The sequence below is a fragment of the Streptomyces sp. NPDC088400 genome (genome assembly GCF_044753355.1).
GTDB lineage: Bacteria > Actinomycetota > Actinomycetes > Streptomycetales > Streptomycetaceae > Streptomyces.
On sequence record NZ_JBIVMZ010000018.1, the window covers coordinates 1 to 115,343 of the forward strand.

Annotated in this window: 96 protein-coding genes, 2 tRNA genes and 3 pseudogenes (1 of these 101 running past the window's edge); 34 read left to right on the plus strand and 67 right to left on the minus strand. The window is 69.4% G+C overall.

Annotated elements, in window-relative coordinates:
• Window positions 1–754: 754 nt before the first annotated feature.
• From ACIQD6_RS32250 to ACIQD6_RS32300, 11 genes are all read right to left on the minus strand, one after another.
• Window positions 755–828 (minus strand) — tRNA-Thr (locus ACIQD6_RS32250).
• A gap of 97 nt (window positions 829–925) precedes the next feature.
• Window positions 926–2,485 (minus strand): alpha/beta hydrolase, encoded by a 1,560-nt coding sequence (locus ACIQD6_RS32255; protein WP_401889503.1) that lies wholly within the window; start codon window positions 2,483–2,485, stop codon window positions 926–928.
• 68 nt (window positions 2,486–2,553) lie between these two features.
• A complete protein-coding gene (locus ACIQD6_RS32260) occupies window positions 2,554–3,759 on the minus strand; it encodes a DNA polymerase III subunit delta' (protein WP_401889506.1) in 1,206 nt (401 codons plus the stop codon).
• Window positions 3,760–4,132: 373 nt separating this feature from the next.
• Window positions 4,133–7,684, minus strand: a complete 3,552-nt coding sequence (tmk, locus tag ACIQD6_RS32265; protein WP_401889508.1) for a dTMP kinase — start codon at window positions 7,682–7,684, stop codon at window positions 4,133–4,135.
• 225 nt (window positions 7,685–7,909) lie between these two features.
• Window positions 7,910–10,765, minus strand: coding sequence for a type I DNA topoisomerase (gene topA, locus ACIQD6_RS32270; protein ID WP_401889511.1), 2,856 nt, complete (start codon window positions 10,763–10,765; stop codon window positions 7,910–7,912).
• 374 nt (window positions 10,766–11,139) lie between these two features.
• Window positions 11,140–11,337 (minus strand): hypothetical protein, encoded by a 198-nt coding sequence (locus ACIQD6_RS32275; protein ID WP_401889513.1) that lies wholly within the window; start codon window positions 11,335–11,337, stop codon window positions 11,140–11,142.
• Window positions 11,338–11,800: 463 nt separating this feature from the next.
• The gene (locus ACIQD6_RS32280) at window positions 11,801–13,324 is read right to left on the minus strand and encodes a methyltransferase (protein ID WP_401889515.1); all 1,524 of its coding nucleotides are present in this window, start codon (window positions 13,322–13,324) and stop codon (window positions 11,801–11,803) included.
• A 230-nt stretch (window positions 13,325–13,554) separates the two neighbouring features.
• Entirely contained in the window at window positions 13,555–14,151 is a 597-nt protein-coding gene (locus ACIQD6_RS32285; protein ID WP_401889518.1) for a small secreted protein, read from the minus strand.
• 230 nt (window positions 14,152–14,381) lie between these two features.
• Window positions 14,382–16,805 carry a sodium-translocating pyrophosphatase gene (locus ACIQD6_RS32290; protein ID WP_401889520.1) on the minus strand — a complete coding sequence of 808 codons (2,424 nt, stop codon included), beginning with the start codon at window positions 16,803–16,805 and terminating at the stop codon, window positions 14,382–14,384.
• A 276-nt stretch (window positions 16,806–17,081) separates the two neighbouring features.
• Window positions 17,082–17,534 (minus strand): ATP-binding protein, encoded by a 453-nt coding sequence (locus ACIQD6_RS32295; RefSeq protein WP_401889522.1) that lies wholly within the window; start codon window positions 17,532–17,534, stop codon window positions 17,082–17,084.
• Window positions 17,535–17,634: 100 nt separating this feature from the next.
• Complete coding sequence (locus ACIQD6_RS32300; RefSeq protein ID WP_003967428.1) at window positions 17,635–17,988, minus strand: STAS domain-containing protein; 354 nt, start codon at window positions 17,986–17,988, stop codon at window positions 17,635–17,637.
• Window positions 17,989–18,067: 79 nt separating this feature from the next.
• Here ACIQD6_RS32300 and ACIQD6_RS32305 point away from each other — a divergent pair, with 79 nt between their 5' ends.
• The gene (locus ACIQD6_RS32305) at window positions 18,068–20,560 is read left to right on the plus strand and encodes a DEAD/DEAH box helicase (RefSeq protein ID WP_401889525.1); all 2,493 of its coding nucleotides are present in this window, start codon (window positions 18,068–18,070) and stop codon (window positions 20,558–20,560) included.
• A 94-nt stretch (window positions 20,561–20,654) separates the two neighbouring features.
• Here the strand turns inward: ACIQD6_RS32305 and ACIQD6_RS32310 are convergent, their stop codons facing one another.
• The 7 genes from ACIQD6_RS32310 to ssd form a co-directional block, all read right to left on the minus strand.
• Window positions 20,655–21,056 carry an Rv3654c family TadE-like protein gene (locus ACIQD6_RS32310; protein ID WP_401889528.1) on the minus strand — a complete coding sequence of 134 codons (402 nt, stop codon included), beginning with the start codon at window positions 21,054–21,056 and terminating at the stop codon, window positions 20,655–20,657.
• The gene (locus ACIQD6_RS32315) at window positions 21,053–21,421 is read right to left on the minus strand and encodes a TadE family type IV pilus minor pilin (protein ID WP_401889530.1); all 369 of its coding nucleotides are present in this window, start codon (window positions 21,419–21,421) and stop codon (window positions 21,053–21,055) included. Before ACIQD6_RS32315 ends, ACIQD6_RS32310 begins: the two co-directional genes overlap by 4 nt.
• 121 nt (window positions 21,422–21,542) lie before the next feature.
• Window positions 21,543–21,743 carry a DUF4244 domain-containing protein gene (locus tag ACIQD6_RS32320; RefSeq protein ID WP_401889533.1) on the minus strand — a complete coding sequence of 67 codons (201 nt, stop codon included), beginning with the start codon at window positions 21,741–21,743 and terminating at the stop codon, window positions 21,543–21,545.
• Between the two features lie 40 nt (window positions 21,744–21,783).
• Window positions 21,784–22,566, minus strand: a complete 783-nt coding sequence (locus tag ACIQD6_RS32325; protein WP_401889536.1) for a type II secretion system F family protein — start codon at window positions 22,564–22,566, stop codon at window positions 21,784–21,786.
• Window positions 22,563–23,444, minus strand: a complete 882-nt coding sequence (locus ACIQD6_RS32330; protein ID WP_401889538.1) for a type II secretion system F family protein — start codon at window positions 23,442–23,444, stop codon at window positions 22,563–22,565. Before ACIQD6_RS32330 ends, ACIQD6_RS32325 begins: the two co-directional genes overlap by 4 nt.
• Window positions 23,441–24,604 (minus strand): TadA family conjugal transfer-associated ATPase, encoded by a 1,164-nt coding sequence (locus tag ACIQD6_RS32335; RefSeq protein ID WP_401889541.1) that lies wholly within the window; start codon window positions 24,602–24,604, stop codon window positions 23,441–23,443. The genes ACIQD6_RS32330 and ACIQD6_RS32335 overlap by 4 nt, the downstream gene beginning before the upstream one ends.
• Window positions 24,601–25,698 carry a septum site-determining protein Ssd gene (ssd, locus tag ACIQD6_RS32340; RefSeq protein ID WP_401889543.1) on the minus strand — a complete coding sequence of 366 codons (1,098 nt, stop codon included), beginning with the start codon at window positions 25,696–25,698 and terminating at the stop codon, window positions 24,601–24,603. Before ssd ends, ACIQD6_RS32335 begins: the two co-directional genes overlap by 4 nt.
• 511 nt (window positions 25,699–26,209) lie before the next feature.
• On the opposite strand from ssd, the gene ACIQD6_RS32345 reads away from it, so the two are divergent.
• Complete coding sequence (locus ACIQD6_RS32345) at window positions 26,210–27,046, plus strand: HAD family hydrolase (RefSeq protein WP_401889546.1); 837 nt, start codon at window positions 26,210–26,212, stop codon at window positions 27,044–27,046.
• 362 nt (window positions 27,047–27,408) lie between these two features.
• Here ACIQD6_RS32345 and ACIQD6_RS32350 read toward each other — a convergent pair whose 3' ends face one another.
• Window positions 27,409–28,287: an oxidoreductase gene (locus tag ACIQD6_RS32350; protein WP_401889549.1), complete on the minus strand. Its 879-nt coding sequence runs from the start codon at window positions 28,285–28,287 to the stop codon at window positions 27,409–27,411.
• A 102-nt stretch (window positions 28,288–28,389) separates the two neighbouring features.
• On the opposite strand from ACIQD6_RS32350, the gene ACIQD6_RS32355 reads away from it, so the two are divergent.
• Window positions 28,390–29,376 carry an ATP-binding protein gene (locus ACIQD6_RS32355; protein WP_401889551.1) on the plus strand — a complete coding sequence of 329 codons (987 nt, stop codon included), beginning with the start codon at window positions 28,390–28,392 and terminating at the stop codon, window positions 29,374–29,376.
• A gap of 18 nt (window positions 29,377–29,394) precedes the next feature.
• Here ACIQD6_RS32355 and ACIQD6_RS32360 read toward each other — a convergent pair whose 3' ends face one another.
• The gene (locus ACIQD6_RS32360) at window positions 29,395–30,666 is read right to left on the minus strand and encodes a hypothetical protein (protein ID WP_401889554.1); all 1,272 of its coding nucleotides are present in this window, start codon (window positions 30,664–30,666) and stop codon (window positions 29,395–29,397) included.
• Between the two features lie 304 nt (window positions 30,667–30,970).
• Between ACIQD6_RS32360 and ACIQD6_RS32365 the strand changes: the two genes are divergently transcribed.
• The 6 genes from ACIQD6_RS32365 to ACIQD6_RS32390 all read left to right on the plus strand — a co-directional run bounded on the left by ACIQD6_RS32365 (window position 30,971) and on the right by ACIQD6_RS32390 (window position 39,591).
• Complete coding sequence (locus ACIQD6_RS32365) at window positions 30,971–33,487, plus strand: bifunctional SulP family inorganic anion transporter/carbonic anhydrase (protein ID WP_401889556.1); 2,517 nt, start codon at window positions 30,971–30,973, stop codon at window positions 33,485–33,487.
• Between the two features lie 320 nt (window positions 33,488–33,807).
• Window positions 33,808–35,763: an acetate--CoA ligase gene (acs, locus tag ACIQD6_RS32370; protein ID WP_401889558.1), complete on the plus strand. Its 1,956-nt coding sequence runs from the start codon at window positions 33,808–33,810 to the stop codon at window positions 35,761–35,763.
• Between the two features lie 288 nt (window positions 35,764–36,051).
• Window positions 36,052–37,488: a Na+/H+ antiporter NhaA gene (gene nhaA / locus ACIQD6_RS32375; protein WP_401889560.1), complete on the plus strand. Its 1,437-nt coding sequence runs from the start codon at window positions 36,052–36,054 to the stop codon at window positions 37,486–37,488.
• Between the two features lie 64 nt (window positions 37,489–37,552).
• Window positions 37,553–38,047 carry a phage holin family protein gene (locus ACIQD6_RS32380; RefSeq protein ID WP_401889562.1) on the plus strand — a complete coding sequence of 165 codons (495 nt, stop codon included), beginning with the start codon at window positions 37,553–37,555 and terminating at the stop codon, window positions 38,045–38,047.
• 191 nt (window positions 38,048–38,238) lie between these two features.
• Window positions 38,239–39,153, plus strand: a complete 915-nt coding sequence (locus tag ACIQD6_RS32385) for an alpha/beta fold hydrolase (protein ID WP_401889564.1) — start codon at window positions 38,239–38,241, stop codon at window positions 39,151–39,153.
• Window positions 39,154–39,411: 258 nt separating this feature from the next.
• Window positions 39,412–39,591 carry a hypothetical protein gene (locus ACIQD6_RS32390; protein WP_401889567.1) on the plus strand — a complete coding sequence of 60 codons (180 nt, stop codon included), beginning with the start codon at window positions 39,412–39,414 and terminating at the stop codon, window positions 39,589–39,591.
• A gap of 60 nt (window positions 39,592–39,651) precedes the next feature.
• Here the strand turns inward: ACIQD6_RS32390 and ACIQD6_RS32395 are convergent, their stop codons facing one another.
• The 3 genes from ACIQD6_RS32395 to nth form a co-directional block, all read right to left on the minus strand.
• On the minus strand, window positions 39,652–40,851 hold the full coding sequence (locus ACIQD6_RS32395) for a MarP family serine protease (protein WP_401889569.1): 1,200 nt from the start codon (window positions 40,849–40,851) through the stop codon (window positions 39,652–39,654).
• A 159-nt stretch (window positions 40,852–41,010) separates the two neighbouring features.
• Window positions 41,011–41,715, minus strand: coding sequence for an NUDIX hydrolase (locus ACIQD6_RS32400; RefSeq protein ID WP_401889572.1), 705 nt, complete (start codon window positions 41,713–41,715; stop codon window positions 41,011–41,013).
• 221 nt (window positions 41,716–41,936) lie between these two features.
• Window positions 41,937–42,827, minus strand: a complete 891-nt coding sequence (gene nth, locus ACIQD6_RS32405; RefSeq protein ID WP_401889574.1) for an endonuclease III — start codon at window positions 42,825–42,827, stop codon at window positions 41,937–41,939.
• A gap of 268 nt (window positions 42,828–43,095) precedes the next feature.
• Between nth and ACIQD6_RS32410 the strand changes: the two genes are divergently transcribed.
• Window positions 43,096–43,770 (plus strand): Crp/Fnr family transcriptional regulator, encoded by a 675-nt coding sequence (locus tag ACIQD6_RS32410; RefSeq protein ID WP_030353254.1) that lies wholly within the window; start codon window positions 43,096–43,098, stop codon window positions 43,768–43,770.
• 174 nt (window positions 43,771–43,944) lie between these two features.
• On the opposite strand, the gene ACIQD6_RS32415 is transcribed toward ACIQD6_RS32410, so the two are convergent.
• The 4 genes from ACIQD6_RS32415 to ACIQD6_RS32430 form a co-directional block, all read right to left on the minus strand.
• A complete protein-coding gene (locus ACIQD6_RS32415; protein ID WP_401889576.1) occupies window positions 43,945–44,775 on the minus strand; it encodes an MBL fold metallo-hydrolase in 831 nt (276 codons plus the stop codon).
• Window positions 44,772–45,893, minus strand: coding sequence for an NUDIX hydrolase (locus ACIQD6_RS32420; protein ID WP_401889578.1), 1,122 nt, complete (start codon window positions 45,891–45,893; stop codon window positions 44,772–44,774). Before ACIQD6_RS32420 ends, ACIQD6_RS32415 begins: the two co-directional genes overlap by 4 nt.
• A 326-nt stretch (window positions 45,894–46,219) precedes the next feature.
• Complete coding sequence (locus tag ACIQD6_RS32425) at window positions 46,220–46,690, minus strand: RidA family protein (RefSeq protein ID WP_401889581.1); 471 nt, start codon at window positions 46,688–46,690, stop codon at window positions 46,220–46,222.
• A complete protein-coding gene (locus tag ACIQD6_RS32430; RefSeq protein WP_014178397.1) occupies window positions 46,687–46,848 on the minus strand; it encodes a DUF4177 domain-containing protein in 162 nt (53 codons plus the stop codon). The genes ACIQD6_RS32425 and ACIQD6_RS32430 overlap by 4 nt, the downstream gene beginning before the upstream one ends.
• 72 nt (window positions 46,849–46,920) lie before the next feature.
• Between ACIQD6_RS32430 and ACIQD6_RS32435 the strand changes: the two genes are divergently transcribed.
• Together ACIQD6_RS32435 and ACIQD6_RS32440 are read left to right on the plus strand one after the other, a co-directional pair.
• Entirely contained in the window at window positions 46,921–47,886 is a 966-nt protein-coding gene (locus ACIQD6_RS32435) for an ArsA family ATPase (RefSeq protein ID WP_401889583.1), read from the plus strand.
• On the plus strand, window positions 47,883–49,295 hold the full coding sequence (locus tag ACIQD6_RS32440; RefSeq protein WP_401889585.1) for an ArsA family ATPase: 1,413 nt from the start codon (window positions 47,883–47,885) through the stop codon (window positions 49,293–49,295). The genes ACIQD6_RS32435 and ACIQD6_RS32440 overlap by 4 nt, the downstream gene beginning before the upstream one ends.
• Before the next feature lie 432 nt (window positions 49,296–49,727).
• Here the strand turns inward: ACIQD6_RS32440 and ACIQD6_RS32445 are convergent, their stop codons facing one another.
• Window positions 49,728–50,072 (minus strand): WhiB family transcriptional regulator, encoded by a 345-nt coding sequence (locus ACIQD6_RS32445; protein WP_030353248.1) that lies wholly within the window; start codon window positions 50,070–50,072, stop codon window positions 49,728–49,730.
• A 437-nt stretch (window positions 50,073–50,509) separates the two neighbouring features.
• On the opposite strand from ACIQD6_RS32445, the gene ACIQD6_RS32450 reads away from it, so the two are divergent.
• On the plus strand, window positions 50,510–52,783 hold the full coding sequence (locus ACIQD6_RS32450; RefSeq protein WP_401889588.1) for a transglycosylase domain-containing protein: 2,274 nt from the start codon (window positions 50,510–50,512) through the stop codon (window positions 52,781–52,783).
• Between the two features lie 130 nt (window positions 52,784–52,913).
• Here ACIQD6_RS32450 and ACIQD6_RS32455 read toward each other — a convergent pair whose 3' ends face one another.
• Window positions 52,914–53,387: a GatB/YqeY domain-containing protein gene (locus tag ACIQD6_RS32455; protein WP_401889591.1), complete on the minus strand. Its 474-nt coding sequence runs from the start codon at window positions 53,385–53,387 to the stop codon at window positions 52,914–52,916.
• A gap of 76 nt (window positions 53,388–53,463) precedes the next feature.
• Between ACIQD6_RS32455 and ACIQD6_RS32460 the strand changes: the two genes are divergently transcribed.
• From ACIQD6_RS32460 to ACIQD6_RS32475, 4 genes are all read left to right on the plus strand, one after another.
• Window positions 53,464–54,390 (plus strand): metallophosphoesterase, encoded by a 927-nt coding sequence (locus ACIQD6_RS32460; RefSeq protein ID WP_401889594.1) that lies wholly within the window; start codon window positions 53,464–53,466, stop codon window positions 54,388–54,390.
• Window positions 54,391–54,558: 168 nt separating this feature from the next.
• Window positions 54,559–54,632: transfer RNA gene (locus tag ACIQD6_RS32465), tRNA-Pro, on the plus strand.
• A gap of 490 nt (window positions 54,633–55,122) precedes the next feature.
• Window positions 55,123–55,635 (plus strand): SigE family RNA polymerase sigma factor, encoded by a 513-nt coding sequence (locus ACIQD6_RS32470; protein WP_401889596.1) that lies wholly within the window; start codon window positions 55,123–55,125, stop codon window positions 55,633–55,635.
• Window positions 55,636–55,674: 39 nt separating this feature from the next.
• Window positions 55,675–56,949, plus strand: coding sequence for a hypothetical protein (locus ACIQD6_RS32475; protein WP_401889598.1), 1,275 nt, complete (start codon window positions 55,675–55,677; stop codon window positions 56,947–56,949).
• 120 nt (window positions 56,950–57,069) lie between these two features.
• On the opposite strand, the gene ACIQD6_RS32480 is transcribed toward ACIQD6_RS32475, so the two are convergent.
• From ACIQD6_RS32480 to ACIQD6_RS32495, 4 genes and pseudogenes are all read right to left on the minus strand, one after another.
• Window positions 57,070–59,232: an MMPL family transporter gene (locus ACIQD6_RS32480; protein ID WP_401889600.1), complete on the minus strand. Its 2,163-nt coding sequence runs from the start codon at window positions 59,230–59,232 to the stop codon at window positions 57,070–57,072.
• On the minus strand, window positions 59,229–59,855 hold the full coding sequence (locus ACIQD6_RS32485; protein WP_401889603.1) for a TetR/AcrR family transcriptional regulator: 627 nt from the start codon (window positions 59,853–59,855) through the stop codon (window positions 59,229–59,231). Before ACIQD6_RS32485 ends, ACIQD6_RS32480 begins: the two co-directional genes overlap by 4 nt.
• A gap of 708 nt (window positions 59,856–60,563) precedes the next feature.
• Window positions 60,564–60,773, minus strand: a complete 210-nt coding sequence (locus ACIQD6_RS32490; protein WP_401889605.1) for a DUF397 domain-containing protein — start codon at window positions 60,771–60,773, stop codon at window positions 60,564–60,566.
• Window positions 60,770–61,054 (minus strand): annotated as a pseudogene (locus ACIQD6_RS32495) (Scr1 family TA system antitoxin-like transcriptional regulator); the annotation flags it as partial. The gene ACIQD6_RS32490 and the pseudogene ACIQD6_RS32495, both read right to left, overlap by 4 nt.
• Here ACIQD6_RS32495 and ACIQD6_RS32500 point away from each other — a divergent pair.
• Together ACIQD6_RS32500 and ACIQD6_RS32505 are read left to right on the plus strand one after the other, a co-directional pair.
• Window positions 61,005–61,412 (plus strand): ATP-binding protein, encoded by a 408-nt coding sequence (locus ACIQD6_RS32500; RefSeq protein WP_401889607.1) that lies wholly within the window; start codon window positions 61,005–61,007, stop codon window positions 61,410–61,412. The pseudogene ACIQD6_RS32495 and the gene ACIQD6_RS32500 sit on opposite strands and share 50 nt — an antisense overlap.
• Window positions 61,413–61,627: 215 nt before the next feature.
• Complete coding sequence (locus ACIQD6_RS32505; protein ID WP_401889609.1) at window positions 61,628–62,701, plus strand: helix-turn-helix domain-containing protein; 1,074 nt, start codon at window positions 61,628–61,630, stop codon at window positions 62,699–62,701.
• Window positions 62,702–62,762: 61 nt separating this feature from the next.
• On the opposite strand, the gene ACIQD6_RS32510 is transcribed toward ACIQD6_RS32505, so the two are convergent.
• The 3 genes from ACIQD6_RS32510 to ACIQD6_RS32520 all read right to left on the minus strand — a co-directional run bounded on the left by ACIQD6_RS32510 (window position 62,763) and on the right by ACIQD6_RS32520 (window position 64,455).
• Window positions 62,763–63,122 carry an ArsR/SmtB family transcription factor gene (locus ACIQD6_RS32510; RefSeq protein ID WP_401889814.1) on the minus strand — a complete coding sequence of 120 codons (360 nt, stop codon included), beginning with the start codon at window positions 63,120–63,122 and terminating at the stop codon, window positions 62,763–62,765.
• A 118-nt stretch (window positions 63,123–63,240) separates the two neighbouring features.
• On the minus strand, window positions 63,241–63,525 hold the full coding sequence (locus ACIQD6_RS32515; RefSeq protein WP_401889612.1) for a twin-arginine translocase TatA/TatE family subunit: 285 nt from the start codon (window positions 63,523–63,525) through the stop codon (window positions 63,241–63,243).
• A 219-nt stretch (window positions 63,526–63,744) separates the two neighbouring features.
• A complete protein-coding gene (locus ACIQD6_RS32520; RefSeq protein ID WP_401889614.1) occupies window positions 63,745–64,455 on the minus strand; it encodes a hemerythrin domain-containing protein in 711 nt (236 codons plus the stop codon).
• A gap of 268 nt (window positions 64,456–64,723) precedes the next feature.
• Here ACIQD6_RS32520 and ACIQD6_RS32525 point away from each other — a divergent pair, with 268 nt between their 5' ends.
• Both ACIQD6_RS32525 and ACIQD6_RS32530 read left to right on the plus strand, forming a co-directional pair.
• Entirely contained in the window at window positions 64,724–66,514 is a 1,791-nt protein-coding gene (locus ACIQD6_RS32525) for a prolyl oligopeptidase family serine peptidase (protein WP_401889616.1), read from the plus strand.
• Between the two features lie 233 nt (window positions 66,515–66,747).
• A complete protein-coding gene (locus tag ACIQD6_RS32530; RefSeq protein WP_401889619.1) occupies window positions 66,748–67,500 on the plus strand; it encodes an SURF1 family protein in 753 nt (250 codons plus the stop codon).
• Between the two features lie 57 nt (window positions 67,501–67,557).
• Here the strand turns inward: ACIQD6_RS32530 and ACIQD6_RS32535 are convergent, their stop codons facing one another.
• The 6 genes from ACIQD6_RS32535 to ACIQD6_RS32560 form a co-directional block, all read right to left on the minus strand.
• A complete protein-coding gene (locus tag ACIQD6_RS32535) occupies window positions 67,558–68,982 on the minus strand; it encodes a hypothetical protein (protein ID WP_401889622.1) in 1,425 nt (474 codons plus the stop codon).
• Complete coding sequence (locus ACIQD6_RS32540) at window positions 68,979–69,641, minus strand: SigE family RNA polymerase sigma factor (RefSeq protein WP_401889817.1); 663 nt, start codon at window positions 69,639–69,641, stop codon at window positions 68,979–68,981. Before ACIQD6_RS32540 ends, ACIQD6_RS32535 begins: the two co-directional genes overlap by 4 nt.
• A 390-nt stretch (window positions 69,642–70,031) precedes the next feature.
• A complete protein-coding gene (locus ACIQD6_RS32545) occupies window positions 70,032–71,090 on the minus strand; it encodes an aspartate-semialdehyde dehydrogenase (RefSeq protein ID WP_401889624.1) in 1,059 nt (352 codons plus the stop codon).
• An 82-nt stretch (window positions 71,091–71,172) separates the two neighbouring features.
• On the minus strand, window positions 71,173–72,444 hold the full coding sequence (locus ACIQD6_RS32550) for an aspartate kinase (protein ID WP_401889627.1): 1,272 nt from the start codon (window positions 72,442–72,444) through the stop codon (window positions 71,173–71,175).
• Window positions 72,445–72,685: 241 nt separating this feature from the next.
• Entirely contained in the window at window positions 72,686–73,570 is an 885-nt protein-coding gene (locus ACIQD6_RS32555) for a glycoside hydrolase family protein (protein ID WP_401889629.1), read from the minus strand.
• Window positions 73,571–73,621: 51 nt separating this feature from the next.
• On the minus strand, window positions 73,622–74,374 hold the full coding sequence (locus ACIQD6_RS32560) for a thaumatin family protein (protein WP_401889631.1): 753 nt from the start codon (window positions 74,372–74,374) through the stop codon (window positions 73,622–73,624).
• A 353-nt stretch (window positions 74,375–74,727) separates the two neighbouring features.
• Here ACIQD6_RS32560 and ACIQD6_RS32565 point away from each other — a divergent pair, with 353 nt between their 5' ends.
• From ACIQD6_RS32565 to ACIQD6_RS32575, 3 genes are read left to right on the plus strand one after another with little or no spacing between them, the layout of a single operon-like run.
• Window positions 74,728–75,669, plus strand: coding sequence for an ABC-three component system protein (locus ACIQD6_RS32565; protein WP_401889632.1), 942 nt, complete (start codon window positions 74,728–74,730; stop codon window positions 75,667–75,669).
• On the plus strand, window positions 75,666–75,938 hold the full coding sequence (locus tag ACIQD6_RS32570) for an ABC-three component system middle component 6 (protein ID WP_401889635.1): 273 nt from the start codon (window positions 75,666–75,668) through the stop codon (window positions 75,936–75,938). The genes ACIQD6_RS32565 and ACIQD6_RS32570 overlap by 4 nt, the downstream gene beginning before the upstream one ends.
• A complete protein-coding gene (locus ACIQD6_RS32575; protein WP_401889638.1) occupies window positions 75,916–77,670 on the plus strand; it encodes an ABC-three component system protein in 1,755 nt (584 codons plus the stop codon). Before ACIQD6_RS32570 ends, ACIQD6_RS32575 begins: the two co-directional genes overlap by 23 nt.
• Before the next feature lie 133 nt (window positions 77,671–77,803).
• On the opposite strand, the gene ACIQD6_RS32580 is transcribed toward ACIQD6_RS32575, so the two are convergent.
• The 5 genes from ACIQD6_RS32580 to ACIQD6_RS32600 all read right to left on the minus strand — a co-directional run bounded on the left by ACIQD6_RS32580 (window position 77,804) and on the right by ACIQD6_RS32600 (window position 82,089).
• Window positions 77,804–79,720: a glycoside hydrolase family 76 protein gene (locus ACIQD6_RS32580; RefSeq protein ID WP_401889640.1), complete on the minus strand. Its 1,917-nt coding sequence runs from the start codon at window positions 79,718–79,720 to the stop codon at window positions 77,804–77,806.
• A 5-nt stretch (window positions 79,721–79,725) separates the two neighbouring features.
• Window positions 79,726–80,055: a twin-arginine translocation signal domain-containing protein gene (locus ACIQD6_RS32585; RefSeq protein ID WP_401889643.1), complete on the minus strand. Its 330-nt coding sequence runs from the start codon at window positions 80,053–80,055 to the stop codon at window positions 79,726–79,728.
• A gap of 335 nt (window positions 80,056–80,390) precedes the next feature.
• Entirely contained in the window at window positions 80,391–81,059 is a 669-nt protein-coding gene (locus ACIQD6_RS32590) for a DUF5063 domain-containing protein (RefSeq protein ID WP_401889646.1), read from the minus strand.
• Window positions 81,052–81,651 carry a recombination mediator RecR gene (recR, locus tag ACIQD6_RS32595; RefSeq protein ID WP_401889649.1) on the minus strand — a complete coding sequence of 200 codons (600 nt, stop codon included), beginning with the start codon at window positions 81,649–81,651 and terminating at the stop codon, window positions 81,052–81,054. The genes ACIQD6_RS32590 and recR overlap by 8 nt, the downstream gene beginning before the upstream one ends.
• Before the next feature lie 102 nt (window positions 81,652–81,753).
• Window positions 81,754–82,089 (minus strand): YbaB/EbfC family nucleoid-associated protein, encoded by a 336-nt coding sequence (locus ACIQD6_RS32600; protein ID WP_401889819.1) that lies wholly within the window; start codon window positions 82,087–82,089, stop codon window positions 81,754–81,756.
• A gap of 388 nt (window positions 82,090–82,477) precedes the next feature.
• On the opposite strand from ACIQD6_RS32600, the gene ACIQD6_RS32605 reads away from it, so the two are divergent.
• The gene (locus ACIQD6_RS32605; protein ID WP_401889652.1) at window positions 82,478–83,272 is read left to right on the plus strand and encodes an SLATT domain-containing protein; all 795 of its coding nucleotides are present in this window, start codon (window positions 82,478–82,480) and stop codon (window positions 83,270–83,272) included.
• A 268-nt stretch (window positions 83,273–83,540) separates the two neighbouring features.
• On the opposite strand, the gene ACIQD6_RS32610 is transcribed toward ACIQD6_RS32605, so the two are convergent.
• From ACIQD6_RS32610 to ACIQD6_RS32640, 7 genes are all read right to left on the minus strand, one after another.
• Window positions 83,541–84,203, minus strand: a complete 663-nt coding sequence (locus ACIQD6_RS32610; RefSeq protein WP_401889655.1) for a hypothetical protein — start codon at window positions 84,201–84,203, stop codon at window positions 83,541–83,543.
• A complete protein-coding gene (locus tag ACIQD6_RS32615) occupies window positions 84,200–84,652 on the minus strand; it encodes a hypothetical protein (protein WP_401889657.1) in 453 nt (150 codons plus the stop codon). The genes ACIQD6_RS32610 and ACIQD6_RS32615 overlap by 4 nt, the downstream gene beginning before the upstream one ends.
• Before the next feature lie 19 nt (window positions 84,653–84,671).
• Window positions 84,672–87,095, minus strand: coding sequence for a glycoside hydrolase domain-containing protein (locus tag ACIQD6_RS32620; RefSeq protein WP_401889660.1), 2,424 nt, complete (start codon window positions 87,093–87,095; stop codon window positions 84,672–84,674).
• Between the two features lie 685 nt (window positions 87,096–87,780).
• Entirely contained in the window at window positions 87,781–88,431 is a 651-nt protein-coding gene (locus ACIQD6_RS32625) for a hypothetical protein (RefSeq protein ID WP_401889822.1), read from the minus strand.
• 365 nt (window positions 88,432–88,796) lie between these two features.
• Window positions 88,797–91,400, minus strand: a complete 2,604-nt coding sequence (locus tag ACIQD6_RS32630) for a glycosyltransferase (RefSeq protein ID WP_401889824.1) — start codon at window positions 91,398–91,400, stop codon at window positions 88,797–88,799.
• 191 nt (window positions 91,401–91,591) lie between these two features.
• Complete coding sequence (locus ACIQD6_RS32635) at window positions 91,592–92,275, minus strand: GntR family transcriptional regulator (RefSeq protein WP_401889663.1); 684 nt, start codon at window positions 92,273–92,275, stop codon at window positions 91,592–91,594.
• Window positions 92,276–92,474: 199 nt separating this feature from the next.
• Window positions 92,475–93,878, minus strand: a complete 1,404-nt coding sequence (locus tag ACIQD6_RS32640; protein ID WP_401889666.1) for an aspartate aminotransferase family protein — start codon at window positions 93,876–93,878, stop codon at window positions 92,475–92,477.
• Between the two features lie 300 nt (window positions 93,879–94,178).
• Here ACIQD6_RS32640 and ACIQD6_RS32645 point away from each other — a divergent pair, with 300 nt between their 5' ends.
• Window positions 94,179–94,877, plus strand: coding sequence for an HD domain-containing protein (locus tag ACIQD6_RS32645; protein WP_401889669.1), 699 nt, complete (start codon window positions 94,179–94,181; stop codon window positions 94,875–94,877).
• 49 nt (window positions 94,878–94,926) lie between these two features.
• On the opposite strand, the gene ACIQD6_RS32650 is transcribed toward ACIQD6_RS32645, so the two are convergent.
• Window positions 94,927–95,604: a response regulator gene (locus ACIQD6_RS32650; RefSeq protein WP_401889671.1), complete on the minus strand. Its 678-nt coding sequence runs from the start codon at window positions 95,602–95,604 to the stop codon at window positions 94,927–94,929.
• Window positions 95,601–96,902 carry a sensor histidine kinase gene (locus ACIQD6_RS32655; protein ID WP_401889825.1) on the minus strand — a complete coding sequence of 434 codons (1,302 nt, stop codon included), beginning with the start codon at window positions 96,900–96,902 and terminating at the stop codon, window positions 95,601–95,603. The genes ACIQD6_RS32650 and ACIQD6_RS32655 overlap by 4 nt, the downstream gene beginning before the upstream one ends.
• Before the next feature lie 353 nt (window positions 96,903–97,255).
• Here ACIQD6_RS32655 and ACIQD6_RS32660 point away from each other — a divergent pair, with 353 nt between their 5' ends.
• Window positions 97,256–98,050, plus strand: a complete 795-nt coding sequence (locus ACIQD6_RS32660; RefSeq protein WP_401889673.1) for a class I SAM-dependent methyltransferase — start codon at window positions 97,256–97,258, stop codon at window positions 98,048–98,050.
• Window positions 98,051–98,090: 40 nt separating this feature from the next.
• Here the strand turns inward: ACIQD6_RS32660 and ACIQD6_RS32665 are convergent, their stop codons facing one another.
• The 3 genes and pseudogenes from ACIQD6_RS32665 to ACIQD6_RS32675 all read right to left on the minus strand — a co-directional run bounded on the left by ACIQD6_RS32665 (window position 98,091) and on the right by ACIQD6_RS32675 (window position 104,829).
• Window positions 98,091–101,012 carry a hypothetical protein gene (locus ACIQD6_RS32665; RefSeq protein WP_401889676.1) on the minus strand — a complete coding sequence of 974 codons (2,922 nt, stop codon included), beginning with the start codon at window positions 101,010–101,012 and terminating at the stop codon, window positions 98,091–98,093.
• Between the two features lie 224 nt (window positions 101,013–101,236).
• Window positions 101,237–101,893 (minus strand): annotated as a pseudogene (locus tag ACIQD6_RS32670) (phosphotransferase); the annotation flags it as partial.
• Between the two features lie 278 nt (window positions 101,894–102,171).
• Entirely contained in the window at window positions 102,172–104,829 is a 2,658-nt protein-coding gene (locus ACIQD6_RS32675) for an ATP/GTP-binding protein (protein ID WP_401889678.1), read from the minus strand.
• A gap of 393 nt (window positions 104,830–105,222) precedes the next feature.
• Between ACIQD6_RS32675 and ACIQD6_RS32680 the strand changes: the two genes are divergently transcribed.
• Window positions 105,223–106,359, plus strand: coding sequence for a PQQ-dependent sugar dehydrogenase (locus tag ACIQD6_RS32680; RefSeq protein WP_401889680.1), 1,137 nt, complete (start codon window positions 105,223–105,225; stop codon window positions 106,357–106,359).
• A gap of 119 nt (window positions 106,360–106,478) precedes the next feature.
• Window positions 106,479–107,219 carry a DUF6333 family protein gene (locus ACIQD6_RS32685; RefSeq protein WP_401889683.1) on the plus strand — a complete coding sequence of 247 codons (741 nt, stop codon included), beginning with the start codon at window positions 106,479–106,481 and terminating at the stop codon, window positions 107,217–107,219.
• Window positions 107,220–107,266: 47 nt separating this feature from the next.
• Here the strand turns inward: ACIQD6_RS32685 and ACIQD6_RS32690 are convergent, their stop codons facing one another.
• Complete coding sequence (locus ACIQD6_RS32690) at window positions 107,267–107,974, minus strand: B3/4 domain-containing protein (protein WP_401889685.1); 708 nt, start codon at window positions 107,972–107,974, stop codon at window positions 107,267–107,269.
• Between the two features lie 114 nt (window positions 107,975–108,088).
• On the opposite strand from ACIQD6_RS32690, the gene ACIQD6_RS32695 reads away from it, so the two are divergent.
• Both ACIQD6_RS32695 and ACIQD6_RS32700 read left to right on the plus strand, forming a co-directional pair.
• A complete protein-coding gene (locus ACIQD6_RS32695) occupies window positions 108,089–108,700 on the plus strand; it encodes a helix-turn-helix domain-containing protein (RefSeq protein WP_401889687.1) in 612 nt (203 codons plus the stop codon).
• Between the two features lie 238 nt (window positions 108,701–108,938).
• A complete protein-coding gene (locus ACIQD6_RS32700; RefSeq protein ID WP_401889689.1) occupies window positions 108,939–109,418 on the plus strand; it encodes a zinc-binding dehydrogenase in 480 nt (159 codons plus the stop codon).
• 44 nt (window positions 109,419–109,462) lie between these two features.
• On the opposite strand, the gene ACIQD6_RS32705 is transcribed toward ACIQD6_RS32700, so the two are convergent.
• Complete coding sequence (locus ACIQD6_RS32705) at window positions 109,463–109,897, minus strand: VOC family protein (RefSeq protein ID WP_401889692.1); 435 nt, start codon at window positions 109,895–109,897, stop codon at window positions 109,463–109,465.
• Window positions 109,898–110,127: 230 nt separating this feature from the next.
• Window positions 110,128–110,529, minus strand: a pseudogene (locus ACIQD6_RS32710) (hypothetical protein); the annotation flags it as partial.
• Window positions 110,530–110,685: 156 nt separating this feature from the next.
• Here ACIQD6_RS32710 and ACIQD6_RS32715 point away from each other — a divergent pair.
• On the plus strand, window positions 110,686–111,522 hold the full coding sequence (locus ACIQD6_RS32715) for a Scr1 family TA system antitoxin-like transcriptional regulator (RefSeq protein ID WP_401889695.1): 837 nt from the start codon (window positions 110,686–110,688) through the stop codon (window positions 111,520–111,522).
• Window positions 111,519–111,764, plus strand: a complete 246-nt coding sequence (locus ACIQD6_RS32720) for a DUF397 domain-containing protein (RefSeq protein ID WP_401889697.1) — start codon at window positions 111,519–111,521, stop codon at window positions 111,762–111,764. Before ACIQD6_RS32715 ends, ACIQD6_RS32720 begins: the two co-directional genes overlap by 4 nt.
• Before the next feature lie 63 nt (window positions 111,765–111,827).
• Here the strand turns inward: ACIQD6_RS32720 and ACIQD6_RS32725 are convergent, their stop codons facing one another.
• Window positions 111,828–112,673, minus strand: a complete 846-nt coding sequence (locus tag ACIQD6_RS32725) for a TauD/TfdA family dioxygenase (RefSeq protein ID WP_401889699.1) — start codon at window positions 112,671–112,673, stop codon at window positions 111,828–111,830.
• A 150-nt stretch (window positions 112,674–112,823) separates the two neighbouring features.
• The gene (locus tag ACIQD6_RS32730; RefSeq protein ID WP_401889701.1) at window positions 112,824–113,753 is read right to left on the minus strand and encodes an NADP-dependent oxidoreductase; all 930 of its coding nucleotides are present in this window, start codon (window positions 113,751–113,753) and stop codon (window positions 112,824–112,826) included.
• An 86-nt stretch (window positions 113,754–113,839) separates the two neighbouring features.
• On the opposite strand from ACIQD6_RS32730, the gene ACIQD6_RS32735 reads away from it, so the two are divergent.
• Window positions 113,840–114,361, plus strand: a complete 522-nt coding sequence (locus ACIQD6_RS32735; RefSeq protein WP_401889704.1) for a MarR family winged helix-turn-helix transcriptional regulator — start codon at window positions 113,840–113,842, stop codon at window positions 114,359–114,361.
• 86 nt (window positions 114,362–114,447) lie between these two features.
• Here ACIQD6_RS32735 and ACIQD6_RS32740 read toward each other — a convergent pair whose 3' ends face one another.
• The 3 genes from ACIQD6_RS32740 to ACIQD6_RS32750 form a co-directional block, all read right to left on the minus strand.
• Window positions 114,448–114,867: a hypothetical protein gene (locus ACIQD6_RS32740; protein ID WP_401889707.1), complete on the minus strand. Its 420-nt coding sequence runs from the start codon at window positions 114,865–114,867 to the stop codon at window positions 114,448–114,450.
• On the minus strand, window positions 114,864–115,130 hold the full coding sequence (locus ACIQD6_RS32745; protein ID WP_401889709.1) for a hypothetical protein: 267 nt from the start codon (window positions 115,128–115,130) through the stop codon (window positions 114,864–114,866). Before ACIQD6_RS32745 ends, ACIQD6_RS32740 begins: the two co-directional genes overlap by 4 nt.
• 131 nt (window positions 115,131–115,261) lie before the next feature.
• On the minus strand, window positions 115,262–115,343 hold the 3' end of the coding sequence (locus ACIQD6_RS32750) for a hypothetical protein (protein ID WP_401889710.1). It continues 896 nt past the right edge of the window; the window shows 82 of its 978 coding nt (coding positions 897–978); the start codon falls outside the window, past its right edge; its stop codon occupies window positions 115,262–115,264.

The window sequence follows — 115,343 nt, forward strand, 5'->3', positions numbered from 1 at the left end:
GCCTCAAGAACCACCGGGCCGTGGCCACCCGCTACGACAAACGCGCTTACATCTACCTCGGAACGGTCACCGTCGCATCCCTGGTCATTTGGCTCGCACATGATCCAGGAAACAGAACCTAGCCGCGTACGAGTACCGCGGGTACCTCCAGGAACCAGTAACGCGGAATCCTCGGCATCACTTTGGTTGGGTCGCCGTCCACGTCCAGGGCAAGTAGCTGCAGCCAGGCCCCCAGGTCGGTGGCAAGGACAACCCCCACCTGCTCGCCAGCTTAGGAGTGCACCAAGCACCAGCTACCGCCGCAACACCCGCTGCCCCTCAAGCTCATCGGGCTCACACGGCCTTGGCTACACGCGGGCAGTCTCTCCGAGCAGCTCGTTGCGGCGGCCAGACTCCCCCGATCCGGCTGCATTACTTCCGCCAGGGCGCGTCCACGCTCATGCTCGCCGCCGGCATCCATCTCAAGGCCGTGTCGGACGCTCTCGGACACAGCGACACCCGGATCACGCGGAACATCTGCCGGCGCATCTCCCCCCGTCCGCAAGTACGCCGCCAAGGCCATCACCAAGTTGGACCCCTCCAGCGCAAGACCGAGAAGGGACGACCTCAGAAGTAGGTCACCCGCCCTCCGCTCAGGCGCCGTTCACGCAAGCCCCTCCACGCCGTCCCAGCCGTGCGTCTCGCCACGCCCCAACCGGTCCCGGAAAAAGCAAAAGCCCCAGATCACGGCGAGTGAGTTCTGGGGCCTTCACAGAGCCGCCTTCGGGATTCGAACCCGAGACCTACGCATTACGAGTGCGTTGCTCTGGCCAACTGAGCTAAGGCGGCGTGCCGTGTGCACCATGGTGCGATCAGCAGCGCGGCCAAGTCTACACAGTTTCCAGGGGTGCTCCGCACACCCTCGGCGTGGAGGGATTCTCGCAGGTCAGGAGCACTTCTTGCCGGCGGGCGGAGGGGTGCCCTCCAGGAGGTAGGTGTTGATCGCCGTGTCGATACAGTCACTGCCGCGGCCGTACGCCGTGTGGCCGTCGCCGTCGTAGGTGAGCAGGGTGCCCGAGGAGAGCTGGCGGGCCAGGGACTGGGCCCACTTGTACGGGGTCGCCGGGTCGCGGGTGGTGCCGACCACGACGATGGGGGCCGCGCCCTTCGCCTCGATGCGGTGGGGGGAACCGGTGGCCTTGGTGGGCCAGTAGGCGCAGTTCAGGGAAGCCCAGGCCAGGCCCTTGCCGAAGACCGGGGACGCCTTTTCGAAGGAGGGGAGGTCCTTGGCGACCGCTTCGGGGGTGGTGAAGCCGGGCGGGAGGTCCAGGCAGTTCACGGCGGAGTTGGCGTACATCAGGTTCGCGTACGAGCCGTCGCTCTCGCGCTCGTAGTAGGAGTCGGCCAGGGAGAGCAGGGCCGCGCCGTCGCCGTCCATGGCGCTGCTGAGGGCTTCGCGGAGCTGGGGCCAGGCGGACTCGTCGTACATCGCGGCGATCACGCCGGTCGTGGCGAGGGACTCCCCCAGCGGGCGGCTCCCGCCGGTCGTGGCGGGCTTGGCGTCCAGGGTCCTGAAGAAGGCCTTCATACGGTTCGAGGCGTCGGCGGCGGACTTCGTGCCGAGCGGGCAGTCGGCCTGTTTGACACAGTCCTTGGCGAAGGACTGGAAGGCCGTCTCGAAACCGGCGGTCTGATCGCGGTTCAGGTCGCGGGCCGGGAGGGACGGGTCCATCGCGCCGTCGAGGACGAGACGGCCGGTGCGCGTGGGGAACAGCTCCGCGTACGTCGCGCCGAGGAAGGTGCCGTACGAGGCGCCGACGTACGACAGCTTCTTGTCGCCCAGCATGGCGCGGAAGATGTCCATGTCACGGGCCGCTTCGACCGTGGAGACGTGCGGGAGGATCGTGCCGGACCGCTTCTCGCAGCCCTGGGCGAACTTCTTGAAGGACCCGGCCAGCCGCGTCGTCTCGGCCTGGTCATCGGGTGTCTGGTCGACCTGGGTGTACGCGTCCATCTCCTTGCCGCTGAGGCATTCGACGGGCTCGCTGCGGGCGACGCCGCGCGGGTCGATGGCCGCCATGTCGTAGCGGGCCCGGACTTGGGCCGGGTAGCCGATGCCCGCGTACGACTGGAGGTAGCCGATGGCCGTGCCACCCGGGCCGCCCGGGTTGACGAGGAGGGAACCGAGACGCTTGCCGGGACCGGTGGCCTTCTTGCGGGACACGGCCAGCTTGATCTCCGTGCCGTCCGGCTTGGTGTAGTCGAGCGGTGCCTTCATCGTGGCGCACTGGAAGCCGGGGACTCCGCACCCGCGCCACGTGAGCTTCTGGTCGTAGTACTTCTTCAGGGCGGCCTGATCCACGGCCACCGGGCCCGGAGCCGCGCCGGAAGCCCCGTCCGAAGCCGATGCCTCGGACGGCGATTTCCCGGAGCTGCATCCGGAGATCAGCAGACCGGCTGCCACGAACGCGGTGGCGGAGAGACGGAACTGGCGCCTGGTGTCCATTCAGGGAGACTAGCCGCCGGACCGCCCGCGACACCTCCCCGTACTCGTACGGGTGAGTACGCCTATGATCAGCCCGCCCGCAGCGACACCGCCATGGCCTCCACCGCCAGCAGCGGCGCCACATTGCGGTCCAGCGCCTGCCGGCAGGCGCTGATCGCCTCTATCCGGCGCAGCGTCCGCTCCGGTGTCGAGGCACGGGCGATCCGGTCCAGCGCGTCCCGTACGTCCCCGTTGGCGAGCGCGACCCGGGAGCCCATCTGGAGGGCGAGTACGTCGCGGTAGAAGCCCGTCAGGTCGGTGAGGGCGAGATCGAGGCTGTCCCGCTGTGTACGGGTGGAGCGGCGCTTCTGACGGTCCGCCAGCTCCTTCATCACACCCGCCGTGCCCCGGGGCATACGGCCGCCCGCCGAGGCGCCCAGCGCGGCCTTCATGTCCTCGGTCTCCTTGCCGTCGACGTCCTCGGCGACCTGCTTGGCGTCCTCCGTGGCGGCATCGATCAGCTCCTGTGCCGCCTTGAGGCAGCCGCCGATGTCGTCCACCCGCAGCGGCATCTTGAGAACCGTGGCCCGACGGGCGCGGGCCCGTTCGTCGGTGGCGAGGCGGCGGGCCCGGTCGATGTGTCCCTGGGTGGCCTGGGCGGCGGCGTGGGCGGCCTCGGGCGGGATGCCGTCGCGCCGGATCAGGAAGTCCGCGACGGCCGCCACGGGCGGGGTGCTCAGGACGAGATGGCGGCAGCGGGAGCGGATCGTGGGCAGGACGTCTTCCTGAGAGGGCGCGCAGAGCAGCCAGACCGTACGGGGCGCGGGCTCCTCCACCGCCTTCAGCAGGACATTTCCGGCGCCCTCGGTGAGGCGGTCGGCATCCTCCAGCACGATGACCTGCCAGCGGCCGACGGCCGGGGAGAGCTGGGCGCGGCGCACCAGCTCACGGGTCTCCTTGACGCCGATGGAGAGCAGATCGGTACGGATCACCTCGACATCGGCGTGCGTGCCGATCAGGCTCGTGTGACAGCCGTCGCAGAATCCGCAGCCCGGCTCCCCGCCGAGCGCGCGGTCGGGGCTGGTGCACTGAAGGGCGGCGGCGAAGGCTCGGGCCGCGGTGGCGCGGCCCGAGCCGGGCGGGCCGGTGAACAGCCAGGCATGCGTCATCTTCGACGCCTCGGGCGGCGCGGCGCGCGATGCTTCGGCGGTCACGCGCGCGTCGGCGTCACGGGCGGCGGCGGCGAGCGCCACTTGCACGCGGTCCTGCCCCACCAGCTCGTCCCATACGGTCATGCGCCGTCACCGCCTCCGTGCCATGTGCTGCCTCATGCCTCGTGCCTCACGCCTCGTGCCCCATCGCGCGTCCGTCCGCCGTCGCGTCGCGGTGGATACCGCCGCGGGTCGCGTCGTTTCCCGTCGTTCGGTTTCGCGTCGTTCGGTCGCTCGGATTCCATTGTGGGGCCGGGGTCTGACAGTCCGGCCCCACCGGCGCGAATACGCCACAAACGACGGAGCACCGCCGGGCCCTGTCAGGGCCTGGCGGTGCCTGGGTGCCTGGATACCGGGGCCTCCGGTGCCGGGGAGGAGAAACTCCGCACCCGGCACCGGACGACGCCCCGGGCCGATCCGCGACGGTCCGCCTCACACGCTCTGGCGGCGGCACCTGCTAGCGGCGGCGCCTGCCCCTGCTGTCGTCGCCGTCGTCACCGTCACGCGGGCCGAGCAGTTCGTCGGCCAGGGTCGGCAGGTCGTCCAGCGGGGTCTCCTCCGCCCAGTCCGAACGGCGGCGCGAACGCTCCGGCCACCGCCCCGCCCCGCGCCCCGGGGTCTCCCGCTCCGGCGCGGCCTCCGGGTTGAACTGCGGCAGCTCAAGCTCCCGGGTGCGCTCGTTGGGGTTCTCCTCGGACGACGCCAGGGCGCCCTCGCGGAAGAAGCCCCGCGGCACACGATCGGCCGGATCGGCGTCCCGTACGGGCGGGAGTACGGCGGTCTCGTCAGCGGCGCGCGACTCCCGCGCACCTCCGGAGTCCCGCGAACCCCCTGAGTTCCGCGTGTCCCTCGGATCCCGTGCGTCCCGAGCGCCACCCGAGCCCCGCGTGCCACCCGAGTCTCGCGAGTCCCCCGCATCTCGTCCATCCCGCGCGCCCCGGTCCCGGTCCTGGTTCCGCTCCCGGTCCTGGTTCCGCTCCCGCTCCCGTACCGACGGAAACACCATCGTCTCGTCCGCGTCGCGCCTCTCCGTCGGCCGCGCGTCCTCGGGACGTACCGCCGGGACCTCCTGCGTCACCTCGTCCGGAGCGAGCTCCGGCTTCCGGAGGTTGTGCCGGACGACCGGCGTCGGAACCGTGATCTCGTTCGGCGAGAGCTCCCGGCCCGAGTCGGCGGAAGATTCGGCAGCCGCCGCGGCCGCCGACTCCTCCGCGAGCCGACGTGCCTCCTCGGCCCTGACCAGCGCCTCCTCAGCCTTGCGCTGCTTCTCGCGACGGCGCTCCTCGGCCTCCGCGCGGAGCCTGGCCTCTTCCTGGGCCTGCTTCCTGAGGCGCTCCTGCTCCACCTCGTACGCCTTCTCCTCGGCCTCCCGGCGCTTGCGCTCCTCCTCGGCCTTCCGGCTCTCTTCCTCCGCGCGGAGCCTGGCCTCCTCCGCCTGCCGCTCGGCCTCGCGCTGGCGCGCCTCCTCCAGCTCGCGGCGCTTGCGCTCCTCCTCCTCGGCGCGGAGCTTGGCGAGCTGCGCCTGCCGCTCGCGCTCCAGCCGCTCCTCCTCCGCCTTGCGGGCGGCCTCTTCCTCGGCCTTGCGGCGGGCCTCCTCGATGGCGGCCTTCCGCGCCTCCTCCTGGGCCTTCACCTCGGCCTCGGAGAGCGGCAGCAACTGGTCGAGCCGGTGCCGTACGACCGTGGTGACCGCCGCCGGCTCCTGGCCGGCGTCCACGACGAGATAACGGGCGGGGTCGGCCGCGGCGAGGGTGAGGAAGGCGGACCGTACCCGCTGATGGAACTCCGCGGGCTCGGACTCCAGCCGGTCCGGCGCCTCCGTGAAACGCTCCCGCGCCGTCTCCGGGGAGACGTCGAGCAGCACCGTCAGATGCGGTACGAGACCGTCCGTCGCCCAGCGCGAGATACGGGCGATCTCCGTCGGCGAGAGATCACGGCCCGCGCCCTGATACGCCACGGACGAGTCGATGTAGCGGTCGGAGATGACGACCGCGCCACGCTCCAGGGCCGGGCGTACGACCGAGTCGACATGCTCGGCGCGGTCGGCGGCGTACAGCAGAGCCTCCGCGCGGCTCGACAGACCGGCGCTCGACACGTCCAGCAGGATCGAACGGAGCCGCTTGCCGATCGGCGTGGCACCCGGCTCACGGGTGACCACCACTTCGTGGCCCTTGGCGCGGATCCATTCCGCGAGGGCCTCGACCTGGGTGGACTTGCCGGCGCCGTCACCGCCTTCCATCACGAGGAAGAAGCCGGTGGCCGCCTGGACCTGCGCCGGATCGGCGCCACCGCGCAGCGCGTCGCGCAGGTCGCGCCGGAGCGGCACGCCGGAACGGTCGTCCGTCTTCGCGAGGACGACCGCCGCGACGGGGAGCAGCAGCGCGCCGACCAGCATCAGAGTGAAGGCCGCGCCGTCATGTGCGAAGACGAAAGAGCCGCCGGCGAGGCGGTGCGGGCCGATGGCCGCGGCGACGAGGGGGGCGATGACCACGCCGAGCGCGATGGAGACCCTGACAACGGCGTGCAGGTGTTCGGTGACTCGAGGACGACGGTACTCCTCCGTCTCCAGGTCGATAAGAGCGTGGCCGGTATTCGCCACGACACCGGCCGCGAAGCCCGCGAAGAGCGCGAGGAACAGCACCGTCGCCATGTCCGGTACAAGCCCCATGACGAGCAGCACGATGCCGGTGACCGTGATCGCCAGCGGGAGCAGACGACGCCGCGACAGCGTGGGCAGCACCTTCGCGGCACTGCGGATACCGAGTGCCGTACCGCCGGTCAGGGCGAGCACGAGCAGGGCGAAGGCGACGGGGCCGCCGCCGATGTCCTTGGCCTGGAGTACGGAGACGGACACGGCGGCCGCGACCGCCCCGGCGACGGCGGCGCAGGCGAGCACGAGCAGCGACACCGCACCCGTACGGCCCTTGTCCGCGCCACCACTCCCGGCACCGGCGGGCCTGCGCAGTCCTTCGAGCGGGGAACGCGGGCGGGGTGTGTGTCCGTCGGGCAGTTCGAGGAAGTACAGGACGGAGACGGACGCGGCGAACAGTCCGGCCGCGACATACGAACCGAGAGCCGCCTGGTGCAGCGAGAACCACTCGATACCCGTGCCGAGCAGGCTGCCGATCAGCGTGGCGACGAGCAGAACCGCCGCGGCGACGGGCACCGCGAGGAAGGTCGTACGGAGGGAGAGGCGGCGCAGTGCGTCGAGGTGGTCGGGCAGCGGCCGGACGGCGGCGCCCTCCAGCGGCGGCGGCGGAAGCAGCGCGGGGGCCGCGCTCTCCTTGGCGACCGTCCAGAAACGCTCGGCGACCCCGACGACGAAGACCGTGCTGAGAAGGATCGGGAGCGCGCGGCCGGGGGTCCAGTCCAGCCACAGCGGCGCGATCAGGAGGAGTGCGAGGCGCAGTACGTCCGCGGCGATCATCGTCCAACGGCGGTCCAGAGGGCCGCCGTCCTTGACGGACTTGGCGGACTTGACCGGCGCGGCCGGCTTCTCGGCCGCCAAGGCGCTCGCCGCCCCCTTGCCGTCCAGGGCCGGCTTGGCACCGCCGACCGGCGTGGCGCCACCCGCCTGGGTCGCGTCACTCACCGGCCCGGCTCCACCTGTGGGCTCCGCCGCACCTGCGGTCTTCCTGGCCGCCGCGCCACCCGCGGTCCCCGTAGCACCCGTGCTCGGCGCGATCAGCGCCGACAGCGGGCCCAGGAGCACGGCTCCGAACAGCAGCGTCGCGAGAATCCGGGCACCGAACACGGCAGCGACGGCAAATGCCACGCCCCGGTATCCGGCACCGAACGAGCCCTCGGCGATCGCCGCCTGCAACGACAGCAGCAGAAGCACGAGAATGGCGAGTACGTCGCCGACACCGCCGACGAGTTGGGCACCCCACAACCGCCGCAGCGGAGGTAGGCGCAACAAAGATCGTACGGCGCGCTCTCGTGAGTCTGCGGCAAGTGCGTCGGAGTCGGAGGTGGGGCTCACGACCGTTGGCTGCTCGGCTCGCGTCATCCGCCCAGCCTAGCCGCAGCCACCGACAACCCTTGCGACGGCATCCGAACAAACGACCGCGTGACGCCTGTGACAGATGGGACGAGGGAAGCCGGGAGGGCGCTGCCCCCTCCCCAGCCGTCCGCCCGCCTGTCCGCGCCCGTCCGTCCTACCGCCCCTACGCGCCTATTTCTACGCGCCTGCCCTGCGCGTCTGTCCCTGCACGTCTGTCCCCGCGCGTCTGTCCTACGTGTCCGACTTCGCCGAGGACGATGCCGACGCTGACGCCGACTTCGCGGCCGTCTTCTTGGCCGTCGTCTTCTTCGCCGCCGTCTTGGCCGTCGTCGTCTTCTTCGCGGCGGCCTTCTTCGCCGTCGTCGCCTTCTTCGCCGGGGCCTTCTTGGCCGGAGCCTTCTTCGCCGCCTTCTTGGCCGACTTCTTCGCCGGCCCCTTGGCGCGCTTCTCCGCGAGCAGTTCGTAACCCCGCTCCGGAGTGATCTCCTCGACGCTGTCGTCGGTCCGCAGCGTCGCGTTCGTCTCGCCGTCCGTGACGTACGGTCCGAAGCGGCCGTCCTTCACCACGACCGGACGCTCGCTCACCGGGTCCGTGCCCAGTTCCTTCAGCGGCGGCTTGGCCGCGGCCCGGCCCCGCTGCTTCGGCTGGGCGTAGATCGCCAGCGCCTCTTCCACCGTGATGTTGAAGAGCTGGTCCTCGGTCTCCAGCGACCGCGAATCCGTGCCCTTCTTCAGATACGGGCCGTACCGGCCGTTCTGCGCGGTGATCTCGACACCCTCGGCGTCCTCGCCGACCACCCGCGGCAGCGACATCAGCTTCAGGGCTTCGGCGAGCGTGACCGTGTCCAGGGACATCGACTTGAAGAGGGAGGCCGTACGCGGCTTGACCGCGTTCTTGCCGGTCTTCGGAGTGCCGTCCGGGAGGATCTCGGTGACATACGGCCCGTACCGGCCGTCCTTCGCCACGATCTGGTTGCCGCTCACTGGGTCCGTACCCAGCTCGAAGTCGCCGCTCGGCTTGGCCAGCAGCTCCTCGGCGTACGCGACCGTCAGCTCGTCCGGCGCCAGCTCCTCCGGCACGTCGGCGCGCTGATGGCCCTCTTCGTCCTTCTCACCGCGCTCGACATACGGGCCGTACCGCCCGACGCGCAGCATGATGCCCTCGCCGACGGGGAACGAGGAGATCTCGCGCGCGTCGATCGCGCCGAGGTCCGTGACCAGTTCCTTGAGGCCGCCGAGGTGGTCGCCGTCACCGTTCCCCGCGCCCGAGGCGAGGCCCGCGTTTTCGTCGCCCTCACCGAAGTAGAAGCGCCTCAGCCACGGCACCGCCTGGGCCTCGCCCTGGGCGATGCGGTCGAGGTCGTCCTCCATCTTCGCCGTGAAGTCGTAGTCGACCAGCCGGCCGAAGTGTGTCTCCAGCAGGTTGACCACGGCGAACGACAGGAACGACGGGACGAGCGCCGTCCCCTTCTTGAAGACATAGCCGCGGTCGAGGATGGTGCCGATGATCGAGGCGTACGTCGACGGCCGGCCGATCTCGCGCTCTTCCAGCTCCTTGACCAGCGAGGCCTCGGTGTAGCGGGCCGGCGGCTTGGTGGCGTGGCCGTCGACCGAGAGCTCCTCGGAGGAGAGGGCGTCGCCCTCGGCGACCTGCGGCAGCCTGCGCTCGCGGTCGTCCAGCTCCGCGTTCGGGTCGTCGGCGCCTTCGACGTACGCCTTCATGAAGCCGTGGAACGTGATCGTCTTGCCGGAGGCGGAGAATTCCACGTCCCGGCCGTCGCTCGACCGGCCGCCGATCTTGACGGTGACGCTGTTACCGACCGCGTCCTTCATCTGAGAGGCGACGGTCCGCTTCCAGATCAGCTCGTAGAGCCTGAACTGGTCACCGGACAGACCGGTCTCCGCCGGTGTACGGAAGCGGTCGCCCGAGGGACGGATCGCCTCGTGTGCCTCCTGCGCGTTCTTGACCTTGCCGGCGTACGTGCGCGGCTTGTCCGGCAGATAGCTCGCGCCGTACAGCTGCGTGACCTGCGCACGGGCCGCCGAGACCGCGGTGTCCGAGAGGACCGTCGAGTCCGTACGCATATAGGTGATGAAGCCGTTCTCGTACAGCTTCTGCGCGACCTGCATCGTCGACTTCGCCCCGAAGCCCAGCTTGCGCGAGGCCTCCTGCTGAAGAGTCGTCGTACGGAAGGGAGCGTACGGGGAGCGGCGGTACGGCTTGGACTCGACCGAGCGCACGGCGAACGAGGCGTTCTCCAGCGCGGCGGCGAGGGCCCGTGCGTTCGCCTCGTCCAGATGCAGCACCTGGTCGGACTTGAGCCGGCCGTCCGAGCCGAAGTCACGGCCCTGGGCGACGCGGCGGCCGTCGACCGAGTTCAGCCGGGCGACCAGCGACGACGGGTCGGAGGCGTCACCGGCGCGGCCGGTGGAGAACGTGCCCGTCAGATCCCAGTACTCGGCGGAGCGGAAGGCGATGCGCTCGCGCTCACGCTCGACGACGAGACGGGTCGCGACGGACTGGACACGGCCGGCGGAGAGGCCGCGCATGACCTTTTTCCACAGGACCGGCGAGACCTCGTAGCCGTACAGCCGGTCGAGGATACGGCGGGTCTCCTGGGCGTCGACCATGCGCGAGTTCAGCTCGCGCGGGTTGGCGACGGCGGCCCGGATCGCGTCCTTGGTGATCTCGTGGAAGACCATCCGGTGAACCGGGACCTTGGGCTTGAGGACTTCCTGGAGGTGCCATGCGATGGCTTCGCCCTCGCGGTCCTCATCCGTGGCGAGATAGAGCTCGTCGGATTCGGCCAGCAGCTCCTTGAGCTTCCTGACCTGGGCCTTCTTATCGGCGTTGACGACGTAGATCGGCTGGAAGTCATGCTCGACGTCCACACCGAGGCGGCGCACCTCGCCGGTGTACTTGTCGGGCACCTCGGCGGCGCCGTTCGGGAGGTCGCGGATGTGCCCGACGCTCGCCTCGACGACATAGCCAGGGCCGAGGTAGCCCTTGATCGTCTTCGCCTTGGCAGGCGACTCGACGATGACGAGTCGGCGGCCGCCGTGTGCGGTCTCGCTGGTCGGGGACAACTTCGCTCTTCTCTCCGGTCGACGCTCGGTGGGCCCGTACGGCAGTACGTCAGTACGTCATGGTGGGCACGGTGCTGCCCAGTGGTGACGCTGCTTCGCTGCGGAGTGTGACGGTACAACCCGCCCCCGTGTCAAACGGCAAAAGCCCGCAACGGCCACTCGAACGGTAACCCGACTCCAGGCATTCCTGCCGCCCGGACCCCGTGGCCGCCACGTCGGGCCACGGTCACGACGGTTCCGTCGGAGGGTACGGAGGCCGTTCCTCCGGTGTGCCCTCAGACGCGTCCGGCGCAGGTCCGGAGGCCTTGGGGCGCCGCCCTCCGGCCTGTGTCGATCATGAACGGAGGCTCCGGTCCCGCCTCACGGATTCTGGATCAGATACGACCGAAGCACCACACGCCGAGAGCGAGAAAGACCACGCCCGAGAGTGTCACCACCGTCGTGGCCACCGCGGGCCGCACCCCGTGGACCACCGGCGCGCGGTGCAGGAGGCGGCCCCCCGTCCACAGCAGCAACGCGGCGCCGAACAGGGCGAACGCCGTCCCCGCGAAGATCGCCGGCCCGCTCTCCATACGCCCGCACCCCGTTCGTTCGATGGCGCCCTCGCCGGGGCACCCGGAATTGCACCCGGAATTCAGGAGGCCGAGGCTGACACCCCGGGACGTCAACGGCGCGAATTCGAGGTGAACGCCACACACGAGCTCGCCAGGACCCGTCCGAAGGGTCTTTCGTCCGGATCGGGCCGGAGCCCAGTGCCACGCCCCGGGCCGACGGCTCCCCGTACGGCTCATACGCATACGGCTCTTACGCGTACGGGCAGAGGCGCGAGCTCCTGTACCGCACGGCACGGACTCCGGGACAGCACGCGCTTTCCGTACCGCGCGCACGCGCCGCCCTCCCTCGGCACTCACACCTCGTACGGCACGCGCACCTCGCACAGCACAGGCTTTTCGAACGGCACAGGCTCTCCCCGCCGCGCCTGGTACGGCCCACGCGGACTCTCCCGGCCTCGCGGGCCGTACGAGGCGTCCGCCGTCATCGCGGCCGCGACTCCGGCGCGGGCCCCGGGACCGGTTCCAGGAACCCTTCCTCCACCAGCAGCCGGATCGCCTGAGGAGTACGGTCGCGCAGCAGCACCGGGTCCTCCCCCATCAGCTGGGCGATCGCGTCCAGGATCCGCCCGGCACTCAGCGTCCCGTCACAGACCCCCGCGAACCCCGCCCCGACCGTGTCGACCTTCGTGGCCCGCCGCATGCCGCGGTTCTGCCGCAGCACCACATGCTCCGGGTCCTCGGCACCCGGCAGCCCGACCTGCTCCTGGACGACCTCCGGCGCCAGCACGAAATGACCGGCGAGGAGCGCCGCGTCGTCGTGCGTCCGCAGATAGTCCTGCCGGTCGAAGTGGGCCCGTACGGTCTCGCCGAGCGGCTGCTCCACCGGGTGCGGCCACTCCTCGACGACGACCGACGGCCGCTCCGCGCCCGACTTCCTGAGCGTGATCCACCCGAAGCCGACCGCCTTGGTCCCACGGGCCTCGAACTCGTCCAGCCATGCCTCGTACCGCGCGGCGTACACCTCCGGATCGGCCCGGTGGTCACCGCTGTCGCGCAGCCACAGCTCCGCGTACTGCGTCACGTCCTGCACCTCACGCTGCACGATCCAGGCATCGCAGCCGCTCGGCACCCATGAGCGCAGCCGCTGCTGCCACTCCTCCCCTTCCACGTGCTGCCAGTTGGCGAGGAAATGCGCGAACCCGCCCTCGTCCAGCCGGTTTCCCGCCTGCTGCACGAGCGTGCGGCACAGGTCGTCCCCGCCCATCCCGCCGTCCCGGTAGGTGAGCCGGGCGCCGGGAGAGATGACGAACGGCGGGTTGGAGACGATCAGGTCGTACGTCTCCTCCCCGAGCGGCTCGAAGAGGGAGCCCTCCCGCAGCTCGGCGGCGGGCGCGTCGGAGAGGGCCAGGGTCAGCCGGGTGAAACCGAGCGCCCGCGGGTTCAGATCGGTGGCCGTGACCCGCGCCGCGTGCTGCGCGGCGTGCAGCGCCTGGAGACCGGAGCCGGTGCCGAGATCGAGCGCCTTCCCGACCGGCGTACGTACGGTGATCCCCGCGAGGGTCATCGAGGCACCGCCGACGCCGAGGACCACCCCCTCGTCATGACCGCTCGCGCCACCGGCCCCGCCGACGGAACAGCCGAGGTCGGAGACGATGAACCAGTCCTCCCCGTCCGGCCCGCCGTACGGCCGGACGTCCACCGTCGCGCGGACCTCCTCACCGTCCCGTACGACCCAGCCGTCGGCCAGCGCCTCATCCAGCGGCAGCGCGGCTCCCGCCCGCTCCCACGGGACCGGCCGCTGGAGCAGGAAGAGCCGGACGAGCGTTTCGAGCGGGGTGTCGCCACGGGTGGCCCGCAGGGCGGGCACGGTCTCGCTGCGTGCCAGCGCGGCGTACGCGGGGGCGCCGAGCAGGTCGAGCAGGCCGTCGGCGGTGAAGTCGGCGGCGAGGAGGGCCGCACGGAGTCGGGGCGAGTGGTCGGGCGCGGGAAGGCTGGTCGTACTCACCCGCCCATTGTGGCGGCTCCCACTGACAACGGCCCGCGGCCCGGACCTCCGATGTGGAGGAGCGGGCCGCGAGCCGTGTTCGAGAGCGTCCGTGAGCGGATGCCGTGGGTCGCCGCGCCGAGCGCCGACAACGGTCGGGAAAGCGGTTACGCGGTTACGCGGTTACGCGGTTACGCGGTTACGCGGTTACGCGGTTACGGCGAAACGAGGTCGCGTTGCCGCCGACCCTGTTATGACGCGGTGTCGGACGCCGGCTCGGCGGATCCGCCACCGGCCGACGGCGACGGCTTCTGGCAGCCGGGCTGCTTCGCCATCGCCTTGCCGACATCGCCGGACTGAAGCTGCTGGAGCGCCTTGTCACCGCTCTTGCTGAGCTTGTCCAGCTCGTCCGCCACGCCCTTGAGGCCGTCGGCGAAGTTTGCCTGGTCCTTCGTGTCGAGCTTGTCCACCTGCTTCTTGAGGTTCGCGTACGAGACCGAGGTGGCGTTGAGCTCCTTGACGGCCTCCTGCTGCGTCTTGTCGCCGTCGTCGACGGGCGGAGCACCCGCGGTGTTCACGGCGGAGCCCAGCGACTTGTAGGCGTCGGAGATGGACTGGAAGGCCGCGGAGTCGGCCTTCTGCACATCAGCGGGCTTGCTGCTGTCCGAGGTCGCCTGCTGGATGGAGGTGTTGGCGTCCGCGATCTTCTTCAGCTGGGGCTGGACCTGGTCACAGACCTTCTTGGCCCAGTCGTTCACCTTGCTTTCGCTGTCATCGCCGCTGCAACCGGACAGCGCCATGAGCAGTACCGAACCGCCGGACAGCGCGGCCACAAGCTTCTTGTTCACCGGATGGGTCCCTTCCAAGGCTCTCGGCCCCGGAACATACACGCCAAGCGGGCGACAACCTCATGCCGAGCGTCCAATCTGTGGGCTATTGCAGCCATTTGCACCAAGGGAGAGACACCTCACGCTCACCGCGTGTCCCCTCGACGGAAACGGGCGGACAGCGCGTCAATCCACGCCGTCCGCCCACTCCTTGGCCGGTCCTCGGGCCGGCCGATCCGGTCAGCCGGCGATCACGAAGCCACCGCGGGATCGGACGACTTCTCGGCCCCGCCGCCCGGACCGTCTCCGCCGCCGTCCCCGCTGTCGCCGCTCCCGTCGTCCACCGTGACCGAGCGCCGCTTGGAGACGTACACCGCGCTGACGATGACGAGCAGGGCGAACACCGCCACCACAGCGCGGATACCGGCGTTGGCGTCGTCCCCGTAGCTGAACTGCACGACCGCGGGGGCGATCAGCAGCGCCACCAGGTTCATCACCTTCAGCAGCGGGTTGATGGCAGGACCCGCCGTGTCCTTGAACGGGTCGCCGACGGTGTCGCCGATCACTGTCGCGGCGTGGGCCTCGCTGCCCTTGCCGCCGTGGTGGCCGTCCTCGACCAGCTTCTTGGCGTTGTCCCAGGCGCCGCCGGAGTTGGCGAGGAAGACGGCCATCAGGGTGCCGGTGCCGATCGCACCGGCCAGGAACGACCCGAGCGCCCCGACACCGAGCGAGAAGCCGACGGCGATCGGGGTGAGGACGGCGAGGAGGCCGGGTGTGGTCAGCTCGCGCAGCGCGTCCTTGGTGCAGATGTCGACCACGCGGCCGTATTCGGGCTTCTCGGTGTAATCCATGATGCCGGGGTGCTCGCGGAACTGCCTGCGCACCTCGTAGACCACCGAACCGGCCGACCGCGACACCGCGTTGATCGCCAGCCCCGAGAAGAGGAAGACGACCGCGGCGCCGAGGATCAACCCCACCAGATTGTTGGGCTGGGAGATGTCCAGGCTGAGCGTCAGCTCGCCCGTCCTGGCCCCCACGTCCGCGACGGCTGTGGCGATGGCGTCGCGGTACGAGCCGAACAGCGCCGCCGCGGCGAGTACGGCCGTGGCGATGGCGATGCCCTTCGTGATGGCCTTCGTGGTGTTGCCCACGGCGTCCAGGTCGGTGAGCACCTGAGCACCGGCGCCCTCGACGTCGCCGGACATCTCGGCGATGCCCTGGGCGTTGTCGGAGACCGGTCCGAAGGTGTCCATGGCGACGATGACGCCGACGGTGGTGAGCAGACCGGTACCGGCCAGGGCCACCGCGAAAAGGGCGAGCATGATCGACGTACCGCCGAGCAGGAAGGCCCCGTACACCGCGAGGCCGATCAGCAGAGCGGTGTAGACCGCGGACTCCAGACCGATGGCGATACCCGCGAGGACCACGGTGGCCGGGCCGGTCAGGGCGGACTTGCCGATGTCCCTGACCGGGCGTCGGGTGGTCTCGGTGAAGTAGCCGGTGAGCTGCTGGATCAGGGCCGCGAGCACGATGCCGATGGCGACCGCGACCAGGGCCAGCACTCTCGGGTCACCACCGTGGTCGAGGATCTCCCGCTCGGTGACTCCGTCCAGTCCGGCGTACGAGGACGGCAGGTAGAGGAAGGCCGCCAGGGCCACCAGGGCGAGCGAGATCACCGCGGAGATGAAGAATCCGCGGTTGATGGCGCTCATACCGCTGCGGTCGGCCCGCCGCGGGGCGACCGCGAAGATGCCGATCATCGCGGTGACCACGCCGATCGCGGGGACGATCAGCGGGAACGCTAGCCCGGAGTCCCCGAAGGCGGCCGTGCCGAGGATGAGCGCGGCGACGAGCGTCACGGCGTACGACTCGAAGAGGTCGGCAGCCATGCCCGCGCAGTCGCCGACGTTGTCGCCCACATTGTCGGCGATGGTCGCGGCATTGCGCGGATCGTCCTCGGGGATGCCCTGTTCCACCTTGCCGACCAGGTCCGCTCCGACATCGGCGGCCTTGGTGAAGATGCCGCCGCCGACTCGCATGAACATGGCGATCAGCGCGGCGCCGAGGCCGAAGCCCTCCAGAACCTTGGGGGCGTCGGCGGCGTAGACGAGGACCACGCAGGAGGCACCGAGCAGACCGAGGCCCACCGTGAACATGCCGACCACGCCACCCGTGCGGAACGCGATCTTCATGGCCTTGTGCGAGACGGCCGTCAGATCCTTTTCCGGCTCGCCTTCCGCCGGTGTCGCCTCACGCGCGGCCGCGGCCACCCGCACATTGCTGCGTACGGCGAGACGCATGCCGATGTATCCGGTGGCCGCCGAGAAAAGCGCGCCCACCAGGAAGAACAGCGAACGTCCCGCGCGCTGTGACCAGGTGTCGGCCGGCAACAGCATCAACAGGAAGAACACCACAACGGCGAATGCGCCGAGGGTACGCAACTGCCGGGCCAGATAGGCATTCGCGCCTTCCTGTACAGCGGCCGCGATCTCTTTCATGGATTCGGTGCCCTCGTCGGCCGCCAGTACCTGGCGCACCAGCAGCTGGGCGACGAACAGTGCCGCGAGCGCGACGACCGCGACGACGATCACGATCAGCCGGTTGTCGTCCGTGAGTATCGCGGCTGCGAGAGAAGTGGGGTGCTCGGACAGGTGTGGTTGGAAGTGCCCCGCCATTCGTCCTCCTTGACGCTCAGCGTTCAAGATGGACGGATTGTAGGGAGGGGAACCCGATCAAAACAGAGCACGCCACATGCATTTGACCTTGACTTGCGGAATGACCTTGGAATGAGTAATGAGATAAACGCGTTAATAAATCTCCAGCGATCTGACAGAAACAAGAAAGGCCCTGCTCAGCAGGGCCTTTCTTGAAAAATGGATCACCCATTCGCACGCCGACCGCCCGAGGGGCCCGGACGACTCGATCAGGGCAGCCCGGCCAGAACGGCGCGTTCAGGGCGTCGCGACGGCCGGTGTTGTCGGCCAGCTCATCCTGATGACGCCACCGTCGTCGCCCGAGGTGACTTCCACATCGTCGACGAGCCCGCTGATGACCGCGAGCCCCATCTCGTCCTCGTCGTCGCTGTCGTAGGGGTCGCCCGAGGGTGCCCCCTCGCGCGTGTCCGAGGGCGCACCACCGGCCTCACCGCCCGCAGCCGTCACGCCGTCGCCGACCTCGATGGAGAAGATCTTCTCCTCCTCGGTCAGCGCGACCCTCACCGGAGCGGTGATGCCATGGCTGCGGTGCAGCCCCACCGCTCGGCTGCATGCTTCACCGACCGCGAGTCTGACCTCGTCCAACACAGCTTCGTCCACGCCTGCCCGGCGCGCCACGGCGGCCGCCACAAGACGGGCCGTCCTGACGTGTTCGGGCTGGGCGCTGAAGCGGAGTTCAACGGTGGCCATGCGATCCCCCTCGAACGTACGAGCGTGCATTCTCCCAGGCGGGGGCACCCGGGCAGAACGCCCGGTGCCTCTGCCCTTCCTCCGGAAGCTGCGGCCGACCTCAGTCGGTGGCAGCCACGGCCTCGTCGACCGTGGTGTGGATCGGGAACACCTTGGTCAGACCGGTGATCCGGAAGATCTTGAGAATGCGCTCCTGGTTGCAGACCAGACGCAGCGAGCCCTCATGGGCGCGCACGCGCTTGAGGCCACCCACGAGCACGCCGAGACCGGTCGAGTCCAGGAAGTCCACGCCCTCCATGTCGACAACCAGGTGATAGCTGCCGTCGTTCACCAACTCGACCAACTGCTCGCGCAGCTTGGGCGCGGTATACACATCAATCTCGCCACCGACCTCGACGACCGTACGGTCGCCACCAGGGCCGGACACATTGCGAGTCGACAGGGACAGGTCCACGGATCCTCCAGCACCTTGCTATCGAGCGGTCGCCCCTCGGGTCTCCCCGACGGAGCCAGGGGACGTATCGCCAGCCGCGATGGCATTCAATCACTTACCAGCAGTCATGCACGACGCCTTGAGCCCATTGTCCGTCACGCCAGTGACACACTCGATGCCGATGGCCAGGAATCAACGCCCCAGTGGACCCCCCGAGAGCGGGGGCAACCGCCCCTCTCCCGGCACGGTCCTCGACCGGATCGCCGCAGGGGCGGGCCGTGCTGCGCGCATCACCCATACGGAGCACCTGCCCCCGCGTGCGGGTCGTCATGCAGTGTGGCCCGCACGCATCCGCCCAGAAGTGATCAACGCCATTCAGCAGGCCGGGATCGACCATCCGTGGGCGCACCAGGCGGAAGCCGCCGAACACGCCCTGGACGGCGAATCCGTCGTCATCGCCACCGGCACCGCCTCAGGCAAGTCCCTCGCCTACCTCGCTCCCGTACTGACCACGCTCCTCGACGGCTCCGAGGCCGCCAACGGCCGGGGCACGACCGCGCTCTACCTCGCCCCGACGAAGGCCCTCGCCGCCGACCAGCGCCGCGCGGTCAAAGCGCTCGCCGCCCCGCTGGGCAACCGCGTGCGCCCCGCCGTCTACGACGGCGACACCCCCGTCGAAGAGCGCGAATGGGTCAGGCAGTACGCCAACTACGTGCTCACCAATCCGGACATGCTGCACCGGGGGATACTCCCGTCCCACCCCCGCTGGTCCTCCTTCCTTCGCTCCCTGCGCTACGTCGTGATCGACGAATGCCACACCTACCGGGGCGTCTTCGGCTCCCATGTGGCCCAGGTCCTGCGCCGGCTCCGCCGCGTATGCGCCCGCTACGGGGCGAATCCGGTCTTCCTCCTCGCCTCGGCCACCGCCGCGGAGCCCGCCCTGGCCGCGGGACGGCTCACCGGTCTGCCCGTCCACGAGGTGGCCGACGACGCCTCACCCCGCGGCGAAATGGTCTTCGCCCTCTGGGAGCCCCCTCTCACCGATCTCCATGGCGAGAAGGGCGCGCCTGTGCGCCGTACCGCCACCGCCGAAACCGCCGACCTCCTCACCGATCTGACCGTCCAGGGCGTCCGGACGGTCGCCTTCGTACGCTCGCGTCGCGGAGCCGAACTCGTCGCCGTCATCGCCCAGGAACGGCTGGCCGAGGTGGACCGCTCCCTGGCCCGCCGGGTCGCCGCCTACCGCGGCGGCTACCTCCCCGAGGAACGCCGTGCCCTGGAGAACGCCCTGCACTCCGGCGAGCTTCTCGGTCTCGCCGCCACCACCGCCCTGGAACTCGGCATCGACGTCTCCGGCCTCGACGCCGTCGTCATCACCGGCTACCCCGGTACCCGCGCCTCCCTGTGGCAGCAGGCGGGCCGGGCCGGCCGCGGCGGGCAGGGCGCGCTGGCCATCCTGGTAGCCCGGGACGACCCGCTGGACACCTTCCTCGTCCACCACCCCGAGGCACTGTTCCGGCAGCCCGTCGAATCCACCGTGCTCGACCCGGACAATCCGTATGTCCTCGCCCCCCACCTGTGCGCCGCCGCCGCCGAACTCCCTCTTACCGAGGACGATCTGAAGCTCTTCGGCCCGGCCGTCCCCGAGCTGCTCCCGCAGTTGGAGACCGCGGGGCTGCTGCGGCGCCGTACGTCCGGCTGGTACTGGACCCGCCGCGAGCGGGCCGCCGACCTCGCCGACATCCGGGGCGAGGGCGGCCATCCCGTCCAGATCGTCGAGGCCGGGACCGGCCGGCTGCTGGGCACGGTGGACGAACCCGCCGCCCACACCGCCGTCCACGAGGGAGCCGTCCATCTCCACCAGGGCCGCACCTATCTGGTGCGAGAGCTGGATCTGGCCGACTCGGTCGCCCTGGTCGAAGAGGCCAACCCGCCGTACTCCACCACCGCCCGCGACACCACCGCCATCTCCGTCCGCGAAACCGACACCGACATTCCGTGGGGCGACGGACGCCTCTGCTACGGCTCCGTCGAAGTCACCAACCAGGTCGTCTCCTTCCTGCGTCGCAGGCTCATCACTGGCGAGGTGCTCGGCGAGAGCAAGCTCGATCTGCCCCCGCGGACACTCCGCACCCGGGCCGTGTGGTGGACGGTCACCGAGGACCAGCTGGACCGGGCCCGGGTCAACCCGGAACAGCTGGGCGGCGCGCTGCACGCCGCCGAGCACGCCTCGATCGGGATGCTGCCGCTGTTCGCCACCTGCGACCGCCGGGACATCGGCGGCGTCTCCGTACCACTCCACCAGGACACCTTGCTGCCGACGGTCTTCGTGTACGACGGCCATCCGGGCGGCGCGGGCTTCGCGGAGAGAGCCTTCCGTACGGCCCGTGAGTGGCTCACGGCCACCCGCGAGGCGATCGCCTCCTGCGAGTGCGACGCCGGCTGCCCGTCCTGTGTCCAATCCCCCAAGTGCGGCAACGGCAACGACCCCCTGCACAAGCGAGGCGCCGTACGGCTGCTCACCGAGTTGCTCAGGTCCGCGCCGGACACACCGGACACCGAGACCGAGGCGGACACGCCGACCGCGGTGTAGCGCCCCGCGGACCGTCACCCCGTCACCCCGTCACCCCGTCACCCCGTCACCCCGTCACCCCGTCACCCCGTCACCCCGTCACCCCGTCACCCCGTCACCCCGCATGATCGCGTCGCGGCACGCCCCGCGCGGTGCCCGCCGGAAGCGCCGCGAGCGGCGGACCGGCCCGTGCCCTGACCGTGGGGGCGTACGGACCGAAGGCCGCACGCGCCGTCACGTCCGCGATCTCCCCGGCCAACGCGCACCGCACCACCTCCGCCCCCTGCGCCGCCGCCACGTCCACCGCTCTGCGGCAGGCCTCCGCCGAGCCCCCGAGGGCCTGGTCCGCCGCGGCGAGGGCCGCCAGGTCGGCGGCGGCGCCCGCTCGGTGCCGGGCAACGACCGCCTGGCCCATGGCGAGCACCACCGCGAACACCGCGCACATCGTGGTCGCCGCCAGGGCCACCCACACCGTCGCCGAGCCCTGGTCCCGGCGCCGTCCCCGGCGCCAGGTCATTGAGCCACCTCCGATCGCTCCGGGGCTCCAGCGCCCTCTCCCGGCGCCTCCACGGCGTCCTCGGCCGACGCGGCCGCCTCCGCCGTGAGCGTCAGGGCCAGCGCGCCCGGTCCGGGTGCCGGAGCATCCACCCGGACCCGCCACAGATCGCCTGTACGCCCCAGGGTGACCCTGGCTCCCGCCGGGGCGGCCGAACGGGCGGCGGCCATCGCCACGGCCCGTGGCTCGGCCCTGGCGGCCGCTCTCGCCCCCGCCCGTGCCGCGTCCACGCACTGGATCTGCGCGGCAGCCGCCGTCAGGGCCCAGACCAGGGCGAGCGTGAACACCACCAGCGCCGGCACCGCCACGGCCGCCTCCGCCGTCACGGACCCCCGGTCTTTCCGGACCGCATCAGGTCGGACCCGGACCGCACCGGTTCGCCCCGCGCCGGTTCCCTCGATATCGGTCCGCGCCGCGCCGATTCGCGCCGTATCGGTCCGCGCCACATCAGAACTGCGCACCGAGCGCCTTCCCGATCAGTGACTCCAGGGCGTCCGAGACGGGTCCGCTCGTGACCACCTTGTAGAGCACCGCGGCGAACGCGCAGGCCGCGATCGTCCCCACCGCGTACTCGGACGTGGTCATACCCGCATCGGTGCGCGCCAGCCGCAGCCACGCACGCCGCATTTGTCGCATCCTCATCCACATGTCGGCCTCCCCGTAGGAACAGTCGGAAATCTCGAAGAACTCAATTGCCTTTCAGCAGCCCGCTCGCCAGCCCGATGACCACCGGCGCCACGCCCACCGCCAGAAAGGCGGGCAGGAAGCACAGCCCCACCGGGCCGGTGATCAACACCTGGGCCCGCTGGGCCCTGGCAAGGGCGGACCGGGACCGCTCCGCCCGGAAGCTCTCGGCCAGCCGGGACACCGGCTCCGCCGCCGGCGCTCCGGAGGACCCGGCACGTTCCAGACAGCGGGCCAGCCCCGCCGCACCCGGTATCTCGCCGAAGCGCCCCCACGCCTCGGCCGGTTCGCCGCCGAGCCGGAGCTCTGCGGCGGTCAGGGCCAGTTGATCGCCGACAGGCCCGCCCAGCGACTCACCGACCGCCTCGGCGGCCTCACGCGGTCCCGCACCGGCAGCGACGCAGGCGGCCATCAGGTCAGCGGCGAGGGGCAGCTGACGCGCCGTCGCCTCGCCCCCCGTCCGGTCGTCAGGCTTCCTGGTACGCAGCCATCGGCTGACCCCGTACGCGCCCGCGAGCCCCACCGCCCAGCCGGCCACTCCACCGACGAGGACCCATCCGGTGACCGCCGTCGCCAGCGGCGGGCCCCAGCGTCGCGCCCACGTCCCCGCCGCCCGCGACGGACCCCGCCCCGGCCGCCGTCGGCCGCGCTCGACCGCCAGCATCGCCGTCAGCCGCCCACGCACGCGGTGTTCGCGCCGCCCGGCCGCCACCATGAGGGCCAGGCACCCCACAACAGCGAGCGCCAGGACCACCGTCCACAGGCTGTGGGCGGAGAGTCCGGTCATGACGCCTCCCCCGTCCGGACGATCCGCGCGGCCCACCACAGGCCCGTGCCTTCCAGCAGCCCGCCCACCGCCAGGCACCCCAGGCCCGCCGGGGTGTGGAACAGCACGCGCAGTGGATCCGCGCCCAGTGCCCAGCCCATCGCCAGCCCCACCACCGGGAGCAGCGCGAGCACGACGACCGTCGACCAGGCGCCCGCCAGCTGGGCCCGCAGCCCTTCCTGTTGATCCCTCTCCGCCCGCAGCGCGGATTCCAGGCGGTCCAGGCCGTCCGCGAGCCCCGCACCACCGTCCACGGACACCCGCCAGCAGGCCGCGAGCCCCACGAGGCCGTCAGCTCCCGGCTCACGCGCCGCCTGCCGCAGCGCGCCGGGGACGTCCCCGCCGAACCGCGCCGCGGCCAGTACGGCGGCCTCCGCGCCTCCCAGGCCACCGGTGGCCCCCGCGGCGGCCAGCAGGGCCTGTACGGGCTGGAGGCCGGCCCGTAACTCCGCCGCTGCCACACCGCACAGCGCGACGATCCCGTCGGCTCTCCGCTCTCGCATCCTCCTCGTCTCCCTGGCCTTCAACCGCCGTCTCACGAGCGGCACCGCCAGCGCGCCCCCGACGAGCGGCAGGACCGACTCGCCGAGCACGGCGAGCACGACCGCCACCGGCAGACAGAGCCACTCCCCGCGCGCCCTCCGTGCCCATCCACGGGCCCTCGGCAGCCACCGCTCCCACGGCGGCGCCCCCGGCACGGCGCTCTCCACCGCGGCGCCGTCCGCGATCAGCAGCCTGGCCCGCCGAAGACCGCGCTCCTGGCCGACCGTCAGCCAGGCCACGCCTCCCGCGCAGAGCGCCGCCGCGCAGGCGGAGGCCGCCACGAGCGTCGTCGTCACAGCGCACCTCCGAGCAGCGTCAGCAACCGCGGCCAGCCCCGCTCGTACGCGAATCCCTCGGCGCCCCAGCGCAACGCGGGCACCGGCACCACCAACCCCGCGGCGTCCCGCTCCAGCACATGCACCTCGGCGATCCGCCGCCGCCCGTCACAATCCCGTACGAGATGGATCACAACCGACAGCGCGGCCGCCAACTGACTGTGCAGTGCTGCCCGGTCGAGCCCCGCCGCGGTCCCCAGGGCCTCCAGTCGGGCGGGCACGTCCGCCGCGGTATTGGCGTGCACAGTCCCGCAGCCGCCCTCGTGCCCCGTGTTCAAGGCGGCCAGCAGCTCGGTGACTTCATGGCCGCGCACCTCTCCGACGACCAGTCGGTCCGGTCGCATGCGCAGCGCCTGACGGACCAGGTCCCGCAGCGTCACCAGGCCCGCGCCCTCCTGGTTCGCCGGCCGGCCTTCCAGCCGCACCACATGGGGGTGGTCGGGTCTCAACTCGGCCGAATCCTCGGCCAGTACGATCCGCTCGCGGTCCCCGACCAGGCCGAGCAGAGTGGACAGGAGCGTCGTCTTACCCGTACCGGTCCCCCCGCTGATCAGGAACGACAACCGGGCCTCGACCAGCGCCCGCAGCACTCGCTCCCCGCCCGGCGGCACCGTCCCCGCCTCGGTCAGTTCCGCCGGCGAGAACGCCTTGGGACGTACCACCCGCAGCGACAGGCAGGTCGAACCGACCGCCACCGGTGGCAGCACCGCGTGCATCCTGGTCCCGTCGGGCAGCCGGGCGTCCACCCAGGGCCGGGCGTCGTCCAGCCGACGCCCCGCCGCGGCCGCGAGCCGCTGCGCCAGCCTCCGTACGGAGGCGGCGTCGGCGAACGACACGGCAGTGAGCTCAAGCCCCCCGCCCCGGTCCACCCACACCCGGTCGGGTGCGGAGACCAGCACGTCCGTCACCGAAGGGTCGGCGAGCAGGGGCTCCAGCGGGCCCGTCCCCACCAGCTCGCACCGCAACTCCTCTGCCGCACCGAGCACTTCCGTGTCGCCCAGCAGCCGCCCCTGGGCCCGTAAGGCCGCCGCCACCCGGGCGGGTGTCGGGTCCGACCCGCTCTCCGCGAGCCGCTGCCGTACGGCGTCCAACAGCCCACCGGCCGTCGCCCCGGCGCTCACGACGTCACGCTCCCGTCCCCGGCCAGGGCCCGCTCCCAGAAGGCCGTGCAGAACGCGGCCAGCGGTCCCCGCGCACGGGATCCCGGCGGAGCCCCACCGTCCTGGTCCTCCGACAGGCCGGGCTCCAAAGGCAGTTCGCCCGCCAGCGGCAGCCGGAGCGCATCGGCGATCCACTGCTCGTCCAGCCCGGCCGCATACGGACCGCGGACGACCGCCCGCAGGTCCTTGAGCACCATGCCCGCCATCGAGGCCACCCGGCCGGCCGCCGCGACGGCCCGCAACTCGGCGGGCACCACCAGCAAACCGACATCCAGCTGGGCCAGGGCCTCCGCCGCGGACTCGTCGACCCGGCGCGGGAGATCCACGACCACGACACCGGCCCGCCTGCGGGCCGCCGCGAGCACCGACCTCATGGCCTCCGGCCGAATGACCACCGAATCTCCACGATCCCAGCTGAGCACCCGCAGCTCATGGAGGCGGGGCAGCGACTCCTCCAGCGCACCGCCCGCCATCCGCCCTCTGGAAGCGGCGAAATCCGGCCACCGTCTGCCTTCCGCCTGCTCGCCGCCGAGCAGCACATCGAGCCCGCCACCGAGCGGATCTCCGTCGATGAGCATCGTGCGTCGCCCGGCTCGGGCCGAGGTGACGGCCAGGGCACAGGCCAACGTCGAGGCTCCGGCGCCGCCCCGGCCGCCGATCACGCCGACGGTGAGCGCCTGTCGTCCCACCCCCTCGGCCGCGTCCGCGATCCGGTCGACGAGCCAGTTCTCCGCGTCGGGCAGCCGCAGCACGCAGTCGGCGCCGATCTCCACCGCCCGCCGCCATACGCCCGGGTCGTCCTGGTCCCGTCCGACGAGCATCACGCCCCGCCGACGGGTGGCGCCGCGGCAGCGGGAGGCCGCGTCGTCCCCGACGAGGACCATCGGAGCGTCCTCCCAACACCCTTTCCGCTCCGGCACGGTGTGGTGCACTTCCGGGTCGGCGCCCGCCGCGGCACACAGCCTCAGCAGATCGTCGAGCAACTCCACATCCTCGGTGACGATCAACGGTCCGACCCGGCGACCGTCCGCCACTTGTGAACGATCGGAAGTCATGGATCCAGCCACGATCTTCTCCCCTTTCTCTGCTTGGATCCGGATCCGCGAGCGCTTCTCTCGGCGATCTCGAAGTGATCCGGTATCCGCGATTCCGGCTTCCGCGAACTTCGCGGTCGGAATCACCGTGCAGTGCAACGGGAAATCGTGTGGATCTTGCTTGAAAACTGTGGACAACTCGCCACTTGTGAATATCCCGGTAGCTCATACCAGTGACTTCCGGAGAGCAGTGCATCGACTACGCACAGTCACGGGCATGCTTGGGTCGAGGTCGCCGCGCTCAAGGCACAGAAGGAGGGAGGACGGCTGGATTCGAGAGCCGAAAACGCGTCCGGACATGCGACGACCCCCGCCGGGGGGGAGAGCGGGGGTCGTCCCCACGGCCGACTCGGGGGGGGAGGAGCCGGACCGGGTTAGCACGGTCGCGAACGATCCGTGACTTCCATGGTGTACCCGAGAGCCTTCTCAGGCAAACCCACGCGCCCCAGCTTACGCCGAATGGTGGGCGCATATGCTCGGCCTCGTGGAAAACCACTCCTTGCCTCGTACAGCAGCCTTCTTTGACCTGGACAAGACGGTCATTGCGAAGTCATCGACGTTGACCTTCAGCAAGTCGTTCTACCAAGGCGGCCTGATCAACCGTCGCGCCGTACTGCGCACCGCATACGCGCAGTTCGTCTTCCTCGCCGGAGGCGCCGATCATGACCAGATGGAGCGGATGCGGGAGTATCTCTCGGCGCTCTGCAAGGGCTGGAACGTCCAGCAGGTCAAAGAGATCGTCGCCGAGACTCTGCATGACCTGATCGATCCGATCATCTACGACGAGGCCGCGTCCCTCATCGAGGAACACCACACCGCCGGCCGCGATGTCGTGATCGTCTCCACTTCGGGGGCGGAGGTCGTCGAGCCGATCGGCGAGCTTCTCGGCGCCGACCGGGTCGTGGCCACCCGGATGGTCGTCGGCTCCGACGGCTGCTTCACGGGTGAAGTCGAGTACTACGCCTACGGCCCGACCAAGGCCGAGGCCGTCAAGGCGCTCGCCGAGTCCGAGGGATACGACCTGTCCCGCTGCTACGCGTACAGCGACTCCATCACCGACGTGCCCATGCTCAAGTCGGTCGGCCACCCCTACGCGGTGAACCCGGACCGCGCGCTGCGACGGGAGGCGACAGCGCGGGAATGGCCGATTCTCGTCTTCAACCGGCCCGTTCGGCTCAAGCAGCGGTTGCCCGCCTTCTCCATGCCGCCCCGCCCGGCACTGGTCGCGGCGGCCGCGGTGGGAGCGGCGGCCGCGACAGCCGGCCTCGTCTGGTACGCCAGTCGGCGCCGGCAGTCCACGCACGCCTGAACGACGCCCGGCCGGGGCCCGCGGCGGCCGGAAGCTGTACAGCAGACGGCCGCTTTACCCCTGTTTGAACCTAAAAGTAAAGAAGTCCGGACAGGGGTTCCGCATCCCCGCGCACAGGAGTAGAAAGGACTCAACGGCCCGCGAGACCAAGGACATCCGAGAGGATCACCAGTTAACGCATCAGGCCCCACGGACCGAACATGAAAGCGGAGTACCCACGCGACGTCGACCCGTCGATTACGGGCCAGCCGCACCAGGTGACGGGCGAAGTACCCGACCTGATGGGCAACATTACGAGGACGCTTGGTAACTCCGTGGACGTGCGAGCGGCGGTACCGGCCACGGTGCCGCCGCAACCGTGTTCAGGCAGCGCCGCGCTGAAGCGCCTCACAGACGGCCGTGGACTCCCGTACACCCAGCTCGACCGCGCGCCCGCAGTGGGTGATCCACGCCGCCATACCGTCCGGGGTCCCTGACAGATAGCCGTCGAACGCGGCCGCGTACGCCGCGCGCCCCAGCTCCGCGTGGCCGACCTCCGCCGGGCAGATGGACTTGGGATCGAGACCGCTCCCGACCAGCACGACCCGCTCGGCCGCCCGAGCGACCAGTCCGTTGTACGAACCGAAGGGCCGCAGCGCCAGTAGTTCGCCATGCACCACGGCGGCCGTCACGAGCGCGGGCGCCGCACTTGTCGTGCGCACCAGCCCCGAGAGCCCGTCCAGTCGTCCCGCCACCTCGCCGGCCTCCGGCAGCGGAGCCTCGGTCAGCGGCCCGGCGGTGTCGACCCCCGGCACCTCGACGACCGGCTCGCCCGACAGTCGCGGCCGCCCCACCGTCTCGTCGGAGACGCCCACGCCCCCTGCGGCCACGAGGTGCAGTCGGGCCAGTACGCGCAACGGCGACTGACCCCAGACGGAAAGGAGTTGGCCGGCTTCGGCATTCAGCCGCAAGGCCGCACCGACCGTACGAGCCTCGGCCTCCGAGCCGAAGTCGCTACGACGGCGCACCTCTTCGAGCGCCCAGTCGGCACCGGACAGCGCGGCGGATCCCCGCGCGGCACGCAAGGCCGCTTCCGAGGTGACCTCGTTACTGCGGCGCCGCATCACGCGGTGCCCATAGACGCGGTCGACAGCCTTGCGTACGGAATCCACCACGTCGGGAATCCCCGGCAGGGAGGCCAGCGTGACCAGGGGGTCCTCCGGCCGCGGCGCGGAGGAGGCGTCAGAGGCAGTCGTACTCATAGGTAAGGAGGCTACGCGCCCACGGCGCACGCCCCACCTTGGAGTGGTCTTCTTCACGGAAGAACATCACCTTGAGCGAGAGTTCTACTACCCTACGTGAACATGAAGATCGCTTTCGTGGGCAAGGGCGGCAGCGGCAAGACCACGCTGTCCTCGCTCTTCATCCGCCACCTGACCGCCAACGAGGCCCCCGTCATCGCGGTGGACGCCGACATCAACCAGCACCTGGGGGCCGCGCTCGGTCTTGATGAGCGGGAATCCGCCGCGCTGCCCGCGATGGGTGCGCACCTTCCTCTGATCAAGGACTACCTACGGGGCAGCAACCCGCGCATCAGCTCCGTCGAGGCGATGATCAAAACGACTCCGCCGGGCAACGGATCGCGGCTGCTCCGGGTCGGTGAGTCCAATCCGGTGTACGACGCCTGCGCCCGCACCGTGCGGCTGGACGACGGCGAGATCCGCCTGATGGCCACCGGCCCCTTCGTCGAGTCCGACCTCGGGGTGGCCTGCTACCACTCCAAGGTCGGCGCGGTCGAGTTGTGCCTCAACCATCTGGTCGACGGACCCGACGAGTACGTGGTGGTCGATATGACGGCCGGCTCGGACTCGTTCGCCTCCGGGATGTTCACCCGGTTCGACATGACCTTCCTGGTGGCCGAGCCCACACGCAAGGGCGTGTCCGTCTACCGCCAGTACAAGGAGTACGCGCGGGACTTCGGGGTCTCGCTGAAGGTCGTCGGCAACAAGGTGCAGGGCCCGGACGACCTGGACTTCCTCCGTACGGAAGTGGGCGACGACCTGCTTGTCGCGGTGGGGCACTCCAACTGGGTCAGGGAAATGGAGAAGGGCCGGCCCGCCCGCTTCGAGTTGCTGGAGGCGGACAACCGCTGTGCGCTCCAGACCCTTCAGGACGCGGCGGAGGACTCGTACGAGCAGCGCGACTGGGAGACGTACACGCAGCAGATGATCCACTTCCACCTCAGGAACGCGGAGAGCTGGGGGAACGCGAAGACGGGCGTCGACCTGGCCACGCAGGTCGACCCCGACTTCGTCCTCAGCGAGACGCTCGCCGTACCTCAGCCGTCCTGAGGCGAGGCCCCGGCGCCGTCAGTGCTGCTTGGCATGGGCGGCTGACCGGCCCGCCGTGGCCGCGGGGGAAGTCGCGGCCGTGGCGGCGGTGAACGACGGCCATCCGCCTTTGGGAGCCTTGCCGACGCCGAGACCGCGCAACTTCTTCAGGGTCCCCGGGTCCTGCACGTCGAGCCAGTCGGCGAGCTCCCGGAACGACACGCACCGCACGTCCTTCTGCGTACAGACCGTCTTCATGGTCTCTTCGATGGCGCGCATGTAGGTGCCGCCGTTCCAGGACTCGAAGTGGTTGCCGATGATCAGCGGGGCGCGGTTTCCCTTGTGGGCGCGGTCGAAGGCCTCGAGCAGGCCGTCACGCATCTGGTTGCCCCAGTACTCGTGCTGCGACGGGTCGCCCTTGACCGTCCCCGACTGGTTGAACATGAAGTTGTAGTCCATCGAGAGAGTCTCGAATTCGCGGCCGGGCACCGGGACCAGTTGCAGCGGAATGTCCCAGAGGCCGTCCTTCTTCTTCGGCCAGACCTGATTTCCGATGCCGCTGGAGTCATAGCGGAAGCCCATCGTCCGAGCGGCCAGCATCATGTTCTTCTGCCCTTCCAGGCAGGGGGTGCGACCGCCGACCATCTCCTTGTCGTAATCGAAAGGCAGCGGGGCCTCGTTCGTCAGACCGGCATTGGTCTTCCAGCCCTTCACAAAGGACTTGGCCTGCTTGATCTCGCTCTTCCATTCATCGACGGACCAGGTGCCGACGCCGCCGTCCTTGCCGCAGAAGTGGCCATTGAAGTGGGTGCCGATCTCATTCCCGTCACGCCAGGCACCGCGCAGTTCCCGCAAGGTGTCCTTGATTCCCTGCGTGTCGTTGAAACCGATGTCCGAGCTGCCCGGTGAGTGCTGAGGCGGGTTGTACATCTTCGCCTTCTCCTCGGGGAGCAGATAGACGCCGCTCAGGAAGTACGTCATCGTCGCGTTGTACTTCTTTCCCACGTCACGGAAGTGGGAGAAGAGCTTCTGGCTGTCCTCGCCCGCGCCGTCCCAGGAGAACACCACGAACTGCGGTGGCTTCTGACCGGGCTTGAGGCGCTGCGGCTTGGCCAGGTGCGGCTGGACACCGGTGAATGCCGTCGAGCCGTCGCCGATGAGCCGTACCGCGTTCTTGGGCGCCTCGGGGGCCTTCTTGTTGGCTCCGTGCGCACCCTTCTGGGCATCCGGCGCACCGGAACATCCGGCAACGCCTACGGCGAGCGCCATGACAGCCGCGCCGAAGGCGATTTTCTTTGTGGCGGCCAGCATCCGCCCACCTCTTCCTTCAGGTTTCGGTACCGACGTGCCGAGCGGCGATATGCCGGCCGGCGCCGAGCGCCAACAACGTCGCACCGAGACCGATAAGAAGAAGAAATGACAAGCCGTACGAAATTACTAATCACCAGCCCGAGTGAATGCTTAGACCATTTGCCCCGAATGACCAGCCAGAATCTTTACTCTCCATTACGATCCATTTACCAATAGTTGAAGGAAGCGTCCCGCCGCTACACGCCGTGCCTCACGGCCGCGACCCACATTCCGCGACCGCGCCGCCCCGGAGGAGACGGGAAATATGTCTGCCTGCGTCCCCACTCGCACCGACCACACGTCTCTGACCGCCCACGCCGAAACCGCAACCGATTCGCCGCGCACACTCACCTCGCGCATCTCACGTTTCCGGCGACCGCACGACTCGCCTCCGGGCGGCCGTGGGTTCCGGATCGCCGGCGCCGATCTGTCCGCTTCGATCTCCGTCTTTCTGATCGCGTTGCCGCTCTCCCTGGGCATCGCGCTCGCCACCGGGGCACCGCTCCAGGCGGGGCTGGTGGCCGCCGCGGTCGGCGGTCTGGTCGTCGGCCGGCTGGGCGGGGCGCCGCTCCAGGTCAGCGGCCCCGCGGCCGGGCTGACCGTCATCACGGCCGACCTGATCCAGCGGTACGGCTGGCGCACGACCTGCGCCATCACCATCTGCGCCGGCCTCGCTCAACTCGCTCTCGCGGCGCTGCGAGTGGCCCGTTCGGCGCTCGCCGTCAGCCCGGCGATCGTGCACGGCATGCTCGCCGGCATCGGCCTCACCATCGCCCTCGCCCAACTCCATATCGTGCTCGGCGGCTCACCCCAGAGCTCCGCCGTCGACAATGTGCGTGGACTTCCCGCCCAGTTGGCCGATCTGCACCCGGGCGCGGTCTCCGTGAGCGCCCTGACCGTCGCCGTACTCCTCCTCTGGCCGCGAATTCCGGGACGCACGGGCCGGGTTGTCCGCAAGCTCCCGGCCACCCTCGCCGCGGTGGCCGCCGCGACCGCCGTCGCGGCCCTCGTCGGGATCGACCTGGAACGCGTCCATCTGCCGTCCTGGCGCAGCCATGCGCTGCCCGAGCTGCCCGACGGACCGGTGCTCGGTCTGCTCGCCGCCGTCCTCACCGTCACCTTGGTCGGCAGCGTCGAATCACTGCTGTCCGCGGTCGCGGTGGACAAGTTGGTCGCCGCGCGCAAGGAACCGCGCGTCCGGATCCCACGGGCCCGCCTCGACCGGGAGCTGGCCGGACAGGGCGCGGGGAACGCGCTGTCCGGCGCGCTCGGCGGACTGCCCGTCACCGGGGTCGCCGTGCGCAGCGCCGCGAATGTGGCCGCGGGCGGCGTGAGTCGGCACTCCACGATGTTGCACGGCCTGTGGATCGCGGTCGCGGCCCTGCTGCTGGTGCCCGTGCTCGATCTGATCCCGCTGGCCGCCCTGGCCGCGCTGGTGATGTTCGTCGGGGTCCAGATGGTGAACCTCACGCATCTGCGCAGCGTGCGGCGGAACCGCGAAATGCTGGTGTACGCGGTCACACTGACCGCCGTGCTGCTCACCGGCGTGCTGGAAGGAGTCCTCATCGGGATCGCGGTGGCTGTCGCGGTGGCGCTGCACCGGCTGACCAGGACACGGATCACGGCGGAGGAGCGAGGCGGTGTCCACCGTGTGCGGGTCCGTGGCCAGTTGACGTTTCTCGCGGTGCCGAGACTCACCCGGACCCTGCATCAAGTACCTCAGGACACCGACTGCGTCATCGAACTCGACGGGTCCTTCATGGACCACGCCGCGCACGAAGCCCTGCACGACTGGCGGACCGCGCACACCGCCCGGGGCGGTACGGCCGAGTTCACCAGCCCGGCGGGGGCCAGCATCGCCGAGCCCGCCACGAAGTCCCATGCCTGTTGCCGGCCCTGGACCCCGTGGCGTAACCACCACTGCGCACAGAACGGCGGGGCAGGGACCGACGGTGCGCGGTCCGGGGGCAAAGGGACCGACAGCAGTCGGGCCGAGGGCGGGCACGGGGTAGGCGGCGACGAGGCAGGTGGCGACGGGACGGGCGGCGCGGCTCGCATGTCCGGCAGCCGTCAACTGGCCAGCGGGCTCAGCTCCTTCCAGCGCCATACGGCTCCGCTGGTGCGCGGTGAGCTGGAGCGGCTGGCGCGCGAAGGCCAGCGGCCCTCCCAGCTCTTCCTCACCTGCGCCGACTCCCGACTGGTCACGAGCATGATCACGTCCAGCGGCCCGGGTGACCTCTTCACCGTACGGAATGTGGGCAATCTGGTGCCGCCGCCGGGAGCGGACGGCGCGGACGATTCGGTGGCCGCCGCCATCGAGTACGCGGTTGAGGTGTTGCGGGTGCAGTCCATCACCGTCTGCGGGCATTCGGGATGCGGCGCGATGCAGGCCCTGTTGAACACGCCCGAGCCGCAGGCACTCACCTCGGCATCCGGGCCGACACCGTTGCGGCGGTGGCTGCGCCACGGACTGCCCAGCCTGGAGCGGATGAGGAGCCGGCACCATCCCTGGGCCAGGATCGCCGGACGACTCCCCGTCGATGCCGTCGAGCAGCTCTGTCTGACCAATGTGATCCAGCAGTTGGAGCATCTACGGGCTCATGAGTCGGTGGCGCGCAGACTGGCCGAGGGCGCGCTGGAGCTTCATGGGATGTACTTCCATGTCGGCGAGGCCCAGGCGTATCTGCTGGCGGACGGCGTCGGGTCCAGCGACGACCGCGGCGGGGAAGAAGAGGTGTTCAACCGGGTGTCCCCGACCGCGCTGGAGGAGTCGCGCGCCTGAACCGGTCCCGTACCGCATCCGTGAGAGTGTGTGGCCCCCTTCCCCATCTGCCCCGGGGAAGAGGGCCTTTCTCCGGCGGCCCGGACAGCATCGCCCGGAGCCGAACCGCCGTCCCGAACCGACCGCCCGAGCAGCCACCCCGAAGCGTCGTCCCGAACCGTCAGCCAGTCGAGAGCACATACAGACACCCGTGCGGGGCAGGCACCACACAGCCCTCGCCATACAGGTCTAAACCAATTTTCTGAAGCCCCTTGTCACCCGGGCATTCGCCTGATGAGCTAGCCGGGGACGCATAGGACGCCCTGGGAAAGGGAGATGTCGTGAGCAACGAAAGCCTGGCCAACCTGCTCAAGGAAGAACGGCGCTTCGCGCCGCCGGTCGAGCTGGCCGCACACGCCAATGTGACGGCGGAGGCGTACGAGCGGGCCGAGGCGGACAGGCTTGGCTTCTGGGCCGAGCAGGCGAGGCGGCTCACCTGGGTCACCGAGCCGACCGAGACGCTGGACTGGTCGAACCCTCCCTTCGCGAAGTGGTTCGCCGACGGCGAGTTGAACGTCGCCTACAACTGCGTCGACCGCCACGTGGAAGCCGGCCACGGCGACCGCGTCGCGATCCACTTCGAGGGCGAGCCGGGCGACAGCCGCGCCATCACCTACGCGGAGCTCAAGGACGAAGTGTCCCGGGCCGCCAACGCGCTCACCGAACTGGGCGTACGCAAGGGCGACCGGGTCGCCGTATACCTGCCGATGATCCCCGAGGCCGCGATCGCCATGCTGGCCTGCGCCCGGATCGGGGCCCCGCACTCCGTGGTGTTCGGCGGCTTCTCGGCCGACGCCGTCGCCTCCCGCATCCAGGACGCGGACGCCAAGCTGGTCATCACCGCCGACGGCGGTTACCGCCGAGGCAAGCCGACCGCGCTCAAGCCGGCCATCGACGGAGCCGTCGCCAAGTGCCCGCAGGTCGAGCATGTGCTGGTGGTGCGCCGTACGGGCCAGGACACCGCCTTCGACGATTCACGGGACGTGTGGTGGCACGACATCGTGGGGCGTCAGTCCTCGGAGCACACCCCGGAGGCGTTCGACGCGGAGCACCCGCTCTTCATCCTCTACACCTCGGGCACGACGGGTAAGCCGAAGGGCATCCTGCACACCTCGGGCGGCTACCTCACCCAGACGGCCTACACCCACCACGCCGTCTTCGACCTCAAGCCCGAATCGGACGTGTACTGGTGCACGGCCGACGTCGGCTGGGTGACCGGCCACTCGTACATCGTGTACGGGCCCCTGGCCAACGGCGCCACCCAGGTCATGTACGAAGGCACCCCCGACACCCCGCACCAGGGGCGGTTCTGGGAGATCGTGCAGAAGTACGGGGTGACGATCCTCTACACGGCACCGACCGCGATCCGTACGTTCATGAAGTGGGGCGACGACATCCCCGCCAAGTTCGATCTGACCTCCCTGCGCGTGCTGGGATCGGTCGGCGAGCCGATCAACCCCGAAGCGTGGATCTGGTACCGCGAGAACATCGGCGCCGGCAAGGCACCGATCGTGGACACCTGGTGGCAGACCGAGACCGGGGCCATGATGATCTCCCCGCTGCCGGGTGTGACCGAGACCAAGCCGGGCTCCGCCCAGCGCGCCCTGCCCGGGATCTCCGCGACCGTGGTCGACGACGAGGCCCACGAGGTGCCCAACGGGGGCGGCGGCTATCTCGTCCTGACCGAGCCCTGGCCCTCGATGCTGCGCACGATCTGGGGCGACGACCAGCGGTTCATCGACACGTACTGGTCCCGCTTCGAAGGCACGTACTTCGCCGGGGACGGCGCCAAGAAGGACGACGACGGCGACATCTGGCTGCTGGGCCGCGTCGATGACGTGATGCTGGTGTCCGGCCACAACATCTCCACCACCGAGGTCGAATCCGCCCTCGTCTCCCACTCCAAGGTCGCCGAGGCCGCTGTCGTCGGCGCGGCCGACGAGACCACCGGCCAGGCCATCGTCGCCTTTGTCATCCTGCGCGGCACCGCCACCGTCGATGGCGGCCTGGTGGCCGAGTTGCGCAACCACGTGAGCACCGCGCTCGGTCCGATCGCCAAGCCCAAGCGGATCCTCCCGGTCGCGGAGCTGCCCAAGACCCGCTCCGGCAAGATCATGCGGCGCCTCCTGCGGGACATCGCGGAGAACCGCGAACTCGGCGATGTCACCACCCTCACCGACGCGTCCGTCATGGATCTCATCCAGAGTCAGCTGCCCAGCGCGAGCAGCGACGACTGAGCGGCTGAGCAGCTGTGCTGCTGAGCAAGCGGCAGCGGCAGCGGCACGCGTAAGGAGCGGGGCACCCGGGCACACCGGGTGCCCCGCTCCACATCGGCCCCTCCCCGCGCCGGTCCGGACCGCACTTGTCCCGGACCGCACCTAAAGTGAAAATCACCCGATACGTCCCCCACGCACCCCGGGTAAGGTTAGCGCCGCGTCAACAGCAGCAGGAACGCCAACAGCGTCAAGCAGGTCCACAACACCACAAGTGATTCTGGGTGCGCCGGGAAGTCTGGTCGGCATGCGATGCGTCATGTCCGCCTCACCGCCCCGGAGGTCCTCCTCGTGCCCGCGCCCACCCCCACCTCCCGTAAGTTCCTCGGCCGTCTCTCGCTGCCCGAGCGGAACTACCTCGCGGACGCGCTGCGTACCGAGACCGTCGGTGGCGTACTCCTGCTCATCGCCGCCCTCACCGCCCTGATCTGGGCGAACACCCCGCTGAGCGGCAGTTACGCATCCGTGAGCGCCTTCCACGCCGGACCTGCCGCGCTCGGCCTCGACCTCTCCGTACAGCACTGGGCGGCCGACGGTCTTCTCGCGATCTTCTTCTTCGTCGCCGGCATCGAGCTCAAGCGCGAGCTGGTGGCCGGTGAGTTGCGCGATCCCAGGGCCGCCGCGCTTCCCGTCATAGCCGCACTGTCCGGCATGGTCGCGCCCGCACTCGTATATGTGCTGGTCAACAGTGTGGGCGGCGGGTCGTTGGGCGGCTGGGCCGTCCCCACCGCCACCGATATCGCGTTCGCGCTCGCCGTCCTCGCGGTCATCGGCACCTCGCTGCCCTCCGCGCTGCGCGCCTTCCTGCTCACCCTCGCGGTCGTCGACGATCTCTTCGCGATCCTGATCATCGCCGTGTTCTTCACCAGCGATCTGAACTTCGCCGCGCTCGGCGGCGCATTCGTCGGCCTGGCCCTCTTCTGGGTGCTGCTGAGGAAGGGCGTGCGCGGGTGGTACGTGTACGTTCCGCTGGCCCTGGTCATCTGGGGCCTGATGTACAACAGCGGTGTACACGCCACCATCGCCGGTGTCGCGATGGGCCTGATGCTCCGTTGCGTCCGGCGCGAGGGCGAGGAGCAGTCTCCCGGCGAGCGCGTCGAGCATCTGGTCCGTCCGGTCTCGGCAGGTCTGGCCGTACCGCTGTTCGCCCTCTTCTCCGCCGGCGTCCCGGTCTCCGGCAGCGCGCTCGGCCAGGTCTTCACCCGGCCGGAGACTCTCGGGGTCGTGCTGGGCCTGGTGGTCGGCAAGGCGGTCGGCATCTTCGGCGGTACGTGGCTGGCGGCGCGCTTCACCCGGGCCGAACTGAACGAGGATCTCGCCTGGCCCGATGTCTTCGCCCTCGCTTCCCTCGCCGGAATCGGCTTCACGGTCTCCCTGCTCATCGGCGAACTGGCCTTCACGACGGACCCCGCACTCACCGACGAGGTGAAGGCGGCGGTGCTGACAGGCTCGGTGATCGCGGCCGTCGTCTCCGGTGTCCTGTTGAAGCTGCGCGTTCGCACATACCGCGCGCTGTACGAGGACGAGGAGCGCGACGAAGATCAGGACGGCATCCCCGACGTCTATGAGCAGGACGATCCGGGGTACCACCTGCGCATGGCCACGCTGTACGAGGCGAAGGCCGCGGAACATCGCCGGCTGGCGGAACACGCGGGGGCAACGCGCGAGGACGACGACAGTCCGGCATGATCTGACAACGGATCGGTAGACGAGCGGATCCGTAGACGAGTAGAGCGAGACGAGGGAGTCACCGATGAGCGACCACGGTAAGCACGCCGACGGCGCTGTCCGGAGCGGCACGGTGGTCGAAGTTGTCAGTGCCGACCGCAGTGTCGGCCAGCTGGTCGCCGCGGCGACCGCCGAGATGTCCGCACTGGTGCACGACGAGATCGCCCTGGCCAAGGCCGAGATCCGACAGGACGTCAAGCGTGGCGCGGTCGGTGGTGGCGCCATCACCATCGCGGGTGTCTTCGCCCTGTTCTCGCTGCCGGTGCTGAGCTTCGCCGCCGCGTACGGGATCCACAATCTGGGGCTCGGCCTGGCCTGGTCGTTCCTGATCGTGGGCGCGGCATTCCTGCTGCTCGCCGCGTTGCTCGCGGGGCTCGCCGTCATGAAGTTCAAGAAGGTCAAGCCGCCGGAGAAGAGCATCGCCTCCGCCAAGGAGACGGCGGCTGTTCTCCAGAACGTGAAGCCGCACCCCCGCGAGGTCCGGGAGGACACCAAGTCTGTGGCACGCTCGACTGCATGACCGCCCCCGATTCCGACGCCGGCAAGACCCCCAGCGATACCCCGGGCGAAATCCCCGGCAAGGCTTTCGGCACGCCCCCCGGCACGACATCAGGCTCGGCACCTGGCTCGGCACCTGGCTCGGCTCCAGATTCAGCCGCCGGTCCGGCACCTGCCCCGGCACGTGCCCCGGCGCCTGGTTCCGCGTCTGCCGTGACCCCGGCCTCGGCCGTACGTCTCGACGGTCCCTGGACCCACCGTGATGTGGCGGCCAACGGTGCTCGCTTCCACATCGCCGAGATGGGCGACGGGCCGCTGGTACTGCTACTGCACGGCTTCCCGCAGTTCTGGTGGACCTGGCGGCATCAGCTGACGGCACTGGCGGACGCTGGCTACCGGGCGGTGGCCATGGATCTCCGGGGCGTGGGCGGCAGCGACCGTACGCCCCGGGGTTACGACCCCGCCAACCTGGCCCTCGACATCACCGGCGTGGTGCGCTCCCTCGGGGAACCCGACGCCGCGCTCGTCGGGCATGACCTGGGTGGCTATCTCGCCTGGACCGCCGCCGTGATGCGGCCCAAGCTGGTGCGCCGGCTCGCGGTGTCCTCGATGCCGCACCCGCGCCGCTGGCGTTCGGCGATGCTCTCCGACTTCTCGCAGAGCCGGGCCGGATCGTACATCTGGGGTTTTCAGCGCCCCTGGCTGCCGGAGCGTCAGCTCGTGGCGGACGACGCGGCGCTGGTGGGGCAGTTGATCCGGGAGTGGTCCGGGCCCGGACTCCCCGACGACGAGGCGATCGAAGTCTACCGGCGCGCGATGACCATCCCGTCGACGGCGCACTGCTCGATCGAGCCGTACCGCTGGATGGTGCGGTCGATGGCGCGCCCTGACGGCATCCAGTTCAACCGGCGGATGAAGCGCCCGGTGCGGGTGCCGACGCTCCAGCTGCACGGGTCCCTCGATCCGGCGATGCGGACACGCAGCACGGCGGGGTCGGCCGAGTATGTGGAAGCGCCGTACCGCTGGCGGCTGTTCGACGGGTTGGGGCACTTCCCGCACGAGGAGGACCCGGCGGCGTTCTCCTCGGAACTCATCAACTGGCTCAAGGACCCCGAGCCGGACCGCTGACTCAAGTCGCGGGTTCTGCCGCCGATCCTGACGCGGGTCCTCGCCGGTCCTGACGCAAGTCCTTGAAGAACGTCCGGTCCTGCTCCCGGCCGCGGCCTTGACCGCCGGCGTCGGCGTTGGCGTCGGCACAACACCGACCGACGGTCTTCCACCGACCCGCGAACACTTGTCCTACGAACAGCCAATTGCCTCCCGCATAGGCCAATTGGCCCCCTCCCGGGCGGTTACCGACCACGGGGCACGGGAAAACGTCGGGGTATGGGCTGGACGCACGACTACGGTGACGCAGCACGCAACCGCCGCTCGGCCTCTGCGCCGATCACCCACAAGAGGGGCCACCCGGAAGATCAGGGCGACGATCCCCGGCTCGGTATTTCCCTCATCCTCCGCCGCAGGGCCCGCTGGGTCTCGGCCCGACTGCGCCATCAGCGTACGTAGACGCGGCGCCCCGGCCCGGGGCCTCCGCCTCCGGACCGGGACCCCGCGCCTACCGCGCTCCTACAGCGCGCACTGCTGCGTGTCGACCTGCTGGTTGGCCGTCCGGCCGAGCGTGATGTCCTCGCGGATCTCGTCCGCCGTCAGGGCATAGCCGGTCTGGGGGTCGTCGAGCGATCGCGCGAAGATGACTCCGTACACCTTGCCCTCCGGGGTGAGGAGCGGACCTCCGGAGTTGCCCTGGCGCACGGTGGTGAAGAGCGAGTAGACATCGCGGCGGACTTCACTGCGGCGGTAGATGTCGGGCCCGTTGGCGTCGATGCGGCCCCGGACACGCGCGGAGCGTACGTCGTACGCGCCGTTCTCCGGGAAGCCCGCGACGATCGCGCCGTCGCTGCTCGTGGCGTCGGAGCCGGTGAACTGGAGCGGTTTCGCCGGGAGGTTCGGCACATCCAGTACGGCGATGTCGCGCCGCCAGTCGTAGAGGACGACCTTGGCGTCGTACAGCCGCCCCTCACCGCCTATCTGGACCGTGGGCTCGTTCACACCGCCGACCACATGCGCGTTGGTCATCACCCGGCGGTCGGAGAAGACGAATCCGGAGCCTTCGAGAACCTTGCCGCAGCTCTGGGCCGTACCGACGACCTTCACGATGGACTTCTTGGCCTCGGCGGCGACCCGGCTGCCGGCGAGCGCCGGATCCGGGGGGCTGACCTCGGTGATGGGCTCATTGGCGAACGGGCTGAAGACCGGCGGGAAGCCCTTCTGGGCCAGCACGGAGGAGAAGTCCGTGAACCACGTCGATGCCTGACGGGGGGCCACCTGGGAGACCCCGAGCAGCACCTTGGAGCTACGGACCTCCTTGCCGAGCGTCGGCAGCGAGGTGCCGGCGAGGGCAGAGCCGATCAGCCAGGCGACCATCAGCATGGCCACGACGTTGACCAGCGCGCCGCCGGTGGCGTCCAGGGCGCGGGCGGGTGACCACGTGATGTAGCGGCGGAGTTTGTTGCCGAGGTGGGTGGTGAAGGCCTGGCCGACGGAGGCACAGACGATCACTATGACGACCGCGACGACGGCGGCCGTGGTGGAGACCTCCGAGTCCTGGGTCATCTTGGCCCAGACCACGGGGAGGAGATAGACGGCGACGAGACCGCCGCCGAGGAAGCCGATCACCGACAGAATGCCGACGACGAATCCCTGGCGGTAGCCGACGATCGCGAACCACACGGCGGCGAGCAGCAGCAGGATGTCCAGCACGTTCACCGTCAATAGCCTCGCTTGCCTCGCGGATTCGTCTCCGGTCGGCATCGACCGGCCTGCAGTACGGAGGGCCCGCCCGGCTGATGGGACCGGACCCGGGGCGGCCCCTCGCGGGGGCCGCCATTGTCACAGCCCCTGGAAGGGGCGCGGTACGTCAGCCTGTCATGGGCGCCAATCGAGCGGGACCTGCCGGGAGCGGTTCCACGGCCGCTCCCAGCCCGCGAAATGCAGAATTCGGTCGATCACTCCGGCCGTGAAGCCCCAGACCAGGGCAGACGCGACCAGAAAAGCCGGGCCGTGGTGACCGCTGGGGTGGTGGGCGGTCACGCGGTTGGCGGGGTCCGTGAGATCTGCCACGGGCACGGTGAAGACCCGGGCCGTCTCGGCGGGGTCCACGACGCCGACGGGGGTGGGCGCACGCCACCAGCCGAGCACGGGCGTCACCACGAAGCCGCTCACCGGGATGTACAGCTTGGGCAGCACCCCGAAGAGCTGGACACCCGAGGGATCGAGACCGGTCTCCTCCTCGGCCTCCCGGAGCGCGGCCCGCAGCGGTCCCGAGGCCGCCGGGTCTCCGTCCCCCGGGTCGAGGGCGCCGCCGGGGAACGAGGGCTGTCCGGGATGTGAGCGCAGGCTGCTGGAGCGCTCCATGAGCAGCAGCTCGGGCCCCCGCTTCCCCTCGCCGAAGAGGATGAGCACGGCCGACTGCCGCCCGCTGCCGCTCTCGGGCGGCAGAAAGCGGCTGAGCTGCTCCGGCGCCACGGTCCGCGCCGCGCTCACGACGGGCATCAGCCAGTCCGGCAGCCCGTCGGTCGTGACGTCGATCCCGCTCGCCGGGTCGTCGTAGGTCTCTTCAGCGCGCGTCATAGGCACCCCTGTCGGACAACGCCTGCCATCGGCCGGATCGTTCCGCCCTGGTCCGGCTCCACTCGTTCGTGCCCCTGTCCCTGTCCCGTTCATGCCGCTGTTCCGCTTGTGTCGCTGTCCCGTTCGTGCCGCTGTCCCGTTCGTGACCTCATACGGCGCGGCTCCGTCGCCTGCTCAATGCGGCCGGAGCCCCGCCGTCCGCTTGGGCCCGGTACGGAGCCTCATGCGGCGCCCAGCGGCGGGGCGGGCTTGCCCGGGTAGTCGGCGGGCGGGCTGAGCCGCTGGCCCGGGTAGCCGCCCATCTCGTACTTGAGGAGCTTCCTCGCCTTCTCCGGATCCGTCTCCCCTTCTCCGTACGAAGGGCAGAGATGCGCGATCGGGCAAGCGCCACAGGCCGGTTTACGGGAGTGGCAGATGCGGCGGCCGTGGAAGATCACCCGGTGCGACAGCATCGTCCACTCGCTCTTGGGAAAGATCGCGGCGATCTCAGCCTCGACCTTCTCCGGGTCCTCCTGGTCGGTCCACTTCCAGCGGCGGACCAGCCGGCCGAAGTGCGTGTCGACAGTGAGGCCGGCGACGCCGAAGGCATTGCCCAGAACGACGTTGGCCGTCTTGCGGCCCACACCCGGCAGCGTCACCAGGTCCGCCAGCCGGCCGGGGACCTCGCCGTCGAAGCGGTCGCGCAGAGCCGTGGACAGACCTATGAGCGACTTCGCCTTGGCGCGGAAGAAGCCCGTCGGGCGGATGACCGCCTCCAGCTCCTCCGGCACGGCCGCCGCCATGTCCTCGGGCGTCGGATACTTCGCGAAGAGCGCGGGCGTCGTCTGGTTGACCCGGAGGTCGGTCGTCTGGGCCGACAGGACCGTCGCCACCAGCAGCTCGAACGGATTGCGAAAATCCAGCTCGGGATGGGCGTACGGATACACCTCGGCCAGTTCGCGATTTATCCGGCGGGCCCGGCGGACCATCGCCAGTCTCGACTCTGGCTTGACTGTTGACCCTTTTGTGGCTTTTTTCGGTTTCACTGAGGACTGTTCGCCCACAGCGGAATTGCTCTCCGCGGACACTCTTCCAGCCCCCTTGGCCTGCGCTGTCACCGGCGAGTTGGACACCCGGCCAGCGTAAAGCCCTCCACTGACATCCGCCCCGGCCACGGCCGATCACCACTCGAATCGGCCCCCAGGGCACAGTGGGGCACGCCCGTACGTCAAACTTGTGACTGATCGCATGGTTTCGAACAACCGGAATTCGGCAGAGGGTGAAGCAGCCCAGGAAAAGCCAGCCACCCGAGAAGAAGCGGCACGTACGGCATCATGGGGACCACGGTCCCGAGCAGGTGGGGACCACGGTTCCCTGAGCAGGTCGACAAGGAGAGAACACGTGGACGACGTTCTGCGGCGTGCCCCGCTCTTCGCGGCGCTCGATGACGAGCAGGCGGCGGAGCTCCGCGCCTCGATGAGTGAAGCGACGCTCGCCCGCGGCGACGCGCTTTTCCACGAGGGCGACCCCGGCGACCGCCTTTACGTGGTCACCGAGGGCAAGGTCAAGCTGCACCGCACCTCCCCCGACGGCCGCGAGAACATGCTGGCTGTACTCGGCCCCGGAGAGCTGATCGGCGAGCTGTCCCTCTTCGACCCGGGCCCGCGCACCGCCACCGCCAGCGCGCTCACCGAGGTCAAGCTCCTCGGCCTCGGTCACGGCGACCTCCAGCCCTGGCTGAACGCCCGCCCGGAGGTGGCCACAGCCCTGCTGCGCGCCGTCGCCCGCAGGCTGCGCAAGACCAACGACCAGATGTCCGATCTGGTCTTCTCGGACGTTCCCGGCCGCGTGGCCCGTGCCCTCCTCGACCTGTCGCGCCGCTTCGGCGTGCAGTCGGAGGAAGGCATCCACGTCGTCCACGACCTGACCCAGGAAGAGCTGGCCCAGCTGGTCGGCGCCTCCCGCGAGACGGTCAACAAGGCGCTCGCCGACTTCGCACAGCGCGGCTGGCTGCGCCTGGAGGCGCGCGCGGTGATCCTGCTGGACGTGGAGCGTCTCGCGAAGCGCTCGCGCTGACGGGACGGCATCCCGGCCAGGGACCTCCTTCAGGACTCCTGGAGGACCCCCTCCTAAAAGGGCCTCCTCTTAAAGAAGGGCCGCTTCCGGCCGACAGATCGGTCGGAAGCGGCCCTTCTTTCTGCCTGGGACCTGTCCCTCTTCGCCCAGGGCCTGTCCGCCGGACAGGCCTGGCTAGATCAGGCCGTGTTCCCGCAGGTATTCGAGCTGCGCGCGTACCGACAGCTCGGCCGCCGGCCACAGGGATCTGTCCACGGCCGCGTAGACCTGCGCCACCACCTCGGAGGGCAGCCGGTGGCCGTTCTCGACGGCCGTCTCCACCTGGGCGAGGCGGTGCGCGCGATGGGCGAGGTAGAACTCCACCGCGCCCTGGGCGTCCTCCAGTACGGCGCCGTGGCCCGGCAGGATCGTGTGGACGCCGTCGTCCACCGTGAGCGAGCGCAGCCGGCGGAGCGAGTCGAGGTAGTCGCCGAGCCGGCCGTCGGGGTGCGCGACGACCGTGGTGCCGCGGCCGAGGACGGTGTCGCCGGTCAGCACCGCGCGGTCGGCGGGCAGGTGGAAACAGAGCGAGTCGGCGGTGTGGCCCGGGGTGGGAACGACCCGCATGTCGAGGCCGCCGGTGGTGATGACGTCTCCGGCCGCCAGCCCCTCGTCCCCGAGACGCAGCGCCGGGTCCAGGGCGCGGACGGACGTACGGGTCAGGGCGGCGAAGCGCGCCGCGCCGGCCGCGTGGTCCGGGTGGCCGTGGGTGAGAAGAGTCAGCGCGATCCGCTTCCCCGCCTTCTCCGCGGTGGCGATGACCGCCTTGAGATGTGTGTCGTCGAGCGGACCCGGGTCGATGACGACCGCCAGTTCCGAGTCCGGCTCGGAGACGATCCACGTGTTGGTGCCGTCGAGGGTCATCGCGGAGGGGTTCGGGGCGAGCACATTGATGGCGCGGGCGGTGGCGGGGCCGGACAGCACCCCGCCGCGCGGCCGGCCGGGAAGGGCAGCCGCGTCGGTCATCGGGGGCTCCTGTCGGCCCGACCCGCCGAATCGGCGGAGCGGGCGGGATCCACGGGGCCACCAGAACCGGCAGAATCCGCAGACTCGGCAGGACCAGCGGGATCAACGGGACCAACTGGACCAGTGGGACCGGCAGCATCAGCCGGGTGGGCCGCATCAGTGCGACCAGCGCCGACACCGCCTGGGCCATCAGGTCCCGTGGCATCCAGGCGCTTGGTGAACTCGTCGTGCCCCGGCCAACTCAGCACCAGTTCCCCGCCCTCCAGCCTGGCCGTGGCCAGCACAGGCGTCAGATCGCGTCCGTCGGCACCGGCGAGCGCCTCGGCGGCCGTACCGTACGACCGGAGCTCGCGCAGCGTCGAAACGGTCGGCGGCATCATCAGCAGCTCGCCCCTGTCGTACGCCTCCGTCGCCTCGGCCGGCCTGATCCACACCGTACGGTCGGCCTCCGTCGAGGCGTTCCTGGTCCGCTGGCCCGCCGGCAGCGCGGCCACGAAGAACCAGGTGTCGTAGCGGCGCGGCTCGAACTCCGGGGTGATCCAGCGGGCCCACGCGCCGAGCAGATCGCTGCGCAGTACCAGTCCGCGCCGGTCCAGGAAGTCCGCGAAGGACAGTTCGCGCTCGACCAGGGCCGCCCGGTCGGCCTCCCAGCCGTCGCCCGTGGTGTCGTCCACCACCGTCCCGGCACTCTCCCCCGCGAGCAGGACGCCGGCCTCCTCGTACGTCTCCCGGACCGCCGCGCAGACGATGGCCTGCGCGGACGCGGCGTCCACTCCGAGCCGCCGCGCCCACACGTCGCGGCTGGGCCCCGCCCAGCCGACGAGCCGGTCGTCGTCCCTCGGATCGACTCCGCCGCCGGGATACGCGTACGCACCGGCCGCGAAGGCCATGGAGGCCCGGCGCCGCAGCATATGGACGGCGAGCCCGTCGCCGGAGTACGGGGCAGAGGCGGGGGCGGGACCAGCGGAGAGCGGGGCAGGGCCACCGGAGCCGCCCGCGTCGTCGCGCAGGAGCATCACGGTCGCGGCCCGCCGGGGCGTCGCCGCGGTGATCTCACCGGCGGCGAGGGCACGGATCCGCTCAGGCCATTCGGGCGGGTACCACTGACCATTGGGCATGGCCGGATGCTATGCGCTGACGCGAGGATGTTCGAGAGGCAACTGGTGCGATGCCGTGAACACCGAGCGCGCCCGACCGCCGCGTGTGCGATGCCGTGAACACCCGTGCACGCCCGACCGCCACGGACACCGTGCACCGCGCAACCCTGACCGTGCACGCCCCCGAGAACAGAGAAGATCCCGCCCGGTGCGCATCCGTACACGCACCAAGCGGGATCTCGGTCCCCTCATCAGGCCGTCGGCGATCAGAGAATCGGCTGTCGTCAGGGGCAAACGAGCGGCCCCAGGCCTCCCTGGGTCTTCCTCGGGAAAGCCCCGGGGAAGCCCTACGCCTCGGTCAGCTCGACCTGGATCTCCACCTCGACCGGTGCGTCCAGCGGCAGCACCGCCACACCCACGGCGCTGCGCGCGTGCACTCCCTTGTCGCCGAGGACCTCGCCCAGCAGTTCGCTGGCGCCGTTGATGACGCCCGGCTGACCAGTGAAGTCCGAGGCCGAGGCGACGAAGCCGGTGACCTTGACCACGCGCGCGATGCGGTCCAGGTCGCCGGTGACCGATTTCACCGCCGCCAGGGCGTTGAGCGCGCAGGTACGGGCCAGTTCCTTGGCCTCTTCCGCGGTGACCTCGGCACCGACCTTGCCGGTGACCGGAAGCTTGCCCTCCACCATCGGGAGCTGGCCCGACGTGTAGACGTACGCCCCGCTCCGGACGGCGGGCTGATAGGCGGCCAGCGGCGGTACGACCTCGGGCAGCGTCAGCCCCAGTTCGGCGAGGGTGGCCTCCACGGCCCCGCTCATGCGGCTTTCTCCCGCTTCAGGTAGGCCACCAGCTGCTCCGGGTTGTTCGGCCCGGGGACGACCTGGACAAGCTCCCAGCCGTCCTCGCCCCAGGTGTCCAGAATCTGCTTGGTCGCGTGTACGAGAAGAGGCACGGTCGCGTATTCCCACTTGGTCATGTGCCCGACTGTAGTCGTAGCTCCCGGCGGCCTCGTGCGTAGCCCGCGGCCGTACTGGTTAGGCTCGAATACGTGAGCAGGCTCCAGGTCGTCAGTGGCAAGGGCGGTACCGGTAAGACGACGGTCGCCGCCGCCCTCGCGCTCGCCCTCGCGACCGAGGGCAAGCGCACTCTTCTCGTGGAGGTCGAGGGAAGACAAGGAATCGCACAGCTTTTTGAGACGGAGGCCCTTCCGTACGAGGAGCGGAAGATCGCTGTCGCCTCGGGCGGCGGTGAGGTGTACGCGCTGGCCATCGACGCCGAGCGCGCCCTCCTCGACTACCTCCAGATGTTCTACAAACTCGGCAGCGCGGGCCGGGCGCTCAAGAAAATAGGCGCGATCGACTTCGCCACCACGATCGCCCCGGGCGTCAGGGACGTACTGCTGACCGGTAAGGCGTGCGAGGCCGTACGCAGGCGGGACAAGCAGGGACGTTTCGCGTACGACTACGTGGTGATGGACGCCCCGCCCACCGGTCGCATCACCCGCTTCCTCAATGTGAACGACGAGGTGGCGGGGCTGGCGAAGATCGGGCCGATACACAATCAGGCGCAGGCCGTGATGCGCATCCTGAAGTCCCGCGAGACCGCCGTGCATCTGGTGACGCTGCTGGAGGAGATGCCGGTCCAGGAGACCGCCGACGGCATCACCGAGCTGAAGGCCGCGGAGCTGCGGGTCGGCAAGGTCATCGTGAACATGGTGCGCCCGCACCTCCTTGACGAGGCGGCCGTCCGCGCGGCGTCCGGGGACCGCCGCAAGGAGGTCGCCAAGGCGCTGGCGGCGGCCGGGGTGTCCGCGCCCACGAAGGTCGTCGGCCCGCTCCTCGACCAGGCCGCGGAGCATGCCCAGCGTGTCGAGCTGGAGCGCGAGCAGCGGGCCGTCCTGACCAAGCTGGGGCTGCCCACGTACGAACTCCCCCTGATCGGCGAGGGGATGGACCTCGCCGGTCTCTACCGGCTGGCGGGGGAGCTACGGCAACTTGGGAAGGTCTTCTCATGACCCTGGACCCGGCGGCTGCCCCGCTCGAAGTGGACCCGCTGCTCGACGATCCGGGCACCCGCATCATCGTGTGCTGCGGCTCGGGCGGTGTCGGCAAGACGACCACCGCGGCGGCTCTCGGCGTACGGGCGGCGGAACGCGGCCGGAAGGCCGTCGTCCTCACCATCGACCCGGCCCGGCGGCTGGCCCAGTCCATGGGCATCGACTCGCTCGACAACACCCCGCGGCGGGTGAAGGGCGTCGAGGGTCCCGGCGAACTGCACGCCATGATGCTCGACATGAAGCGGACCTTCGACGAGATCGTCGAGGCGCACGCGGCCCCGGACCGGGCCCGCGCGATCCTGGAGAACCCCTTCTACCAGTCCCTGTCGGCCGGCTTCGCCGGTACGCAGGAGTACATGGCGATGGAGAAGCTGGGGCAGCTGCGGGCCCGCGACGACTGGGATCTGATCATCGTGGACACCCCGCCGTCGAGGTCCGCGCTGGACTTCCTGGACGCGCCGAAGCGGCTGGGTTCCTTCCTCGACGGGAAGTTCATCAAGCTGCTGATGGCCCCGGCGAAGATGGGCGGCCGGGCTGGGATGAAGTTCCTGAATGTCGGTATGTCGATGATGACGGGCACGCTCGGAAAGCTGCTGGGCGGTCAACTCCTGCGTGATGTGCAGACGTTCGTGGCGGCGATGGACACGATGTTCGGCGGGTTCCGTACGCGCGCGGACGCGACGTACCGGCTGCTTCAAGCGCCGGGCACGGCGTTTCTGGTGGTCGCGGCGCCGGAGCGGGACGCGCTGCGGGAGGCGGCGTACTTCGTGGAGCGACTGGCGGCCGAGGGGATGCCGCTGGCGGGTCTCGTCCTCAACCGCGTCCATGGCAGTGGCGCTGCCCGGCTCTCGGCCGAGCGGGCGCGGGCCGCGGCAGAAAATCTTGAAGAGATCCGCATGGTGGATCAGGAGGCTGGGAAGGCTGATGGGCGTGGCACTGCTGCCCCGGAAGGCTCCTCTCCCGAAGCCTCCGAGACACATGAGGCCCCCCGAGCCGCCGAATCCTCACCCCAGTCCGACTTGTCCCACCCGTCCACATCCACGGCGTCCGCACCGCCCGCGACGTCTGCGACATCCATGACGCCCACGCCGTCCGCGGCGGCCGCACCCGCGTCGGAGCCCGCTTCCGCGACCGCTTCCACGGCCTCTTCTGTCACAACTGTGGAACAGCTGACGGCTGGTCTGCTGCGCCTGCATGCCGAACGGATGCAGGTGCTCGCACGCGAAGAGCGCACCCGCACCCGCTTCACCGCACTGCACCCCGAGGTGGCCGTGGCCGAGGTGGCCGCCCTGCCCGGCGATGTTCATGACCTCGCCGGGCTGAGGGCCATCGGCCAGCGCCTCGCGGCCGGTCGGGCCACGACCTGACCTGCGCGGACGCGGTGGCGGACGCGGCTGATCGAGCCGCGACAACCGTGTGAGCACCGGGCACGCCGACATCGACGTGACGACATGGACGTGACGGCGTCAGCCCCGCCGCCGCGACGGCACGAGCCCGTTGCGCCCTGGGGATCCAGGCACAACGGACCGAACTCCGCCACAACGGACCGAACTCCGCCGACGACGACAATGGATCCCGACAGCGAATCGCTGCCGTATACGCGAGGGACACCGCCTGCCGCATCACACGCGACACGGTGCATCACACGCGACACGGTGACGAGTCGTCTCCCGCAAGCCGTACGACGCCGTAGGCGTACGGACGCAGGGCATCGACCGGCGCCCCGGCCGGGGCGGGAGCCACTTCGGTGTGACCCGAAGCGCCGCCGCCCCACCAGGACCTGACCGGCCGCTCCAGAGCTACCCCACCGCCGCGTACGTCTCGTACGTCTCGTCATCCTCCAAGCCCACGGGCAGCAGGCCCGCACTGCGCTCGTACTCCGTGCGGGCGGTCTCGAGCAGCCGTCGCCAGGAGGTGACGGTCGGGCGCCTGCGCAGCAGTGCGCGGCGCTCCCGCTCGGTCATCCCGCCCCACACGCCGAATTCGACGCGATTGTCCAGCGCGTCGGCCAGGCACTCGGTCCGCACCGGGCATCCGGTGCACACCGCCTTGGCCCTGTTCTGCGCTGCGCCTTGTACGAACAGTTCGTCCGGATCGGTAGTGCGGCATGCTGCCTGCGCACTCCAGTCGGTTACCCAGCCCATGCTGGCGCCGTCCTCTCCCGAATTGAGGCTCCCCCACGGCGGCAGCGGCATATTCACCGTTGCCAGTTGAGGACGTTACGGAAGGTGGGCACAGCGCAACACCCCCTTCGGGCCCAATCTTGAATGGCCCGAACGGACTATGCGTACGCGGCAGATCACCCAGGGGAGTGACCCAAGGGCATAACCGACCAAACCGACAGAGTCGGCTATTTCAGTTGAGCGAAAACGGGTATGCGCTGACACACAAGGGGAATTCGGGCATCAACATCCCGGGCTTCATGTTCAACGGAGCTTGCACGGAGTTTGCACGGAGTTCGCGTCGGAGGCTTCGGAGGCTTTCGGGAGCTTGATGCACAACCGCACTGCTGTGACAGCTGGGAGCAGCTTAGGCCAGAGCCTTGACGCGTGTCCGGCGAATGAGAACGTAGGCTGCCCCCATGCCAAAGAAGCGCTCGGGCGGGGGTCTGACCGGGACCCAGCAGGCCGCCAAATTCCTCGGTGTCAGTGTGCTCGCGGGTGCGGTGCTGGCGGGAATCGCTCTGCCGGCCTTCGGGGCGCTGGGGCTCGCGGCCAAGGGAAGCGTCGAGGGGTTCGACGAAATCCCCGCCAACCTCAAGACGCCGCCCCTGAGTCAGCGCACCACGATCCTGGACTCCCAGGGCGGACACATGGCCACGGTCTACTCCCGTGACCGTACCGTCGTACCGCTCAAGGACATCTCCCCGTACATGCAGAAGGCGATCGTCGCGATCGAGGATTCGCGTTTCTACGAGCACGGGGCCATCGACCTCAAGGGCGTGCTGCGTGCCGTCAACCGCAACGCGCAGTCGGGCAGCGTCTCCCAGGGCGCCTCGACCCTGACCCAGCAGTACGTGAAGAACGTGTTCGTGGAGGAGGCCGGCGACGACCCGGACAAGGTCGCGCAGGCCACCCAGCAGACCCTGGGCCGGAAGATCCAGGAGCTGAAGTACGCGATCCAGGTCGAGGAGGAGCTGGGCAAGAAGAAGATCCTCGAGAACTACCTGAACATCACCTTCTTCGGGCAGCAGGCATACGGCATCGAGGCGGCGGCCCAGCGCTACTTCTCCAAGTCGGCCAAGGACCTGAAGGTGGAGGAGGCGGCGATGCTCGCGGGCATCGTCCAGTCGCCGAGCCGCTACGACCCGGTCAACGACGAGGAAGAGGCCACCAAGCGGCGCAACACCGTGCTGCAGCGGATGGCCGATGTCCGCGACATCTCCCAGACCGAGGCCGACCGGGCCAAGGCCACGAAGATCAAGCTCGATGTGAGCCGCCCGGAGAACGGCTGCATCACCGCCGTCAGCGGCGCGGGCTTCTTCTGCGACTACGTGCGCGAGGCGTTCCTCACCGACAAGGTCTTCGGCAAGAGCCGCGAGGAGCGCGCCAAGGTCTGGAACCAGGGCGGTCTGACGATCCGTACGACGATGGACCCGAAGGCGCAGGAGTCGGTCCAGCAGTCGATCAAGAACCACGTCAACCAGAGCGACAAGGTCGCCTCGGCGGTGACCCTGGTCGAGCCCGGCACCGGCAAGATCCTGGGCATGGGGCAGTCCAAGCCGTACGGCTTCGGGAAGAACGAGACCCAGATCAACCTCTCGGTCGACCACAGCATGGGCGGTTCGAACTACGGCTTCCCGACCGGTTCGACGTTCAAGCCGTTCCTGGCGACGGCGGCCATCGAGCGGGGCGTCCCGGCGACGCAGTCGTACCCGGCGCCCTACCAGATGCCGTATCCGGCCTCGATCCAGACCTGTAGCGGCAGCCCGTGGGTCAACACCGGCAACGACACGGCGGAGAACGAGAACGAGAGCGAGGTCGGCCCGTACGCGCTGAAGGAGGCGATGGCCAAGTCGGTCAACACCTACTTCGTGCAGATGATCGGGCAGATCGGCCTCTGCCCCGTGACGGAATCGATCTCCAAGCTGGGCGTCGTCCAGGGTGACGGCAAGAAGCTCCCCGAGTCGCCGTCGGCGCTCACGCTGGGCTCGCAGGGCATCTCGCCGCTGCGGATGGCGAGCGCGTACGCGGCGTACGCGAACCGGGGCACCTACTGCACTCCGGTCGCCATCTCCTCCATCAAGACAGCGGCGGGCAAGAGCCTCGCGGTCCCGAAGTCGGGCTGCAGCCGGGCGATGTCCGAGAAGACCGCGGACACGATCAACACCCTGCTGAAGGGCGTGGTCGACTCCGGTACGGGCGAGAAGGCCGGACTCACGAGCCGGGACAGCGCGGGCAAGACGGGTACGACCGACGCCCGTAAGAACGCCTGGTTCGTCGGGTACACCCCGAACATGTCCGGCGCGGTCTGGGTCGGCAGCCCGTCCCAGCAGGTCGAGATGCAGGACATCACCATCGGCGGCGTCTACCACGACCTGGTGTTCGGTGGTGCGGTGCCTGGGCCGATCTGGAAGGACGCGGTGTCCGGCGCGCTGGACGGCAAGCCCGCTCCCGGCTTCACGACCGTCGACATCCCGGACGGGGCGAAGGACCGGGACGAGGAGAAGGACAAGCCGGACAACGGCGGTGACAACCGCGGTCAGGGCAACGGCGGCCAGGGCAACGGCGGCCAGGACGGAAAGCCGAACGACGGCGGTGGCGGCGGCGGTCGGGACGAGAGGCCGTCGTGGCCGGACATCGAGTTCCCGCCGAACGGGAACGGCGGGCAGGACGGCGGCTGGAACTTCCCGTAGATCGTCTGCACGGAGGAACACCACGGGAAGACGAACGTGAAAGGGCGCCCGGTCGGTGACGCTGACGCGTCAGCGACCGGGCGCCCTCATGTCTCTGTGCCGTGCCTGAGCCCTGAGCCGGTGCTGCCGCTCAGCCGGCGGTGAGCGACTGCTTCACCAGGGCGGCGACCCGGCCGCCCTCGGCGCGGCCGGCGACCTTCGGGTTCACGATCTTCATCACGGCACCCATGGCGCGCTGGCCCTCAGCTCCGGCCGCCTTCGCCTCCTCGACGGCCTGGGCGACGATCGAGCCCAGCTCCTCGTCGCTCAGCTGCTTCGGCAGGTACGCGTCGAGGATCACGCCCTCCGCCCTCTCCCGCTCGGCCTGCTCGGCACGGCCACCCTGAGTGAAGGCCTCGGCCGCCTCACGGCGCTTCTTCGCCTCCTTGGCGATCACTTTCTGCACCTCGTCGTCGGAGAGCTCGCGCGCGGACGTGCCCGAGACCTCCTCTTTGGTGATCGCCGAGAGGGTGAGCCGGAGCGTCGCGGAGCGCAGCTCGTCACGCGCCCTGATGGCCTCGGTGAGGTCGTCCTTCAGCTTGGACTTAAGACTGGTGCTGGTCATGCGGCAAGTGTGGCAGGTGCCCAGCTGGGCCCGCCCGTGGATTTCCCACCCTTACGACGTCTGCGACGATGGGCGCATGCGTGCACGCTACGGAGTACCCCTGGGAATCACGGCAGTCGGCGCGGCCGGCCTCGCCTATGCCTTCGGCTTCGAACCCCGTTCGTTCCGGCTACGGCGGATCTCGGTACCGGTGCTGCCGCGCGGGATGCGTGATCTCCGCGTCCTCCAGGTCTCCGACATCCATATGGTGAGCGGCCAGCGCAAGAAGCAGCGCTGGCTCCAGTCGCTGGCGGGGCTGCGCCCCGACTTCGTCGTGAACACCGGCGACAATCTCTCCGACCCCGACGGCGTACCGGAGGTTCTGGACGCGCTGGGCCCGCTGATGGCGTTCCCGGGCGTCTATGTCTTCGGCTCGAACGACTACTACGGCCCGAAGCTCCGCAACCCGGCCCTCTACCTCCTGGAGAAGGCCCAGGGCCGCCACGGCCTGAACGGCAACGCCCCGGCCGTGTCCGCGGTGCACAACCCCTGGGAACCGATGCGCGACGCCTTCGACGCGGCGGGCTGGGTGGGCCTCAGCAACACCCGCGGCCGGCTCAAGATCGACGGCCACGAGATCGCCTTCACCGGCGTCGACGACCCGCACATCAAACGGGACAGGTACGAACGGGTCGCGGGCGGCCCCGAAGCGGACGCGGACCTCTCGATCGGCGTGGTCCACGCCCCGTACCTGCGCTCCCTGGACGCTTTCACCGCCGACGGCTACCCCCTGATCCTGGCGGGCCACACCCACGGCGGCCAGCTCTGCATCCCCTTCTACGGGGCCCTGGTCACCAACTGCGACCTGGACACGGACCGCGTCAAGGGCCTCTCCACCCACCGCTCCGGCGGGAACACCTCGTACATGCACGTCTCGGCGGGCTGCGGCGCCAACCGCTACACCCCCATGCGCTTCGCCTGCCCCCCGGAGGCGACGCTCCTGACCTTGACGGCGCGGGCGTGAGCGGCGGGACGACAGAGATGTACGGCCCGAGGCCGCAGGGGTCGGCCGGGAGGCCATGCCCTGCGGCCTGCGGGCCGCTGGGACGGTCCGCGACCACCTGAAAACCGGATTTCGTCTCCGGCCAGCGGTGGGCTAAAGTAATCGATGTCGCACGGACACGAGCGACATCGGGGTGTAGCGCAGCTTGGCAGCGCGCTTCGTTCGGGACGAAGAGGTCGTGGGTTCAAATCCCGCCACCCCGACAGCTGAAACACCAGGTCAGGCCCGGTACTGAGAGATCAGTACCGGGCCTGATTTGCTATGCGGCTCCGATTTGGGAGCCACCAGGGAGCTCCGACTTCGAGAACCGGCTCCCCGGTGGCTCCCAGCGAGTGGCGTTCCGCACCGCACGTGCGCCCAGCCGGACCTGCCACGGTCTCGGTATGGGGTACCTGACGAACACCCTCATGGCCTTGGCTGGAATCCCAATGGAGCGCCCATCGAGCGCGCTCTCCCACTCCGCGGTGGGGCCGCCATCAGGCCTTCGCGGCCGTCGCGCACCTGCCGAGTGATGTGCGCGCAGCGGGCCTGGGCCGATCCGTCCATGTGGCCCAGGCGCTCGTCCATCGGCTTCGGTGGGGTGCGCAGTTCCTCCGTGCGCGTTCTGTGCGTGTGACGCAGTCCGGGTGAAACATTCCGCCGCCCCCATCGCATCTACATGGTGTAGGCGACGAGGCAAGGGGAGGGCGGCGGATGAGACGGTCACAGGAGAACGGCTTCCGGGAGTTCGCGGCGGCCCGAACGGGGCATCTCTTCCGTTCGGCGTGCCTGTTGACCAGCGGCGACACCCATCTCGCCGAGGATCTGGTGCAGGAGACGCTCGGGCGGATGTATGTGGTGTGGGGCCGGCCGTCGAAGCTCGGCAATCCGGCGGCGTACGCGCAGACCGTTCTTGTGCGTATCTTTCTGGCGCACCAGCGGCGGCGTTCGGCGGGAGAGCGGCCGAGCGACGAGATTCCCGAGGCCTCAGCGACGGCCGCGCAGGGTGACGCGTCGCTGCGGCTCATGCTCCTGGACGCGCTGCGGCAGCTGCCGGCAAAGGACCGGGCGGTGGTTGTGCTGCGGTACTGGGAGGACCGGTCGGTCACGGAGACCGCGGACGTCCTCAACGTCAGCTCCGCAGCCGTGCGCACACGCAGCACCCGTGCACTCGCCCGGCTGAGGGAGCAACTGGGCGGCAGCATCGGAGAGTTCGCCGCGCACTGATCGGTCCGACTGACTTTACGAGAAGTGGTGGTGGTTGGCATGTCTGGAACGCAGGAGGATCTGGACGCGTTCGAAGGCGGGCTCGGTGCCGTGCTACGCCGTACCGGGGAGGACTTCTCCGCGGAGGAGCGCCCGCTGGTGGACGGCGGCATCGTGCGCGGCCGGCGGGGGCTGCGGCGCAGGCGGGTCGCAGCCGTGACCGGCAGCGTCGCGGCACTCGCGGTCGTGGGGTTCGGGGCGTCGTACGCCACAGGGGTGTTCGGCGACGGTTCGGGACAGGGCAGCGGGGGCGTGGCCGCGCAGCCGAAGGTGCGGGAGACCGGCCCTTCGGCGAAGTCGTCGCCCGGCGGGGCGCCGCAGCTCTCGGCGCAGCAGGTGATCGAGCGGTTGGCGGGGCTGCTGCCGAAGGGGAAAGTCAGCGGGCAAGCAGGGCGCGGCACGGCCCACCAGTTCGGGCCATCGGCGCACCTCGTCTTCGACGACGGCAAGGGCAAGGCGGCGATCGGCGTGAGCGTCGGCTCCGTCGACCCGGACGGCACGGAGGCGGAGCAGCAGCTGGAATGCCCCGACAAGACCTTCGTACCGTACGACTCCTGCCGGAACGAGACGCTCACCGACGGTTCGCGGCTGACGGTGGTGCGCGGGTACGAATACCCTGACAAACGCGTGGACACCAAGCGGTGGCACGCCTATCTCGTGACCCCCGACGGTTACTCGGTCGATGCCAGCGAGTGGAACGCCCCCGCGGAGAAGGATGCCGCCGTTTCACGGGGCGAACCCCCGCTCACTGTTGGTCAGTTGAAGGCACTCGTCATCTCCGACGAGTGGCGGCCCGTGATGAACGCTCTGGGAAAGGCGGCCCCGGAGCCAGTACATCAGCCACCGGCGCAGGGGCAGGACAGCCCGGCGATCCTGAAAAAGCTCGAGTCGCTGCTGCCCGTGTCCGCGAAGGTGGCCTCCAAGCGCGATGACGGCGGATACGCGTACGTCGTCGTGGATGACGGCAAGGGCGCGAGCCTGGTGGAGATCAACGTGCAGCCGAACATGTCCGACGTGGAGGGAGAGCTGTTCGGGTCCGGGACGGAGGTGCTGCCGGACGGGACGAAGGTCGTCACGCATCAGGGCCCCGGCGAGAAGGGCGGTGCGGGCGTGGTGATGTGGACCGCCGACACCATCCGCACGGACGGCCTCCGGGTCGTGGTGTCCGCGATCAATTCCGGGGCCCCGCGGGCAGCGGCCACGCGGCAGACCCCCGCACTGACCATGCAGCAGCTGAAGTCGATCGCTACGAGCGGGAAGTGGGCCGAAGAGTAGGGCCGTAGGCAGGCAACGCACCTGCTCCTTCCGATAGTTCGGGAGGCGGGCCCCTTCGGGATGCCCGCCTCCCGACAGTCTTCACCCAGGTCGCCCATGCCCGCCGTCGGATCGACCTGATTACCGATGAGGGACGCTGCGACGCGGTTCAGGATCGGGCAGCATCCGGTCCAGCCGGCGCGGCAGCCACCAGGCGCTCTTCCCTGCCAGTGCGAGGATCGCCGGCACCAGGGTCATCCTGATCAGGAAGGCATCGACGAGGATTCCGACGGCGAGGCCCAGGGCGATCGGCTTGAGCGTGAGGTCCTCCGCGGTCACGAAGCTCGCGAACACGGAGAACATGATCAGGGCAGCCGCGGTGACGACGCGTGAGGCGTGGCGTGAACCTGCGATCACGGACTCGCGATGCCTGCCGGTGTGAACGAATTCCTCGCGCATCCTCGATACGAGAAAGACCTCGTAGTCCATCGCAAGGCCGAACAGGACCGCGATCAGGATGATCGGCATGAAACTGAATACAGGCCCCGTGGTCGGAACTCCGAACAGACCGGCGAGCCAGCCCCATTGGAAGACCGCGACGACCGTGCCGAACGCCGCCCCGACGGAGAGCAGGAATCCGAAGACTGCCTTGACGGGGATCACGATCGAGCGGAAAACCAACAGCAGCAGGATCAGCGCGAGTCCGACGACGATCGCGGCGAAGGGCAGCAGTGACGAGGTGAGCCGGTCGGACACATCGATGGCCGCGGCGGTGGAGCCGGTGACCAGCACGTCGGCGCCCGCCGCGGCGCCCAGTTCGGGGGCGGCGGCGCGGATGTCTCGTACGAGCCGTTCCGTCGCCTCGTCCCGGGGCCCGTCCTTCGGCACCACGGTCAGGATCGCCGTCCGGGCGTCCTCGCCGAACTGCGGTGGGCTCACGGATATGACCTCGGGCAGACGCAACCGGTCGATGCCGGTCGCGACCTCCGTGGCCGTGGGCTCGGGGTCGCCGCCTTCCTCGGTCTGTACGAGGACGAGCAGCCGGCCGTTGCGACCGGGGCCGAACGCGTCGGAGATCAGGTCGTAGGCCTTGCGCTGTGTCGACTCCGGCGCCGCGGTGCCGTTGTCGGGCATGGCAAGGGTCAGTTGAGCGGCAGGAACCGCCATCAGGCCAAGGCCGATGACGACGCCCACCACGGTGACCAGAGGCCTGCGCGTGACCAGCCGGGCCCAACGCTCGCCGCCGTACCGTCGCTCGCCGGGCACGGCCCGCTCCCGACGGTCGGCCCGCGAGCCGGGCGTGGGCCGAAGTCGCGTTCCGGCGAAGCCGAGCAGGGCGGGCAGCAGGGTGATGGCCACCAGCACCGCCGTCAGTACCGTGCCCGCGGCGGCCAGACCCATCACGCTGAGGAACGGGATACCGACGACCGACAGGCCGGAGAGCGCGATGATCACGGTCAGGCCCGCGAAGACCACGGCGCTGCCCGCGGTTCCGGTGGCTCGTGCCGCGGACTCCTCGGCGTCCATGCCGGAGGCCAGCTGGGTACGGTGCCGGGACAGGATGAGCAGGGCGTAGTCGATGCCCACGGCCAGGCCGACCATCAGCGCCAGGCTCGGCGCGGTGGACGACACCGTGGCGACGTTCGACACCAGCATCAGCCCGAGCAGCCCGATGGCCAGCCCGACAAGCGCCGTGAGCAGGGGCAGTCCGGCCGCGAGCAGCGATCCGAAGGTGAGAACGAGCACGATGACCGCGACGGCGAGGCCGACCAGTTCACCGATCCCGACCTCCAGACCGGCGGTGCTGTAGATCGTGCCGCCGACCTCGGCCCGCAGACCGCTCGACCGCGCCTCCTCGGCGATCTCCTCAAGGGCGATGACGCTGGAATCGTTCAGCGCGTCGCGTTTGATCGGGTACAGCACCTGAGCGAGCGCCGTGCGCCGGTCGGCCGAGACGGACTTCGCCTCGAAGGGGTCCACCGCACTCTCCACCTGCGGCGCCTTCCCGGCGGCCGCGACCGTCTTCCGGACAACGGCCCGGTAAGCGGGATCGTCGACCGTCGAACCCTTCGGAGCGACGAACACGAGCTGCGCCGTGACGCCGGTGGAGGCGGGCTGCGACTTCTCAAGCAAGTCGATGCCCTTCTGTGACTGGGAGCCGGGGATGGTGGCCTCGCTGTCGAGATGCGAGCCGAATGCCGCCAGGCCGCCGCCCACCAGCACGATCAGGAGCAGCCAGCCGGCGAGGAAGGGACCGCGGTGACGGAACGCCGCCCTGCCCAGGGAGTGGAGCAGACTGGTCATGACTCGTTCCCTGAGGTGTCGGAGCCGGTACGAGCGTCGACGTGCGGGCCGAGCAGCGCGGCGAGGACCGTGGACAGGGCCCGCTCCACGCTGTCGGCGTCGATCGCGGGATCGGCGACGCACTCGTTCGAGAGGCCGTTGCACAGGCAGTGCAGGATCAGCGCGGCCAGATCGGCGCTGACCGCGGGCCGCACGCCGGTCCGTTCGACCACTTCGGTGATCGACCGGGCCGCCGCCGCGCGCTGGGCGCGGCGCAGCGGTGTGAGGATCTCCCTCGTCCGTTCGTCGCGGGCGGCGCGGGCCGCGAACTCGATCCCGAGCTGCCCGCGTTCGGCGTCGTCGACGATCCGGCGGGCGACTGTCCGGGCGGCCTGGCCGACCCCTGCCGCAGGGTCGGCGGATTCGCGGATCTCCGTCATCACCATGGCGAACTCTGTGTCGGCGGCGGCTCCGAGGACCGCGCCGAAAAGCTCCTGCTTGCCGGTGAAGTTGGAATAGACGGCGCCCTTGGTGAAACCGGCCGCGTTGGCGATGTCCTCCAACCTGCTTTCCTCATAGCCCTTTTCGGCGAACGACCGCGCGGCCGCGGTCAGCAGGCGGCGGCGCACCTCGTCGCGGGGCACACGGGGGATCGGGCCTTCCGGATGGCTCTCCGTGACGTCGATCGGGGGTTTAGCTGAATACTCGGGGTATTCGATACCCGAAGTACCGTGATTCGACCGGGCTTCGTCTGCGGCCGGTAAGTGCATCGTCGTTTCCTTGTCGTGAGGAAGGACAGCAGGGCTCAGCCGACGGTGCGCAGAGAGGGGCCGTGTTCGGTGCAATTCCTGACCGCGTGAGGCCGTTCGTGTCCGTGGGCGCGTCGGCCTTCTCGCTGTCGCTGCCCGTCCTGGCTGTGGGCTGGGCTGGACTCATGACGCTACGGAGAGATCAGCGAGGCTTCGATGCGGTCCGCCCCCAGATTTTCGGGGGGCTAACCCCCGGCCCCGCTGTCCGGTCAACCTCTCTGAGCAGGTCCGGGCAAGGGGCAACCATCGGTACGGCGACACGATCCTCTCGCGAGGACGGCGAGGGTCGGCATGTCGCGTCCGGGCATACCGGTCGGGCCAGGGGCTCTTCCCCATCCGGCCGGGTGAGCTGACGCACCAGGCACGATTCGGGTACGCGTAGTCTCCACCGCGACGAAGGCACGGGCACTGCACCCAGCCCTCCGCCCGTTCCCGAAGACTTCGACGGTGGGCTGTTCCCCACGCTCACGCGTTGTTCTGAGTCGTACGCCAACGCGCCCCGCGCCCGGTGCGACCATGCGCGGGGCGCGGGCCGTTGAGGCGTCAGCCTTCCACGGCGTACGTTACGAAGTTCGCCCAGGCGCCGGGCGCGAGCGCGAGTCGAGGGCCTTCGACGTTCTTGGAGTCGCGGACATGCACGGTGCCGGGGGTGGTGGCGATTTCGATGCAGGAGTTGCCGTCGTTGCCGCCGCTGTAGCTGCTCTTGAACCACGCCAGTTCGGAGGCGTCCCCGGCGGAGGCCTTGCGCATCATGTCTCTCCTAGAAGTCTTCCGATGAAGGCCAGCGACTCCCGTTGGGGGGCCTGCGCCCGGATGGTGCCATATTGCAGCTCCAGGATGCGGAGATGCTTCGGACCGGAGACGGGCCGACCGTTGAAAAGGCCGTCGGAGCGCCCTACCGCTGTACCGTCCGGGAACTCCAGCAGATCGATCCTGCCGTCCAGCCCGGAGTGTGCCTCGGTGTTGGTCGGCATCATCTGAAGCGTGACGTTGCGCAACCGCCCCGCCTCCAGCAGACGTTCGAGCTGCTTCCGGGGCTGGGGGCTCCCGTCGGATCCCGCCCGTCACCTCGTGGCCGAACTGGCGGCCAACGCCGCCTCCCACGGACGCGTCTCCATGCGGGACTTCCGCCTCACGCTCCACCTCGCCGGGGACATCCTCCGTATCGAGGTCGCGGACACGCGCGGTGAACGGCTGCCCGAACTCCAGCGGCCCGCCCCGGACTCCGAGTCGGGGCGTGGACTGCTTCTCGTGGACGCGCTCGCCGAACGCTGGGGCGTCACCGAGGGCCGCTTCCCGCGCAAAACCGTCTGGGCCGAACTGCGCGTCGCGCGACCGGAACCCGTTCCGTCGCGCTCCGGTGCCGCCGGTGGTCTTTCCCAAAGAACGTGAGGAGAAAGAAACCCACCAAGCCCCACCCCACCCGCCCGTCGCTCACGCTCATACTCACACGGGCGGGTGAACTACCCCGGTTCAGCTGGATTTCGTATCCCCTGACTGCTTTACGCTCAGCGAGATACACACCAACCCAGAACAGACGTCGGCCCCCGGCCGGGAGTAGCGTCCCGATCCGAGGGCCTGACCACCGAGGAAGAAGAAGCTTCCCGATGGATACTCAAAACACTAGCGCGCCCCCGCACGCGCCGTCAGCCGTACTCGGCGGCCCACGCCCCGCACGGACGAACCCACGTCCCCGCGTTCGCTCTTCGGCCGCTCATCCCGCCGGTGTCGTACACGACAACGTCCGCCACACCACCCGCTTCACAGTCATCGGCAACCACCTCGCCCAGCACCACGAGCTGTCGCTGCTCGCCATCGGTCTCGGCGTGCACATCCAGTCGCTGCCCGTCGGAGCCCGCATCGACATCAAGACCCTGGTCGGCCGCTTCCCCGAGGGCGCGAGCCGGATCGCCGCCGCGTTACGCGAACTTGAGGCGTACGGCTACCTGCGCCGCGTCCGCGAACGCACCCCCTCCGGCCGCATCGTCACCCGTACGATCTCCTGCAACCAGCCGACGGCGGCCCGGCACCACGCCACCACCGCGACCGTACGCACCGCCACATCGGTCGGCTTCCCGCTCCCGTTGCCGTCGGCGCAGGCGGCTCACGCAGCGGACCCCGACCAGAGCCACACGGCCCCCGACAAGCGGCCCGCACCCACGCGTCCCGCGCCCCGCAAGACGCGCCCGCTGCCCGGCGTACCCCAGCCCGCCTACTCTTCCCCGGATCTCCTCCGAGCGGCCACGGACGTCCTCAGCGACCTGCGCGCCCACGACCCCCGCCTTCTCCTCTCCGCCTGCGACACGGCCCACCTGGCCCCCGGTGTCGCCGCCTGGCTGGAGCGCGATGTGGCCCCCGACGCCCTGCGCCACGCCCTGACCAGCGACCTGCCACCCGAGGGCCCGCGCCGCCCGGCCGCCCTGCTGGCCCACCGCCTCAACGCCCAACTGCCGCCCCCGCCGCCGTTCCGCGCACCGGCTGCCCCACCGCCCGTACGGCACCCCCTTCAGAACTGCGACCGCTGCGACCGCGCCTTCCGCGCGCCGGAACCGGGCCGCTGCGACGGCTGCCGCACAGCCGCGCCCACGGAAGCCCCGGCCCCGGTCGAGGAGCCGTACCAAATGCCGCACCCGGACGGGCTCGACGCTCCCCGCTTGAGCTGGGGGTACGCGTTCGAGTGACCCTCGGTCGCGGCCCTCCTTGGTGAGGCCGGTATGGGCACTGGCCCCGGATACCGGAGGCTCAGGCCCCAACGTCACTGATGTGCCGTACCGGAGCGTGCGTCGCGCGCTCCGTCAGCTGCCCGACCATCAGCCGCACCACGGTCACGACATCGGGGTCATCGACGAAATACACCTGCCGACGGCCTTCGCGCCGTGACCGTACGAGACCGGCCGGCTTCAGCTTGGTCAGATGCTGGCTCACGGCGGGAAGCGCGCCGCCCACCCGCTCGGCGAGCCCGCTCACATCGCACTCGCCCTGGGACAGCGCCCAGACGATGTGCAGCCGTGCCGACGATGCCAGCAGCCCGAACGCGGCGGCCGCTTCCGCCAGCACCCCGGCGGGAGGGTCACCGAGGTCGCCGACACCTGCCGTCACGATCGTTCTCCCGTCCCAACCGTCGCAACCGTCCCACGCGGCCCGTCGACCCGAATACCGAACCCGTCGGGCCGGTTTAGGACCCGCCCACTTCCGCCCGGTGTCGTGCCCGGCCGGAGTCTCAGGGGCGCGCGGGCTGGTCGTCCCGCTCGACGATGGTGCCGGTGACGATACGAGGCTCGCCCTCCCGCCCCGCGCCACCGGTAACGGCACCATCGGCCTGGCCGGTGGCCGAGCCGGAGCCGGACTCCTGGGCCGCTTTCCCGTCCTCCTTCAGCGCCTTCGCCTCACTCTTGAGGATGCGCGCGGACTTGCCCGCGGAACGGGCCAGCTCAGGCAGCTTCTTCGCCCCGAGAACCAACACGATGATGATGAGGATCAGGGCCACTTCGCCAATGCCGAACATCAGGTTTGCTCTCTCCCGGGAACCGAAAGTGACCGATGGCTCGGTCGGAGCATCGGCATCTACAGTGCTGTAGAAGTATCCAGCACGGCACGGGAACCCAACAAGCCCACATCCGGCCGACCCCGACGCTCTCGCGGCGCCGGGGCCACCGGAAGGGAGTTGCCCGAACGGAGTCGTCGGAACGGCGTTACCGCTCGGAACGGCGTTACCGCGACGAAGTTATCGGAACTGGTCGCGCGCCCCGAGCGCCTTCTTGATCGCGCGGTACCGCGCGAGGAGCACCGGTCGCATCCAGCGCACCGGCATCGGGAAGTTGCCCATCATGACCTCGTACCCCGGGATCGGTCCCGGGTCCCCCATCAGCCCGAACACCAGGTGCGGGCCCACGTGGGGGGCTCCGTCGACGATCGCCTCGCGCAGTCGCGGGACGTCCTCGTCCGGCACCTTCGGGAACAGATCCAGCAGGACCGGCTCCTCCTCCTCGAAGTGCCTGGTCAGAAGGGCCTGAAGACCCTGCACCGCCGGCAGCCCGGACAGGGCGGCCCGGCCGACCACGACCAACACCGCCTCGCGCTCGCCCGGCAGCCGCGGGGCGTCGATCGCGTCGACCGCCCTGGAGAGGGCGTGCAGCTCGACATCGATCGCCGGATGCTCGGCGGTCACCCGGTCGAGCTCGGCGACCGCTTCGGGGAAACGGTCACGCAGGACCGGCCAGAACTGCCCGTCTTCGCTCACCTGATGGCGGTGGACGAACTCGATCAGCCAGCGGGCCGCACCCACCAGCACCTTGACGTCGACAGGTTCGCCGGCGACGAGGCGCTCGAACGACTCGGACACGAGGGCGGTCCCCCGGCGCATGATCGTGTGTACGGCCAGGAACTCCTCGTACATGCGCGCTTGCCCGGTTCGGAGTGTGACTGGAGCAGCCATCATGGGTCCTCAAATCTCGATGAGCGCATGGCGTACACCTCACGCCATGCGCACTAAGTCCAATTTTACCTCCCCTATGCCATATTTCTGCCATGAAATGTACGTTTAAAGCGATGTGAGCATTTACAATTCGCGCCACCCAGCGCGCGCAGGGTCACAGCCCCCGGCACACCGGCGGATCGTGGCCGTGAGCGGCCGCTCGCGGGAGTTATCCACAGGCTGAGGGGGACGCTGACGGGATGTCGGCGGCCGGGCGCAGAATGGGGTCATGACTGAGATCACCGGTTCGACACCGGAGTGGGAGAAGCGCTTCCGGGCGCCGCGGGTATCGCTGCCCGACTGGGCGGAGGACGCGCCGGAGCGGGCGCTGTTCGTGTCCAACGCGACGGGGACGTACGAGCTGTACGCGTGGGATCGCGCGACCGGCGAGCAGCGCCAGGCGACGGACCGGCCGAACGGGACGACGGACGGGGTGCTCTCGCTCGACGGCGAGTGGATCTGGTGGTTCTCGGACACGGACGGGGACGAGTTCGGGGTCTGGATGCGCCAGCCGTTCACCGGCGGCCTCGACGAGCCGGCGGTGCAGGGGCTCGCCGCCTCCTATCCGGCCGGGCTCGCGCTCGGGCGGGACGGCACGGCGGTCGTCGGGCGGTCGACCGACGAGGAGGGCTCGACGCTCCATGTCGTACGGCCCGGGGAAGCGCCCATAGAGATCTACCGGCACCGGGAGTCGGCCGGGGTCGGAGATCTGTCGCACGACGGGGCGCTGGTCGCGATCGAGCACACCGAGCACGGGGACGCGATGCACTCGGCGGTACGGGTGCTGCGGCTGGACGGCTCGACGGTGGCCGAGTTGGACGACACCGAGGGCGGCACGCGCGAGCTGGGGCTCGAAGTGCTGGGGTTCGCACCGGTGGAAGGGGACAGCCGGCTGCTCATCGGCCATCAGCGGCGAGGCCGCTGGGAGCCCTTCGTCTGGGACCCGCTGACCGGTGAGGAGACCGCCCTCGCGATCGAGCTGGCCGGCGATGTCAACGCGGAGTGGTATCCGGACGGCTCGGGGCTGCTGATCGCGCACAGCTTCGAGGCACGCGCCGAGCTGTGGCGCTATGACTTCGCCAAGGCCGCGCTGGTCCAGGTGGAGACCCCGACCGGGACGGTCTCGGGGGCGACGGCCCGGCCGGACGGAAGCGTGGAGTACCTGTGGTCGTCGGCGGCCCGGCCTCCGGAGGTTCGGTCCACGGCCGGCGGGGTGGTGCTCGACCCGCCGGGGGCCGCGGCACCCGCCTCGGTGCCGGTCGAGGACGCCTGGGTCGAGGGGCCGGGCGGGCGGGTGCACGCCCTGGTGCAGCGGCCGACGGGAGAGGGCCCGTTCCCGACGGTCTTCGAGATCCACGGCGGCCCGACGTGGCACGACAGCGACGCGTTCGCCTCAGGACCGGCCGCATGGGTCGACCACGGATTCGCCGTCGTGCGGGTCAACTACCGCGGCTCCACCGGTTACGGACGGGAGTGGACCGACGCCCTCAAGCACCGGGTCGGGCTGATCGAGCTGGAGGACATCGCGGCGGTCCGCGAGTGGGCTGTCTCCTCCGGCCTGGCCGACCCGGCGAAGCTGGTCCTGTCGGGCGGGTCGTGGGGCGGCTATCTGACGCTGCTCGGCCTCGGCACACAGCCCGACGCCTGGGCGGCGGGGCTCGCGGCGGTGCCGGTCGCCGACTATGTGACGGCGTACCACGACGAGATGGAGGCCCTCAAGGCGATGGACCGCACCCTGCTGGGTGGCACGCCGGAGGAGGTGCCGGAGCGCTTCGCGGCGTCGTCGCCGCTGACGTACGTCGACGCGGTGCGGGCACCGGTCTACATCTCGGCGGGCGTGAACGACCCCCGGTGCCCGATCCGCCAGGTGGAGAACTACGTGGACCGGCTGGCGGCCCGTGGCGCGGTCCACGAGGTGTACCGCTACGACGCGGGTCATGGCTCGCTGGTCGTCGAGGAACGGATCAAGCAGGTGCGGCTGGAGCTGGACTTCGCGACGAAGCACCTGGGCCTGGACTGAGCCGAGAGGACTGGAGACCGGGGATCGCACTGGGACTGGGCCCTGTGACTGGGACTGGGCCTGGGACTGGACCGAGGCTGAGCCCGGGGCCTGGCTGAGCCGGAGTTCAGCCAGGACTGTCCCTCCCTCAGGGCTGAAGACGGCGTGGGTACAAGGACGGCAGAGAGGAGAGACGGGCTCGACACCCGGGCCCCGGGACCGAGTGGTGGAGCGGCGTTCCGTACCGTGGAGGGGTGTACCGGTTCTTGGTGACTCCGCGATGGTGGGGGATCAACGTCTTCGTCGTGCTGGCGATCCCCGTTTGTATTTTTATGGGGACCTGGCAGCTCAGTCGCTTCGAGGACCGGGTGGACACCCACCAGGCGGCCAAGGAGCGGCCCGATCCCGCGAAGCGTCCCGCGGTGGCGGTGGAGACGTTGCTGCCGGTCGACCAGGAGACATCCGGGCGGCACGCCACGGCGAGTGGCCGGTACGGGGACCAGTTCCTGGTGCCCGACCGGCGGCTGGACGGCGCGAACGGCTCGTACGTGCTGACCATGCTGCGTACCGACGGCGGCCAGGCGCTGCCGGTGGTGCGCGGCTGGCTGGCCGACGGCCGTAAGGCACCCGCGCCGCCCACCGGAGAGGTCACGGTGACCGGGGCGCTCCAGGCGTCCGAGTCGACCGGGTCCGACGGGGTGACCGCGGGCGGCGGGCTGCCGCAGGGGCAGCTGGGCATGATCAGCGCCGCGTCGCTGGTCAATGTCGTGCCGTACGACGTGTACAACGCCTGGATCACCGTCGACCGGGCGTCGGACGGGTTGCGGCCGGTGCCCGCGACCGCGCCGCAGAACACCGGGCTGGACCTCAAGGCGTTCCAGAACCTCGGCTACACGGGCGAGTGGTTCGTGTTCGCCGGCTTTGTGGTCTTCATGTGGTTCCGGCTGTTCCGGCGCGAGGTGGAAGCGATCAAGGACCGGGCGCTCGGGCTGGAAACCGCCGCGTAGCGCCCCGAGCCTTCGTCACGCCGTCTTCGTCATGTCGCCTTTGTCACGCCGCCTTCGTCACGTCGCGGCGAGGATGCCTGTCCGGTAGATCGTGCCCGCACACGCGTTGGGGATCGTCGCCTGGGCGGTCGGCTGTCCGGCCTCCGGGGTGTGCGACACCGAGACGCTGCCGTCGGCCGTGCCGCCGTCGTCGCGCAGTTGGGTCTCCGCGCCCGACCCGTCCGAACCGGAGCCCGTGCCGGTGTCCGGACCGGCGCTGGTTCCGCCGGACGCACCGTCATCCGTGGGCGAGGGGTCGGGCGAGGCGCCCGTTGTCGGACAGCTGTCCGCCGGCACCCAGGCGAACTTCACCTCGTACGCGCCGTTCGGCGGCAGCACCAGCGCCGTCGACTCCTGGGACGGGTCGGGCAGACCGGCCGCCGCGTCGCCCGGGGTGTGCGCCACGACGGTGATTCTGGCCTGATCGGCGGCGCCCAGGGCCTGGAAGCCGACCGTGCCACGGCCGGTGACCGAGCAGTCGGCGCCCGAGACGTTGGCGATACGGAAGGTGCCGTACACCGTGCCGCCGGAGTCGGGCGCGCCCGCCTCGGCGGCGGAGATGGCGAGCTGGCCGGCGCCGCAGCTGCCCGAGGAGGCGGTGTAGCTGTCGGCGGGCTTGGAGCTGTCGCCCTTCTCGCCGCCCGACGCCTCCGACTCGGGGTCGTCCTTCTTGTCCTTCTTACCGGGGTCGTTCTCCTCGGCGGACACCTTGTCGGAAGGGCGGTCCTTGTCCCGCGCTGCGCCGTCTCCAGGCTTGTCGGCGTCCGTGCCGCCCTGTGCCTCCTGGCGGTGGCCGGCGTTGACGGGGTGATCGTCCGACGTGCCGCCGGAGTTAGCGACATGGACGAACGCGGGGACCGCCGTACCGATCAGCAGCGCCGCGGCGGCCATACCGACGATGGCCTGGCGCTTCCTGGCCCGCCGGGCCGGTACCGCCTTGCGCAGCTGGTCGAGGGCTCCGTCGGACGGCCGCAGGTCCGCCACGGCACCCCGCATCAGGCGGCGCAGTGCCAGTTCGTCCCCGTCGTCGAAGTCGTCGAAGAGCTCACTCAGGTCGCCGTCCGGGCCACCGCCCGAACCGCCACCCAGAGAACTCAGGCCACGCAAACCGCCTGAGGCACCCGAACCACCGTGAACGTCGCCGTGGACGTCAGCGCCCAGGCCACCGGTCAGGTCACCATTCAGGTCGCTACGGGAATCCTCGCCCCGTTCGGCACCCGGCTCCCCGTCCGCACCACCACCACTGTCACTGCCGGTAACGCTGCCGCCGCTGTCACTGTCACTGTCGGCACCCGTATCACCGGGGCCGCTCAGCTCTTTCTCCGGCCCGTTGTTCACAATTCCGTTTCCAGTCAGGTCGTTCAACGACGCGTCCGGGCCGGCGGGCCCGCCCTCATGGCCTTCGCCACGGCGGAATCCGCGCCGGCCCTTCCGCTCACTCATGTGGTGGCCTCCATGGCGACGCGAAGCGCCGCTATGCCGCGTGAGCCGTAGGCCTTCACCGAGCCCAGGGATATCCCCAGGGTCTCGGCGACCTGCGCCTCGGTCATGTCCGCGAAGTACCGGAGAGAGAGCACCTCACGCTGCCTGCGCTGCAACCCGCGCATCGCCTTGATCAGCGCGTCCCGCTCCAGCAGGTCGTACGCGCCCTCTTCGGCGCTCGCCATGTCGGGCATCGGCTTCGAGAGCAGCTTGAGGCCGAGGATGCGACGGCGCAGCGCGGACCGGGAGAGGTTCACCACGGTCTGGCGCAGATACGCCAGCGTCTTCTCCGGTTCCCGTACGCGGTTGCGGGCGGAGTGCACCCGGATGAAGGCCTCCTGGACAACGTCCTCGCAGGAGGCGGTGTCGTCCAGCAGGAGGGCCGCGAGACCGAGCAGCGACCGGTAATGGGCGCGATAGGTTTCGGTCAGATGATCGACGGTGGTGCCCGCTGCCATCGCTTCGTCAGCGCCCTCGCGCTGCGACGGCAGGCGAGCCGGACGCGCGGCGGGCATGGGAGCGATCACCGGCATGCCACCGGGATCGCGGGGCCGCCGGAGCGGGCGCACTGTCGCGCCGCGAGCCGGGCCGACCGCTGTGATGTCGAGAACCTCTGCCACTGCCACGCCTGTTGGACACGCTTCCCCCCGTCAGGGTTGTACGCGCGCGGCAGCCCTCTTGACGTTGCACCAATTGTCCTCATGCGTACCGGATCCCCCCCAATGCCCCAACTCTGTGAGCGCCACACAGGGGCGCGCACAGAGACGCCTCCCGACCGGCCTGCGGTTGCGGAGCTCTCGCGGGAAGACGAACGCACATAGTCGAACACGACAACGTCCCAGTTCAAGTGGCATGGGTAAGACACTCGGTCACAGGACGTTCACGGATCCTACAAAGTTTTAAGGGTCATTGGCTTCCCTGTTTGAGCCGATCGACCTCGGCCACGCGTCGGCCGCCGTCCGTGACCGTCCGTCGCGTGACTGGACCACCGGCCGTTCCGTGACCTGGAGTTACGGCTTCGCGCGCTCCGCGGCGACGGCCTCGGCGATCTGCGCGGTGTTCAGCGCGGCGCCCTTACGGAGGTTGTCACCGCAGACGAACAGTTCCAGCGCCCGGGGATCGTCCAGCGAGCGCCGTACGCGGCCCACCCACGTCGGGTCGGTCCCCACCACATCGGCGGGCGTGGGGAAATCGCCCGCCTCCGGATCGTCGAAGAGGACCACGCCCGGCGAGGTCGCCAGGATCTCGTGCGCCCGCTCGACCGTGACCTCGCGCTCGAAGCGCGCGTGCACGGTCAGGGAGTGCGCGGTGATCACCGGAACGTGGACGCAGGTCGCCGCCACCCGCAGTTCCGGCAGGTCCAGGACCTTCCGGGTCTCCTCGCGTATCGCCATCTCTTCCGAGGACCAGCCGCCCTGCCGGGCCGAACCGGCCCACGGCACGACGTTGAGCGCCAGCGGCGCGGGGAAGGGTCCGGTGGTGTCGCCCACCGCGCGGCGCACATCGCCCGGGTGCGTGCCCAGTTCCGTACCGGCGACGAGGGAGAGCTGGTCGCGGAGCGCGGTGACGCCGTCCTGGCCCGCGGCGCTGACCGCCTGGTACGAGGAGACGATCAGCTCACGCACACCGAACTCGGCGTGCAGCGCGCCCACCGTGACGATCATCGAGAGTGTGGCGCAGCCCGGACTCGCGACGATGCCGCGCGGCCGGGTCCGTACGGCATGGGGGTTCAGCTCGGGTACGACCAGTGGTACGTCGGGATCCATCCGGAACGCGGCCGAATTGTCCACGACGACCACGCCCCGGGCCGCGGCGACCGGTGCCCAATGGGCGGACACCGTGTCCGGTACGAGAAACAGGGCGACGTCGACGCCGTCGAAGACCTGCTCGGAGAGCCCGAGGACCTCGGTCTCCTCGCCGCGTACGGTCAGCTTGCGGCCGTCCGTACGCGGTGAGGCGATCAGCCGGATGTCACCCCAGATGTCGGCGTGCTGCGACAGGATCTGGAGCATAACGGCGCCGACGGCCCCGGTCGCACCCACGACCGCGAGCGTCGGCCTGCCGTTCATCGCGCGGCGCTTCCGCTTCCGCCCGCCGCCGGGCACCCCTGACGACAGGGATGCCCGTACGGCCGCGGAGACGGACGACGCGTCATCGTCCGGTGCCTCCGTAGACCACGGCCTCGTCGGAGTCGCTGTCGAGACCGAAGGCGCTGTGCACGGCGCGCACGGCCTCGGTGACCTCGTCGGCGCGGGTGACGACCGAGATACGGATCTCGGAGGTCGAGATCAGCTCGATGTTCACGCCCGCGTCCGACAGCGCTTCGAAGAAGCCCGCGGTGACGCCCGGGTTGGTCTTCATGCCGGCGCCGACGAGCGAGATCTTGGCGATCTGGTCGTCGTAACGCAGCGACTCGAACCCGATCGTCGACTTCGTCTTCTCCAGCGCGTCGATCGCCTTGCGCCCCTCGGTCTTCGGGAGGGTGAAGGAGATGTCGGTCAGACCGGTCGTCGCGGCGGAGACGTTCTGCACCACCATGTCGATGTTGATCTCGTTGTCCGCGATCGCACGGAAGATCGTCGCGGCCTCGCCGGGCTTGTCGGGGACGCCGACGACCGTGATCTTCGCCTCGGAGGTGTCATGGGCGACACCGGAGATGATGGCCTGCTCCACCTTGCGGTCCCCTTGCAGCTCGTTGCTGACCCATGTGCCTTGCAGCCCTGAGAACGAGGAGCGTACATGGATCGGAATGTTGTAACGGCGTGCGTACTCGACGCACCGGTGCAGCAGCACCTTGGAGCCGGAACTGGCCAGCTCCAGCATGTCCTCGAAGGAGATCCGGTCGATCTTGCGGGCCTTCGTCACGACCCGGGGGTCGGCGGTGAAGACACCGTCCACATCGGTGTAGATCTCACATACCTCGGCCTCCAGCGCTGCCGCGAGGGCGACCGCGGTGGTGTCCGAGCCGCCACGTCCCAGGGTAGTGATGTCCTTCTTGTCCTGGGAGACTCCCTGGAATCCCGCGACGATGGCGATATTGCCCTCGTCCAGCGCGGTCTTGATCCGGCCCGGCGTGACATCGATGATGCGCGCTTTGTTGTGGACCGAGTCGGTGATGACACCCGCCTGGCTTCCGGTGAACGACTGGGCCTTGTGGCCCAGGTTTTTGATCGCCATGGCCAGCAGGGCCATGGAGATCCGCTCTCCGGCGGTCAGCAGCATGTCGAACTCACGGCCGGCAGGGATCGGGGATACCTGTCCGGCGAGATCGATCAACTCGTCCGTCGTGTCGCCCATCGCCGAAACCACGACGACCACCTGGTGGCCGTTCTTCTTGGCGTCGACGATTCGCTTGGCGACCCGCTTGATGCCCTCGGCATCGGCTACGGAGGAGCCTCCGTACTTCTGCACGACAAGGCCCACGTGCGCTCCTCGCTCGGTTCATTGCTGTCGGCTCATTTTACCGAGCGGCCGTATGACGCCCCGGTTATACCGCATCGTGAGATGTCCCGCTCACTCTGTGATCACCCAGGAGGCGGACACGGCCGCTCGATGAGAATGCATGCCCCCGATGTCCCGGGGCACGCAGGAACGTGGGGCGCGTCACACAGGAGGCCCTGACATCTGCCTGGCTACCGCCTGGCCCCTCCTGCCTGCCCTGCGCCTACCCTCGTCTGCCTACCGCTCGGTAGGCGAGACCGGACGCGTTGGGGGTCGTGCCGTTGTAGAGACCGGTTTGGCTCGTCTGGGTGGACAGGGTGAACCAGGAGTAGCGCTCCACGTACGACTGGCTCTCCAGCATCGCCGTCGACGAGCGGACGAAGTCTGCCTGCTCCTGCGCGCTGGGGAAGCGGGGGCTGCTGCCGGAGAAGTCGATCAAGGCGTACTCGGTCAGCCAGATCGGCTTGTGGTAGCGGTTGTAGACGGCCTGGAGGTATCCGCGCAGCTGCTCGGCCGCGGCCCCGCTGAAGTCACCGCCGTACCAGTGCAGCGGGATGAAGTCGACGCGGTAGCCGCGCGCGGCGGCCCCGGACATGAACCGGTCCAGCCAGCCGCCCGGGGTGTCGCCGCCGTAGGCGACGGAGGGCGCGCCGAGGCGCATGCCCGTCGATTGCAGGCGCGGCCACAGGTTCAGCGCCTGCTCGACCGTCATGTTGGCCTGCGCCGCCATGTCGGGCTCGTTGAAGCCGAGGAGCTGGGTGCCCTGCGCCTTGGCCTTGGCCAGTTCGGCGTCGGTGACCGAGCCGGCTCCCCAGATCATCGGTACGAACTCGGTGCCCGCCGGCTTGGCGACGCTGCCCGGGGTCGTGGCCCAGCTGTAGTACCAGGACGCGCCGACGTCGGCGAGGGCCTGCGAAGCACCGGTGACGGAGTTCACGCTCACGCCCTTGCGCGACGACGCGGCGACCTCGGCGTTCGCCGCGGGGCCGAAGAAGGCCGCGAACAGCAGGGCCAGCAGCGGCGCGAGGACCAGCAGCGGCCGGCGGAAAGGCGACGGGGAGGGAAAGAGAGAAGAAGGAGAGGGAGGCACGGAGGAAGAGCTGTTCATGGAGCTTGCTCCAACAGGGTGTGGGGGATGGAGAATTGGTCTGCCCCGGCGTCAGTGGAAAGTGACCGTGAACCCGCTGCACGCCCGGCACTGGCGCATCACCTGGTTGCCCGGAACCGTGTCCTGCTTCGACCACGCATAGGCCTTGGGGCATTGGGCGTTGATCGCCCTGCTGTAGTTGGTCTGCGCGTCACGGTTGGGGTTGACGCAGAGCATCGGCGCGCCCGTGGCGGGGTCCTTGGTCAGGTTCTCGGGCGGGCAGTACGGCAGCAGTTGGTTCGAGCAGCCCATCTCGGCGCATTCGCCGCCGTCCGGCGGGGGCGCGACACCGACCGGGGTGATCGTCACCGGCAGCGAGACCGCGTTGACGTAGCTGACGTTGTACCAGGGCGCCAGCGAGTCCCGCGGATCGAAGTTGAACTCCGCCAGGCTCGCGGGCTGTTCAGCGGTGCTGCAACGGTCGGCGTACGGTCCGCAGTCGGCGACCTTGCAGTGGAACGTACTGCCCGAGTTGCCGCCGCAGCCGGTCCGCGCGAAGAACTTGCCGCGCCAGTGACCGGCACCGGAGTTCTCCGGGATGGTGATGGTGGCCGACCGGCCGCTGTCCAGCGCGGGCAGACCGGTGAGTACCGCCGAACCGTCGGCGTTGACCGTACTGCCGATCCACACGCGCTGAGCGGACTTGTTGACGAAGGTGACGGTGTGCTCCGCGGCGACCGCCGCGTGCGCCCCGGGACCGGCGGTGCCGGCCAGAACGCAAGTGAAGGCCAGCAGGACAGCTGCCAGCGCGGAACGGATGTTCACACGAAGACGGCTATGAAAAGTCATGCCTGTCGCCTTTCGAGAGGCCGAACAACAGAAGAAGCATCATGGCCATGCCAATTTCGCGGATGACATCTCTGCAGAATGGTCTGAACCAAAGATGTCCGCCAGGCGCTTTTGAGACCGGTCCGAGTCCGGTTCGGGTCACCCCCCTCCGGGGGACGGCTGCCGTGTTCACCTCACGCGACCAGCGAGCCACACCCAGGGACAGGGCGCAGCCATGATGGGGCGGCACACAGGAGCGAGCGACCAGAAACACGAAATGCAAGCATTCCGTGATCGTCCGTGTACACAGGGCATCCCAGGCGGATAGCATGATCAGCGTAGGGGGGGACATGAAGTTTGAGCAGCGAATGTTCGCGCGCGCAAGACTGTTCGAGATGCTGGACGACTTGCACGGCACTGGGTTCGAAGACTTCTTCCACACGTTGATGTGTATGCGATACCCGGACTTTCTGGACGTGCGTACCGCCGGAAGCCTCGGCGACATGGGAGCCGACGGAATCAGTCTGCACGACCGAAAGCTGTACGCGGTCTACGCGCCGCAGACATTCAGCATGGCCAAAGTTGAGAAGAAGTTCACCTCCGATCTGGCCAAAGCACTCGCCAAGCGCAGCGGGCAATTCGAGACCTTCGTGTTCGTCCACAACGACCGGCGCGGCATACATCCGCAGATCACCGAGCTCCTGGCGCAGTCTCGTACGACGCACGCACCGATCAAGTTCGAGCAGATGGGCAGTCACGGGTTCTGGAGAGAGTGCATGCAGCTTGATCAACTGCACGCGGAGGAAGTGCTCCGATGCCCCATTCCCATCAGCTACGCCGAGTACAGCGTGGGACTGGAGGATCTGCGGCCTCTCCTCAAGCATCTCAGCGACCACCGAGTGACAGCGGATCCTCTGATGCCGCTGCCGGTGGTCCACCAGGAGAAACTGGACTTCAACAAGCTGACCGGCGACACCCGGGAGGACCTCATGCGGGGCATGCGCCGCAGCCACCTGGTGGATGTCTTCTACGACGGCGGGTTACGGGAAGCAGAACATGACGAGGTCGCCCGCGGCTTCCGCCTGTACTACGAGCAGGTGTGTCACCGACGGAGCGATCCCGATGAGATCCTGTGGGACTTGGAAGAGTATGTGATGGGCAACCAGCGTCAGCAGCACAAAGTGCAGCGCGCCGCATGGGTGGTGCTCGCCCATTTCTTCGAGCGATGCGACATCTTCGAAGCTCCGCCCACCGGATGGGCCAGTAGCCTCACCACAGGACAATCAACATGATCACGCCCACGAAGGGGATCGCTCCCGACCGCAGCTTGCTGGCGGTCGGTGCGCAGATCGTCATGCAACTGGACGAACCGCGGACGGTCAGCCAGGCATGGGCACGGTTCAAGCGCTGGCGCACCGAACACCGGCATTACTCACCAGTGTCGTTCGAATGGTTTGTGCTCGCCCTCGACGTTTTGTACGCGATGGGCACAGTGGAGCTCCACCAGGATCTGCTGACAAGGGTCAGGAGGGATACAGATGCTGCGCCGTCTGAGCGCTAACGACAGCCGGTTCAAGACCGTTTCGTTCCATGACGGCCTGAACCTCCTGGTAGCGGATACGACCGAGGATTCCTCCCCGAACGACAGCCGCAACAGCAGCGGCAAGTCCAGCGTCATCGAGCTTATCCACTTCCTGCTGGGCGCGCGGGCGGCAGGGGCTCCGCCGAGCAAGAAAGCGTTGAAACGCATGACGTTCACGCTGGAGATGGAGTGGCCCACCCTCGACGGCGGGCTGCTCTGCGTGCGGCGCAGTGGCGCTCGTCCGGGCACGGTCGTTCTCAGCCCCGATGTATCGAGCAGCGGCAACAGCAACAACGCCCTGTTCGATACGCCCGGCCCTGCCGAGATCTCCCTTCCGGAGTGGAATCGCTGTATCGAGCGCGATCTGTTCTCTGTACCGGCGGATACTGACGGTGTCAGTGGGCGTGTCATGCTGTCGTTCCTTGCCCGGCGGGAGTCCGCGCACGGTTTCAACGAGGCGACACGGACGTTTGCCCGACAGGCGGAAGCAGAGGCGACCACCAATCTGGCCTATCTCCTGGGTCTTGACTGGCAACTGGCTGACGGGTACCGACAGCTCAAAGCCCGCGAAGAGACCAGAGCCCAGCTACGCAAGGCCGTCAACGATCCGGTATGGGGCCGAATTGTAGGGAACACAGCCGATCTCCGAGGCCAGATCACCCTCGCCCAGGATCAGGTCGCACGCCTCCAGCAGCAAGTCAGCTCCTACCAAGTCGTCCCACAGTACGAGGATCTGAAAACACAGGCCGACGCCCTGAACGCACAAATCAAACAGCTCGCCCAGGACGATGTCATCGACACACACAACCTGGCAGAACTCCGCCAGGCAGTCACCGAGACAGCCGACGTAGAAGTCGATTACCTGGAGCCGGTGTACCGCGAGCTGGGCATCGTATTGAGCCCTCAGATCCGTCGGCGCTTCGAGGACGTTCAGGCCTTCCATCACTCCATCGTCCGTAACCGGCGCCGGTACCTGGAAGAAGAGATCACCGAGCGCAGCGTCAGAATGGCCGAGCGTCGTACTGAGCGCGCCCGGCTGGGCGAGGAGCAAGCCCGACTGCTGCGACTGCTCAACGAGGGCGGCGCCCTGGAAGCCTTGACGGTCCTTCAGCAGGCCTTGGCTCGCGAGGAGGCCACGCTCGCAACGCTTCGTCACCGCTATGACGCGGCACAGACCCTTGAGGCCAGCGCACTCCAGATCAAGGCGAAGCGGCTGGAGCTGGAACAAGCCGTCAACAACGATCTCGAAGAGCGGTTGCAGCAGACCGACGAGGCCACCCTGTTGTTCTCCCAGTTCGCCGAGCGTTTGTACAGAGAACGCCGTCAGGCTTATCTCGCCATCAAGGCCGGGCGTAGCAGCCTGAAGATCACACCGACCATCGACAGCGACGACAGCCGCGGCATCCACAGCATGGTCATCTTCTGCTTCGACCTCACCGTGGCGGTACTCGCCCACCGGCACGGCCGCGGCCCCGATTTCCTCATCCATGACAGCCACCTGTTCGACGGAGTCGACGAAAGGCAGTTGGCAGCGGCTTTCCTCCTGGCCTCTGAAGTCGCCGAGCGGGAAGGCATGCAGTACATCGCGACAATCAACAGCGACGATCTGCGCAAGACGGAACGGCACGGGTTCGACAGCAGCCAGTACGTCTGCAGCCCACGGCTGACGGACACCCTGGAAACGGGCGGCCTCTTCGGCTTCCGCTTCTGACCGGCCACGCCCCTACTGACAAGGGCGACTTCGACGCGGGCGCACAGAACTGTGCGCCCGCGTCGGGTCAGCCCGCCCGGGCTGCTTACCCAGCTGGCTTTGCCGCTCGGGCGAGCGTCGCTCGTGAGCGGTGCTACTCGGCGGCCGTCAGCGCACCCAGCGCGCTCGCCTGGGTGCGCCAGTCCGTCACGTTGGGACTCGTGCCCGCCCACCGCTGGCCGAGCCTGTTGAGCGAGTCGCGGTCGTCGGCCCACAGCGTGTCCGCCTGTTTCAGGGCGAACTGCCGGTACGTGGCCGAACCCGTGGCGTCCGTGAGGTCGCCGAGGTACCGCATGAAGACGCCCTTGAACTGCTTCTGGTTGTCGTCGCAGGACCTCTGCCCGACATCGCAGGACTCGGTGAGCACCCCGCCGCTGGTCAACTCCGTACTCGACAGGGCGGAATCGGCCAGATGCCGCGCGGTGGCCGCCGCCGTCGCGTTCCCGGTGCCCCGCCACAGCTCGACCAGGCCGCCGATGGCGAGACCCTGGTTGTAACTCCACACGGTCTGGCCGTTGTTGCGGCAGTCCGTGGTCAGCCCGTCGTTGACCAGGCCGGACGCGTTGATCAAACCGCTCGACACGAACCAGTTCCCGGCGGCGGTCGCCCGCGCGCCCCACACCGTGTCGTTGGCGACGCGCCGGTGCAGGGAAGCGGTCAGACGCAGATACAGCCCGGCCGTCACGGAGTTCTTGTACGTACGCTCGCGGTCCCACCACATACCGCCGCCACAGGTGCCGGTGTCCCAGTACTGGCGCAGGTAGTCGGCGATCGTGACCGCCTCGTCAAGGTAGCGGGGGTCGCGGGTGTAGTCGTACGCCGTCACCCAGGCCATCCCCCACCACGCGGTGTCGTCGATGGAACGGCTGATGAAGTGGCCCTCGATCGGGTCCGTCGCGCGCTCGCCGGCCGCGAACGTGCCCTTGTTCTTGTCGAAGGTGCGCGCGACGACCCAGTCGTAGTCATGCGTTCCGGTACGCCGGACGGAGTCGATCAGGGCGGTCAGGGTGGCCGCCGAGTTCCACCAACTGCTGCGCCACCAGCCCTCGTTCGGGTCGTACGACGACATCAGGGCGTCCGCCGCCGCGCGCGACCGGGACGGTGTCGCCCGTACCCACGACGTGCAGCTGCCCTCCGGGTGGCCGGCCTCCCGGCCGCAGGCGCGGACCGCCCCGCCGTACAGCAGGCCGCGTGGGTCGCGGGTGGCGAACATCGCCGTACGGGTCGCCGCCTCGCCGCCCGGCACGCTCGTACGGCCCAGCGAGGAACCGTCCGGCCAACTCGCCCCGGCGTCCCAGGACCGGTCCAGCCAGATCTCGTCGCCGGGGCCACCGCTCTCGATGCTGCCCCAGGCCATGGAGTTCTTCTGGTCCATGTGCAGCCGGATGGTGCGGCCGTAGAGGGTGGTGGACGGGACCGGCTGGTCGTCACCGGCCGCCTGCCCCGCGCCCGTACCGTCGCAGAGCGTGTCGCACACGGTCGGGTAGATCCACGCCGTACAGCCCACCCCGGCCGCGTCGGCGCAGGCGCGGACCCAGCCGCGCCGGTGGCCACGGGGATCGGTGAGGTTGTACATCAGCGTTCTGGTGCCGGTCCAGGTGCCGGGGATGGTCGCCTTGCCGAGCAGCGGCTCCCAGGTGGCGCCGGCGTCCCAGGACCGGTCGAGCCAGACCGAGTCGCCGGTCAGCCCGTTGTCGACGCTGGCCCACGCCATGCCGTCCGGATCGGACGCGTGCAGGCGCAGGCCGCGGCCGTTGATGTCCTTGGCGGGGACGGGGAAGCTCTCGCGCTGGGCCTTCGAGGGGTCGAGCGTGTCGCAGGACAGGGAACAGACCGCGGCAGCGGCCGAGTTGGAGGCGGTGGCATTCGCAGTGCCAGTGGCAGTGGCATTCCCAGTGGCAGCAGTGGCAGCAGTGGAGTTGGGGGCAGGGGCGGAAGCGGCTTGCGCCGGGGCAGCGACCAGAGCGGCGACGACGGCCATGACCAGGACCGGCCCGGACCACCCGGGCACGCGTCTCACACCAACCGCCACAGGTGGTCGGGGGTGCCGGTGGTCTGCCGCCGCGCCCGGATGGTCTGCGTGGCCACGTCACCGTGCACCCATTCGCCCGAGGCGTCGATGTGCGGATCCACGGTGGGGACAACGTTGTCCATCTGCCAGGTCGTAAGGTCCCCCGCGAGAGGGCCGGCGTGCGCCGCGTGCGCCGTGGACGGCAGCCACGTGGCGGCCGCGGCGATCGCTGCGGCGGCACCGCCCCGCCGCAGCAGGTCACGTCGGGTCGGCGGCGGGACGGACGAGCCGGATGGCGCGGGCTCGGGTCTTGGGTCGTGCTCCTGGGACACCATGGACGGGAGGTCCTTCCTGGTGGGGGGGCGTGGCGCGTGCGTGGGCACATGGAAACGCGTGGCGCTGCACCGCTCCGACCAGGATTCACTTGTTCCGGCACGCGGCCGTCATAGGGGCACGCGACCGCTGTCGCGGTACGCGACTACCGCCGTTCACTGCCGACAACTCCCGGTCGGTGGTCGTCCGTTGGCAAGGGTCCGAGCCATTCGTACTGCTCCGCAATAACGTTGTACATACGTCCCGCGCAGACTGTGCCGCGCGGGACGTGTGCGCGGGACGTATACGCGAACTCAGTACGAGGTCGGGCCCCGCCCCGGTCGACCCGCCCTACGGATCACCTGGTCGTGCGCAGCCCCAGCGGGCCCGCGATCTCCTCCACCATCACCCGGCCGGCCTCTTCCGCCAGGATCTCCTCGGCGTCCTCGGTCAGGCCCTGGTCCGTGTCCAGACCGTCCAGGGCCGGGAGGGGCTGGTCGAGGCGGACGTGCGCGACCAGGGACTGGAGGGCGCGGAGGGCGGCGGAGGCGGTGGAGCCCCAGTTGGAGAAGTACGAGAACTGCCACCACCACAGCGCCTCGGTCGTCCGGCCCGCGCGGTAGTGGGCCAGGCCGTGGCGGAGGTCCGTGACGACATCGGCGATGTCGTCGGAGATACGGGACGCGACGGGCGCCTTGCGGGGCTCGTACGGGTCGAAGACCTCGGAGTAGACGTCGATCGGTTCCAGTATCACGGCGAAGCGCTCGCGCAGGTCGTCGACGTCCGGCTCGGGGCCGAGGTCCGGCTCGTAGCGTTCGTCGGGAAGGATGTCCTCGTGCGCGCCCAGACGGCCGCCGGCCAGCATCAGTTGGGAGAATTCCAGCAGCAGGAACGGCACGGTGCTGTCGGGCTCATCGCCCTTCGCCACTTCCGTGACGGCCACGATGAAGCTCTCGATCTGGTCGGCGATCTGGACCGCGAAGTCGTCCGGATCCTGATTGACGGCGTGCAGCGTTGCGTCAGACATCGAGAAGTCGTCTCCCCTCGAAGGCCCGCCCGAGCGTGACCTCGTCGGCATATTCCAGGTCGCCCCCGACGGGCAGACCACTGGCCAGGCGTGTGACTCTCAGACCCATCGGCTTGATCATGCGGGCGAGGTACGTGGCCGTGGCCTCGCCCTCCAGATTGGGGTCGGTCGCCAGGATCAGTTCCGTGACCGTGCCGTCGGCGAGCCGGGTCAGCAGTTCACGGATCCGCAGATCGTCGGGGCCGACACCCTCGATGGGACTGATCGCGCCACCCAGCACGTGGTACTTCCCGCGGAACTCGCGGGTGCGCTCGATGGCGACGACATCCTTCGGTTCCTCCACGACGCAGATCACCGCCGGATCGCGGCGCGCGTCACGGCAGATCCCGCAGCGCTCCTCCTGGGCGACATTGCCGCACACGGCGCAGAACCGGACCTTGTCCTTGACCTCCAGGAGGGAGTGGGCAAGGCGGCGTACGTCGGTCGGCTCGGCCTGGAGGATGTGGAAGGCGATCCGCTGCGCGCTCTTGGGGCCGACGCCGGGCAGCCTGCCCAGTTCGTCGATGAGCTCCTGAACCACGCCTTCGTACAACGGATTGCCTTCCCTGCTGCGGTCGGTACGTACGCTAGTTGGTGTCGGGGAGTCTTAGAAGGCCGGGAGGCCGGGAGAGCTTCGGCCGACGGGCCGGGAGCCTCAGAAAGGCATACCCGGCATGCCGCCGAGGCCCTGGGCGAGCGGACCCAGCTTCTCCTGCTGGAGCTGCTGCGCGTTCTGGTTCGCCGCGTGGACGGCGGCCACGACGAGATCCGCGAGGGTCTCGGTGTCCTCCGGGTCCACGGCCTTCGGGTCGATGGAGAGCGCGAGCAGATCGCCGGAGCCGTTGACGGTCGCCTTGACGAGGCCACCGCCGGCCAGGCCCTCCACCGAGGTCTCCGCCAGCTCCTCCTGGGCCCGCGCGAGGTCCTGCTGCATCTTCTGAGCCTGCTGGAGCAGGTCTTGCATGTTGGGCTGACCACCACCGGGGATCACGGTCACTCCTGGTATTTCGACTGACTTTTCGACAACGATGTATCTCTAAGCCGAGCCTACGTGTTCACCGCGCACCTCGCCCTACCCCGCGGGGAGTAACTCTTTCGAGTGAGAGCCTCCCGGCTCCTCCACCTGATCAAGGCCCACGCGTGGGGTGAAATACCGGGATTTCATCCACAGAGCCCACCATTCGGCGGTAGGAATTGCATGGGCATCCTCACCCGCATCGACACGTACCGCCGGGAGGGACAGCACGTATGCGCGGAGGCGCACACCCACCGTTACGGGCGGTCGCAGGGAGTCGCAGCGAGTCAACAGTCGACCGTAGTCACCGACGTAAACGCAGACGCAGCAGACGTAGCAGACGTAACCGCAGAGGAGTGCCCCGGTGAGCCAGCCGGAGATGCAGCCCGGAGGCCCCGCCCACGAGGGGGCCGCCCCGTCCGGTGCCGCGTACGGAGAAGCGGAAGGGGCCACCGAGGCCACGGAGGACGACGACGGCCCGCCGTACGGAGATCTGACCGGGGGGCCGTTCCCGCTCGGGGACTGGGGGGAGCCGGCGGAACGGCTCGACGAGCTGTACCGCTGGGTCGAGACGGGTGCGCTGCGCACGGTCGGCTGGTATCTGGCCGACCGGGTACGCAAACGGCGCTTCGCACGCGTCCTGCGGGCCGTCACCGCCGTCACCGGGACCGTGGGCGCCGCGCTGCCGCTGCTGGATCTCACGGGGGCGCTGGCGGGGGCGGCGGGCTGGGGATATCTCTCACTGCTGCTGGGCGCGGCGTGCCTGGCGTGCGACCGGTATCTGGGGCTGACGTCCGGGTGGATGCGCGCGCTGGCGACGGCGCAGGCGGTGCAGCGCAGGTTGCAGACGCTCCAGTTCGACTGGGCCTCGGAGTGCGTACGGGAGGTCCTCGGCCCGACGGAGGGCACGGCGAGCGAGGCGGCCGAGCGGTGCCTGACGGTGCTGCGGAGGTTCACCGAGGACATGACGGAGCTGGTGCGGGCGGAGACGGCGGACTGGATGGTCGAGTTCCGCTCGGGGCCCGCGCCGCTGGTGATGCAGTCGATGCCGATGGGCGGGGGGCGGGGCGAGGGCGCCGTACCGCACCCGGGGCGCTTCCCGCTGCCGCCGGGCGCACGCCCCAACATGCCGAGGCAACGGCCGCCCGAGCCGAGGTGAGCGCCGAGCGGACAGGCCGAGCGATGTCGCCATAGGTGACAGCGCCTGCGGAGGGCTTGCTCCTCTCCCCCTTTCTCCCCCCCTTCACGCCGGAGGAGTGGTGAAGTTCCCTTGATCGTGGACTTCTGGGGACTGGCTCATGAGGTTCCGGAGAGCTTTCGGCGGGAAGCCGGAGGCTCCCGCCTGCCGCGCGACGGGCAGACGTGGCAGGCGGGAGGGATACCTCCGGAGAACGGCGGCGTTCTCCGGGCGGCCGGGTTGCGGGCTTTTATGAAGCGCGGCGTTCAAACGCGCGCGACGCGCTTCGGCGCCTCGGATCGAAGGCGTCGATCGCGCCCGCGCCCTCATCGCCGGGGCCGATGTTCCATCCGCGAATCTTGCGAGCCACACCCTTCAGGCGCGGGTGACCGGGCTTTGGCGTGATCTCGAAGTGAGACTCCTTCGGTCTCGTGAAGTCACCGCCCCACGCGACGACGCCGTCGAGTTCAGCAAGGATGTCCCGGATGACGACCAGTTCGTTCGGATAGAAGTTGCCTTTTGCACCGACCGGGTACCACACGGGGCGGATCGCTATCGCACTGCCGGACAGGTAGTTCGACTCGTACGCCTCGGTCACCTTACGGTCGCTGGTCCAGCCGCGGACGTCGCCGGTGCGCAGGGAGTCGACTTCGTAGTGGAATCGGCGGGCCACATGCAGCAGGATCGTGGCGGCGTCCCCCTCGATGAGCGAGACCTTCTGCCCGCTTCCTTCGATGGAGAAGCTGGTCGCCCCGTCCAGGATGGGCCAGCCGTTCTTCGACTTCGGGCTCTTCCATGTGCGGGTGCCGGCGGAGGCGTGGCCGGCTCCACCGAGGTCGACCAGCGTTGCGGCAGCCGCAGCAGCGGAACTGGCACCTAAGAACCGGCGTCGTGACAGACCAGTCAGGTTCATGACTGATTCTCCTTTCTGGACAAGCTGGTGAGATGTGCGGTGCCGAACCACAGGAGGACGGCGATCGCGGCCACCGAGACGAGGGCGCAGGTCACGATGGCCGGGTTGACCCATGCGGGCACCATGTCGAAGTGCGCGTTGCACTTGTTGTGCAGCGGGAAGATCTTCTGGAACTCCTCGGCATGAGAATCCCAGTAAGCCTCGTCGTAGCGCTCGTGATGGACGAACTGGCATGTTTCACGGACATCGAGGCCTCCGCCGAACACTCCTCCGCGGATCCAGGACGCGAGGCCGGCGAAGAGCGAGACGGAGCACAAACGTGTCCACCACATCGGGCGCCACCATGACCCGTTTCGCAGGTCGATGGCGATGCGGAAGAGGTTCCACAGGTTCCACACCAGCCATACGACAAGCAACAACGCGACGGTAAGGGCTCCGGCTTCCTTCATACCGTTGTTCTATCCGTTGTCACCGAGCGGAGCGTGACCGGGCCGACTTGAGGTACTTTTCATGATTTGCTCGATACACGGATGCATTGCGCTTCTCCATCCCCATACGTGCCAGCAGTGCATCGACGAAGCCCTGTTCGAATTTACTGAGCTTGTCGCCACCGCCAGGAAGGTTCTGGTAGTCCGCCGGCTGCACGGCACCGGTACCGGTGATGAGGTAGACCTGAGCAGCTGAGAGGGTTCCGTCCAGTGCGGTCAGGGCGTTGTGCGCGGAAGTCTTGCAGTCCGTGGCGTTGCCCCACCTCTGGGTGAAGTAGTTGTTGAAGCGTCTCAGGCCGCCGCCGCCGTTGTAGTGGTCCTTCATGGCGTCGACGATGTTCTTGCCTCCCCGCACGGCTCGGGCAAGGAGGTACCCGTCGGCGTCTTCTATCAGGTCGTTGAACCCGAAGGACGAGGCGACGCCGGGGACCGCGAGCCTGTCGTGGGCGAACTGCAGAGGGTCGGCGTACTGCGCTTCGGAGTTACGCCAGTCGGCCCAGAACGTCATCAGGTCTCCGGCCCAGCCACCGACGTCGCCTCCATTGGCGGCCTTCTTGTTGTCCGGCTGATCTGTCAGAAGGTGCGCGTTGGCCGTGGCCATCATGTGCTCGGAACCGAGTTGATAGCCGGTGAAGGGGTCGGCAAGAAACTTGCTGATGCTCATGCCCCTGGAGTCGCAGTAGTCGACGAACCCGGTGTCGTACGAGCCGATGAGGTACCACCAGCCCAGCTTGTTGGCCGTTCCCTTGTTTCCGTATTCGTGGTGGCGGATGTACTCCATGACAAGCTGACTTCGCTTCTGGCCGGTGGCTCCGTACGTGCCGGCCAGGTCGTACAGCTGCTGTATATAGTTGATGAAACCGTCCGCGGGTCCACCTGTGTCACTCACCGAGGAAACTCCGCGGTCGATTCCGGAGACGACATCGCGGTCCAGGTCGAACGTGTCGGAGCCGTTGGTGACCTTGAACTCCTTGATCTGGTTGAAGGACCAGTTCCTGGGGATGGGAAAGCCGAGGTTCCCGGAGAATCCCCAGGACATGCCGGAGACGAAGGAGAAGCGGGCGAAGGTCTTGTCGCTGACAGTGGTGCAGACGTTTCGGGAGCCGTACACGCCGTGCGTGTACTTCTTGCCCTGGCTGGCGAGGGCGGCCTGCACCCCCTGGAAGTACGGCACGACGGCGCTGAGGATCTCCTCGCCGGTCGCGTCGTAATCGACGGCGAAGTAGATGGTGGTGCCCCGGTTGAAGCCGTAGCCGGAGGCGCACTTGTGTGCGTTCAGGCCATGCTGGTACCCGTTGCCGTATGTGAAGTCCTCAAGCCTGCGGGCATTGTCCTGGTAGATCGGGAAGACCTTCAGGCCATTGCTGAATATGGTTTCCAGCTCACCCGGCTTTATCTCCTTGTCGAGAGTCGAGCCGGGAGGATCGAAAATGTAGCGTCCGACGAACTGATAGCCGTTGGCGGACAGCCACTTGGCGCGGGAGCTGGTGATTTCGAACCGCGTGTCGGACCCGGTCGCGGGGCGGTCGGGATCACCCATGGAGACCAAGAGCTGGGACCATGTCTGATAGTCGCCAGCGCCTTGAGCAACAAGCTTATTGAACTTCTGAAATGCCTCGACCCACTCGGTGAGATCAGAGTTGTAGCTCGACCGCCACGTCGTGGCAACGGGGTCGCCCTCCGCGCTGTAGGTCGGAGAGTTGAAGACGCACGCCGCGGAGAAGAGCTGAACGAAGACCCCGGAGTCGCCCTGATCGAGTGTGTGGGACTTCAAAGCCGCCTGAGTCCCTGGGCCGAAGTTGCCGTTCGGCGCCGCGATCCCCAGCTCGTACTGGAGAGCGATCATCAGCGACTTTTGGACATCGCGGGAGTAGATGCCGTCGCAGGGGCCGATGTTGTAGGCACTGCGGTTCCAGTACCCCCCGTTGAGCCACTGCTGAATGACGCGGATCCCGTCGGTGCCGCCGGCCACGACGACGTAGGCGTCCATGTTGAGGATGGCCTGTGCGATCTTGGCGTTGATGACGCCTTCGCCGCCTATACCCATGTTGCCGCGAAGCTTCTCGACGGCATCACGAGTGACACCGGTGAACCAGCCCTCGCTTCCGGGCTCGACGGCCCAGTAGCCCTTGCACCACAGGCCGAACTCAAGGATGGAAACGATGTTGCGGTTCTTGTCCCACCCGAAGCCGATGTCGCCGAGAGCAGCGAACTTCGAGTACGTGGTGGGACCGAACGAGGCCACGACCGGGCTGATGCCAAGTTCGTGCTGGAGAGCCATGACAAGGGAGGTCATGGTCCCCCAGCCCACCCGGCCGTCCTCCGGGCAGCGCACGTAACCGCCGACATTGCCATAGTTGGAGTTCACCCATTTCTGAGCTCTGAGAACTTGCTCGTCTGCCACAGCTGATTCCTCTCGTGCGGATACTCAGGAACAAGCCCACAGCCCGGTCGGGCCGCGGGCCGTATGTGACGTCAGCGCCGCAATGTCTCGACGGGCTGGATGCGGCTCACTCGTTCCGAGCAAGGAACGGTCGGGGCTCATTTCTGCGCGAAGTACCACTGGACAGGTCCTGCCCGGGACGGAGTGACACCGCCCCGGTCATGGGCTTCCTTCATGTATGCCGCCCATGTGGGCCAGAGCCCGTGGTGGCGGCATGCAGGCTGGCTTGATATCGCGCTGCGAGCGCCAGGTCACTCTAGGTGTGGCCTGGTCCAGTACTCAAAGGGAATTAACCGGGAGTAGGAGCCATGGCGGAAAAACGTCCCTCAAGTGGAACTTTGCGACGACCAAGATGTGCGCCACGAGGACTGAGTGACACATGTGCGAACGATGTAAAACGGAAGAAGCAAAGAGAAGCAGAGCTCCGACTCAATCTGACCGATTCTGTTCGCCGCTGAATCCGGAAGGGGAACGGAACAGCGAAGCCCCTGGTAGACGGGTCTTCGTGGCCGCGAAGCGGGGCCGACACTGATCTCGTCGGCCCTCACTCCGCGCCGGCCGCCCGTCGGTCGACGGGTCAGCCGCCCATCGGCCGGCGGGCGGCCCGGCGACGGGCAGTCCGCCAGCCAGTCAGCCAGTCAGCCAGTCAGCTGAAGATGATCATCGAGCCCTGTCCCAGGCTCCGGGTGGCCGCCGCGTGCAGGCCCAGCCAGACGTGGCGTTCCCGGGCGAACGGGCTGTCGTCGTACGGGATCGAGGTCGCCGGTTCCTCCAGGGACGTGGGGCGGTCCGGCGGGATCGGGGCGGACGGGGGGTTGGCCGGGTCGATGCCGATCGACGGGCCGACGAACTCCAGCTCGCGCAGCAGGCCCTGCGTGGAGCCCAGCGGGCCGCCGCCCGCGAGGAGTTCCTCGTTCGAGAGGGGCGAGGAGTAGTCCACCGGGACGTACGCGCCCGCGTGGTCGTAGTGCCAGACCAGATGGGACTGCTGGGCCGTCGACTCGAACATCTCCAGCAACTGCTCGTAGTCACCGCCCAGTTCACCGACCGGCGTCACCGCGAGGCCGCAGAGCTGGAGCAGATACGCGCGCCGCAGGAAGTGCAGCGCGTCGTAGTCGAAGCCGGCGACCGGGGCGACATCGCCCGAAAGGCCCGGCATATAGGCGAAGACGGGAACGGACGGCAGCCCGGCGTCGCCGAGCGCCTTGTCGTAGACGGCGATCTCTTCGGCGAAGGGATTGTCGGGGCTGTGGCACAGCACATCGACGAGGGGGACCAACCACAGGTCACAGGCCAAGGGAGGCTCGCTCTCCAACGGATTCGTACGCGTGCGCGCGATGGTCGGGACAGCGTAATTCGGGACAGCGTAGTGCGGCGGGCTCGTTCGGCGAAGGGACCGGTCAGCCAGCGTGAGGGCGTCCCGGTCGGCCAACTCCGTGTGTCGCGGTCAGGTGTCACGGTCAGCGAACACCTACCCGTCCCGGCCTGCCACCACCCACATGTCACGGCCGGCCGACACCCACACGTCATGGCTGACCGACACCCGCACGTCACGGCCGACAGGCACCCGTCTGCCCCGAACCTCTCGTGTGCACACGTCCCGACCACTCCGCGCGCACACATTCACATCTTCCCAGCCCGTCGGCCCGCGCGCGCTCCCGGTCACCGGGCCGGCGGCAGGTCCCAGATCCAGACCCCGCCGACCTTCTTCGCGGGGCGTCCGAGGAGCTTCTCCACCGTCTCGTTCAGCACCGCGTCATTGGGCTGCGGCGCGAGCACCACCACACCCGCCTTCCAGAAGGCGAGGTCGTAGCGGGCCTGAGCGCGCCACTGGGCGTTGATCTCCGGGACCTGGCCGCTGTTGCGGACATCACGCAGCAGATTCGAGGTGTAGCGGGCCGGGGCGCCGTAGATGCCGCGACGGTCCTCGCCCCACGGGCCGTTGAAGTAGCCGCCGGGCACGGAGAAGCCGGGGCCGCTCGCGGACTGCCAGTGCAGCGCCTCGGCGTTGCCCGGGTCGGGCACCGGTACGGGCACGACGGTCTCGCCCTTGGAGACGTACGAGCGGTACATCCCCTCGGCGATGAAGGGCGGGACGTCCGGACGCTCCCGTACCGGCAGCGTCGTCGGCACGATCGGGAGCAGGGCCGCGGCCACCGCCAGGAGCCCGATGGTCCGGATGGTCCGCTGCTGGCGCCGGTACGCCACCTCCAGAGCGCCGAGCCCTGTCGCAACTCCCGGCTCTCCGGACTCTCCCAGCTCTCCGGACTCACCGAGCTCTCCCCGTTCTCCGGACTCTCCGAGCTCTCCGCGCCGGTCCGCGAGCCGGTCCACCGCCAGCGCCAGCATCGCGCCCAGCGCCGGCGCGCAGATCATCCCCACCCGCGACTCGATGACCGACTCGAACAGCGGCTGATCGGCGAGCATCAGCCAGGGCCCCGGCAGTACCACGTCCGTGAACGGGATACGGATCCGCTGCCCCAGCGAGAGCAGCGCCGCCAGGAACGCCGTCCACGCCAGCGCCCGGACCGCCGCGGACCGCCACAGCCACACCAGGATCCCGACGGAGAGGGCGATCAACGGCCAGCCGTAGAACGCGTTCTGCTCGGTACGGTTCATCGCCAGCGCGTCGGCGGTCTGCTCGTCACCGAACAGCGCGCGCCCGGAGTACTCCAGGAAGGCGAGCGGGCTGTTGCCGGCGTTGTCGCCGTGCAGCACGCTGTGGTAGCTCTGCGGCCCGAAGAACTGCCAGTACAGCGGAAACGCCAGCAGCGGCAGACAGACCAGCGTGGCGATGCCCAGCCCGCGCAGCAGGGGCCGCAGCGCCGCCCGCGCCACATCGCGGCGGACGGCCGCGTACGAGAGCGCGAAGAGCAGCATCCCCATCACGGCGAGGAGCAGCGCCTCCTCGCCGAGGAAGATCTGGTACGTCGCGAAGAGGCCGAGCAGCACACCGTTCCGTACGACCCGCTCGCCGTCGCACAGCCTCAGCGCCCGCTCGACGAGCACCGGAATCATGAAGAGCACAAGGAAGTTGGGGTGCGCGTTGCCGTGCGAGATCATCGGCGGCGCGAAGGCGGCGAGCGCCCCGCCGAGGGCCGCCGCCCACCGGCTGTGGACGATGAGCCGGCGCGCGAACAGCCGGTGCCAGCAGAAAGCGGTGGCCGCGAGGCCGAGCGTCAGGACGAGCGCCCAGGTGACGGCCGGGCCGAAGGCGAGCGTGACGGGGGTGAGGGGGACGGAGATCCCGAGCATGACGGTGTTCGCCATCAGGTTCACGCCGTCGGGGAAGTTCTGGAGGGTGGTGAAGAGCGGGTTGCGCAGATGGACGACGTTCTCGGCGGTGACCCGGAAGAACCACTCCCACTGGTTCTGGTCCGACCCCGCGTCCGCGAGGTACGCGTGGTGGAGGTCCGCCCACAGCCCCTTGTAGAGGAAGAAGGAGGCGAGGAGGAAGAGTCCGGCGATGGCGAGATCCGTACGGAGAACGCCCCGGCTCCCCGCGCCGCCGGCACCTCCCGCCGCCCTGAGCCGTACCAGCTCCAGCAGCACCTTGCCGTAGTCCAGCGGCCGTACCTTGGAGCCCGGTTGGTGCGACCAGCGCACCGGCACCTCCGTCACCGGCCAGCCCGAGCGCCGGAAGAACCGCAGTATCTCGACGTCTATGCCCCAGCCATCCAGCCGGGATCCGGCGAAGGCGGCCCGCGCCTGCTCGCCGTCGAAGAGCTTGAAGCCGCACTGGGTGTCGCTTATGCCGTTGACCGCGACCAGCCGTATCAGCCTGTTGCCGAGCCGTCCGAGCCACTCGCGCAGCGCCAGCTGACGTACCTCTATCCGCGCGTCGGGATGGGCGCGCGAGCCGATCGCCGCGCCGCCGCCGTCCGCCGTGAGCTGCTGGTCGAGCCGGTCGAGTTCGTCGATCGGGGTGGCCAGGTCCGCGTCGGTGACCAGGACGCGGCGGCCTCGCGAGGCCAGCACGCCCTGCCGCAGGGCGTGCCCCTTGCCGTGGTTGCCGTCGCCCGTCACCAGCCGGACGCGCGGCTCGTCGACCGCGGCCTCGGCGGCGATCGCGGCCGTGCCGTCGGTCGAGCCGTCGTCCACGACGATCAGCTCCCACGTGCCCCAGCGGTCCGGATCGGCGCGCAGGTGGGCGCGGATGGCGTCCAGGGTGGGGCGGAGCCGGTGCTCCTCGTTGTACGCGGGGACGACGACGGTCAGGTCCACGCTCCCGGTGCCCTTCTTCGCGGCGTCCTTGCTCAGGCCCATGGTCGTCACGTCTGTTCCTCCGGCGGGCGCGTGTGTTCCTCCGCCGGGCGTGTGTGTTCCTCCGGCGGGCGCGTGCGCCATGTCCGTGTCCGTGTCCGTGTCCGCGCTGTTCAAGCCGTTCCCATCCGCGCCGTTCAGGTCCACGCCGTTCCGCTCCACGCCGTTCCGCTCCACGCTCGTACCGTCCCCGCTCACCGGCGCGGGCTCCCCAGCCGGTCCGCCCACTTGAGCGAGTGATCGTCGTACTCGCCGATCACGGCCCGTACCGCCAGCACGTCGCCGAGCGTGAACGCGTCGACCAGCTGCTCATGTCCGTGCCACAGCCATTTCCCGCCCTCGTCGTCCTCGCGGAGGAACGGTACGGAGAAGACCCAGGCCTGCACGCGCAGCCTGTGCAGGAAGTCGGCGACGTAGCGGTTGGCCACCAGGGCGCCCAACTCGCGCCAGAACCGCAGGTCGTAGCCGATGAGAATGTTCAGGTCGCCGCTCCTGGCCGCGCGGGTGGCCTCCTCGGCCCGGCGTCGTACGGACACCAGCGCCGGGCCGTGCACCCTGGCGGCGAGGTACTCGCCCTCCAGCTCACGGAAGACGGCGTCCACTATCAGTGAGCGGGCCTCGACCATCCCCCGGAAGTCGTCGAGGGAGAACTGATGCACCCGGAAACCGCGGTGCTGGTCGGAGTCGAGCAGGTCCTGCGCGGAGAGATCGACCAGCGCTTCCCTGACCGGCGTCGCGGAAACTCCGTACTGCTCGGCTATCTGCTTGACGGTGAACTCCTGCCCCGGCAGTAAACGCCCCGCGAGCACCTCGTCACGCAGCGCGTCCGCGATCTGCTGCCGCAATGTACTGCGGGTCACAGCTCCGCTGGCGGGCATGGTTTTCTGTCCCCTCGTCCGGCTTCGGACACCTTAAGCCAGGGTTTGGCAGGGATGGGGCGGACTCCTTGTGGGGCGCACGGGGCCGACGGGATCCCGCCAGCCCCGCGCGTACCGGCGTACCGGCGTACCGCGTACCACTCACCGCGTACCACTCACCGCGTACCGCTCTCACTCCGCGCCGTCGGGCAACTCGCCGTCAGGCCGTCGTGTGCTCGTCCGCGACCGCCAGCGCCGCGTCCAGGATCGCCAGCCCCTCCTTCGCCTCGGCCTCGGTGATGTTGCAGGCCGGGACCGCGTGCGTCCGGTTCATGTTCACGAACGGCCACAGGCCGCTCTTCTTGCAGGCGGCGGCGAAGGCGGCCATGGGTGCGTTCGCCTCGCCCGTCGCGTTGTACGGCACCAGCGGCTCGCGGGTCCCCTGGTCCCGCACCAGATCGAGGGCCCAGAAGACGCCCGTACCGCGGACCTCGCCCACCGAGGGATGGCGCGCCGCCAGCTCGCGCAGGCCCGGACCGAGCACCGTCTCGCCGATGTGCGCGGCATGCTCGACCACCTTCTCCTCCGCCATCACGCCGATCGTGGCGACGGCGGCGGCGCAGGCCAGCGGATGGCCGGAATAGGTGAGTCCCCCCGGGTAGGGGCGGGTGGCGAACGTGTCGGCGATGGCGGAGGAGATCGCGACGCCGCCGAGCGGGACGTAACCGGAATTGACACCCTTGGCGAAGGTGAGGAGGTCCGGGACGACATCGAAGTGTTCGGCGGCGAACCACTTCCCGGTCCGGCCGAAGCCCGCCATCACCTCGTCGAGGACGAAGACGATGCCGTGCCGGTCGCAGATCTCCCGTACGCCCGCGAGATAGCCGGGCGGCGGGGTCATGACACCGGCGGTGCCCGGGATCGTCTCCAGGACGATCGCCGCGATGGTGGCCGGGCCCTCGTGGGCGATGGTCGTTTCGAGGTGCTCCAGCGCGCGGGCGCACTCCTCGGCCTCGGTCGACGCGTAGAAGGGCGAACGGTAGAGGAAGGGCGCCCAGAAGCGGACGACGCCCGCCGAGCCGGTGTCGGACGCCCAGCGGCGCGGGTCGCCGGTCAGGTTGATCGCGGTGGAGGTGCCTCCGTGGTACGAGCGGTACGCGGAGAGGATCTTGGGGCGGCCGGTGTGCAGCCGGGCCATCCTGACGGCGTTCTCGACGGCCTCGGCTCCGCCGTTGGTGAAGAAGATCTTGTCCAGGTCACCAGGGGTGCGCTCGGCGATGAGGCGGGCCGCCTCGGACCGCACGTCGACGGCGAAGGCGGGCGCGAAGGTGGTGAGACGGCCCGCCTGCTCCTGGATGGCGGCGACGACGGTGGGGTGCTGATAGCCGATGTTGGTGAAGACGAGGCCGCTGGTGAAGTCGAGGTAGCGGTTGCCGTCGTAGTCCCAGAAGTACGAACCCTCGGCGCCTGCGACGGCGAGCGGATCGATCAGTTCCTGGGCGGACCAGGAGTGGAACACGTGCGCGCGGTCGGCCGCCTTAACCGCCGCACCGGCCTGCGGGTCTGCGTGACGGGCGTGACCGGCGTGATCGGCGTGATCGGCGTGATCGGGATGAGGGTTCATGCGCCCAGGGTAGGGAGGCGCGGGCGGGCGACGGTACGGCCAGGGCGTATGGACCGGGCCACTTCGATCGGCAGATGGGCAGATCGGCAGAGTGCCGGGGCGGCAGAGTGTCGAGGCGGGGCATGGCGGGGCGGGGCATGGCGGGCGTACGGGGTGTGCTGGGGCACGGCGGGCGTACGGCCGGACGTGACCAGGTGTGGCGAGGCCGGACATGGCGAGGCCGGGCGCGGGGGCCGAGAGTGGGAAGAGATGCCGGGGCGTGTTCCGCTCCGGACGCCGCTCCCGAAAGGCAGGGCCGCCATGTCATCGACACCCTCGACTTCTCCCACGCCCTCGACTTCCTCCACGTCCTCCACGTCCTCCGCCGAGCGCATCGCCGATATCGAGATCCCCGACAGTGCCCTGGCCAGGGAAGCCACCGAGCTGGTGCGGGACACCACGAGCCCGCTGCTGTACGACCACTCCCGTCGCGTCTTCCTCTTCGGGTCGCTCCAGGGGCGACGGCGCGGGCTGTCGTACGACCCCGAACTGCTCTACATCGGCGCGATGTTCCACGACCTCGGCCTGACCGAGGCGTACCGCGCCTCCCAGCAGCGCTTCGAGATCGACGGCGCCGACGCGGCCCGCGACTTCCTGCTGCGCCACGGGCTGTCGCGGGAGAGCGCGCGGATCGTCTGGACCGCGATCGCCCTGCACACGACGCCGGAGATCCCGGCCCACATGGAACCCGAGGTCGCGCTGGTGACGGCGGGGGTGGAGTTCGACGTGCTGGGGATGGGGCTGGACTCCGTACCGGAGAAGGTCAGGGACGAGGTCGTCGCGGCGCACCCGCGCCCGGACTTCAAGCGGCGGATTCTGCGGGCGTTCACGGAGGGGATCGAGCACCGGCCGGACACGGCGTTCGGGAATGTGAAGGCGGATGTCCTGGCGCGCTTCTCGCCCGGGTTCGTCCGGACGGACTTCGTCGACGTGATCGAGAACTCGGCCTGGCCGGAGTGAGCGGGGGGCGCCGTCAGTGAGGGGGCTGGTGGGGCCGGTGAGGCCGGTGTCACGACAGCAGGCGCCGCTCGTTGGCGACCGCCACGGCCCCCGCCCGGGTGTCCACCCCCAACTTGCCGTAGATCCGGCCCAGATGGGTTTTGACGGTGGCCTCGCTGATGAACAGGGCGCGGGCGATCTCCCGGTTGCCCAGGCCGCGCGCCAACTGCTGGAGGATGTCGCGCTCCCGCTCGGAGAGGGCGGGGCGCGGGCTGCGCATCCGGGCCAGTACGCGTTCGGCCACCGGGGCCGACAGCGCTGTACGGCCGGACGCGGCGTCGCGGATCGCGGCGAACAGTTCCTCCGGCCTCTCGGCCTTGAGCAGGTAGCCGGTGGCGCCCGCTTCGATGGCGCGGGCGATGTCGGCGTCGGTGTCGAACATGGTGAGCACCAGCACGCGCGGCACCGGTACGTCGGAAGCCTCCCCATCGCCGACCGACCCGCCACCCGTCAACAGGTGGCGGGTGGCCGTCACGCCGTCCATGCCGCCGCCGAGTTGGAGGTCCATCAGTACGACGTCGGGCCGGACGCGGGCGGCTACGGCGAGGGCCTCCTCCCCGCTGCCGGCTTCACCGACCACCTCGATGCCGTCGGTGCTGGACAGCAGCGCGCGCAGCCCGGCACGCACCACGGCGTGGTCGTCGCACAGCAGCAGCCGGATCGGCGACGAGGGTTCCGAGGGGCTCACGAGGTGGTCTCCTTCAGGGGATCGGAAGTGCTCAAGGGATCGGAAGTGCTCAGGAGATCGGGGGGACTCAGGGGATCGGGGGGACTCAGGGGATCGGGGGGACTCAGGGGATCTGAGGTACTCAGGGGATCTGAGGCGCTCAGGGACCCGGGGTCACTGACGGGAACGGCCACCGACACCACCGTGCCCTCGCCCGGCGTGGATTCCACGGTGAGCGCGCCGCCCGACTGCCGTGCCCGGATACGCATGGCCGGCATCCCGTGCCCGCGCGCCCGGTCCGCTCCGGAGGCCGCCGGGCCGTCCGGGTCGAAGCCCCGGCCGTTGTCGGCGATGTCCAACGAGACCTGATCGTCGAGACACGTCAAGGTCAGCGCGGCCCGCGTCGCCGCCGCGTGCTCGCGCACATTGGCCAGCGCGCCCTGGGCGATGCGCAGCAGCGCCGCCTCGACCCGTTCCGGCAGCGGGCCCGGGGTGCCGTCGAGCCGGAAGACCACCGTCAGCCCCGCACCGCTCTCGCGGTCGGCGAGCGCGCTCAACGCCTCGGCCAGGGTGTATTCGGCGAGGTCGGCCGGGGACAGGTCATGGACGAAGCGGCGGGCCTCGGCGAGGCTGCGGGACGTGCTCTCGGCCGCGTCCCGGATGTGTCCACGGGCCGTGTCCGGGTCGGCGCTCCAGACGCGTTCGGCGGCCTGCAACAGCATCCGCTGGCTGGACAGGCCCTGCGCCAGGGTGTCGTGGATCTCCGAGGACAGCCGCTGCCGCTCCGCCAGGATGCCCGCCCGCCGTTCGGTGGCGGCCAGGTCGCGGCGGGTGCGGACCAGGTCGTCGATCAGGACGCGCTGGCGGGCGGCCTGGCGCTGGAGGTGGACGAGAACGGCTGTGGCGACCGCCGCGATGGCCGGCGGGGCGATCACCATGTTGGGGTTGATCCCACCGTCCGAGACCCGCAGTTGGGAGGCGACGACCAGCGCGGTGAGCACGCCCACCACCGGCACCGCGATCCGCGCGGGCAGCGTGTGCAGGCCGGCGAACAGCAGCGGCATCGCGCACCATGTGGCGCTCGGCGCGAGGGCGAGCAGGACGATCCAGACGGCCGACACCGTACCCAGCCAGGCCAGGTGCCGGGCGGTGGGCCGGGCTCCGGGACGCGGCGCGGGGGCCAGCAACCGCCCGAGGACGTACAGCAGCCAGAAGACGGCGAACAGCGTGACGACCCATGCGGTACGGGTACCGCCCTGGTCGCGGGTCAGGTACCGGGCGAGCGAGGAGCCCAGCAGCAGGGAGAACGCGACGTGCATGACCGCCGTCAGCCACCGCCCGTCCGGATCGTCCCGCTCACCCCGCCCCGGGGGACGGTCTTCGCCCAGGTCCTCACCCGGGCCCTCGCGCAGGTCCTCACCCAGGTCGCCGTGCGGCACCGACCATCCTCCTCACCACTCACACCACTCACATCACGCACGCCACTAACGCACCCGGCGTAGCACCGCATCAACCGATCGGCTGACACCGGCATCCCCCGAACCGTCTCCGTACCCCAGCCGGTCAGCGGTGGCCGACTCCCTCTCGTACACCGAGGCTGGTACGAGACCAGCGAGTCCCCGCAGACCGGCGGGACCCGCGAAACCCGCACCGAACAGCGAGGGGAACCGACATGCCCACCAAGAATGTCACCGTCAACCGCGCCGCCCTCAGCCACCGCATCGGCTACGCACTGCGCCACCCGGGGCGGGTGCCACGCCACCTGTCACGCGCCACACGGGACGCGTGGTTGCGTTACCGCTGGCCGGACCACGTCTCGTACTACCGCGCGGTGATGAAGTCCGACACCCGCGCCGACCCGGACGCGGCGGTCGGCAGCCGCAGCCACGACCGGTGGCTGGCGCTGGGGGCGATGCAGTTCGACTACCTGCTCGCCCACGGCCTGCGCCCCGAGCACCGGATGCTGGAGATCGGGTGCGGCAACCTGCGGGCGGGCTGGCGGTTCATCCGGCACCTGGAGCCGGGGCACTACTACGGCATCGACATCTCCCCCGACATCCTCGCTGCCGCCCAGGACACCATGGTCCGCATGGAGTTGCAGAAGCGGCTCCCCACACTGACCCCGGTCCGCGACCTGACCCTGCGCTTCCTGCCCGACGCCCATTTCGACGTGGTGCACGCGCACAGCGTCTTCTCGCACTCGCCGATCCCGGTCATCGAGGAGTGCTTCGCCCACATCGGCCGGGTGCTGGCGCCGGGCGGCTGGTTCGACTTCACCTTCGACCGTACGGAGGGCAAGGAGCACCAGGTGCTGCGGGAGGACTTCTACTACCGCACCGAGACGCTCATCGTCCTGGCCGAGAAGCACGGCCTGTCGGCCCGCTTCATGGCCGACTGGGAGGACCTCCCGCACGGCCAGTCCAAAATCCGCGTCACCCACGGCCCGGATCACGAGGCCGGACGGTGACCACGGGCGGTGACCACACCCCGGCCTCGTGATCCAGCGGCTACGACGCGTCCCGTACCGTCCCCGTGAACACCGGCCCCACCTGCGGCTCCCAGTCCTCGTCGTACGTGGTCAACCGCACCTTCAGCGATTCCTCCCCTTCACTCACCCCGTCCTCGACGGTGGGCACGCTCACTTCCGCGCTCAACGCGCCCGCGGGCACATTGACGTACAGAGGCATGTCGTCGGCGATCGTGGACAGCGGTCGGGCCGGTTCGGGCTCCTGGCCGAAGTTGTCCGCCAGCCAGCGCGGTTCGACGTCAGTCGTGGACAGCTCCTCTCGCTCGCTGCCCTCCGTGCCCTCAGTGACGGGCAGAAGGAGGAGTTCGCCGGAGATGTCCACGTCGGCGGCCTCGGACAGTGACATCCGCCAGGTCAGCGGGCTGCCCTCGGTGACCTGGTCCGCGACCGGCGTCAGGGTGACCTTGGGCATCGGGTCGTCGTTCCGTACCGTCACGCCACCCCGGTGCGAGCCGACCACCGCGCCGCGCACCGTCTTGGCGAACGCGTCGTGCGGGACCCCGTAGGCGTATCGGGTGTTGCCCCGTACCTCGACCGGCACGTCCAGGTCGTGGGTGCCCGGACGTACCGTCACCGTCCGGTACGTGGCCTCGTCCGTGCCGGGCTCGGGCACGAACAGCCGGATCTGGCCGCTGCCCTTCCCGGAGACGCGCACGGGAACGCGGTAGTGCCGCACCCCGGAATCGCCCTCCCCGACCGTCAGCCGGCCGATGTCGACGCGGGGCAGTGCGGCAGGCACGACGGCGGGTGTGCCGGGGCGATAACCCCAGGCGTCCATCAGCCAGGCCTGCCCGGAGCCGTTGCGCGGGGTGAGTTCCAGTGCTTTCACGCGCTTCAGGTCCAGCCCGGCTGCGGTGGCGGCGGACAGGGGTACGCGGACCTCACGCGCCCAGTGGGAGGCGGTCCGCTCACTGCCCGGCAGCCCGTCGACGCGGGCCCGGCCGAGAGTTGCCCGGCGGCCCGAGGTGTCGACGAGGCCGACATCCAGCTGGGTGCCGGTCGTGTTGGGCGGCACGATCACCCGTAGCGCCAACTCCTTGGAACCGGCCAGGGAAACCGGCCGTACGGACCGTACGCGCGTGGCCGCACCCGCCTTCGACCAGCGCATCGCGACCGCCTCACGGCCGGGCTCCGACGGCGTCTCCCAGGAGGCGAAGTGCGGCGACCCGCCGCCCGCTTCACCACCCGCGTCGCCGCCCTCGTCACCACTCGCGTCGCCACCCTCGTCAGCACCGTCGTCATTGGACGGCAGGCAGGCGCGGGCCGGGTCGGGGTCCACCTGTGCGCACAGTCGGCCACCGTCCACGGCGACGGAGGGGCCCGGCAGGAAGGCCGGTGTGCGGTTCCCGCCGACGGCGTGCGTCAGCACCCGCGCGGGGTCCGCCGACGGCGCGCGCCGGCCCGAGCCGTCCAGCAGCGGGCGTACGCGGTCGTCACCCGCGACGAACAGCCGCGCCGACGCGGCGATGTACGTGGCTCCCGCGGCCTGTTGCCGAGCGGCGGTCAACCGGGTCTTCGTGCCCGGATCGCACACCGGGTCCGGTGAGCCGCCGTCGGACCAGAAGTCGTCCGTGGCCGGTGCCTTCGCCTGCCCCGGTGTCCACTCGCTGTTGAAGAAGTTGTGGTTGGCACCGACCATGTACGCCACGCTGTGCAGGGCGGCGCCCCGGCTGACGCCGCGCGTACCGTCGGCGTAGATCTGGCCGGCCAGGTCGGCCACGTCGCCGTCGCAGCCCGGCAGGATGGTGGTGGTGGGCACGTCGGGGGCCGGGTTCTGGCCGAAGATGGTGGGGCCTATGAGGACGTTGCCGCGTATGTTCCAGCGCACCGGACCGCCGTAACCGTCCTGATCGGCGGGTGGCCGGTAAAGGCTGTCGAGCGAGGCCCGGTTGACGCCCTCGCCCCCTCGGGAGTGGCCGACCAGCAGGACCCGCTTCAGGTCCGCCGACGAGACCGCGCGGACGGCCGCCGGAGCGGCGGCCCGGTTCGCACCCCAGTCCGCCCAACGGGCGAGGTGCAGCCGTACCAGGGACGAACGGGCCTGCGTGCCGTCGTCCTCCGCGAGGTGGTCCTGCGCGTTTATCCCGTTCGCGGATATGGACACCGTTGCGTAGCCCTGGGAGGCCAGGAGCTTCTGGGCTCCCAGATAGCCCTGATGGCTGGGCACCGGCCGCGTGCCGGGCGCGCAGGGCCAGTCCTCGCTCTGTTCGCCTGCCGCGCTGAAACACGTGTAGTGACGGCCGTGCAGGAACAGCGCCAACGGCCGCTTCCCCGGGGCGCCGACGGGCCCCACCACGGTGGCGCGCATCTCCACCGGCGCGGGGAAGCCGGGGAGTCGTACCGACGGGAGTGTGTACTCCCCGCTGCGGGTGCGGTACGAACCCGGCGCCCCGGGATCAACCTGAAGCGCGGGAAGGGGAGTTGAGGGGAGCGCGGGCGAGTCGTGGCGAGGGGCCCGCGACGCCGCCGCGTCCCCGGCCGCGTCCAGACGGCGCCCGGCGGCCACCACACGCAGATCCGTCACCCGCAGATCCGACCTCCGCAGATCCGTCACCTGCCCGACGCCCGAGCCGTCGACGGGCAGCCGGAACGACCGCCGATCACGCGAGGCCACCGGCCGCCCCAGGAGCGTGTCCCCGGCGTAGAACTCGACCCGGGCATCGCCCATGGGCACCGGCTCGGGCGAGACCCAGACCAGCTGCTTCCCGGCGCCCGTACCGCTGAACCGCCAACCGGACGGCAGCTGTTGGCCACCGCTCCCGGACGCTACGGACGACAGGGAAATCCACGGGGAAGCCGATGGGGAATCGACCGACGTCCGCGCGGACGCGGGCCCCGTCGGCACCACGGCCAGCGCGAGCACCGCCACAGCCGCACCGGCCACGCGTACAACATGTCTCAAGGTGTCACTCCTCGTCACCACTTACGTCATGGCGCCCCGGTGATCCCCGAGGCCCTGAAGCCCCCTCCCCCAGGACGGCAACCACTGGCCATAGGTTGCCTCATCACCTGGCGGCGGATCCGCTCGCTCTGCGGCGGTCCACAGGGCCAGGGGGCGTTACGTGACGGCTCATGCGGACACCGCACGAGTCCCCTTCTGTGCTGAAAGAGTCCGCCCCGGTTCGGCTAGCCCAATACCTGGACAGCACTCTCCACCGACTCCACGAACCTGATCATCTCCGTGTGGTACGTGCTCTTGGACGGGTCAGGGAAGCGGACGTTGTGCCGGTAGTAGCGGTGGAAAGCGATGATCAGCGCCGCGTGGCCAATCTCCCCTGGGAGCGCAGCCACGTCCTCCTCCGAGAGCGGGGCGACCTGGTCGTAGCCGGCGACCAGGGCCTTCACACGCTCCGGTGCCAGTTCGCCGGCTTCCTGGGCCAGACCCACCGCCGCCATACCGAGGTCGAGCAGTGGGTCGTCGAGGGAAATCGTCTCCCAGTCGAGGACGGTGAGTCTGCCGTCGGTCCGCACGATGATGTTGTCGTCGAAGAGGTCCCCGTGCGTCACCGTTCGCGGGCGGCGGTTTGTCGCTTCGGCCTGGTGGATACGGTTGAGTCGATCGGTGAGCCAGGCTGCGAACTCCCTGTCCGGGAGTTCCGGGATGAGAGCCTCGTGGTCGGCCGAGAGGCGGCGGGTGCCGATCGGGACGCTGGCGAGGCCCGGTGACTGCGGTGAAAGCGCATGCAGTTGAGCAAGGATGCGGCCCGCTTCGGGCAGGAGCGGCGTCGGCAGCGGTTGCTCTACCCGTCCCTCGGTCCACACCTTGAGGATCACTGGTCGGCCGTCGAGGTGTGTGAGGAGGGAACCGTCGGTGGCCGGTAGCGCTGGTCGGTACGCCGAGGAGGAACAGTGCTTGAGTGTGGGCTGCCAGGAACTCTGCGCTTGCTGTGTCGTGGTTGTCGAGGATGGTCAGGACGAATTCGTCGGAGGCGGTGGAGAGACGGAAGCTGGAGTTGGCCGCGCCACCCGACAGCGGGGCGAGCCGCGGATCGTCGAGGCCGTAACTGTCGGCCACGGCCGGCAGGTTGATCTGTTCCAGCGTGGTGTACTTCGCCACCGGCTCATGCTCCTCTGATCGCGGCCGCCTCCCGGCGCCGATCTTCGACGATCGCGCCCCAGCGCGCCTGCACAGAGGCCTGTCCGTCCAGCCATCGAGCTCGGGGTAAGTCGGCCGGCGGCTCGTCGTCGGCCATCAGGTACGAAAGCTCCGCCAGGTAGGCGAACTCCTCCCCGCGTACGCACGCGCGCAGCCGCCCTCGCGCTTCATCCAACTCGGCAGTGCTCCCGAGCACCAGGAAGTGCAGGCAAACCGCGAGGCGGATGTAAGCGATGGAGGACGTGAGTCCCGCTTCGCCAGCACGGGCGATCGTGTCCTCGGCCCGCTGCGGGAGGTCCTCGGCAACACCGGCATCCCGTACGAGTGTGGCGATGGCGGTCTGGATGTCCGCCCAGCGGATCGACACCCCACCGAGCATGTGCTCGGCGCGGGCGATCTGTTCCGCAGCACGGGGGCGGTCCTGGAAGGCGGCAGCGAAGGCCAGGCATGCCTGCGAGAGCGCCGCCTCACCCGGCTGGCCGAGGCCAAGTGCCTCGTCCCGGCCTGCGGCGTAGGCCGAGCACGCCGGTCCGATGCTGCCCTGCGTCCACCACAGGTCGCCGCGGGCCCGATCGGCCCGGCCCTCCGGCCCGAGGGCTTCCACGGCAGTACGTACGTGTTCAAACCGGCCGACCCGGCGGGCCAGGTGCACCAGGCCGCGTGCGGCTGTGGCGGCGAGACGGCCGCCGGCATCGGCGACCTGACGCATCCCCTCCAGCGAATCGTCGAAGTGCCCCAGGTCGCGCTCGCATTCGGCGAGGAAATAGCGGGGCAGTTCTCTCAGTGCCTCGGGGAGTTGGTTCGAGGCGAGCACCGTACGCAGTCGGTCCGCGGTGCGTCCGCGGTGCTCGCGCTGCCGTTGCGCGATCGCCGAGAGCGTCACTGCCAGCGCTTCGGCCGGCGTGCTGATCGTGTCCCCTCCGCTCTCGTTCAAGGCCGGGAGTTCGATGGGTTCCCAGATGAAATCGTCGACGTACCGGAACGCGGCTTCGGCCATCCAGCTCAGATCCAGCCGGTAGTCCCGGGCCAGACGCAGGCCCTGCCGCAGTGCGGCCACGAGGCGGGCGCGGTCGTCACCGGTCGCCTCCCGGCCGAGTGCCACGAAGGTACGGCGGGCCGCCCGCTGCCAGTCCGCTTCGCTCCACCGGTCCTCACTCGTATGGTCGGCTCCCCGCACCACGTCCCGCACGAGATTGTGCAGCCGGTAACGCCAGGGTGCACCGGGGTCGGTGTCGACGAATGGCCGCTCGACCAGGTCGAGCGCGGGGGCGTCGTGGTCAAGGCCCGCAGCGGCGGTGGCCAGTTCCACCGAGAAGGAATCCAGCAGGCTGACGGCACGCAATACGCGGCGTACGTCCGGGGTGAGGTCGCGGAACGTACGCGCGACGAGGGCAGGAAAGTCGAGGTTGAACTCGCCGAGGGCCGGGGCGCGGTCGTGGCGGCGGTAGAGGTCGAGGAACCGCATGACCGCCAAGTCCAAGTAGAGCGGCAGACCATGGGAGTTCGCGGTAATCATGCGGCGAGTGCGGTCGTCCATCAGCGGTCGCCCTGCGATGGTCAGCCGCTCGCACAGGTAGATCTCGCAGTCTTCCGCCGAGAGGTAACCAACCGTGTGTTGCCGCGGTTCCTCGCTCGCACCACCGACCAGCAGCGGCCAGCACTCCGGGCCCGTCCAGTCAAGCTGACCTTCGAGCTTGGCGTCGCCCCACTGGAGCCGGTTGCGGCCGGTGATGACGAACAGGACGTTCGGCATGAGCCACACCACGCGCTGGATCAGTCTCTCCAGGTCGCGGTGCACGCGGTCGCCGACATCCTCGAAGGTGTCCAGCAGAACGACGAGGGTCGCCCGCTTCTTGTCCGGTACCCGGCTCAGGTCCCAGGCCAGGAGATGGGAGTAGTAGCTCAGTGCCTCGAGGTCGGGTTCAGCCTCCAGCAGGTCAGCCAGCCGTTGGCACTCCGCAAGGGCGCGTACCTGCTGGCGGTGTTCGCGCAGCGCCCGCACGACCACACCGACGCTCTGCCCGATCACCGCACCCGCGGTTCCCGGCAGGGCCACCGCCTGCGCGACGTCGGACAGCGCCGACTGCATCTGCCCCGACAGCGATCGTGTCCCAGGGAACCTGCTGAACCAGGTGCGCCGCCGCAGATACTCGTCGACCGGCTCACCCGGATGGTTGCGCTCCCAGTACCGCTGGAAGGCGAGGTCGAAGGCCGGCATGGCTTCCCCGAGCTCCGATGCCGCCAGCCTCAGGGCCAGCACCAGTGTCTCGAAGTCAGCGCCCGATTCCTTGGACAGGTTGATGCGTACGGGTACGACCCGCCCGACCTCCGTGTCCAGCGGCGGCCAGTCGCCGCCGCGTACCGAGCTGTCCACCAGGTGTTCGGCGACGCCGCGCGAGAAGGTTGACTTGCCGATGCCGCCGACCCCGTAGAAGACAAGGACGTTGCGACGAGCGGTCTCCAGATCCTCCACGTCGAAGCCGGAACGCTGCACCCACCGGGTGTGCCGCAAGAGAGAGGCCGCCACCGTGGCCCATTCGTCACGCCGGTCCGCGAAGAAATCGACCGCCCTGAGCTCGCGGTCGTTGGACCGGAACAGCGCCCGAAGATCAGACCTGGCCACGCAGCACCCCCCCCATGTCGACAAGCTCAACCCAACCAGATCAGCGGGCATGTTGACAGACAGCCCAGAGAAGGTGGCTTGGCGGCGGTGAGGGTGGTGGTCCAAATGCGGCCTGAATCGCGTTGCAGGTTCTCCCGGTTCACCTCATCGGGCCGTGCCCCGGCCCGAGCGCGGCCCCGATCCGGGCGCCGGGGAACCCTGCGACGAAGGCTGAACAGCCATGCATGGCCGAAGAGTTGGTCTACGCCAGACGCACCTGTCCCGGTACTCTCACCCGTAGCCAGTGGCACACATTCCCCCCACCCAGGTTGCGTGCTGGCGCGGGCGCGACACCCCATAACTCTGCCCCAAGCAGCCGGGTCACCCCCCATTCGCCGCCTCCAGGAGGTCACGGTGAACGTTCGCACCAGAAGCACGGCGATCATCGGCACCATCTGCCTCGTCGCTTCCCTCGCCCTCACCACGGCGTCCGCCGACGAGCGAACAGCCCCCCGCCAGAAGGCGGAGGTCACGCTGAAGCAAGTGGCCACAGCCAAGAATCCGGTCGCCGGCACCGCCGGGCCCGGGGACACCGTCTGGATAGCCGAACGCGCGGGCACCGTACGGGTTCTGGACGATCAGGGACTCGGCGAGCCCGTCCTCGACATCACCGCCGACACCACCACCGACGGCGAACGCGGCCTGCTGGGCATCGCGTTCGACAAGGAGTTCGCGCACTTCTACATCTCGTTCACGAACCTCGAAGGCACCAGCACCGTGGACGAGTTCGCCGTACGGGACGGCAAGATCCAGCCGGACACCCGGCGCACCGTCCTCACCCAGACGCAGCCGTACGCCAACCACAACGGCGGCGACATCAAGTTCGGCCCCGACGGCTACCTCTACATCGCGTTCGGCGACGGCGGCGCGGGCGGCGACCCGCATGACAACGGGCAGAACCTCGACACCCTTCTCGGCAAGGTTCTGCGCATCGACCCGACCGGCGGCGAGCCGTACGCGATCCCGTCGGACAACCCGTTCGTGGGCACCCCGAACGCGAAGGAAGAGATCTGGTCGTACGGGCTGCGCAACCCGTGGCGGTTCTCCTTCGACACGGGCACGGGCGACATGCTGATCGGCGATGTCGGCCAGAACGAGTGGGAGGAAATCGACTGGGCCCCGGCAAGCAGCAAGGGCGGCGAGAACTACGGCTGGTCCGACATGGAGGGCACCCACCCCTTCCGGGGCGGCACGGAGCCCGCGAACCACGTACCGCCGGTGTACGAGTACGACCGTAACGGGCCGGGCTGCTCGGTGACCGGCGGATACGTCTACCGAGGCGACGCGATCCCGGACCTCAAGGGGCAGTACGTGTTCAGCGACTACTGCGACGGCACCGTCCGCGCTCTGCGGATGGAGAACGGCAAGGTGACCGGCCAGAGCGACCTCGGAGTCAACGGCGGCGAGGTCGTCTCGTTCGTGCAGCGCGGCGACGGCGAGTTGTACGTGCTCGCCATCGGCGGCACGGTCTCCCGTATTGACCCTGCATAGCAATGAGCCGAAGAGCGTAGGACCCACGGGGCCTCCGGAGCCGCCGCATTGACAGTGACGGCGTTCGGGGCCCCGTGGTGGACGCGGAGGTACGGAGAAGTCCTGCCTAGGCTCCTCCCATGAGCCCCAATCCGCAGATCGCCTGGCGGCAGTCCACTCTCCAGATCACCCGCATCCACCCGCCCTACCCCACCCCCTACGACCAGCGCGTCATCCACCACGTGCCGGCCCACGACCCGGTCCGCGCCCGCGCTGTCGTCGCCGAACTCTCCACCGTCGCCGCCGTCGCCGAAGAACTCGATCCCCTACCTCGCCGGGACATCGACCACCCCCGGGACATCGGCGACCTCGACTACGTCGCCGTCGGCTGCTGGGGCAACATCGTCCAGATCAACGACCCGGCCTTCGGTGAGGACGGCATCCTCTCCACGAACCTCGAAGACGCGTTTGACGCCCAGGTCAAAGCTCATTCCGAGGCCCGTATCACCGCCGTCTGCGAGATGTACTCGGCCGAGACCTACGGCAAGTACCTCGCCCATGTCCCGGGACAGTCCCGCCTCTGCGCCGAGGGCTGGGACGACCAGGACGTCACCGGCGACCCCGCACAGCTCCTGCGGGCCATCGGCGTGGGCCCCGGCGGCCCCGGGGCCGAGTACCTCAACACCGATAACACCGACAGCACCGATGCCACCGACGGCGCCGACCAGGACGAGCCCTGCATCGGCATCGAGTACCTCGACCTCCTCGCCTACGGCCTGCACTCCGTCTACACCTCGGAGAACGCGATGGTGTCCCTCTTCAAAGTCACCCGCACCAAAGACGTCCAATTCGAGATCGACGAGGTCTGGCGCCAGGCCTGAACTGAGGCCGACGGGCCGGAAGTTCTGCCCCGATGTACTTGATCAGCTCAGGCGTCGGCCTGGGGTTGTGCCGGGCTGAGGTAGTACACCCTGGTCTGTTCCGTGTGCGGGATGAGCAAACCCTGCAATTCGTCCGCCGCGGCCTTGAGGAAATGGCCGTCGCGGATCGCGTGGAGGTTTTCGAGGACGAAAGCGACGTGGGTGGAGTCCTCGGTGACGCGGGTGCGGTGGGCGTCGCGGTGGTTCCAGTGGCGGGTCAGTACGCCCGTGCTGTCGGCGTAGACGATCTCGCCGGGTTTGGGGTGCTCGACGGTGTCGGGTTCGCCGAGCGGGGTGAAGGACTCGGTGCCGTCCGCGTACCGGATGTCTACGTCGCCGGTGACGTGGGCCAGGTCGAAGGCGCCGGCGGGCAGGCCGTGATGGACGGAGACGGCGTTGTAGGAGTCGACGGCAGGGTTGATACGCGGCAGGGTGCCCCTCTTGGCGAAGCGGCGGCCGAGGGCGTCGACGCTGGGGCGGATCCGGCGGGGGTTCGTGCCGAAGGAACGGTAGGCGGTGTGCCACGCCTCGATACGGGGGTCGGTCTCGTCGGCGGGCTGCCAGGTGCCGTCGGCGAGCTGCTGCTCCAGGTCCTCCACGGCGGCGGCGGTGCGGGGCCAGGGTTCGTGGGCGCGCAGGCCGGTGGCGGTGACCAGGGCGATGAGGGTGTCGGGGAAGGCGTCCGCGACAGCGGGGGCGATACGGAAGGCGACCATAAGAGGGCTCCTTTCTATTAGAACGACCAGATCGTACAATGCAACGACCGGTCGATGTCAACCAAACGACCGGACGGTGCATTGAAATGGTCCAGCTGTGAGGATGGTGCCCAGATGGCCGAGACGGTCGCAGCCCTGCGGACGGTCGCCAACAACGTCAAGGCGGCCCGCACCCGCGCGGGACTGTCCCTGGATGAACTGAGCCGACGTGCCCAAGTCAGCAAGGGGGCCCTGGTGGCCCTGGAGAAAGCCCAGGGCAACCCCAACCTGGCCACCCTGGTCCGGCTCGCCGACACCCTCGGCATCTCGGTCTCCGCACTGATGCAGGGCCCTCTCGAAGGGCGCGTCCGTGTCGTGACCGCCGACGCCGTCGCGCCCCTGTGGACCGGAGAGCAGGGCAGCGAGGCCCGGCTCATGCTGACCACGTCAGGAGCGGCGCCCGTCGAGGTCTGGCGCTGGCACCTGGAACCCGGCGACGAATACCCCAGCCACCCCCACCAGGCCGGAGTCGTGGAAACCGTCAACGTCGTCTCCGGTGAGATGACCCTCGTCGTCGACGGCACCGAGCACACCGTCGAAGCCGGACAGACCGCCACCTTCGACGGCGACACCGCCCACACCTATCGGGGCGCCGGAGCCACGACCTGCCACCTGATCATGACGGTCCACCTGCCGCCGGGCCCTGCCTCGGGCCCCGCCTCCTCGCCTGTGGCCTTCACACCATGACCTGACGCCGGCCGAGACCCCCGGAATACCCCGCTCCGCCTGGGAGTTCGCCCCGTTCGAACTCGGCGCCTCCCTGGGCATCCCGGCCCTGACCGCCCACCGCGCGCTGACCGTTCACGACGGCGGACCGGGGCGTATCGCGCCCGGCAGTCTGCACGGCACAACCGTCCTGGTCGCGGGCGGCGCCGGTGCGGTCGGCAACGCGGCCGTCCAACTCGCCCGCTGGGCCGGAGCGCGTGTGATCACCACGGTCAGCAGTCCCGCCAAGGCCGCACTGGCGCGCGCGGCCGGTGCCCACCGGGTGGTCGACTACCGCACGCAGGACGCGGTCGCGGAGATCCTGGACTTCGCCCCCGGGGGCGTCGACATCGTCGTGGAGGTCGCACCGGGCGCCAACGCCGCTCTCGACATCGCGGTGGCCGCCCAAGGAGCCGTGGTGGCCTACTACTCGGGCGGCGAGGACGAGCAGCTGTCCGTCCCGGTGCTCACCTCACTGCCGGCGAACCTGCGCTGGCAGGGCGTCTTCGTCTACACCGTGCCGACTGCGGCGAAGCAGCAGGCGGTCACCGACGTCGCGGCAGCCGTGGACGCGGGCGCGCTGCGCGTGGGAGAGGAGGCCGGACTGCCGTTGCACCGCTTCACCCTGGAGCGCACCGCCGACGCCCACGCCGCGCTCGAACAGGGCCTGATCGGGAAGGTCTTGCTCGACATCCCGTGAGTGCCACGGCAGGCACTACCTGCCGTGGGCACGTTCGCGGCCTCTCAGTCGAGACAGAACTCGTTTCCCTCGATGTCCTGCATCAGGAGGCACGACTCGTTTACGCCATCGGCACGCAGCAGTTGACCGCGTACCGCGCCGAGCGGGACCAGTCGTGCGCACTCGGCCTCAAGTGCGGCGAGGCGCTCGTCACCCACGAGTCCGGTGCCGACCCGCACATCAAGATGCACCCGATTCTTGACGACCTTCCCTTCGGGAACGCGCTGGAAGAAGAGTCGCGGGCCCACACCCGAGGGATCACTGCACGCGAACCACGAATCCTGCTCCTCAGGTGGCTGCGAGCGGTTGAAATCGTCCCACGTGGCAAACCCCTCCGGCGGCGGCGGTGCGACATACCCCAGCACCTCGCACCAGAAACGAGCGACGCGCTCAGGTTCCGCGTAGTCGAAGGTGATTTGGACCTGCTTGATCGACGCCATCGGGCCACCGTAATGGCGTGCTGTCACCGGGCCCACTGTTTTTCACCGCCGCCGGGAGTTCGTCAGGCGCGTCCTCACCCGGGACCCGGGTCGTTCTCGACTTGATGGCCCTCGTGCTCCTCGTGCTCCTGGTGCTCCTGGTGCTCCTGGTGCTCCTGGTGCTCCTGCTGATCCATGGACAGCCGGTAACCGATCGCCGCCAGGTCGCGGAGTCCCACCGGCTCCCCGAAGAGCGCGGTCGCCGCGTTGAGGAGCAGCACCGGGTGTACAAACCGTTCGGGCCCGGTCGGCGGGAAGTACCAGGACACCGGCCACGTATGCCCGCCCAGCGCGGGCACCGGTACGTAACTCCGGCAGCCCGAGGCCGAGTTGAACGGCACCACGCCGGGCGGCCACGACCGGAACGCGGTGCTTCCCGGGGGTACGAAGAAGTACATTCCCCGCCGCCCGTTCGCCTCGCTGACGACCGGGCCCGGTTCGCAGCCGCAGAGTGCCTCCAGCATGTCGGCGAGACGGCGCCCGTCGTCGCCGTCAACTCGCACGGCATCGAATCGCGTTCCTACCTTACGGAGCTGGAATCCGGAATACGGAATCCAATCAATGCCTGCTAATTGGCGAGTTGTCGCATCCATGGGGACATTTTGGCGGTCGTTGACTAGCGTTTTCCAGGTCTGCACTGGGTACGTCGGACAGGGGTTGACCTGCCCGAACGCCCTTTGCGGAAGGTTGAATTCCGCAAGTCTCGGTTGAGACCGGTTGAGTCCGGTCGAGTCGAAAAGGTGATCGCGATGGCGCGAGCGGAGAACAAGGAAACGGCAGGTCCGGCGACGCGGCTGGTAGCCGATATCGCCCGGCAGATGCGCGTACGGAAAAAATTGACGCAAGAACAACTCGGCAGCGAACTCGGCTTCTCGGGCGCGGCGGTGAGCGCGATGGAGACCTGCGCGCAGCCCGCGAGCGACGACATGCTGGTGCAGCTGGAGCGGGTGCTCGGCGACGGGTTGGGCATCTTCGATCAGGCGCGGGAGTACGTACGGCTGGACAAGTACCCGGAGCAGTTCAAGGACTACGTACTGCTGGAGCAGAAGGCGGTGGGGCTCCAGCTGTACGCGACGCTGGTCGTCCACGGCCTGTTCCAGACGGAGGAGTACGCGCGGGCGCTGATCGGCGGTGGGTATCCGCCGCTGTCCGAGCAGCGGGTGGAGGAGCTGGTCGAGGTCAGGATGGCGAGGAAGGCGCTGTTCGACCGGGAGCCGACCGCGTTGATCGAACTGATCCTGGAGGAGTCGATACTGCGTCGGCCGATCGGCAACCAGGGGATCATGCGTCGGCAGTTGCATCATCTCGTGGAGTGCGGGCGGCGGCGCAATGTCACGCTCCAGGTGCTGCCGCTGGACTGCGGGCTGAGCGGCGAGCACGCGGGCGACCGTGGCGACATGAATCTGATCGAAACCCCGAGCCATGACCACCTGGTTTTTCTGGAGATCCAGGGCGAGAGCCTGCTAGTCAGCGACCCCGCAAAGGTGAGTACCTTCGCCCAGCGCTATGCGAAAATCCGGGCACAGGCCCTGGGTCCTCGCGAGTCGCTGGGCCTCATCGAGCAGTTGGCGGGAGACCAGGAATGAGCAGCACCCTGCGGTGGTTCAAGTCCAGCTACAGCGACAGCGGCGGCGGGAACTGCATCGAAGTCGCCTTCGACTGGCACAAGTCCAGCTACAGCAGCCCCAGCGGTGGCGAATGCGTCGAGGTCGCCACCTGCCCCCACAACACCGTCCACATCCGCGACTCGAAGAACCTCGACCGCGAAGGCCTCACGTTCGCGGTCGCGCCCGACGCCTGGAAAGCGTTCCTCACCTGGGCAAGCTGAACCGCTACGTCCGGTGCGGGGCCGGGGTTTATGCCGTCCCCGCATCCGGATCGACGGATCGACTCAGTCGGCCCAGGCGCGGGTCAGGCAACGGTTCCGGGACGGATCGGCGTGGTCGGTAAAGGATGTCCGGCCGTGCAGAACGGTGTTGTTGTTCAGCACGAGGAGATCTCCCCGGCGTAGGGGCAGGCGCAGGAACTGGCCTTCGTCGCCCAGCACTTCCTCGAACGCGTCGAGCGCTTCCACCTGCGCCGACGTCAGCGGCTCGCCGACCGCGTCATGGCCGCGTTCGATCTGGTACCGGTTGAACCGCACCTTGAGCTGACCGCCGGTCCGGGCGAAGACGGGACCGGTGCGCGCAAGGTTCTGTTCCGCGCCGAAGTGGAAGTCCTGGTAGAGCGTCGACAGGGCCCCGGGCCGATTCGCCGACAGCTGCGCGTGCACGGTGTGACCGCTGATCAGCAGGGACTCGCCGCCGCTCAACGCCGGCCTGACACACAGAAGAGCGAGGAGACGCGGAGGCCCGGGTGGCCCCGCACGGTCGGTGTGCGGAGCCAGTGCCGCCTCTTCCACCGTGGCGCGAGGAGTGTTTCGTACGGTGGCGAGGAGGTCGTCCATAGGCGCGGCGGATTCCCTCGGCCGGACCGTCCCCACCAGGGAGATGACCGACCGGCACTGCTCCGCGCACTCCTGATCGCTGAGCCCGTCCAGCGGGAGGCCGCGCAGAACCGCCAGCCCCGGCCCGTCGGACAAGGCCGACCGGAGTCGGCGCGTCACCTCTGCGGTCAGTGCGTCAGGCCAGGACGAAGAGACCGAAGGCAGCGGGATCAGCCAGGCGTCTTCCTCCAGCGTGGCCGGGTCCCACACGTGAAGCCGTTCGGTGGCGACGGCTTCTTCTTCCACTTCCACGAACACCCACCCCTGCGTCTTGGGATACCTGCGTCTTGGGATACCTACGTCTTGAGATCAGTGACAGACAGCGTTCCCCGTCCGACAGGCGCGAAGCAGGTCCGTGGGGTGGGCCGGGGCGGGCCGCGCGCCCAGAAAGTGTCGGACGCTTCAGACGGTGACGACGGTCTTGCCGGTCAGCTTCCCGGCGTCGCTGCGCGCGTGCACCGTCGGCAGCTCGGCGAGGCCGACGCGTTCGGCGACATGGATGCTCAGCGTGCCCGCGTCGACCCGGGCGACGAGTTCGGCGAGCTGGGCGGCGTCGCTGCGGGCGAAGACCGATGCCGTACGTACCCCGCGTGCGGAGTCTTCGGGCGCTGCGGTGGTGGTGCTGACCAGCACGCCGCCGTCGCGGACGAGACCCACGAGACGCGCGGTCTCCTCCGGCGTGGTGGTGACCAGGTTGAGTACGACGTCGAACTGCTCGTCGGCCGCCTCGGTGACCGGCGCGGCGGTGTAGTCGATGATCCGGTCGGCGCCGTAGCCACGGACACGGTCGGCGCGGCGCGCGTTCGCGGTCGCGGTGACGTGCGCTCCGGCCTGGTGGGCGAGCTGGACGGCGTAGCCTCCGACCGCGCCTGTGGCTCCGTTGACCAGAACGGTCTGTCCGCGCTTCAGGTCGGCGTACTCGAACAGCGCCTGCTGGGCGGTCAGCCCAACTGCGGGCAGGGCGGCGGCATCAGCCAGTTCGACGCTCTTCGGGGCGGCGGCCAGCAACTCCGCGGGAGCGAGCGCGAATTCGGCAGCAGCGCCGGACTCGTTCATCGGCAGGAACGCGACGACCGCGTCGCCGACGTTCCAGCCCGCGACCCCGTCACCGAGTTCGGCGATGGTTCCGGCGACGTCGATCCCCGGCACGTGCGGGAAGGCGAGCGGGAACACCTGACGCAGATAGCCGGCGCGGATCGCCGCGTCGACCGGGTTGAACGAGGTGCCCGCGACCTTCACCAGCACCTGCCCTGCTCCCGGGACGGGACGGGCGGTCTCTTCGTAGGCGAGGACGTCGCTGGTGCCGTGTCGGTCGTAACGCACTGACTTCATGGTTCCTCCTCACGCAAATGCTTCGATGTCGAAGCACTTCCCTGAGCATAGACCTACTTCGACATCGAAGCAATTAGAATCGGAGGATGACCACCACCGACGACCTCGGTCCCGAACAGCTCGGCACCTACTTCGCCCTCACGGAAGCCGTCAGCCTTCTCCAGCACGCCGTGGAACAGCAGTTGAGGGCCGAGGGCGACCTCAGCTACGTCCAGTTCCAGCTCCTGGCCCGCCTCGCGGACGCCAAGGGGCAGCTGACCATGACCGAACTGGCCAACGGCGTCGTCTACAGCCGCAGCGGGCTCACCCACCAGGCCGGACTGCTGGAGAAGGCCGGCCTCATCACTCGCGGCCCACACCCCGACGACCAACGCGCCACCCTGGTCACCATCACCGAGACCGGTCTCGGCCGGGTCGCCAAGGTCCTCCCCGGCCACATCCAGGTCGCGCGCCGTCTCCTGTTCGCGCCGCTGTCCGACGAGGACCTGCGCAACCTCGGCGGCATCATGACCCGCGTCCGCGACCACATGCGCGCCGAACCACCCCGCTCGGCAGCCCCACGCAAACGCCGCGCGACCGCGCCCCGCTCCCTGAATGAGGAGCCGTAGGTCACCCCTGGGCAGGCCGAGCCGGTACCCCGGGTGTGGGGCCGGGTGCACCCGGCCCCACACCATCCCCCCTCAGATGGCCGGAGTTACTCCTCGATACGGATCACCCGTACGCCCGTACCCCGGTACCGCATCGGGTCGAGAGTGAAGACCGGTCGCCCCCTCGGCCACTCGACCGACGGGTGGGCGAGGTACATCGCGTGCGCGCCGCTCCAGTCCGCTTCGGTGGTCTTCTGACTGCGGAGGCGCTTCCCGACCGCAGCGGCGCCCGCGAAGTCCAGCGCCGTGATGTCCACGGACGGCAGGGCACCGACGTGCTCCGCCACACCTGCCCGGTCGCTCTCCGCGACCGCGAGGCACAGCGCGGGAATGTAGATCCGTAACGTCGGGTCCTTCTCGGCCTCGACCACCAGGCGCGACGCCATCCGGTTCCCCGCGCCGAGCGCGAGGGCGGCCGTCTCGTCGAGAACAACCGCACGCGGCAGCGGGTACGTCTCTTTCTTCACTGGACTTCCCCGATCCGCCCGGACAAGACATCGGCCCAGAGCTGCTCGCCGGCCTTCTCGTCCTCTTCGGTGTACGGCCTGCCGAGGAAGTGCTCCTCGACGTACGCCTTGGTCTCCTCGCGCCGCTGCGCCAGCTCCTCCTTCGTCGGAGTCGCACCGGCCAGCTGGGTCAGCAGATCACGCATGGTGATCCCGCGATCCCTGGCCAGCTCCTGAAGGCGGTCACGGACGGCAGGGTCGACCTTGATCGTGGTGTCAGCCATAGCGACAGTATACCTGCGGTATACCACCTCTGGGCGTTCGAGTGTGACTGTCATGGCACTCCGTTTTCTCTCGATTTCTCTCATGGAACCGGCCCCTGAAGCGGGGACCGGGGGTCTATGGGCCGCGTCCGTCAGGCGAGACCGGGCGCAGCCGACAGCGCGGCGCCGAGCAGTGCCGCGCGGGCCCTGTCGCTGCCCCTGCGCGCGGCTTCG

Coding starts and splice junctions, on each gene's coding strand:
- ACIQD6_RS32255 (WP_401889503.1), bottom strand. CDS start 2,485: ATGGACACCAGGCGCCAGTTCCGTCTCTCCGCCACCGCGTTCGTGGCA.
- ACIQD6_RS32260 (WP_401889506.1), bottom strand. CDS start 3,759: ATGACCGTATGGGACGAGCTGGTGGGGCAGGACCGCGTGCAAGTGGCG.
- tmk (WP_401889508.1), bottom strand. CDS start 7,684: ATGACGCGAGCCGAGCAGCCAACGGTCGTGAGCCCCACCTCCGACTCC.
- ACIQD6_RS32275 (WP_401889513.1), bottom strand. CDS start 11,337: ATGGAGAGCGGGCCGGCGATCTTCGCGGGGACGGCGTTCGCCCTGTTC.
- ACIQD6_RS32290 (WP_401889520.1), bottom strand. CDS start 16,805: ATGGCGGGGCACTTCCAACCACACCTGTCCGAGCACCCCACTTCTCTC.
- ACIQD6_RS32295 (WP_401889522.1), bottom strand. CDS start 17,534: ATGGCCACCGTTGAACTCCGCTTCAGCGCCCAGCCCGAACACGTCAGG.
- ACIQD6_RS32305 (WP_401889525.1), top strand. CDS start 18,068: ATGGCATTCAATCACTTACCAGCAGTCATGCACGACGCCTTGAGCCCA.
- ACIQD6_RS32310 (WP_401889528.1), bottom strand. CDS start 21,056: ATGACCTGGCGCCGGGGACGGCGCCGGGACCAGGGCTCGGCGACGGTG.
- ACIQD6_RS32320 (WP_401889533.1), bottom strand. CDS start 21,743: ATGTGGATGAGGATGCGACAAATGCGGCGTGCGTGGCTGCGGCTGGCG.
- ACIQD6_RS32325 (WP_401889536.1), bottom strand. CDS start 22,566: ATGACCGGACTCTCCGCCCACAGCCTGTGGACGGTGGTCCTGGCGCTC.
- ssd (WP_401889543.1), bottom strand. CDS start 25,698: ATGACTTCCGATCGTTCACAAGTGGCGGACGGTCGCCGGGTCGGACCG.
- ACIQD6_RS32345 (WP_401889546.1), top strand. CDS start 26,210: ATGCTCGGCCTCGTGGAAAACCACTCCTTGCCTCGTACAGCAGCCTTC.
- ACIQD6_RS32350 (WP_401889549.1), bottom strand. CDS start 28,287: ATGAGTACGACTGCCTCTGACGCCTCCTCCGCGCCGCGGCCGGAGGAC.
- ACIQD6_RS32355 (WP_401889551.1), top strand. CDS start 28,390: ATGAAGATCGCTTTCGTGGGCAAGGGCGGCAGCGGCAAGACCACGCTG.
- ACIQD6_RS32360 (WP_401889554.1), bottom strand. CDS start 30,666: ATGCTGGCCGCCACAAAGAAAATCGCCTTCGGCGCGGCTGTCATGGCG.
- ACIQD6_RS32365 (WP_401889556.1), top strand. CDS start 30,971: ATGTCTGCCTGCGTCCCCACTCGCACCGACCACACGTCTCTGACCGCC.
- nhaA (WP_401889560.1), top strand. CDS start 36,052: ATGCGTCATGTCCGCCTCACCGCCCCGGAGGTCCTCCTCGTGCCCGCG.
- ACIQD6_RS32380 (WP_401889562.1), top strand. CDS start 37,553: ATGAGCGACCACGGTAAGCACGCCGACGGCGCTGTCCGGAGCGGCACG.
- ACIQD6_RS32390 (WP_401889567.1), top strand. CDS start 39,412: ATGGGCTGGACGCACGACTACGGTGACGCAGCACGCAACCGCCGCTCG.
- ACIQD6_RS32400 (WP_401889572.1), bottom strand. CDS start 41,715: ATGACGCGCGCTGAAGAGACCTACGACGACCCGGCGAGCGGGATCGAC.
- ACIQD6_RS32415 (WP_401889576.1), bottom strand. CDS start 44,775: ATGACCGACGCGGCTGCCCTTCCCGGCCGGCCGCGCGGCGGGGTGCTG.
- ACIQD6_RS32420 (WP_401889578.1), bottom strand. CDS start 45,893: ATGCCCAATGGTCAGTGGTACCCGCCCGAATGGCCTGAGCGGATCCGT.
- ACIQD6_RS32425 (WP_401889581.1), bottom strand. CDS start 46,690: ATGAGCGGGGCCGTGGAGGCCACCCTCGCCGAACTGGGGCTGACGCTG.
- ACIQD6_RS32430 (WP_014178397.1), bottom strand. CDS start 46,848: ATGACCAAGTGGGAATACGCGACCGTGCCTCTTCTCGTACACGCGACC.
- ACIQD6_RS32440 (WP_401889585.1), top strand. CDS start 47,883: ATGACCCTGGACCCGGCGGCTGCCCCGCTCGAAGTGGACCCGCTGCTC.
- ACIQD6_RS32445 (WP_030353248.1), bottom strand. CDS start 50,072: ATGGGCTGGGTAACCGACTGGAGTGCGCAGGCAGCATGCCGCACTACC.
- ACIQD6_RS32450 (WP_401889588.1), top strand. CDS start 50,510: ATGCCAAAGAAGCGCTCGGGCGGGGGTCTGACCGGGACCCAGCAGGCC.
- ACIQD6_RS32455 (WP_401889591.1), bottom strand. CDS start 53,387: ATGACCAGCACCAGTCTTAAGTCCAAGCTGAAGGACGACCTCACCGAG.
- ACIQD6_RS32460 (WP_401889594.1), top strand. CDS start 53,464: ATGCGTGCACGCTACGGAGTACCCCTGGGAATCACGGCAGTCGGCGCG.
- ACIQD6_RS32470 (WP_401889596.1), top strand. CDS start 55,123: ATGAGACGGTCACAGGAGAACGGCTTCCGGGAGTTCGCGGCGGCCCGA.
- ACIQD6_RS32475 (WP_401889598.1), top strand. CDS start 55,675: ATGTCTGGAACGCAGGAGGATCTGGACGCGTTCGAAGGCGGGCTCGGT.
- ACIQD6_RS32480 (WP_401889600.1), bottom strand. CDS start 59,232: ATGACCAGTCTGCTCCACTCCCTGGGCAGGGCGGCGTTCCGTCACCGC.
- ACIQD6_RS32490 (WP_401889605.1), bottom strand. CDS start 60,773: ATGATGCGCAAGGCCTCCGCCGGGGACGCCTCCGAACTGGCGTGGTTC.
- ACIQD6_RS32505 (WP_401889609.1), top strand. CDS start 61,628: ATGGATACTCAAAACACTAGCGCGCCCCCGCACGCGCCGTCAGCCGTA.
- ACIQD6_RS32515 (WP_401889612.1), bottom strand. CDS start 63,525: ATGTTCGGCATTGGCGAAGTGGCCCTGATCCTCATCATCATCGTGTTG.
- ACIQD6_RS32520 (WP_401889614.1), bottom strand. CDS start 64,455: ATGGCTGCTCCAGTCACACTCCGAACCGGGCAAGCGCGCATGTACGAG.
- ACIQD6_RS32525 (WP_401889616.1), top strand. CDS start 64,724: ATGACTGAGATCACCGGTTCGACACCGGAGTGGGAGAAGCGCTTCCGG.
- ACIQD6_RS32535 (WP_401889622.1), bottom strand. CDS start 68,982: ATGAGTGAGCGGAAGGGCCGGCGCGGATTCCGCCGTGGCGAAGGCCAT.
- ACIQD6_RS32545 (WP_401889624.1), bottom strand. CDS start 71,090: ATGAACGGCAGGCCGACGCTCGCGGTCGTGGGTGCGACCGGGGCCGTC.
- ACIQD6_RS32555 (WP_401889629.1), bottom strand. CDS start 73,570: ATGAACAGCTCTTCCTCCGTGCCTCCCTCTCCTTCTTCTCTCTTTCCC.
- ACIQD6_RS32565 (WP_401889632.1), top strand. CDS start 74,728: ATGAAGTTTGAGCAGCGAATGTTCGCGCGCGCAAGACTGTTCGAGATG.
- ACIQD6_RS32570 (WP_401889635.1), top strand. CDS start 75,666: ATGATCACGCCCACGAAGGGGATCGCTCCCGACCGCAGCTTGCTGGCG.
- ACIQD6_RS32575 (WP_401889638.1), top strand. CDS start 75,916: ATGCTGCGCCGTCTGAGCGCTAACGACAGCCGGTTCAAGACCGTTTCG.
- ACIQD6_RS32585 (WP_401889643.1), bottom strand. CDS start 80,055: ATGGTGTCCCAGGAGCACGACCCAAGACCCGAGCCCGCGCCATCCGGC.
- ACIQD6_RS32590 (WP_401889646.1), bottom strand. CDS start 81,059: ATGTCTGACGCAACGCTGCACGCCGTCAATCAGGATCCGGACGACTTC.
- ACIQD6_RS32610 (WP_401889655.1), bottom strand. CDS start 84,203: ATGAACCTGACTGGTCTGTCACGACGCCGGTTCTTAGGTGCCAGTTCC.
- ACIQD6_RS32615 (WP_401889657.1), bottom strand. CDS start 84,652: ATGAAGGAAGCCGGAGCCCTTACCGTCGCGTTGTTGCTTGTCGTATGG.
- ACIQD6_RS32630 (WP_401889824.1), bottom strand. CDS start 91,400: ATGGGCCTGAGCAAGGACGCCGCGAAGAAGGGCACCGGGAGCGTGGAC.
- ACIQD6_RS32635 (WP_401889663.1), bottom strand. CDS start 92,275: ATGCCCGCCAGCGGAGCTGTGACCCGCAGTACATTGCGGCAGCAGATC.
- ACIQD6_RS32640 (WP_401889666.1), bottom strand. CDS start 93,878: ATGAACCCTCATCCCGATCACGCCGATCACGCCGATCACGCCGGTCAC.
- ACIQD6_RS32645 (WP_401889669.1), top strand. CDS start 94,179: ATGTCATCGACACCCTCGACTTCTCCCACGCCCTCGACTTCCTCCACG.
- ACIQD6_RS32655 (WP_401889825.1), bottom strand. CDS start 96,902: ATGCACGTCGCGTTCTCCCTGCTGCTGGGCTCCTCGCTCGCCCGGTAC.
- ACIQD6_RS32660 (WP_401889673.1), top strand. CDS start 97,256: ATGCCCACCAAGAATGTCACCGTCAACCGCGCCGCCCTCAGCCACCGC.
- ACIQD6_RS32685 (WP_401889683.1), top strand. CDS start 106,479: ATGAGCCCCAATCCGCAGATCGCCTGGCGGCAGTCCACTCTCCAGATC.
- ACIQD6_RS32690 (WP_401889685.1), bottom strand. CDS start 107,974: ATGGTCGCCTTCCGTATCGCCCCCGCTGTCGCGGACGCCTTCCCCGAC.
- ACIQD6_RS32695 (WP_401889687.1), top strand. CDS start 108,089: ATGGCCGAGACGGTCGCAGCCCTGCGGACGGTCGCCAACAACGTCAAG.
- ACIQD6_RS32705 (WP_401889692.1), bottom strand. CDS start 109,897: ATGGCGTCGATCAAGCAGGTCCAAATCACCTTCGACTACGCGGAACCT.
- ACIQD6_RS32715 (WP_401889695.1), top strand. CDS start 110,686: ATGGCGCGAGCGGAGAACAAGGAAACGGCAGGTCCGGCGACGCGGCTG.
- ACIQD6_RS32720 (WP_401889697.1), top strand. CDS start 111,519: ATGAGCAGCACCCTGCGGTGGTTCAAGTCCAGCTACAGCGACAGCGGC.
- ACIQD6_RS32730 (WP_401889701.1), bottom strand. CDS start 113,753: ATGAAGTCAGTGCGTTACGACCGACACGGCACCAGCGACGTCCTCGCC.
- ACIQD6_RS32735 (WP_401889704.1), top strand. CDS start 113,840: ATGACCACCACCGACGACCTCGGTCCCGAACAGCTCGGCACCTACTTC.
- ACIQD6_RS32745 (WP_401889709.1), bottom strand. CDS start 115,130: ATGGCTGACACCACGATCAAGGTCGACCCTGCCGTCCGTGACCGCCTT.